Below are 115,343 nucleotides of genomic sequence, written 5' to 3'. Positions count from 1 at the left end.
GTTGACAAGATTTACGACGAAATAGCGCCCACAGCTGACAATGAAATAGGCATGATCACCCGTGAGCCTGTCGGGGTGGTGGCTGCGATTGTACCGTGGAACTTCCCCTTGCTGATGGCCTGCTGGAAACTGGGGCCGGCGCTGGCCAGCGGTAACTCTGTCATCCTCAAACCCTCGGAAAAATCCCCTTTGACGGCGATTCGTATGGCTGCCATTGCCTTGGAAGCCGGGATCCCGCCCGGAGTGCTCAATGTATTGCCCGGTTTTGGTCATACAGTTGGCAAGGCGCTGGCGCTGCATATGGATGTCGATACCCTGGTGTTTACCGGCTCCACCAAGATAGCCAAGCAACTGATGGTCTACGCCGGTCAGTCCAATATGAAACGTGTGTGGTTGGAGGCCGGTGGCAAGAGCCCCCACATAGTCTTTAACGATTGCCCGGATCTCAAGGCGGCGGCGCAGGCGGCAGCTTCGGCCATCGCCTTCAACCAGGGTGAAGTTTGCACCGCAGGTTCGCGCCTGCTGGTGGAGTCCGGGGTCAAGGAGCAACTGATAGCGCTCATTATCGACGAACTCAAATCCTGGCAGCCAGGGCATCCGCTGGATCCGGATACCGTCAGTGGCGCCGTGGTGGATCAGCAGCAGCTGCAGACTATTCTCGGTTATATCGAGGCGGGTAAGCAGCAAGGTGCTGTGCTGGCCTGTGGCGGCGAGCAACTCATGGCTGAAACCGGTGGCGTTTATGTGGCACCGACTCTGTTTCGTGAAGTGAATAACCAGATGAGTATTGCCCGAGAGGAGATCTTCGGCCCTGTACTGAGTGTGATTGAATTTGAGGGGATGGAGCAGGCGATAGCCATAGGCAACGATAGCATCTATGGCTTGGCGGCCGGTGTGTGGACTTCTGATCTTAGCAAGGCCCACAGAACCGCCAAGGCGCTGAGAAGCGGCATGGTGTGGATCAATCATTATGACGGCGGCGATATGACGGCGCCTTTCGGTGGTTATAAGCAGTCGGGTAACGGCCGCGATAAGTCGCTGCATGCTTTTGATAAATACACAGAAATTAAGGCAACCTGGATAGCCATTTAATCGGTTTGCTGTCATAGACAATCCCCCTGCCTTGCGGGGGGATTGTGTTTATAGAAGGCTAGGCTTGAGGTGTTCACGCACAGGTTCAAACAGCGCATCGAGCAAAACTTGAGTGCGGTTATCTTCGACTCGCAGCTCCAGCCAACCGTCACTGCCGAGAATTTCAAGCTGCCTGCACACGAGTTTCGGGGGGGAGGCTTGCAGTTCCCCCTTGAGGCGAAAAATCCCCTGTGGCGTATGAATGCGGCTGATATCGAAGGGAGTATTCACGACTGCCACAACGCCTTTGTTGTACTTATTTTCAAAATGACTCCCTATTCAACATACACTCGTCTTCAAAACAGGCCTTGTTCAGAATAGATCCTTGAATCTATGGTACAGCATGCCTGCCGCCAGAATGGGCGAGCGCAGCGCCGGGCCACCCGGGAAGGTCATATGCTCTATTGAGGCAAATATATCGAAGCGCTCAGCCTGCTGACTGATAGCTTCTGCCAGCAGACGACCCGCCATATGGGTGGCATTGACGCCATGCCCGGCATAGGCCTGGGCGAAATAGATGTTGGGGCTATCCGGCAACCTGCCTATCTGCGGCATACGGTTGGCGCCTATCCCTATCATGCCACCCCACTGATAATCTATTTTTACGCCCTTGAGCGCCGGGAAGACTCTTTCCATATTGGGCCTGAGCGCGGCGCAAATGTCCTTGGGATCTCTGCCCGAGTAGTTGCACAGCCCGCCAAATAGCAGGCGGTTGTCGGCCGACAGATGAAAATAGTCCAGTGCTATGCTCATATCGGCGAAGGCCATATTCTGCGGAATAATGTCAGCGCAGAGTGCTTGCGACAGGGGCTCGGTCGCTAGCAGATAACTGCCGGCCGGTAGCACCTTGCCGCCGATATGAGGTTCGAGTTTGGCACCTATATAGGCATTGCCGGCCAAAATCAGATAGCGGCAACGGACTTCACCGCTCTCAGTCCTGACCCGTATCTGCTCGCCCTTGATGATTTCGGTGGCGGCGCTGTCTTCATAGATGTTAACCCCCAGGCTTCGGGCTGCACGGGCCTCGCCGAGGGCCAGATTCAAAGGGTGCAGATGGCCGCTGCCCATGTCGCTGAGCGCGCCGAGATAACGCTCAGAGCCTATGACTTCCGGCAACTGCTCCTTGGACAACAGCTTGAGCTTATGTGGGTAGCCAAGTTGCTCAAGCTCGGTAAGCTCCTGCTCAAGCTCCTGCATATGTCTTGGTTTCAGCGCCAGATCGCAGTAGCCCCAGCGCAGATCGCAATCGATTTGATATTGCGCTATCCGTTCCCGGACGATATCGACGGCTTCAAAACCCATCTGCTTGATAGCCAGTACACCTTCTTTACCTATACTGGGCTCAAACTGTTCAATATTATGGCCAATACCGCGGATCAACTCTCCGCCATTACGCCCTGAGGCGCCCCAGCCCACTTTTTTGGCTTCCAGTATGGTGACCGCAAAGCCTCGTTCAGCCAGTTCTATGGCACTGTTGAGGCCGCTGAAGCCTGCGCCTATAACGCAGACATCTGTCTCCAAGGACTCTTCCAGCCTGGGATGCTGAAACAATTCTTTGGCGGTCGCATGGTAAAAAGAGGCGGGATAGTTGTCACTGTGAATGGGGGACTGGATTGGCATCATGGCTCCGTTCTTGTTATAAGTTTGGACTCGGCTGGTTACATCCGACGGTCGTCGCACTCTTGCCTTCAAAGTGTTCGTTTTATTTAACATGCTTTTGTCATATAATACAAAACAATTTCACCGGGACCTGGTTGCCCTTGTGCAGAAGCCGCTGCCGACCGTGTCCTGTAACCGCCTGATAAGAGATTTTTGGGGGATTTGCGATTTGGATATAGGTGCCAGCCTCAAGGCTGTTAGAAAGATGAAAGGCCTGTCCCAGCGTGAGCTGGCTAAACGCGCCGGGGTGACCAACAGCACCATCTCTATGATAGAGAAAAACAGTGTCAGCCCTTCAGTCAGTTCACTCAAGAAAGTGCTTTCGGGGATCCCCATGTCGCTAGTGGAGTTTTTCTCCATAGGTGAAAACGGCACTACCGAGCAAAAAGTGGTGTATCGCTCCAATGAGCTTTTGGACATAGGCACTGGGCCGCTGGAGTTCAAGCTTATTGGTCGGGATTATCCCAACCGTGCCATGTCTGTGATGTCGGAGACTTATCCCCCGGGAGCCGATACGGGTGAAGAGATGCTGCGCCACGAAGGGGAAGAAGCAGCGCTGGTGATCACCGGTCGCTTTGAACTGACGGTCGGTGAAGAGGTGTTTATTCTGGAGGCCGGTGACAGCTACTATTTCAATAGCGAACAACCACACAGGTTCCGCAATCCTTTCGATGAACCCTGTCATCTGGTCAGTGCCACCACTCCTGCCAACTTTTGATCTTCCATTTCCTCTGCTGATTGCGATTTGCTGCCCGTAAATTCACTTCGGGCAGCATATTTGCCTGTAAGTGTAAATAATATCGACCGTATAACCCCGTGTGCACCGAATTGGTGCCCGCTGAACCAGTGTGATGCAAAGCCAATTTTTTGCCTTGTTCAAGCTTGTTTACACCTATCTCAAACACAAGGGATTTTTAAATATTCATTTAAAAACAAAAGCTTAAATAATTTTAGTTTGAGGCTGCGTTTAACAGGATATTAACCTCTTGCCTGTGCGAAAAAATCCGTGTAGTGTGTGAAAAAATGAACATTTGCTTTAGTGAATGTTCAAAACTGAGACCTGGATTTGAGTGTTTTGGGGTGAGATATGGCACAGGCAGCAATGGCGTTGGTGGGTGTAACCGCATGCAATGAGCAGTTGGGGCTGCATCCTTTCAATATTGTTGGCGAGAAATACCTCTTGGGCGTGGTCGAGGGTGCCGGAGCCTGGCCCCTGGTGATCCCGGCATTGGGGGCCGATACCCCGATAGCACAACTGCTCGAACGCCTGGACGGCATATTGTTTACCGGCTCCCCCTCCAATGTTGAACCTCATCACTACCAAGGCCCGGCCAGCGAACCGGGCACCCACCATGATCCCAAGCGGGATGACACTACCTTGCCTTTAATTCGCGCTGCCATAGAGGCCGGAGTGCCGGTACTCGGGATCTGCCGCGGCTTTCAGGAAATGAATGTGGCTTACGGCGGCAGTTTGCACCAGAAGCTCTATGAAGTGGGTGGTTTTATTGAACACAGAGAAGACAAGAGCGCGCCGCTGGAGGTGCAGTATGGCTTGTCCCACGAGGTCAGCATAGAACCTGGAGGGATGCTTTTCGACGCCTGGGGCCGTAGCCATGCGATGGTTAATTCCGTCCATACTCAGGGCGTGGAGCGCCTGGGTCAGGGGTTGCGGCCTGAAGCGCATGCTCCAGATGGTCTGATTGAAGCCTTCTCTGTCACCGACGCCAAGGCATTCGCCTTGGGAGTGCAGTGGCATCCGGAATGGCAGGTCAGAAATAACCCCTTCTACAGCGCAATTTTTAAGGCCTTTGGGGAGGCTTGCAGTCTTAGGGCGCAACAGCGGAATAAATAATATGAATAAGCTTGAAGCCTTCTTAAAAGAACAAAAAATAACCGAAGTTGAATGTGTTATCTGCGATATGACAGGTATCGCCCGCGGCAAAATTGCCCCGGTAGACAAGTTTATCGATGAAAAGGGCATGCGGCTGCCCGAGAGTGTGTTGCTGCAAACCGTGACCGGCGATTATGTCGATGATGAGGCCTACTATGGCCTGCTCAACAGCGCCGATATCGACTTTGTCTGCGTGCCCGATGAAAACGCGGTCTTTATGTTGCCCTGGACCCTGGAGGCCACGGCTCAGGTGATCCACGATACCTATGACAAGATGGGCAATCCGCTGGAGCTGTCGCCGCGCAACGTATTGAAAAAAGTGCTCAAGCTCTATGAAGATAAGGGCTGGGAGCCGGTGATTGCCCCCGAGATGGAGTTTTATCTCACCAGTCGCAGTGACGATCCCGATCTGCCACTCAAGCCCCCGGTTGGTCGTTCCGGCCGCGCCGAATCCGGACGTCAGTCCTTCTCCATCGATGCCGCCAATGAGTATGACCCCCTGTTTGAGGATATGTACGACTGGTGTGAGGCGCAGGAGCTGGATATCGATACCCTGATCCACGAGGAAGGCACGGCGCAGATGGAGATCAACTTCAGCCACGGCAATCCACTGGCGCTGGCGGATCAGGTGTTTGTGTTCAAACGCACCCTGAGAGAGGCCGCCCTCAAGCACGGCGTCTGCGCCACCTTTATGGCCAAGCCTGTGACCAATGAGCCTGGCAGCGCCATGCACCTGCATCAGAGCGTTATCGACAAGGAAACCGGCAAGAATATCTTCACCCGCGAAGATGGCACCATGAGCCAGAATTTCCTCAGTTATATCGGCGGGCTGCAGCGCTTTATGCCGGAATTTCTGCCACTGATGGCGCCCAACGTCAACTCATTCCGCCGCTTCCTGCCGGGCACCTCGGCGCCGGTCAATCTGGAGTGGGGCGAGGAGAATCGCACCTGTGGCCTGAGGATCCCTGAGTCTTCACCGCAAAATCGCCGCATTGAAAACCGTATCCCGGGGGCCGATGCCAACGCCTATCTGGCCATTGCCGCCAGCTTGTTGTGCGGCTATTTGGGAATCGTTGAAGACGTGAAACCTTCGACGCCGGTGCAGGGCCGGGCCAACGAAGACCGCTCGGGGATCTCTTTGCCGCAGACGCTGGAAGAGGCGATGGCCATGATGGAAGAGAGCCAATATTGCCGTAAATATCTGGGGGAAGACTTCACCACAGGTTTTGTTGCGGTCAAGCGCGCCGAGCTTGAGAATTTTCGCCGGGTGGTGAGTTCCTGGGAGCGGGAATTCCTGCTGCTGACTGTCTAAGGAGGGAGAGATGAAATCACAACAGACCCAAAGCTGGCAGGCCAAGGACCATGCCCACCACTTGCATCCCTTTACCGATCCCAAGGCGTTGAAACAGGCTGGCGGGCGGGTGATTACCTGCGCCGATGGCGTCTATATCTGGGATTCACAGGGCAATCAAATTCTCGATGGCATGGCCGGACTCTGGTGCGTCAACATGGGCTATGGCCTGCGTTCCATCGCCGATGTGGCGGCACATCAGTTGCTGGAACTGCCTTACTACAACAGCTTCTTTCAGTGCAGCCACCCGCCGGCGATTGAACTGGCCGCAGAGATAGCCGCGCTGGCACCACCTCATATGAACAAGGTGTTCTTCACAGGCTCTGGCTCAGAGGCCAATGACACCAACTTGCGCCTGGTGCGTCATTACTGGGACATCCAGGGCAAGCCGGAGAAGAAAACCATTATCTCGCGCCACAATGCCTATCACGGTTCCACAGTTGCCGGTGCCAGTCTTGGTGGCATGAGTGGTATGCATGTCCAGGGCGATTTGCCCATTCCCGGCATAGTCCACATCGCCCAACCTTACTGGTATGGCGAAGGCCAAAGACAGTCTGCCGAAGAGTTTGGCATTCGCTGCGCCCGCGAGCTTGAAAGCAAGATCCTCGAGCTGGGTGAAGACAAGGTGGCGGCCTTTATTGCCGAGCCTATTCAGGGCGCCGGCGGCGTGATAGTCCCGCCGGACAGCTATTGGCCGGAGATCAAAAAGATCCTCGCCAAGTACGACATATTGTTCATCCTCGATGAAGTGATCACCGGCTTTGGCCGCACCGGCTGTTACTTTGCCGCCGAGTATTACGATCTTGAGCCGGATCTTATCACCATAGCCAAGGGGATGACTTCGGGCTACGCCCCCATGGGCGGAGTGATAGTGTCGGATAAAGTCGCCGATGCGCTGGATAAGGGCGGTGAATTTGCCCACGGCTACACTTATTCGGGTCATCCACTCAGTGCCGCGGTGGCACTGGAAAACTTACGCCTGATGAAGCAGGAAAACATAGTCGCCAAAGTGGCCGAGGAAACCGCGCCTTATCTGCAGCAGCGGCTGCGGCAAGTCTTGGCCCAGCATCCGCTGGTGGGTGAGGTGCGCGGCGTTGGCATGGTGGCCGCGCTGGAACTGGTCGCCGATAAGGCGAGTCATCAGCGCTTTGCTGCCGAGCTTGGGGTAGGTACTCAGTGCCGGGAGCATTCCATCGCCAGTGGCTTGGTGATGCGGGCGGTGGGAGACACTATGATCATCGCGCCACCCCTGGTGATAACCCAGGCTCAAATCGATGAATTGGTAACAAAGGCGAAACAAGCGCTCGATATGACCTACGCGGATGTACAAAAATCGAACGACTAAGATTGCCTGCTATTGGCGGTAAGGGCATGATATACCTTGCTGCCAAGGTGCCGATGCGGGTTTTAGGGAGTAGCATTGGTGACACTAATAACAATGACAATAAGTTAACAATTGAAGGCGGGTTACAACCGCTGCTACCCGTAAAAGGAGAGAGCATGAAGCTATTGACCAAAGTAACGTCTGTGGCACTGTTGGGAGGCCTTGCGGCCGCTGCCACGGCCCAGGCCGAAGAAGTCGTCCGGGTGTATAACTGGAGTGACTATATCGCCGAAGATACCCTGGCCAACTTCCAGAAGGAAACCGGGATCCGGGTGATCTATGACGTGTTTGACAGCAACGAAGTGGTTGAAGCCAAACTGCTTTCCGGCCGCTCCGGTTATGACATTGTCGTGCCTTCGAACAACTTTCTTGCCAAGCAGATCAAGGCCGGGGCCTTTAAGCCTCTGGATAAAAGCAAGCTGAGCAACTATCAGAATCTGGATCCCCAGTTGATGAAACAGCTGGAGAAGGCCGATCCGGGCAACCAGTATGCCGTGCCTTACCTCTGGGGCACCAACGGTATAGGCTATAACGTCGCCAAGGTAAAAGAGCTGCTGGGAGAGGATGCACCCACAGATTCGCTCGAACTGATGTTCAACCCCAAGTATGCCGAGAAGCTGTCATCCTGCGGCATGTCCATGCTGGACTCGGCCGATGATATGGTGCCGCAGGCGCTGATCTATCTGGGATTGGATCCCAACAGTACCAAGGCGTCCGACTTTGACAAGGCCGGTGAAGTGCTGGCCAAGATACGGCCTTATATCACCTATTTCCACTCATCGCGCTATATCTCGGATCTGGCCAATGGTGATATCTGTGTCGCCTTCGGTTTCTCCGGCGATATCCTCCAGGCGGCTACCCGCGCCGATGAGGCAGGTAACGGCAACAAGATTGCCTATACCATTCCCAAGGAAGGCGCCAACCTCTGGTTCGATATGTTGGCCATTCCTGCCGACGCCGGCAATGTCGACAATGCGCTGACCTTTATCAACTATCTGCTCAGGCCGGAAGTGATAGCCCCCATCTCCAACTATGTTTCCTACGCCAACCCCAATGTACCGGCACAGAAACTGGTGGATGAGTCTATCCGCAACGATCCCGGCATCTATCCACCACAGGCAACTCTGGACAACCTGTATGTGGGGGAAATTCGTCCACTCAAGGCCCAGCGGGCCCTGACCCGGGTTTGGACCAAGGTTAAATCCGGCCAATAACAATAACTCAGGGGCCAGGTGCCCCTTCATTGTCTGATTGCGTAGTACAGGCAAACTTTACTCGTTCCACCAGCGGCGGCCGCTGAGCCGCCCATTTGGTATTTTGCGGAGAAGTATTATGGCAATCACCTCGGGCATTCCTGTCAAACCCAATAATAAAACTCAGGATGAAGTGCTGCTCAAAATCGAGCGGGTCAGCAAGCTCTTTGACGATGTTCGCGCCGTGGATGATGTGTCGCTGACCATCAACAAGGGCGAGATCTTTGCCTTGCTCGGCGGCTCAGGCTCAGGCAAGTCGACTCTTTTGAGAATGTTGGCCGGTTTTGAAAAGCCTACCGAAGGACGCATTTTTCTCGATGGTCAGGACATTACCCACCTGCCGCCCTATGAACGCCCCATCAATATGATGTTCCAATCCTACGCCCTGTTTCCCCATATGACGGTGGCGCAGAATATCGCCTTCGGCCTCAAGCAGGACAAGTTACCCAAGGCTGAAATCGAGCAGCGGGTGCAGGAGATGCTCAAGCTGGTGCATATGGAAAAATATGCCCGCCGCAAGCCGCATCAACTTTCCGGCGGTCAGCGCCAGCGGGTGGCGTTGGCCCGTTCTTTGGCCAAGCGGCCGAAACTCCTGTTGCTGGACGAGCCCATGGGAGCGCTGGATAAAAAACTGCGGACTCAGATGCAGCTTGAAGTGGTGGAAATTCTCGAGCGGGTGGGGGTGACCTGCGTCATGGTTACCCATGATCAGGAAGAAGCCATGACCATGGCCGAGCGGATTGCCATCATGAGCGATGGCTGGATAGCCCAGACCGGCTCGCCTATGGATATCTATGAAAGCCCCAACAGCCGGATGATTGCCGAGTTTATCGGCACTGTGAATCTGTTTGAGGGGGAGATCACCGCCGATGAGGTGGACCATGTGATCATTCAATCAGAGAGCCTGAACCAGGCGTTTTACGTGGGTTATGGGGTGTCTACCAGTGTCGAGGACAAGCATGTCTGGTTGGCGGTCAGGCCAGAAAAAACCCTGATAAGCCGTGAGCAGCCCGAAGAGCAATATAACTGGGCCAAGGGCATAGTTCACGATATCGCCTATCTCGGTGGTTTCTCCGTGTATTACATTCGCCTTGGCAATGGTCAGATAGTCCAGTGCAGCATGACCAACCGTGAACGCCGCGCCGATCACCCCACCTGGGATGATGAAGTCTATATCAGCTGGGAGGACACCAGTGGCGTGGTGTTAAGATCATGAAGAAGCTCAAGTTAGGATTCAAAGGCCGCCACCTGACCATAGGCTTTCCCTATCTGTGGTTGCTGCTGTTTTTCGCGCTGCCGTTCGCCATAGTATTGAAGATAAGCTTTTCCACCGCGGCGATTGCCATTCCGCCCTATGAGCCAAGTTTTCAGTATGCCGACGAAGTGCTGCAGGTATTTATCAACCTGAGTAACTATCTGTTGCTGCTCAGCGACTCCATGTACTACTCGGCCTATCTCAACTCGCTCAAGATGGCGCTGGTTTCCACCCTAGGCTGTCTGCTGCTGGGGTATCCCATGGCCTATGCCATTGCCCGGGCGCCGGCCAGGTTGCAGACAGTGCTGCTATTGTTGGTGATGTTACCCTCCTGGACCTCATTTCTTATTCGGGTCTACGCCTGGATGGGGATTTTGAGTAACACAGGGCTTATCAATAACCTGCTGCTGGGGCTTGGGATTGTTGATGAGCCGCTGCAGATGCTCAATACCAATCTGGCGGTGTATATCGGCATCATCTATGCGTATCTGCCCTTTATGATACTGCCGCTGTACGCCACCTTGGTGAAGCTGGATGTCAGCCTCTTGGAAGCCGCGGCGGATCTCGGCTCCCGCAGTCTCAATACCTTCTGGAAAGTGACGCTGCCCCTGTCCAAGAGCGGCGTCATTGCAGGCTCCATGCTGGTGTTTATTCCGGCCGTGGGGGAGTTTGTGATCCCCGAGCTGCTTGGCGGGCCGGACTCGCTGATGATAGGTAAGGTGCTGTGGCAGGAGTTCTTCAACAACCGTGACTGGCCGGTGGCTTCATCGCTGGCGATAGTGATGCTGGTGCTGCTGATTGTGCCCATCACCCTGTTCCATCGCTATCAGAGCCGCAGTCTGGAGAAAGAGATATGAAGAAGCTGAGTTTCTCGACCCTGATGTTATGGATTGGGCTGGTGTTTCTGTATGCCCCCATGTTTATTCTGATTTTCTACTCTTTCAACGCCTCCAAACTGGTAACTGTCTGGGGCGGCTTTTCCGCCAAGTGGTACGCCGAGCTGTTTGCCGATCAGCAGATACTGGATGCAGTCTGGACCAGTCTGCAAATCGCCTTCTACAGCTCGACCATGGCGGTGATCATAGGCACTATGGCGGCCTTTGTGATGACACGTTTTCGTCGCTCCTGGGCCAAGCTGACGCTGTCGAACATGATTACGGCGCCCTTGGTTATGCCCGAGGTGATCACGGGTCTGTCGCTGATGCTGCTGTTTGTGCATATGTCGGATCTGCTCGGCTGGCCGGCTGAGCGGGGCAGGATGACAGTCTGGATTGCCCATTCTACCTTCTGCGCCGCCTATGTGGCCGTGGTGGTGTCATCGCGCCTCAGGGAGTTGGATCTCTCTATTGAAGAGGCGGCGATGGATCTGGGGGCGACACCGCTGAAGACCTTCTTCCTGATAACTGTGCCCATGATAGCCCCGGCGCTGATGGCGGGTTGGCTGTTGTCGTTCAGCCTGTCGCTGGACGATCTGGTGATTGCCAGCTTCGCCTCGGGACCTGGCGCCACTACACTGCCTATGGTGGTGTTCTCCTCGGTGCGGCTCGGGGTGTCCCCCAAGATCAACGCCCTGGCGACACTGATCATTCTGGTGGTGTCCCTGATCGCTTTCCTCTCCTGGTATCTGGCGCGCCGCGCCGAACGCCGCAGCAGACAAACAGAGGAATAACAATTAGGCGGTTGGCTGTGACAGCCACCGCCGCTATTTTTCTTGTGTGTTTTAAATTTTGAACAAAGTGTGTTTTATAATGCGTTTTCTACTGGTTTTAGTCGATTTAACTGTGTAGGATGATGCAAGTGTTAAAAATAACAAACATAAAAGGCTGGATTAACCATGACTGCCACTGCCCACACCTCCTCTTATTATGCCGATTCGGCCAATGACACCCGTGAACGCAACAGCTTAAGCGAGGTGCTGGAAACCGATGTCTGTGTGATTGGAGCCGGTTATACCGGGCTCAGCTCGGCGCTGCACCTGTTGGAGGCCGGTTTCAAGGTGGTGGTATTGGAAGCGGCCAGAGTAGGCTGGGGCGCCTCGGGCCGCAACGGTGGCCAGATAGTCAACAGCTACAGCCGCGATCTCGATGTGATAGAAAGCACTGTCGGTAAGGCGCAGGCCAAGCTCTTTGGCGAAATGGCCTTCGAGGGCGGCCGCATCATCCGCGAACGCATCGAAAAATACCAGATAGATTGTGACCTCAAAAACGGCGGGGTATTTGCCGCCATCAACCGCAAACAGATGGGGCATCTGCAGCAGCAAAAAGCCCTCTGGGAGCGATATGGCCACACAGAACAGCTGCAGCTGTTGGATGATGCCGGCATTCGCCAGGTGGTCAATACAGACCGTTATATCGGTGGCTTGCTGGACAAGAGTGGCGGCCATATCCATCCGCTGAACCTGGCGCTGGGTGAGGCGAGAGCGGTGGAATCTCTCGGTGGAAAAATTTTTGAGGATTCGGCCGTAGTACGTATCGACGAAGGGGAGTACCCTATAGTACATACCGCCAATGGCCAGGTTAAGGCCAGGTTTGTGGTGGTGGCAGGAAATGCCTATCTTGGCAAACTGCTGCCCCAACTTGCTGCCAAATCCATGCCTTGCGGTACCCAGGTAATCACGACAGAACCCTTGGGTGAAGAGTTGGCCCACAGTCTGTTGCCGCAGGACTACTGCGTCGAGGACTGTAACTATCTGCTGGATTATTTCCGCCTGTCGGCCGACAAACGCCTGATCTATGGTGGCGGTGTAGTGTACGGCGCCCGAGATCCGGAGAATATCAAAGCGATTATCCTGCCCAAGCTGCTCAAGACCTTCCCCCAATTGAAAGGGGTCCGTATCGACTATACCTGGACAGGCAACTTTCTGCTGACACTCTCCCGTTTGCCTCAGGTCGGCAGGATTGGCAGCAACATCTATTACTCCCAGGGCTGCAGTGGTCATGGGGTGACTTATACCCACCTGGCGGGCAAGTTGATTGCCGAGGTGCTGACCGGACAGGCGGAGCGTTTCGATGCCTTTGCCAGCCTGCCCCATTATCCATTTCCCGGCGGACATGCCCTGCGAGTCCCCTTTTCTGCGCTCGGCGCCTGGTATTACAGCCTGAGGGACAAACTGGGTATTTGATGCCTATCCGTACAAGGGCGCCCGGCGCCCATTTAAAGGAGTCGCAATGAAACTTAACCAGAGTGCGCTGCTGCGTGAACAAGCCTATATCGATGGCCAGTGGCTGGACGCAGACTCAGGCAAGAAGGTCAATATTTTCAATCCGGCCACCGGCGAGCGTATCGGCAGTGTGCCAGAGATGGGCGCGTTTGAGACCCACAGAGCCATAGATGCCGCCGAGCGGGCTCTTCCGGCCTGGCGGGCGCTGACCGCCAAAGAGCGCAGCACCATTCTCAAACGCTGGTTCGAACTTATCAATCAACACGCCGATGACTTGGCGCTGCTGATGACCACAGAGCAGGGTAAGCCTCTGGCAGAAGCCCGCGGTGAGGTCACCTATGCCGCCTCCTTTATCGAGTGGTTTGCCGAAGAGGGCAAGCGGGTTTACGGCGATACTATCCCCGGCCATCAACAAGACAAGCGCCTGTTGGTGATCAAGCAGCCCGTGGGCGTGACTGCGGCCATTACGCCCTGGAACTTCCCGGCGGCGATGATCACCCGTAAGGCGGGTCCTGCACTGGCGGCCGGTTGCACCATGATAGTCAAACCGGCGCCGCAGACCCCTTTTACCGCTCTGGCGCTGGCCTACCTGGCGATTGAAGCCGGCATTCCTCCCGGCGTCTTCAGCGTGATCACCGGCGATGCCAAGGCGATAGGCAATACCCTTTGCGACAGCGCCGTGGTGCGTAAGCTGTCTTTCACCGGCTCGACCGGCGTGGGCATCCATCTGATGCAGCAATGCGCCGCCACCCTGAAGAAACTGTCACTGGAGCTCGGTGGCAACGCGCCCTTTATCGTGTTTGACGATGCCGATCTGGACGCGGCGGTGGAAGGGGCAATGATCTCCAAATACCGCAATGCCGGCCAGACCTGCGTCTGCGCCAACCGCATCTATGTGCAGTCGTCCGTTTACGATGCCTTTAGCGAAAAGCTGGCCGCCAAAGTGGCCGAGCTCAAGGTGGGTGTCGGCACAGAGTCCGGCATTACCACAGGGCCGCTTATCGACAAGAATGCGGTGAAAAAGGTGCAGGCTCATCTTGAGGATGCCGTCTCCAAAGGCGCCAGGGTCAAGACAGGCGGCCGGGCGCTGGGCGGTAACTTCTTCGAGCCCACTATTTTGACCGAGGTGAATGGCAGCATGCGGGTCGCCAAAGAGGAAACCTTTGGCCCGCTGGCGCCGCTGTTCCGCTTCGACAGTGTCGATGAAGTGATCGCCATGGCCAACGATACCGAGTTCGGCTTGGCGGCCTATTTCTACGCCAGGGATATCTCCAGAGTCTGGAAAGTTGCCGAGGCGCTGGAATACGGAATGGTGGGGATCAATACCGGGCTTATCTCCAACGAAGTAGCGCCTTTTGGTGGCATCAAGGCCTCGGGGCTGGGACGGGAAGGCTCTAAATACGGCATAGAGGAATATCTGGAGATCAAGTATCTCTGCCTCTCGGTCTGATTAACCCATGTCCCGGCGATGCCGGGACAACAACAGAGGATAGCAGGATGATAAGCAATGACTCTCTGATGGTGCGGCGCCAGGCCGCAGTGGCACCGGGTGTGGGACAGATACACCCTGTGTTTGTGGAACGGGCGGAAAATGCCCGGGTATGGGACGTCGAGGGCCGCGAATATCTGGACTTTGCCGGTGGCATAGCCGTGCTCAATACCGGGCACCTGCATCCCAGAGTCAAGCAGGCGGTTGCCCGCCAGTTGGAAGACTTCTCCCATACCTGTTTTATGGTGCTGGGCTATGAGAGTTATGTGGCCGTCTGCGAAAAACTCAACGCCCTGGTTCCCGGGGATTTCGCCAAGAAGTCGGCGCTGTTTACCAGTGGCTCGGAGGCGGTGGAAAATGCCCTCAAGGTCGCCAGGGCCTACACCAAACGCAGCGGCGTCATCGCCTTTACCTCAGGCTATCATGGCCGCACCATGGCAACGCTGGCGCTCACCGGCAAAGTGGCGCCCTACAGTAAGGGCATGGGGTTGATGCAGGCCAACGTGTTTCGTGCCCAATATCCCTGCGCGCTGCATGGGGTGAGTGACGACGATGCGATGAAGTCCATCGAGCAGATTTTCAAGAATGATGCCGAGCCGGCGGATATTGCCGCCATTATTCTTGAGCCGGTGCAGGGCGAGGGCGGCTTCTATGCCGCATCCCCCGAGTTTATGGCGCGGCTGCGCAAGCTGTGTGACAAGGAAGGGATAGTGCTGATTGCCGATGAGGTGCAGACGGGCGCCGGCCGCACCGGCACCTTCTTTGCCATGGAACAGATGGGTGTTGCCGCCGATATCACGACTTTTGCCAAGTCCATTGCCGGTGGTTTCCCGCTCTCCGGCATTACCGGCCGGGCCGAGATGATGGATGCCATAGGCCCCGGCGGTTTGGGAGGCACCTATGGCGGCAATCCGCTTGCATGCGCTGCCGCCCTGGCGGTGATAGAAACCTTCGAGAAGGAACAGCTGCTGGCGCGGGCCAACCAGGTGGGTACTGTCATTAAAGAAGCGCTTGGCAAGCTGCAACAGGAGTACGACTTTATTGCCGATGTTCGCGGCCTCGGCGCCATGGTGGCCATGGAGTTGGTTGAAGACGGTGTGCCCAAGCCCGAGTACTGCGCCCGAGTCCTTACCTTGGCGCGGGAGCGCGGTCTTATCCTGCTTTCCTGTGGTACTTATGGCAATGTGCTGCGTCTCTTGGTGCCTTTGACCGTCAGTGACAGGGATCTGCAGCAGGGGCTGGAGATTATTGCCGAGTGTTTCCGGCAACTGCGTAGTTGAGCCAGAAGGATGATAGGGAAGCCCAGCGCTTCCCTTTTTTATGTCTGTGACTCATCCGGAATACAGTTGACACTTTCCAGACTTCTTTGGGAAGAGAGTAACAAGTACCAAGCGAACTCAGTGGGGGCCCTTGCCTTTAATCGGCCGTTGCCGCGCAAATGGAAAAGACGAAATGACTTATCGGCAAGCTCAGCAGCGCCAATGGCAGTGCAAGCCAGAGTGCCGCGAAGGCTTATTGGCACTTTACTTGGTAAAAATAACCCATAAGTGCTAGTAGATTGAGACAGGGAGAGTCCATGGTGCTATCTTTGTAGCTGTTAACCTTTCATTTACAAGCGCATTGCGCCCGCCGCTATCAGGAGCCTTGGATGAAGCAACTCTCCATCGGAACCAAACTTCTCTGGATAACTTCGGCGCTGTTTCTCATAACAGTGGCCATTCTCTCCATCAGTCTCTGGTGGTCTCTGTCGGATCAAAACCAACGTCTGTCGGCAGAGGTGCAGCAGACGCTGGAGCTGGAGATCCGCGATAAGCTCGAGGCCAGTGCCGCTCAATACGGTGAGAAAGTCGCCGGTTTTATTGACGAGGCCTACCGCATTCCCTGGTCACTGGCGGGGATTCTGGAGCTGACCTCTGAGCGGGATCCCATGACCCGGGAAGAAGTGCAGACAACCGTCGAGGCGGTGCTCAGAAAGAACAGCCAGGTTTCCTCCATCTATGCCCAGTTTGAGCCCGATGGATACGACGGCCAGGATTGGCAGTATCAACAGCAAGCGAGCAAACACAGTGTGCCTGGCGCCGGGTCGCTGGAGATCTACTTTACCCGCAACAACGACGGCAGTATTGAGCAACACCAGGTGGACGATGCCGAGGAGAAGTATGTCGCCACGCTCAACGAGTTTGGCATTCGCGAGGCTGAGTGGTATCTGTGCGGTAAAGATACCCTCAAGCCTTGCCTGATGGAGCCCTACCTGTATGAGATAGCTCCGGGCAACAATGAGTTGATGACCTCCTTGACTGTACCGGCGCTGCGCGATGGCAAGTTTGCCGGTATCGTCGGGGTGGATGTCAATCTACCGGTATTTCAGAAACTGATCGATCAGCTGTCGCAGTCGCTCTATCAGGGCAAGGCCAAGGTTACTCTGCTCAGCAGCAAGGGGCTGGTGGTGGCTGCCAGTCATTATAGCAAGAAGGCGCGGCCACTGGCCGAGTCTGTCGCCCCTGAGCTGGCCGCCAAAATGGTGGCGCTGGCCGGCGGCGAGGGCTTTATGTTGACGGACAATGACATAGTGGTTGCGCACCGTATCGACATTCCTCTTTCCGGTAGTCGCTGGTCGCTGTTGATTGAAGTGCCCAAAGTGGACGCCTTCGCGCCCGTGGCCAAGCTCAGTGAAGAGATGACAGTGATGGCCACCGAACTGGGCAGCTTGCTGCTCGGGGTTGGCGTCTTGGTATCTGTGCTGGCGGTACTGGCCATAGCTTTGGTGATCCGCAGCATATTGGCACCGCTCAAGAGCATTCAATCCCGGGTTGAGAATCTGGCCAGTGCCGAAGGCGACCTGACCCAAAGCATTCAGGTGACTTCCCACGCCGAGCTTATCGCCCTTGGCGCCGGGGTAAACGCCTTTATTCTCAAACTCAGGGAGCTTATCCGTGAGCTGAAAATGCTTGCCGGACGCTCCCGTGATGAGGGCCAAACCACGGCAGAAATTGCCCGCCAGACACTGGACAGTGTCAATCGCCAATACAGTGAGATAGAGAGTGTGGTGGCCGCGGTCAACCAGATGAGCGCCACGGCCCATGAAGTGGCCAAGGCTTCGGAGCAGACGGCATCGGAAACTGAGTCCATGGCGGTCAATGTCCGCGACAGTGAAACCAGCCTCAACAAGGCGATGGATTACGTCAATACCATGTCCAGTGAGTCGATGCAGGCCAAGGCCGCCGTCGCCAAGGTGGCGGAGAGCAGCAATAACATCAGCAGCATTCTGGAAGTGATCAGCGCCATCGCCGAACAGACCAATCTGTTGGCGCTCAATGCGGCGATTGAAGCGGCCCGCGCCGGCGATCAGGGCCGAGGTTTCGCCGTGGTAGCGGATGAAGTGAGGGCGCTGGCTTCCAAGACCCAGAGCTCGACTCTGGATATTGGTCGTCTAATCGAGTCACTGCAGCAGGAAGTGGGCAGCGCCTCCAATATTATTGAACGCGGAGTGGAGCAGGCCAAAAACGCCGTGTCGCAAACAGAGCAGGCACTCAGTGCACTGAATCTTATGGTCAGCCAACTGGATCAAATCTCGGCGCAGATCACCCATATTGCCACGGCGGCCGAGGAGCAAAGCGCTGTCACCGAAGAGGTGAACAAGAATATCACCGGCATCTCAGACTCGGCGGCCGAACTGGCGCGTCTGGCCGGTGAGGCGGAGCAGAGCAGTCAGACGCTGGCACAGTTGGTGGACAGCCAAAACGATCAATTGGATAGGCTCAAGACCTAAGGAAGGTGCGAATAAGCCCCATGTGTGCTCTGCGTTGGCTTACAGGCCTGGATGCAAGGCGTGGTTCGCAACAAATGGCCAAGTCCTTTGCAAGAAGCACAACACAGCAGATAGGTCTGTAAGCCACGCCCTTAGGGGCTTTCACAGCAACCGGCTCTCTGCGTTATCTGACTTCGACAGGCCCAGGCATGCCTTCAGTCTGATGCCTTGAACGCCAATTGCTGTGCAAGCCAGAGTGCCACGAGGACTTGTTCGCACCTTCCCCAAGCAAACAAAAAGAACCCAGCCTCGGCTGGGTTCTTTTTTAGAGGAGCGAGAGACGCCTTCGGATCAATGCCCGTGATGTTCATCAGACAGAGACGCGACAGTATCGACCACATTGCGGGCACCATCGAGAATCGCGCCCATTACGTCTGCGACTTCCTGCAGCTGGGTCTTACCCTGGTTGGCCGCCTCGGCCACCGCCGCCATTTCCCGGGTGGCCTTGTCTGTGAGCTGACCATTTTGACTGACGACAGAGCCTATCTCCTTGGTGGACTCACTGGTGCGGGCCGCCAGTTGTCTGACTTCATCAGCGACGACGGCAAACCCCCGTCCTTGCTCACCGGCGCGGGCCGCTTCAATCGCCGCATTGAGCGCCAACAGATTGGTCTGTTCGGCGATGGCGCTGATGGTCGAGACTATCGCCTGGATATTGCGTGACTGTTCATTGAGCTGAGCTATCGCCTCTGAGGCCTGCTGCACCTGAGACGCTATGCTGTTGGAGGTGGCGGTTACCCTGTCCAGCCTGTCTATCGCCTGCTCAACTGTGGCACCGGTATTCAGCGCCGTGCTGTGGGCTATTTCGGCCGCTTCCTTAATCGCCTGGGACTTTTCTATCCTGGCGGTGATATCACTGGCAAACTTAATCACCTTGATCACCTTACCGACGGGATTGCGTATGGGGTTATAGCTGGCCTCAAGCCAGACGGTTTGCCCCAGCTTATTGAAGCGTTTAAACAGCCCTGACTTGAACTGGCCCTTGTTGAGCTCTTCCCAAAAATGGGGGTGTTCCCGGTAGAAGGCTTCGTCACAAAACAGCTTGTGGTGTTGCCCCTTCAGTTCGGCCCGGGTATAGCCCATGACGTCGAGAAAATTGGCGTTGGCTTCAATGATATTACCTTTGGGATCAAACTCGATAATCGCCTGGGAGTTATCCAGGGCGTTGGCCACGGCTTTTTGAGTGTCGGTTTCCATTTGGCTGTTGGTGACATCGGCGGCAATCTTCATGACGCGGGTGACTTTACCCTGCTCAAACACAGGGAAATAGGTGGCCTGCAAATAAATGCTGCTGCCATCTGCGTGGCGACGTTCAAACACCCCGGCAGCGGCTTTTCCTTGCCTGAGCTGTTCCCAAAAACTGCGGTATTGGGTTGAGGCGGCATAATCGGCCTGACACAAGGTTTTGTGTGGCATGCCTTTGAGCTTCTCATGCTCCAGGCCAAACAACTCGGCAAACAGGCGATTGGCTTCTATCACTGTGCCGTCGGGCGTGAATACCACACAGGCAAGCGACTGCTCTATGGCTTGCACTGTTGCTAGTTGCTTGGACAGCTGCAATTGACATTGTGCCAGGGCTTGTTTGGACGATTTATTAAAAAACATAAAACAGATCCCCACTTGTTAGGTTTAGTCGGCAGCTTGCTGTCGGCTCGTATTCTGAGGCGAGAATCCATTTCGCAGTTGTCATTCCTGATGCAGGGCTGCAGCTTTAACTTATTATAGCTTCAGTGAAAGGTAACATAAGCGTGGCAGAGTAAAAGGTGTGGATGAAGCCAAAGTCAAGATAACACTCCTGTGCCGCGGCGCTTAAGGTATAAGGCTTGTCGGCAGGCTATCAGCTTTTAATGAACATAAGATGTCAAGCTGCGGAAAAGTGATCGCGAGTTTCTCTAAATATAAGCTCTGGCTGACAAAGAGATTCCCGGATTGCCTTGTCTGGCTTCTATTGGAAACTGGCAAATCGGTTACAAGGGGTTATCGCAGGTGGCATGTATGTTTGATTATGAAAATCAATCGGTTAAAAAGCTGTTTTCCTGCTTGATAAAGAGAACTCCTTTGGGCTTTGGGCCGCTATAGTTTAGTAAGTTGTGATGTTTATCACAGTTTGCCCGGGCATAAGATCCCACTCTGTTATGGCTATTTTATCTTTAGTCGCCATTGAGCGCGGCTATCGCCAACAAGCAAAAGGAGTGTATATGGCAACCAAGAAAGTCAAGGCACCCACCATAGATATAGGTATCTCTGATGCGGATCGTAAAAAAATTGTCGCGGGGCTTTCTGCGCTGCTGGCCGACAGTTATACCCTGTATCTGATGACCCATAATTTCCATTGGAACGTCAAAGGGCCACAATTCAACAGCCTGCATCTGATGTTTATGGAGCAATACTCGGAGCAGTGGAATGCGCTGGATGAAATTGCCGAGCGGATCCGCGCCCTGGGGTATCCGGCGCCGGGGACTTATAAGGAGTTTGTTCGCCTGGCATCCATCAAGGAAGTGGAAGGTGTGCCCTCTGCCAATGAGATGATATTGCACCTGGTCGAAGCCCAGGAGGCCACGGCCCGCACCGCCAGAGCCCTGTTCCCCGTTATCGACAAGGCCAATGACCAGCCTAGCGCCGATCTGCTCACCCGCAGATTGGAAGTCCACGAAAAGACAGCTTGGATGCTGCGTAGCTTGCTGGAGGAATAGCCTAAACGCTAGGCGCTACGCATCAAAAAGCCGCCCCGGAGTGCTCCAGGGGCGGCTTTTTTACTCTTGCTAACTTGAAGAGGCTGCTGTGTTGGCAATCTTCGTTCATCCCAATCACATAGTTTGCCCATGTTGATGGGGAGCCACTCTTGCAGCCTTTGCCTCTTTGCCGCAACGCCAAGTCGTTTGGCGCTATTTATTCAAGGCTTAAGTGCCTTTCTCAAGGTGTCAGGCCTTTTCGGGAATACGTTCCAGTACAGCCAACAGCAGCTGCCAATATTGGCCCACTGTGGTGATATTCACCATTTCATCCGGGCTGTGAGGGAAACGTATGGTGGGGCCGATAGACACCATATCCATGGCCGGATAGGGCTCCTTGAACAGGCCACATTCCAAACCGGCATGGATCACCATGATCACCGGCTCTTTATGGTAGATGTCCTGATAGGTGTCGCGCACAATCGCCATCACAGGAGACTGGCTGTCTGGTTTCCAGCCTGGGTAGGCGCCGGAGAGTTCAATCTCGGCACCGGCCAGGTTGGCCAAGGCGATCAGCATGCCCTCAATCTGGCTGCGGCCTGAGTCAATCAAGGAGCGGATCAGGCACAGGAGTTTGACATCCTGCTCGCTGGTATTGATCACCCCGAGGTTGAGTGAGGTCTCTGTCACGCCTTCAATCTCGTCACTCATCCGCATGACACCATTGGGGCAGGCATGCAGCAGATCGATAAGGGTGTTCTGACTCTGCTCGCTCATCACCTTGGCAGGCAGCGGTACTTCGGTGAGAGTCAGGCAAGCGGCCGGATCGGCAACCGCCAGCTCTTCTCTAAGCAGTGCCTGGAAAGCCGCGGTGGCTTCGCTCAAAGCTGCGGCTTGTTCGGCCGGTACCAGAATAGTGGCACTGGCTTCACGGGGAATGGCGTTACGCAGCGAGCCGCCGTTGAATTCGGCCAGTTCCAGCTGCAGGCTTTCGCTGTGTTCAAACAGAAAACGGGCCAGCAGCTTGTTGGCATTACCGCGTCCCAGGTGAATGTTCACCCCCGAGTGGCCACCCTTTAGCCCGGAGAGCGTCAGGTTGAATGCCTGGAAACCATCGCCTGTGGCTTCCCAGACCATGGGCAGGGTGATCTCGGCATCCACGCCACCGGCGCAGCCCATGTAGATCTCGCCTTCCTGCTCGGAATCTGTGTTGATCAGGATTTCACCGCGAAGCATACCGGCTTCCAGGCCAAAGGCTCCTGTCATACCCGCTTCTTCATCTATGGTCAGCAGCACTTCCAGCGGCCCGTGGGGAATATCGTCACTGCCGAGAATTGCCAGCGCCGATGCCATGCCTATGCCGTTATCGGCACCCAGAGTCGTGCCCTGAGCCTTGACCCAGTCGCCATCAATCCAGGGCTGGATCGGATCTTTGACGAAGTCATGCTCTTTATCGGCATTTTTCTGCGGCACCATATCGATATGGGCCTGGATCACCACGGGTTTGCGGTTTTCCATCCCGGGAGTGGCATCTTTGCGAATAATCAGGTTACCGACTTTATCTTCGATAACCTCAAGCTGACGGTCTTTGGCCCAGTTCTGAATATACTGGCTGAGCGCGGCTTCATGTTTGGATGGGTGAGGAATGGTACAGATTTGTTCAAACCACTGCCATAGAGGCTGAGGTTGCAATTGGCTGAGACTGGACACAGCAAACTCCTGATCTTTTCGTCTGGTTGGCGGGCTTGGACCGGGCCAAGCCCGAGTTGTCACCAGTCTATCACAGAGCGACGTAAGGGCGCAGAACCCAGTTGGGACAATTGTTTATTTGTGGCAGCGAAACTTGCCAGCCAGATATTGGTAATCCGGCGCCGGAAAGGGAATAATGCTGGGCGCCAATAAAAAATAATTAGGATGGGTCATGGTTGAATTTATTGATGTTACTGACCAGGATGCAATTTTCAGTGAGGCAGACTGGGATGCATTGCTGGTGGTCAGCGCCGATGTGACGGCGTGTCCAATCGAAGAGGTGGCTATGCTGGCCTCCCACGGGGCTCAAGTTGACAAACGGGTGGGCAAGAGCCCAACCCTGTTGTTTGCTCCCGGGCTTGCCGGTGGCCGCTTGATTATCGCCCCGGTCGCGCCGCTTGGCGATTATGACGATGTGCGCGCCTTTGCCAATGCCGCCCGTGCCGGTATCGCCATCGCCCGTGACGCCGGAGCCAAAAGGCCGCTGTTGTGGATCGATAAGCCTGCATCCTTAGGTGATGAATACGCCAAGGCAGATATGGTTGCGGCGCTGGCAACGGCGCAGGAGTTATGGCAGCCATTGGAAGCCCGTGAGGCGGGGGCCGCCCTTGACAGCATAGAAGCCATAGGGGTGATGAACGGCGCCGATGCCGGCATGCTCAATGCCATCGAAGCCGGCCGCACCCTTGCCAGAGATCTTTGCGGCACTGAGCCCGAGCGCATGGGCGCCCCTGCCTTTGCCGACTATTGCCTCAACGCCTTCAAAGATTCAGGGCTGTCGCTGCAGGTCGTGGAAGACAGAGACATTCTCGAGCGGGACTATCCCTTGCTGAGCGCTGTGGCGCGGGCCTCTTTTGCCGTGGCCAGACATCAGCCCAGAGTCGTTAAATTGGAGTACCGCGGCGAAGGTGACATCCAGCACAACTATTTCTTTGCCGGTAAGGGCGTGGTGTATGACACAGGCGGCGCCGATCTGAAAGTGGGCGGTGCCATGGCCGGTATGAGCCGCGACAAGGGCGGCGCGGCTGCCGTGGCCGGTTTGATGAAGACCTTGTCATTACTCAAGCCCAAAGGCATTCGTGTGGTGGCCGAACTGGGGCTGGTACGCAACAGTATAGGCAGCGAAGCCTTTGTCACGGACGAAATCATCACAGCCCATTCGGGTGTCAGGGTCAGGATCGGCAATACCGATGCCGAAGGACGTTTAGTGCTGGCCGACTTGCTGTCCCATCTGCGTTTAAAGGCGCAGGGCAGTGCCGCGCCCGAGCTGTTCTCTGTGGCAACCCTGACCGGCCATGTGGTGCGAGCCTATGGCTCTTACAGTGCGGTAGTGGCCAACGCCGTTGCCGAGCAACAGGCATTACCCAAGCGGTTGCAAGCCAGCGCCGAGCGTTACGGTGAAGGGCTGGAGCTGTCCCGTTTACGTAAGGAAGATTTTGCCAAGGTGCGTGATGTTTCCGGCGCCTCTGAGCTACTTTCTTCCAATAATGCGCCCTCATCGGTTACCGCCAGAGGACACCAGTATCCGGCGGCCTTCCTGCTAAAGGCTTCCGGATTGGCGCAACACGGGGTAAAAGACGCTCAGCCCATGGCCTATAGTCATCTGGATATCGCCGGCAGTGCCACAGAAGGTGATCCCCTCTATGGCAAACCTACGGCGGCGCCGCTGCTTGGGTTGTTTGCCTATATGACTGAGTAAGTCCTCAACGCCTCCCGGCCGATGTCGTCGGCCGGGTTATCCCTGCACTCTGTCCGTTGGCTTTTCTTCACTTGGCGACCGCTATGTTGGCATTACATGGCCCCGATATTTGCTGGACGTCATCTCACCCAAGCTATCCACTGCGAGTGATTGGATCCCGCCCCTGCTTTAGGTTGTTATTTGACACGATATCTGAAAACAACAGAAAACTTTCAGACGGATTTTTACCCAGCCCTTGGATGGGGTGATCCAATTCACCTTAACTGGTCTTACCTCTTTGGGATCACGCTTTTACCCCCGCCGGGAGACTAACATTTGGGCTGTAACTGACAGCTAATTACAGTGTTAGATTTTACTTAATTGGAATGAAATCGGTCTGATTGGCTTTTAATTTATTTCTTTAAAATCAAATGGTAATGACTGTTTTCTTACTATGTTTCTAGATGTATCATTAGGTGCTGTGGGTAAATCCTGTGTAACTTTTATGTAATTACCTTACAGTTTTAGGTGTATTTTAAATTTTTAGCCTCAATACTTGTAATAAAATTACAGGTGGCTATAATAGCTCTCGTTGGTTAGGCAAGCGCCTTCCACCTCTAGTCAATCCAGGATGGATAACTATCTCCAAGGAAATGAGTGACAAGTTGTCTCCACGGATATGAGAACCTCTAGTTCCAGGGAACCGAGCCAAGCTTCACTAGAGTATTTATTTCACAACTTTGTTAGGAGTATCGGCTATGTCTTACACAGGCAAAAACAACGTAGTTTATTGGAGCAACACCTGGTTTGATTGTCAGGTTTTGCGCGGCGGCATGTTCGCCATGAGTTTCAAGGGCTGACTACCCCTTTAAGTAGTTCCATCATCCATCAACCTTTGTTCACCACTCTGTGGTGTATTTAGACTCAAGTCGCAATAGAAGTTTTGCTTCTGTTGCCAGGTGTTACCCGCTAGCGCGGTAGACTCTTTCCCTTTTGGGTGCTTGATACATGTCTTGGCCTGCTCTTTGAGCAGGCTTTTTTTTGTCCGCAGCAAAATGTGAATAAATTGTGAGCTGGTGGGCATTTAATGGATACCACAGGTAGCCTCCGTGCTCTGGTGCTGGTCTGATCAGGTCAAACTCCCTATAATCTGCCGCCGATGACCTCGTTAAAGAAGTGTCACAAACCTCCCTACACTCAAACTCAAGGAACCTGGTTCCATGTTGGAAAAACTGTTCAAGTTAAAGCAAAACAAAACCTCTCTGAAGCAGGAAGCCGTGGCGGGTCTGACCACCTTTCTGACCATGGCTTACATCATCTTTGTTAACCCCTCTATGCTGGCCGATGCCGGTATGGATCAAGGCGCTGTCTTTGTGGCGACCTGTGTCGCGGCGGCGATAGGTTGTCTGGTCATGGGGCTGCTGGCCAATTATCCCATCGCCCTGGCGCCGGGAATGGGCCTCAACGCCTTTTTTACCTACACAGTTGTGGGGGAAATGGGCTATAGCTGGGAAACCGCGCTCGGCGCAGTATTCCTCTCCGGGATCTGCTTTATGATCCTCTCCCTGGTGCGAATTCGGGAATGGGTGGTCAACTCCATTCCCATGTCGCTGCGCCTTGGCATAGCCGCAGGTATCGGCCTGTTTTTGGCGCTCATCGGCCTCAAGAGTGCCGGCATAGTGGTTGCCAACCCGGCAACACTCGTAGGTATGGGCGATATCACTGCATTTCCGGCACTGATGTCGGTATTGGGGTTCTTCCTGATCATCGCTTTTGTTCAGCGTGGTTATAAGGCGGCGGTGATCCTCAGCATTCTGGCCATCACAGTGTTGGGGCTGGCCTTTGGTGATGTGCAATATAGTGGCCTGGTATCCATGCCGCCTTCCATAGCGCCCACCTTTATGAAGATGGATCTCTCCGGCATGCTGGAGATCAGCATGATTTCCGTGGTGTTTGCCTTTTTGTTTGTGGACTTGTTCGATACCTCGGGCACCTTGGTAGCCGTAGCCCATCGTGGTGGTTTTCTGGATGATAAGGGCCGCCTGCCAAGACTCAATCGCGCCCTGACCGCCGACAGCGCCGCCACTATTGCCGGGGCCATGCTGGGTACCTCGACCACCACAAGTTATGTCGAGAGCACCTCAGGCGTTAGTGCCGGTGGCCGTACCGGCTTGACCGCCGTCGTGGTCGGGCTGCTGTTTTTGGCCTCGCTCTTTATCTCGCCGCTGGCCGGTATGGTGCCGGCCTATGCTACCGCGGGCACCCTCTTCTATGTGGCGATTCTGATGATGTCTGGTCTGGTGCATGTAGAGTGGGAAGATTTGACCGAAGCCGCCCCCGTGGTGGTGGTCTGCCTGTTGATGCCATTAACCTTCTCAATTGCCACGGGGATCGCCTTTGGCTTTATCGCCTATGCGGCGATTAAACTCCTCTGCGGCCGTTTTCGCGATCTCAATGCCGGGGTTGTGGCACTGGCGCTGCTATTTATTCTCAAGTTTGCCTACGGTGGTTAAAGGTAAAACGCGAGCAAGTGCTTTATAAACTGCATTTATTGAGGGTCATACTTTGTATGGCCCTTTTTGTATGAGATATCGCAATAAATAACGATTTTGTCCGCTTGATGGCCGACTGCCGCTAGGAATCCGGCGGCGGATTGGGTATAAGATTTATCCCCGACTTTTTTAAGCAAATACAAGTGATGAACTTGAGTGACACACGCTACCGCCGGGTAGTGGTAAAACTGGGTACCAGTGTGCTTACCTCCGGCAGCAAGCGCCTGGACAAGGCCCATATGGTAGAGCTGGCCAGGCAGATGGCGACCCTGATGCGCGCCGGTATCGAAGTGGTTTTGTGTACTTCCGGCGCCATTGCCGCCGGGCGCGAGCACCTGATGTATCCGGAGTTGCCGGATACCATGGCCAACAAGCAGTTACTGGCGGCTGTGGGCCAGAGCCAGTTGATCCTGGCCTGGGCGCAGTTATTCAGTATTTATGGTCTGCATGTGGGGCAGTTGCTGCTGACCCGGGCGGATCTGCACGATCGCGAGCGCTATCTCAACGCCAGAGATACCCTGAATGCGCTGCTGAAACAGAATATTATCCCTATCATCAATGAAAACGATGCCGTTGCCACCAATGAAATAAAGGTTGGGGACAACGACAACCTGTCCGCCCGGGCAGCGCTTTTGTGCGATGCCGACTTGCTGATCCTGCTGACAGACCAAAAAGGCTTGTTCGATGCCGATCCGCGCCATAATCCCAATGCTCATCTTATCAGCGAAGTGGCCAATATCGACGACAGCCTGCGGCAACTGGCCGGCGGCTCGGTTTCCGGTTTGGGTACCGGCGGCATGGCAACCAAGCTGGAGGCGGCCGACATAGCTCGCCGCGCCGGTATCGAGGTGGTTATTGCTTCGGGCCATCATCCGGACGCCATCGAAAAAATCGCTGCCGGCGAGTCAGTGGGGACTCACTTCTGCGCCATCGAAACCCCGCTGGAGAGCCGCAAACAGTGGATCCTTGCCGGGCCCAAGGCCAAGGGGAAACTGACCTTGGATGAAGGCGCGGTGCGAGCGGTAACCGAAAAGGGCCGCAGTCTGCTGTCCAAGGGGATTATCGCCGTCGAGGGCGAGTTTGAACGTGGCGCCACAGTGCAACTCTTGGATCCCAATGGCCGTAAACTGGCGCGGGGGATCTGCCGCTACAGCGCCGTGGCCCTCAAACGTATCGCGGGCCAGCATTCAGATAACATTGAATCCTTGCTGGGCTATGACTATGGTGATGCAATAGTGCACCGCAACGACATGGTGGTTTTATGACAGCTGAATATCTGCAACAACTGGGGCAAAGGGCCAAGGAAGCCAGTTTTGCCCTGGCCAATCTTTCCGGCACCGCCAAGCAGCAACTGCTGCATAATATCGTTGCCGCTCTCAAGGCTGATGAAGCGGCAATCCTCGCGGCCAATGAGCAGGATGTGGCTGCGGCCAAAGAGACCGGTCTCAACGAGGCAATGATAGACAGGTTGCTGCTGGATAAGTCGCGCCTGGCTGGAGTCATAGCCGATATCGACAATGTGATTGCCCTTGCCGACCCCATTGGCCGCGAATATGACAGCCGGGTGCTGGATAACGGCTTGCGCCTGTGTCGCCGCGCCGTGCCACTGGGGGTGATAGGCGTTATCTATGAGGCCAGGCCCAATGTGACTGTGGATATTGCCGTGCTGGCCCTTAAAACCGGCAACGCGGTGATCCTCCGTGGCGGCAAGGAAACCTTGAAATCCAACCTGGCGCTGGCCAAGGCCATTCGCCAGGGCGTTAAAGCCAGTGGCTTGCCGGAAGATGCGGTGCAGCTTATCGACAACCCTGATCGCACCCTGGTTACCGGCCTGCTCAAGCTGGATCAATATGTGGATATGATAGTACCCCGCGGCGGCGACAAGCTGCAGCGGCTCTGCGCCGAACAGGCGACTATCCCGGTTATTCTCGGCGGTGTCGGCATCTGCCATCTCTATTTGGATAAGGCGGCCGATCTGGAGAAGGCCATTCCTGTCATTCTCAACGCCAAGGTGCAGCGTCCAACCGTATGTAACGCCCTGGATACCCTGTTGGTGCATAAGCAGATAGCCAAGGAGGCATTGCCCAAGGTGGCCAAGGCCTTAGTCGATGCCGGAGTTAAGCTGGTAGGCTGCCCCGAGACTGTGGCGATTCTTGGGGCTGAGCAAGTGGCCGCCGCCAGTGAGGATAGCTTTGCTACCGAGTGGCTATCTCTCAATCTGGGGATCCGGGTAGTCGATGATATCCAGCAGGCCATAGGTCATATTCGCCGCTATTCCAGCGGTCACTCCGAGGCTATCCTCACGGATGATATCAATGCTGCTACCGAGTTTATGAACCAGGTGAATGCGGCGGCGGTTTACCTCAATGCCAGCACCCGTTTCACCGATGGTGGCCAGTTCGGCCTGGGCGCTGAGGTGGCTGTCAGTACTCAGAAACTGCATGCCAGAGGCCCCATGGGACTGGAAGCACTGACCACCTATAAGTGGTTGGGAGTCGGTGATTATACCGCCAGAAGTTAGTGTTTACTTCTTGTAAAAGGTATTCAGAGCATCGTATAACCCAAGCCCCGCAGTTGCGGGGCTTTTGCTTTGGCCGCTTACGATTCAGCTCTTAATCGCCGCAAAACTGCCGCGGCAGAGCTTGGCCAAGTCCTCTGCGGCAAGACAGATCTCCAGTCCGCGGCGACCGGCGCTGACATAGATGCTGTCAAACTCCTGGGCGCTGGCGTCTATCACTGTGGGTAACTGCTTTTTCTGCCCCAGAGGGCTAATGCCTCCCACCAGATAGCCGGATGAACGCTGCGCCAATTGCGGATTGGCCATCACCAACTTCTTGGCCTTAATCGCCTTGGCAACGCATTTCAAGCTGAGTTGATGATTCACTGGCACCAGGGCCACCGCCAGTGGCGGTGACTTTTCATCGCTGCTGACCAGCAGAGTCTTGAATACCCGGTTGGGATCCAGTCCAAGTGCACTGGCGGCCTCTTCTCCGTAGGAAGGGGCATTCTTGTCGTGGTGATATTCGTGAACGGTAAAAGAGATCCCCGCCTTGGTGGCGAGATCGATTGCGGGTGTCACAAGTGTCTCCTTAGGTGATGGCGTGAGTAGCGTTTAGTATCGCGTTTTAATCGGGATATCTGTTGCGCCAAAACCTGTTTAACTATCAAAATAGGTGTCATAGCATAAGCCTCAAGCCTTTCTGGGTCGAGACAGCGGGTCACTCTTTTAAGACTCAGTTTAAGAGCAAGACCACAAAGCGGCACAAAAGCTTAAGTATTAACTCAGACAATAGCTTAGAAAATAGCCAAGAAAAATAGCTCAGACAATAGCCTAGATATCGGTGGCGATTCAATCTGAATTCGGGGCTAATCTAGGCTGGCAAAATCGATAGGCCAGGGAAGGGCTTTAAACATGAGTCAAGTCAAAATAAAACGCCCGGCATCAGGCCGGGCATTTTGAAAGACTATGGCGGCCTTACTTCTGCGTTGCGCGGTAGTGGTCGAAATTCTCGATATAGTCGTCCATAGAGCCTTCAAGCATCTCCTTGTAGCGCTCCATATAGTAATCCATCATCTCTTGCTTCTTCGACTGCATCTGCTCCTTGGTGGCAAAACCGGTAGAGCCGAACCAGGCATTGTAGCGAGCCAGGGCATACATGAAGGAGGCACTGACTTCACCGGTTTGGACTTCAGTATTCTGGTTCTGTTTGTTGGCCAACTCGATGAGCTCACTGGCACGCTGAAAAAACGCCTTATCTGTATCAGACATCTGAGATTCCTGTTTAAAGTCGAGAGCTTGCCTCTCGGTATTAGGGTTAGCTTACCCTAGAGTGTTTTGTTGCAAACTGCTGTAATCCGCCTCACATTCCTGATTGCTAAAGCTCAACAAGCATGAGCTGAATCGCAAAGAGAGCAACTATCTTCCCAAATAGCCAATCATTTCGGCGCCGGCAGTTAAAACAGTATTTTATCGCTTTTCTCTAATTTCTCCCTATTGGCGATTTTTTCACTTATCTACCCTGGTTATTGTAGATACAATTCAATTGCTTATGTTAGACTTTTTCTTAACTGCAGCGGATATGACACTCAGTGTAGTAGGCCATGATAGGGAATATTGGCCTGACATAGTTCCCGGGGCGCTCTCGGCGGTTTTGGGGGATCTTCAGGGACGAAGTCAGTTTCGTGTCCGTGCGGTAGCTATGCCTGCAGCAAAATGTTCCGCAAAAGCAGCCTGTTTTAGATGGTTTGCGCGTTAATCTGTTGGCGGAATTAAAAATGTCAATAAAGCCAAGTGTATAGTGTTTTTTTGGTAGATGGCAGATTTGGAAACTGTAGTGGCAAAAGAGCCTTTCGGTGAGGTTGAGTCAATGAAGTTTCCGAACAATATAATTCAGTTCACTGGAACCAACAGAAGCTAACAAGCGCATGCTGTCGAAAAATTAAGACGCCTGTTGTGGTCTATTTTTCACTAGGAATCTCTGAAGTTCTTTTAACGTCTGCTCCTTGCCAGCTTACTGTTGGGGGGACTTTTTTCGCTGCAACGGTAGCTAGCTTCAGAAATTAAATAACCATCCTTCGCTACGATAAGTAATCGTATCTATTTTAATACATAGAATTTTATATTTTAACCAAGGGTTAACATTGAAGACGACTATTGAAACATCGCACTCTGAAATTATCTTTAATATTGAAGTTGATGACCTCGACTCTTTTGAATGTTTAAATGCGCTGGCCGATGTGTATCTTGATCTGAGTTATCAGATTGATGAGAAGCTCTCGGAACATGGTGTCAGTGTGGAATTCCACACGCTGTTCTATTCCATTAATGTTATGACCCCGGAAGGCCAGGTGGAGGAAGAGGAGGTGTTCGCTAAGTTTGTGGGTAACTCAACCCTGGAAGCGAAAGCGGCTACCTTTATCAGCAACGTTAATATCTGGTGTCGAACCCGTGACGACGACAGAATCTGGCAGGATGATGAAAATCCGCTGGCCGAGAACGCTGCTTATGTTTTGTGTATGCAGGATCTGAAATACATCCCGTTATATGTTGAGCTATTACTGCTGAACGATCTGGATCATGAGGTGTACCAGAATGATCATATCGAAGCCTTGATCGAAAAACACGGCATTTGTAAGCCTATGCTGACGCTGCTGGCGCATCGGGCAGGTGGCGCAGGTGGTCAGTGGGGGTCACTGCAGGTCGAAGCACACCAGGATGTGTTGCTGGATTATTTTGCTGAATATCCGCAACATCTTAAGTTATTTCTGGAAACCGGGGTTAAGTCCGTATACGATCAGTACATGGGTGGTGAGTTGTGGTTTGCAGCGATTCGTTTTTATGCGGATTTTATTGCCGATGAGAATGAGCGTGAAGATTGGTTAAGTCAGCAGGAACAAACCGCCTGGATTTATTTTAACAGTATTGATTTTGACTAATTGGAATAAAAGTCCTTAAAAATATAAAATAATTTCGCGTGGTTAACCTTTTTAAGGTGGTTCTTATGCCACGCCATTGTCGCTTCTTCGTTCTATTCCGAATGCTCCAGATTGCAGTGTTAAATAGATAAAAGAGTCGATACCTGAAACCAAAGATCTCCGGTATGGTTACTCTGGCAGTTGAGTTTTGGCGAGTAAGTATCAGCGGTTTAATTAGTATTATCTTGAATGGTAAGGATCGCGGATGTTAATGCAGTCTTCATCGGGAACTGTCTCATAGATAACGCAATACTGGAGTGCTTTCAAAAACTCAGCCAAAATCTGTGGTCACTTTTTGTAATTAAGACCAAGCCGATAAAATTGTGTTAGCTGTAGATATGTTGGTTTTCTCTAATTCTTTTCCAGTTTTTGTAAGGAAGTGCAACAAACAGGGTGATTCTGGTTTTACCAATCCACGAAAAAACACTGAGGTCGACACCTGCATAAGGAATTATTATGTCTATGCTTATAGGAAAGCCTAATGTTTCAATGTAAGTGCAAAACTCCACCATTTAGCTATTTAGATTATGAGATAATTGAATTGGATAAAAATAACCAAGGACAAGCTAGGTTTCAGCCGTGCAAAATTTGTGGTTCTGTCTGGGTCAATTATCTAATTGAAGAACCACACTATACAAAATCTGGTAGGTGGTGGAGAGCTGAGACTTAATCTAGTGATTTTGGTTATTTAAAAATTGAAAATGTTAAAAGCTATATTGAGTCACAAGAATCCTGTTTTGTTGGGGGGAGCTTTTACGAGCAAGATATACATAGGAAAAGTAAACCTATATACATAGGCTAGTAAAAAGAAAAAACGTTGGTTCTCAGCATTAATAACGTGGTAGTTAGGCTCCGGTTATGCTTAAATAGGTTAAGTCTAATCAAACATCTGCAATGCCAGGCTCTTTTTATCTCAGTGTGCTTAAGTTACCTAGCGGTGCTTGGATGCAGACCGAAAGAAGATTAACTTGTCGTTCTATAATAGGGCGCTTGATTTTTGTTAAAGAGGTCAAATGGTAGATTTCAGTATTTCACAAATAGGCGCGCTGATTCTGCTCCGGAATTTTAAGCTTTCAAACTTGCTAGAGTCAAAAATAATGGTGGCACCATTAAAGGCTGATGTCTGGAATTTGCGTTGTAAAAAAGATGAGCTGCTAAAGCTTCAGAAAGAATTGGCAGTAAAACTCAAACAAAATGAACAAAAATCTTCCCTAGGCTTGGTTCTTGAAGAAATTGATGAAATATGTAAAAAATAATAGGCTAATTATTATTGTCCATTCTGGGCTGAACCTCGTTACGATTGGCTGTTGTCGGTATTATGCATAGAGGAAGGTATGGAATACGTAAACAAACCACCTGGAGTAAGTAGAGAATCGATTAGAGAGCTTGAAGAGGCTTTTGGTGTTAGCTTACCAAGTGAATTTTATGATTGGTGGCAGAAAAGTAATGGGGCGGACATCTTTTTTGGTTTTAAAGAGCTGCAATTTTTCTCAATCATAGAAATACTAGGTGAGGATATATACGAGTTAAAGAAGTATATGCCTAACTCAATACCTGTTTGCATGGATGGGAATGGTAATATTTGCGTGGCAAAAATTGAACAGGAAAGAATTTCTGGCTATTACATCGCTAATTGTGGCGACTTAGGTTGGGATGAGGCAAAATTTGTTGCCAAGTCTCTTGTTGAACTGATAAATGATCAAGTTTCGCCAGAAAGCAGGTTAAATACATGAAAAGTGACTGTGATATTCTTTTTTGAAAAACACTGTTTTAACTTTGCCTAATACCCATGTGCGCTAATTGCTTTAAGGTATTTGTTCGGTACAACCGTTTGCTCGCATTGTGTAACTGTTATTTTTATAGGGAGTGCTTGTGATATTTCCAAGTTATTATACGGAATGGCTCAGTAGTATTGATACAGCTGAAGTGGTCTATTACAGAGGGAGTGAGTTCTATTTGTTCCCGGAGAGTGAGCTTGCTGATGAAGTCACGATAGATAAAAACACTGTCAACACCTTTAACCAGCTTTATGCCTTCATCAAAACTCAATTAGAAGTTTCCGGCAGCTCTCCTTTAACCATTGAACAGTGCAGCTCTTGCATTACTATCGGAACTGATAATGGTAATCCAGTTTTTATCGATCTAATGCGCGAATCAGAATTGTTCTGCTACTACCTGGATGGTGGTTATGTTGAAGCCAAAGGTGGTAACTTGCTAAGCCTGACTATCGAGGCAAGAAACATATAGAAATCACTCAAGAGGGAGCTCTTCTTTGCCAAATAACTGGAGACTCAGAAATTACCACTAAAGGCACGCTGATGTTCAATTTTTGGCTAGTCAAGGTTCGCGATTAATCCCGCAATATACTGATCATATTTATTATGTTGGTTATGTTGATGGAGTGGCATGCTTTAGTGGTCTGATCCTTGATTATTAATTAGAAGTTAGCATGTTCCTGCGCGGGGTAGTAACCGAGTTTAACCCAGCCATACAGTAAGCTCTGATATTATGTGCATTAACAGCATAGGCAGCTACTATTGACAAGGTTATGAACTTAAGGGAATTGAAATTGTCTATTGGGAAAAGAGAGTAGACGTTAAGATAGTTTGTTATCAATTTTTACAGACATACAGAGATAGAATGTTAGTTGCCGTTGCATATATCATAGTCACCTTGCTGATGCTCATAATGCTATTAAAGAAAGGGCGTTCAAAATTGATGCTTTTATACTTTATGTTGGAGCTTTATTTTGGCGTGGTTGCGCTAGCTTCTTATATGGATTAGTTCGAAAGTATCAATATTAGGAAGTGCTCAGGTAGCGAGGCGCTCAACTCTGGTTTTCCTGTCTAATGTAGGGAAACCCTAGAAACGAGCAAGTTGGCATCCACTGGTTAACAGTAATGAAATTTGTGGGTTTATTGGATTTTGGGTGAGTGTTTTGGCTTTTCTGGTATTAGTTGTTAGTAAGAGTTATGAATTAAATGAGATGGATTAATTTCTAAAAAACGACATGTCGACAAAACAGCCTTGCGCTCATGGTGAAGGTATCAGCCCTTCGATTATGTGGAAATGCAGCTTATGCTGCTGGCGAATAACTTTTCTATACGGTCGGCAGCGTCATTTGGGTTTAACTTCCTCTGGATTTCAACTTCTGCATGGAGGTAGAGTGGATTGTAAGAGGTGGATTTTATGCTTGGAAACCCAATAAGGAACGAATGACATCAGAGTTAAATCAAGGCTGAGATTATTTTGGATGTATACAATATGGCCGGTGGCTTTTTAGTCATGCATTTGACTGCGCTAATCAAGAATCAAGATTGACTCAGGCATAATTGTCACTTGAATAATTATTTTAATTTTATAGATTTATATTAAACAAGCCGGGAGTGATAATCCCCCGAAACTTTAGGCGATATTTTTATATGGTGACTGGTTGCACCCGGCAATGCCTTTGATTGAAATGGAGTTTAAATGAGTATTTTAGTAAACGCGTATTCCACGCACCTTAATCCTATAGATATCTCTTTTCCACATGTGTTGAATAACAGGCGTGGTTTAAGTGACCCAGAATTGACAAACCACCTTAATGGGTTTCACAGCTATATCCTCGAAAGAGGAGGTAGTGAGATGACTAAAATAAAATATCATCTTCTGCGTCATATACAGAGGGTAAATCATCAGTTTAGCTTCGATCTGGAAGAGGCTCATTTGGACGATTTGTCTACGTGGGCATTGGAGTCGAATTCGATCTTATTCCTCCCAGATGGAACTGTCCGAGATCCAAATGGCCATGTCCTATTTTACCCTGATGGACGTCAGGCCGATGAGGCGGCATTCATTCCATTCCTGGACGCAAGCTATAGCCGCAAGCATCAAACAGAAGCTCTGCTTAAAGCAAGGCATTTAAATGTTCCTCCAACTCCTCCTTTACCTTGTGAGCATGAAATAAGCCTTAGGCCTGTTAGCGAGATTGTTCTTCGTGCAATGTCACTATTTGTTGTCGCCGTCCGAGCTGAGTCTATAGCAACGGGAGACCCGCTCGATATAGAGATGCTGAAGGAACGTATTCCAAGTGGCTTTGTGGCTCTAAGCCCCGCAGAAGAGGCGTTTTTAAAGGCTGAACACCTTGATGATAACCCTGATGAAAGCCTGGTAGTGCAGTTTGTTTGGCGATATGAGGCTGCGGCGCTATTGCTATGGGTATTGGGTATTTTGCCTGAACTGCCATTTCCGGATTCCATTTGTGACGTGCCTGAAATTGCCAGGCTGATGCTCGATTCCAGCTCTTGGGAAGACAGGGTTGAGTTACGGGCGGTCGATGAAGTGCTGGACTGTTTGGACCTGCATTATCGGCTTCATTGGTTATGCCGTCAGGCCGGCATTGACGGGGCAGATATTTCCCCAGATATCGACCGAGGAGTTGTGCTTGAGCGCCATTATGCCCTTAATTGGCTAATCGGCTTTGAGAATAGTGATTGGGATGAAGTGGACACTCCAACTTGATCTATATTCAAACAGCCTAATAAGCTGCGGCATGGATGCTTATTGGTTTTTGGTGCCTGTTAGTATGCGCTTACCATGAGCTTGCAACCGGTTTCCTCGTTTGCACTACAGAGGGAAACAGCTCTCCTGAATTTAATTTAACGGCTTTGGATTAGGTAAATTATTAATGCTTAAAAGAGTCATCATCGGGATTGTCGTTTGCTTTGGCTTGGTCATGCCGATACAGGCGCAAACCTACAAAGGCACCTTGGGCAAGTATTCCATTATGCTTAGCATCCAGGATGATGCCGTGAGCACTTATATGTATACCCGTTACTTGAAGGAGATCCCTCTGGAGCGGGAGGGGTATACCTTTTATCAGCGTTACAGTTCGAAAGAGCAGAAGCTGGAACTGTTCGAGCTTCGCTCGGTAGGGGGAAACCTGCAAGGCACCTGGCAGAATAAACAAAGGGTTTTGCCTGTGCATCTGACGCCGGTTGAGCAAAGCCTTGCCGATTATCGGGCTGAGCATATGAAGTTTACCCTGGTCGGGGAAAAACAGTTTGCTAAGCAAACCATTGAGCTAATCAAAGAAGATCACAGCAACTTTGCTTTTTACCGGCTCGGCAAAGGGTTTACTCAAGCCCAGCAAGCATTTTTAAATCCGCTGCTGGCAAAATTGCACCGGGATTACGTCTCGAATTTTCTGCAATGTGAAGAGGCATCATACGAACCTCAAATAAGCCTGGTCTCTGATGAGTATTTTAGTGTCGTTATTCAGTACCAGATTTCTTGTGGTGGGCCGCATCCTGAGTATGGTGAGCAGATGTTGAATTTTGATCTCAGCAAACTGGCGCAGTTGCATGACCTAACGGAACGCTTCCCCAAGTTGGACTATTACTCCTTGTTGAAAGAGAAATATGCGAATAACAATGAGCTACAAGCTGAATGTGAGTACTTCGAATCCCGGGACAACTGGGCGATGGTGAAATGGCGACTCACCGCGGATGGGGTCATCATTCAACCTTACTATGGTCATTCTATGGCACCCTGTGAAGTTGATTTCTTTCTGAGTACGCAGGAGTTGAATGATTAAAGCTGACAGAACTATGAGTAAATGGAAGGCATCATGAGAAGAATTTTATTGGTTGTGTTTGCGGCTTTGCTCAGTGGTTGCTTGGGTATGCCAGATTCGGTCAAACCCGTATCAGGGTTTGAACTGAACAACTATTTGGGCAAGTGGTATGAGGTGGCTCGCCTCGACCATTCATTTGAGCGAGGCCTCACGCAGGTTACGGCCGAGTACAAGATGAGAAGTGATGGTGGCGTTTCTGTGCTCAACCGGGGCTACTCAGAGGCTGACGGCGAGTGGAAAGAGGCTGAAGGCAAGGCGTACTTTGTTAAAAGTGATACCGACGCTTATCTGAAAGTTTCATTTTTCGGTCCCTTTTACGGCTCTTATGTGGTCTTTGAATTGGATAGAGAAAACTACAGTTATGCCTTCGTTTCCGGGCCAGATACCGATTACCTGTGGTTACTGTCGCGAACGGCGGTTGTTGAGCCTGAGGTAATGGACAAATTTATTCAGATGTCGGCCGAACGCGGTTTTGATACCAGTAAATTGATCTTTGTCGCGCAGTGATAGACATGGCTTAGGGCAGCATAGAAATAGTTTCAGGCAGATAGCCTTGATGACTGAACTATCTTTTTCTCTTTTGCCCGTGGCTTTTTGTAGGGGGAAAGGTCAAGATGAGCTGGAGATAGATTCAAGCGACACAATTTCCCGTATCGCCTGCCAGCAAAAAGGCCAAGGTTTTGATACCTTGGCCTTTTTGTTAAACGCTGCTTCAACAACAGTTTCAATCAAATGCGGTTTGTTCTCAGAGTCAGTTCCCCATCAAACAATGTTCACTTTCGGCGCCTTGGGTTTCAGTACTTTTTGTATCAAGAGGGCTGACAGGATAAGCCCCATGCCTACCAGAGTCGCCAGTGTGATGGTTTCTTTCAATATCAGCGCAATAAACATCATGGACAGGAGTGGCGTCAGAAACACCAGATTGGTGATGCTGGCGGCTCGCTCTGTGGTTCTCAGTGCCATCAACCAGAGCACAAAGGTGACTCCCATTTCAAACAGGCCGACATAGACACCGGCACCGAGGGCTTGCCAATGCAAAGAGGGTAGGCTTTCGGTTGTCAGCAAGGTGATGGTTATCAGCGGCAGGCTCACCAAAAAACTCAGCATCAGGCTGACAATGGCATCGCCCTTGTCTTTGGTATTAATGATCCAATATAGGCACCATAGCAGGGTGCTGGAGAGTGCCAGCAGTATGCCAAAGGGGTTTGCAAAGTCCATTGACAACAGATTGCCACCGGTGGCTATCACCAATACTCCAAAGTAACCTGTGACGGCCGCCAGCATGTCACTGCCCTGTAGTTTTTGCTGCAACATGGGGGCTGCCAACAGCGGCAGCAGCACCGCCCAGGTGTAGTTCAGCGACAGCGCCTGCTGCGCTGGCAGCAGATCATAGGCCTTGAACAGCACCAGATAATAAAGAAAGGGGTTCAGTAACCCTGTTTGCAGGTAAAACCAGGGGCGGGCGCAAAACTGTTGCTTTAATAATTTGAGTTTTCCCTGCCAGGCAAGAATAAGCCCCAGGCAGACGGACGAAGTGATGACGGCAACAAACACCAGTTGCAACGGCGAGAAGAAGCCAAGGGCGATTTTAAAGGCGGTCGCCACTGTGGACCATAGGAATACGGCGGCCATCCCGTAGATCAGGGCCAGCTGGGATTTTCTCACTCTAGACTTCTCTGCCAGTACAGCTATTTGGCGGCCAGGCTGGCCACCTCCGGAATAGACATCATTTTATTCAGCGTCGGTGAAGAAAAAAAGATCCCGGCGCGGCGATGTGTAAAAAGATTGAGCAAAAGATCCATTTTTTTCTTCCTGGCCCTTGTAAAGCAATTTTACGCCCCTATATAGGGGGTAAGGCAAGATTGGGGGCCATCTACAACGGGCTTGAAAACAGCGAGTTTACCCCCATATCTGAAATCAGATAAACATATTCAGTTCGAAAGAAAAGATTTTTCGGAGGACCTCATGGGTAAAATTATTGGTATCGACTTAGGCACAACAAACTCTTGTGTAGCTGTCCTCGATGGTGACAAGGCTCGCGTATTGGAGAATGCCGAAGGCGATCGTACTACACCTTCTATCATCGCCTTCACTGAAGACGAGACACTGGTTGGTTCACCTGCAAAACGTCAGGCAGTGACCAACCCAGCCAACACTTTCTTTGCCATCAAGCGTTTGATTGGCCGTCGCTTCACTGACGATGAAGTTCAGCGCGACGTCAGCATCATGCCTTTCAAGATCATCAAGGCCGACAACGGCGACGCTTGGGTTGAAAGCCATGGCAAGAAAATGGCACCACCTCAGGTGTCTGCCGAAGTACTGAAAAAAATGAAGAAGACTGCTGAAGATTTCCTGGGTGAGCCAGTGACTGAAGCGGTAATCACAGTACCTGCTTACTTCAACGACTCTCAGCGTCAGGCCACCAAAGATGCCGGCCGTATCGCGGGTCTGGAAGTAAAACGTATCATCAACGAGCCAACTGCTGCGGCACTGGCCTATGGTATCGACAAGAAGCAGGGCGACAACATTGTTGCTGTATATGACCTGGGTGGCGGTACTTTCGATATCTCCATCATCGAAATCGACAGCAACGATGGCGACCAGACTTTCGAAGTACTGGCAACCAACGGTGATACTCACCTGGGTGGTGAAGACTTCGACAACCGTCTGATCAACTACTTGGCTGACGAATTCAAGAAAGAGCAAGGTCTGGATCTGCGTAACGACCCTCTGGCGATGCAGCGTCTGAAAGAAGCTGCCGAGAAGGCCAAGATTGAGCTGTCCAGCACCACTCAGACCGAGGTGAACCTGCCTTACATCACTGCTGATGCGACAGGTCCCAAGCACTTGGTGGTTAAGATCACCCGTGCCAAACTGGAATCTCTGGTTGAAGACCTGATCCAGCGCTCACTGGAGCCTCTGAAAGTGGCTCTGGCCGATGCCGACCTGTCAGTGTCTGACATCAACGAAGTGATCCTGGTGGGCGGTCAAACCCGTATGCCTAAGGTTCAGGAAGCGGTAACCAACTTCTTCGGCAAGGAACCACGTAAGGACGTGAACCCTGATGAAGCGGTAGCCGTAGGTGCTGCGATTCAAGGTGGTGTACTGGCTGGTGACGTGAAAGACGTACTGTTGCTGGACGTAACGCCTCTGTCTCTGGGTATTGAAACCATGGGCAGCGTAATGACCAAGCTGATTGAGAAGAACACCACTATTCCTACCAAGGCACAGCAGACCTTCTCTACAGCAGACGACAACCAGAGCGCAGTGACCATTCACGTGCTGCAGGGTGAGCGTAAGCAAGCCAGCGCCAACAAGTCACTGGGTCAGTTCAACCTGGAAGGTATTGAGCCAGCTCCACGCGGCATGCCACAGATTGAAGTGACTTTCGACATCGACGCCGATGGTATTCTGCACGTGTCTGCCAAAGACAAGAAGACAGGCAAAGAGCAGAACATCACCATCAAGGCCTCTTCCGGTCTGTCTGATGATGAAGTCGAGAAAATGGTTCGCGACGCCGAGGCTCACGCCGAGGAAGACAAGAAGTTTGAAGAGCTGGTCAGCGCTCGCAACCAGGCTGATGGTCTGGTACACGCCACCAAGAAACAGGTGGAAGAAGCCGGTGACGCTCTGGCTGCAGACGACAAGGCCAAGATCGAAACCGCGATGGCCTCTGTAGAAACCGCTGCCAAGGGTAACGACAAAGAAGCCATCGACAAGGCGACTCAAGAGCTGATCGAAGCTTCTGCCAAGCTGATGGAAATCGCTCAGGCCAAGGCACAACAAGCCCAAGGTCAAGGCGAAGCCCAGAGCAGCAATGCCCAGGCCGATGACGTTGTCGATGCCGAGTTCGAAGAGGTTAAAGACGACAAGAAGTAATTGGGTGGTAACACTCGATTAATTCCGGCGGGCGTTACGGGGCAACCCTAACGCCCGCTTGTGTGAATCCAGCTTGGAAAGCGTGAGATTATGTCAAAGCGAGATTATTACGAAGTATTGGGCGTCGGTCGCGACGCCAGCGAGCGGGAGATCAAGAAGGCCTATAAGCGCCTGGCGATGAAGTATCACCCTGACCGCAACCCGGGCGATAAGGCGGCCGAGGCCAGCTTTAAAGAAGTCAAAGAAGCCTACGAGATCCTGACCGACGAAGACAAAAAAGCTGCCTATGACCAATTTGGTCATGCCGGGGTTGACCCCAACCGTGGCGGCGGTGGCTTTGGCGGCGGCGCCGATTTCGGTGATATCTTTGGCGATGTGTTCGGGGATATCTTCGGTGGTGGTCGTCGTGGCGGGCATCGTCAAGCTGCCCGTGGTTCAGATCTGCGTTACAACCTGGAACTGTCGCTGGAAGAAGCGGTTCGTGGCTTGACCAAAGAGCTGCGTATCCCAACCCTGGCAAGCTGTGATGTGTGTGATGGCTCAGGGGCCAAGAAGGGTACCTCGGCTACGACTTGTGGTACCTGTCATGGTGCCGGTCAGGTACAGATGCGTCAGGGCTTTTTCGCCGTGCAGCAGCCTTGTCCTACCTGTCATGGCCGCGGCAAGATCATCAAAGAGCCTTGCAGCAAGTGTCATGGCGATGGCCGCATAGAGAAGAGCAAGACACTGTCGGTGAAAATTCCGGCCGGTGTCGATACCGGTGACCGTATCCGTCTGGCCGGTGAAGGTGAAGCCGGTGAATTTGGCGCTCCGGCGGGTGATCTTTATGTTCAGGTCACAGTGCGTGAGCATCCGATATTTGTCCGTGACGGCAATAACCTCTATTGCGAAGTGCCCATCTCCTTTGCCAAGGCCGCCCTCGGCGGTGAAGTGGAAGTACCGACACTGGATGGCAAGGTAAGCCTGAAGATCCCGGCGGAAACCCAGACCGGACGTATGTTCCGCATGCGCGGCAAAGGGGTTAAGTCGGTACGCAGTCACGCGGTTGGCGATCTGCTTTGCAAAGTGGTGATGGAAACGCCGGTGAATCTGTCCGAGCGCCAGAAAGAGTTGCTGCGGGAATTCGAAGCCTCAGTCACCGGCGAATCCAAGAAGCATAGCCCCAAGGCCGAAGGTTTCTTCGACGGGGTGAAAAAGTTCTTTCAGGATCTGAATAGCTAACTTGCTCTCGGCCGAAACAAAAAACCGATGCTCAAGGCATCGGTTTTTTTTAGGCTATTCCCGGAGAAGCGTTAACGGTAGGTTCGATACTTATGCGGCTTCTTCAGTTTCTTCTTTTTGGGCTTTCCGGCGGCTTATTTTGCACTTTTAGAATTGCAGTGCTCGGGGCTACTGTATTGTAATCAGAGCCCTGGCACTCAGGCACCCAGCTTATGGAGTAGGCTTAGCCACAGTTGTTGCTCTTGCTCACTCAAGCGTGACATAAACTCATCGGCGACTTGCTGAAACGATACCTCGGCCTCTGCAAAAATCTTAGCGCCCGCCGGTGTCAGGGCCACCAGGCTGACTCTGGCATCCCGGCTGGCGGCTTCCTTTTCTACCAGACCAATTTTTTCCATTGGGTTAAGCAGGCGGGTGATCCCCGAAGCGCTGAGTCCCGCGCCCTGGGCCAGGTCAATCCTTCTGAGCTTATTGCCCTCGGCCTTTGCCAATTGCCTCAGTACCAAAAACTCGCTGAAGCTGATGCCGTGCAGCGACAGCCTGCCTGCCAGACTGCGTTGCAGTTGGCTGTGTATCTCGGTTATGGCAAGCGCAATACTTGCCGTAATGGGTTGTGTCATCTGAAACCTCTTTAGAATGAAACTAACTTGACCAATGCTTTATTGATACTTGATTGCGCAAGTATTGGTTTGTTTGCTTGAGCGGTCAAGTAGTTTGCAAGTTTTTTTTTACTTGGTTTGATGACTCCTGGCGCTGAGCTTCTGGTCTTTACCTAAGGCTTTTGTTCGGAGGTAGACTCTTGCTCTTGCGGTGGCGCAGACTCAGCTTGGGTCGCGGGTGCATTGGCATTGCTTATCATGGCGGCACTGCGTTCAAAGGTCATTATCAGGCGCTCAAACATCCCCTGAACCATCTCCAATTGCTCCTGTGCCAAACCATCGGTTTGCAGCCGGGCCAAGAGGCGTTCGCAGCTGGCACGGAACTCGGGTGGGTTTTCGCCGCGGGAACAGAGGATAAAGGCGTTGGCGAGTGCCAACTGCCAGTCTTGCAGCAGTTCGTCGAGTTGGCTGTCGCTGATGCTTGCCAGCAGGCGGCGCAGGCGCACCGAAACATGGCCCAGGTTTAGGCCGGTAAGGCCTAAGTCGGTCAGGGTTCTGTTGCTGCTCTGGCTGCTGCGTTCATAATTGGCCAAGCGCAGCAGGCGATCTGCCATGCGGGCATTGAACCAGTCCTCAGGCTTGTCCTGTTTAACCATATCAATCAGATCTTTGCGAGTGGCGTTGAGCAGGCGTTGCTGCATCATTTTGACTCCTGGCTCTGTCACCAGCTTAAACAGCCAATAGAGGATGCTGACGCCGACAAAGATGGCCATCGCTTTGCTCAGGGTGCTGTCTATGGCAAAGGCCTGGGTCATGTCTTTGCTGGGGCTGACCAAAATGGCAAATGGGATGCAAAATCCCAGGCCGTAGGGCAGGGTGGCACGATTGGCCAGCGCCATCAGGCCAATAAAGAAGGGACCGGCCAATACCAACAACATGATCTCAATATCGCCGCTGCTCTGGGCCAGTAGTTCGAGGGCGTAAAATATCGCGACCGGAATGGCAATCATCACCCCTATCAGCAGCCGCCGCAGGATCATACTCAAAAGGGGTAAGGGTAGCCTGGCCATCATGATGGAGAAGATCACCGGCATGGTCATTATCATCAGTGCTGCGCTGGAGGCGGTGCCAATCCAGATACCGGCGCCAATCAGGAAAATCAGCATGGTTCTGACACCCGTGATCAGCCCGAGCAGGGGATCTCTGTGGGTCTGCATCGCGGGAGCATTGAGCAGCGTTTTGTCCGGTGACTCCAACGCCTTGAAGGCCCGCAGCACCAGTACCAAATCGCTGGCCAGCTCTGAGGCGGTTTTCAGCAACCGCGACTCCAGTGGGCTGATACAGGCATGAGTGTTGCGATAGTGAATGATTTCGCGCCTCTGCCTGTGTGCCAGTTCATAACAGAAATGGAAATCGTCCGATTCGGACATCGCCTTGAAGTTGCTTTTCAGGGTACGGATTAGCCCTGAGAGGGTGCCTGTCATCAACTCTTCATGGTTACGCTGCAAACGGCCGAATATCTGGATCACGGCCAGCAATGACAACACCTTGTTGAATAACAGATTGGCCGCGCGACTGCGTCCAGGGCCTTCCGGCCCCTCGTAGCTGAGGGCGTTGGCATCGTCACTGGCTTCTGCCAGTGATTCGAGAATCGCATCTATCTGTTGATGGCGGTTTTCATGGGAGCCGTTGAGATCCAGCTCCAGCGTGAGGTATTCCAACGTCTGGTTGACTATTTTACGGGTTTGTTTCTGCAGCCCTTCGGTGACTCTGACAGGCCACAGCAACTGGCTCACCAGAGTGGCACAGATGGCGCCGACTATGATTTCACTGACCCTGGAATGGGCGACGGCGAAGATGGTTTCACTGTTGGCGGTGGCAGGGTTGACCATTACCAAGAGCACAATAAGACAGGGGGTGATCCCCGCCATAGCGAAGGCGTAGACAAAGTTGATATGGCGCACCATGGCCGACAGCGCCGAGTTCAGACCCAGCCACAGCGTCAGGGTGAGGATGGCCAGTTCGGGAGCGTTGTAAAAGCCGCTGAGAATCGCTATGCCGACAACCCCGCCTACCAATGTGCCTATTATCTGACAAAGGCCTTTTTCAAGCACCAGGCCACTTTCGGGGCGCATCTGCAGGAATACCGCCGACACCAGCGCCCAGTAGGGGCGCTCCAAGTCCAGGTAGAGCGCCGCCGTCAGCGCCAGCGCCATGGCTATCACCCCTTTGGTGGCGAAGATCAGCGTGCGCTTGTCCGGGGTCAGGAATACTGCCAGCGTGGGAGACAGGGCCATGTTATTCTTCGGCTTGCAGTTGGATGGAAACCGTCATTCCGGCGCTGAGTTCACGTTCTTCTGAAGCCGGGTCCAGCTTGATATCTACAGGGATCCTCTGTGCCAGCCTGACCCAGTTGAAGCTTTGTTGAATTTGCGGCAGCAGTTGGCCATTGGCATTGGTATTGGTGTCGGCAATCGCCTTGCCTATACTGACTACTTCACCCCTGAGCGGCTCGCCACCACTCATCAGGCTGATTTTGGCCTTTTGGCCTATCTTTATCAGCGGCAGCTTGGTTTCTTCAAAGTAACCTGTGACATAGAAAGAGCCTTGTTTAACCAGGGATAGTACCGCCTTGCCCTGGTTGACATAGTTGCCCTGACGCAGGCTGAGGTTGATTATGGTGCCATCGGCGGGGGAGTGGACCTGGGTGCGCTGCAGATCTATTTTGCTGCTGTCGAGTCTGGCCTTTGCCAGGTTGTAGCTGGCTTTGGCCAACTCTGTGTTGATCCGTGCCGTTTCCAAATCTTCTTCGCTGATCACCTCGCGGCCGGTGAGATTCTTGCGCCGCTCATATTTGTGTTTGGCCAGTTCCCAGGCATAGAGTTTGTTTTCCAGTTCGGCGGCCAATTCGGTACTGGTGGCTTGATAACGGGTATCGTCCACCTGAAACAGCAGATCGCCGGCTTTGACTTGCTGGTTATCCCTAACATTCAGTTGGGTTACCCAGCCGGAGACATCGGCCGAGAGCGTAATCACTTCGGCCCGCACCCGGCCGTCACGGGTCCAGGGTGAATAGAGGTAGTGATTCCAAATCCAGTATCCGGCCACTATGGCGGCCAGCACGAGAAGCAGGGTAATGGAGATGCGCAGTACTTTTGCCATGGTAAGTGTCAATTCTCAAACAGGTAGATAATCAGTGCCAGGTAGCACACGAACAGGGCGACTTCGAACCAGGCCACTCGCCAGATTTTTGCATACAGCCCGGTCCAGTGAAGGACCAGTCTGGTCAGAAACCAGAGTACGAGCGCAAGAGGTGCGAAGAGAACCAAAGGACTGAACAGCAATCCTCCCAAGGCTAATTCTTCAAGCATTGTATGAGTTGGATCCTATAAAAAGGCCAATAATAATGAGTGACTTATAAGCGGATAACGGCGTTTTTCCGTATCCCAGTCTGCTAACCAGTTTCGTGCCAGACAGGCTTGAGGTCAACTTTTTTCACGCCTTGGCTGTGAGCGGAAATGACTTTTGAGTCGGTCAATCCTTTGGCGATACGGCAAGCTGTGCTTGCTTGTGACACTGAGGTAAAATCCCGGGAAACTTTATCACCGGAAGATAAAAGATGAATAACCGAATTCTCGGTCTGCTGGCCATACTCTTTGTGGGGGGGCTCTCGGGCTGCTCCACTACCCAGTCGCCCACCGGGCGCTCGCAGATGCTACTGTTTTCACCCGAGCAGATAAACCAGATGGGCACCGCCTCTTTCGAGCAGATAAAAGCAAAGGAGAAGCAGAGCCAGGACAAAGCGGCCAGTGCCTATGTTGCCTGCGTGGCGCAGCGTATTACCTCTTTGTTGCCGCAGCAACATTGGCAATGGGTGCTGTTTGACTCGGATCAGGTCAACGCCTTTGCCCTGCCCGGTGGCCATATAGGTGTCTATACCGGGCTTCTCAAGGTGGCCAACAATGAAGATCAACTGGCGACTGTTATTGGTCATGAGATAGCCCATGTGCTGGCGCAGCACGGCAATGAGCAGGCCTCGCGGGCCCAACTCAGCCATACCGGTATGCAGTTGGCCGGAGCAGCATTGGGGATGGGCCAGATAGCCAACGCCGATCTCTACATGGCGGCCTTGGGGCTCGGGGTGCAGGTGGGTTATATCTTACCCTATGGCCGGGCGCAGGAATCCGAGGCCGATGTGATGGGGCTGGAGCTGATGGCCAGGGCCGGCTTCGATCCCAGAGCCGGGGTGACCTTGTGGCAAAACATGGCCAAGGCGGGTGGCAGTCAGGGGCCGGAGCTCTTATCGACTCATCCATCCAATGAGAACCGCATTGCCCAGTTGCGTGATTTACAAGCGCAGATGATGCCGCTCTATCAGGCGAGCAAGGGCAAGTTTCGCTCTTGCCAAAGATGAGGTGTATGAAAATCGGCTTGCTTGACCCTCAGCCCATTTCGACTGAGGCCAGGCGAATGAACAAACCGTAAGGATACGAATAAGCGCAACACTTGGACCCGGATAAGTGTTACACTGTGCCGCGAAAAATTCACAGATAAACTGAGAGTAAACTGATTATGTCTGATAAGTTCACCAGTGTTGAACAACAAGCCAGCTACGGCGTAGGTCGCCAGTTGGGTGAGCAACTGGCCGCCAACTCTTTTGAAGGTCTGGATATTCCAGCCGTTCAAGCCGGTCTGGCCGATGCATTTGACGGCAAAGAGAGTGTTGTTTCCCTGGAAGATCTGCAGGTTGCTTTCTCTGAAATCAGCCAGCGTCTGCAGAAGGCTCAGGAAGAGGCTGCCGAAGCCGCTTCTGCCGAAGGCAATGCTTTCCTGGCTGAAAACGCCAAGCGTGAAGGTGTGGTGACTACCGAATCAGGTCTGCAGTACGAAATCATCAACGAAGGCTCAGGCGCGAAGCCAAGCTATGATTCCAATGTTCGTACTCACTATCACGGTACCTTTATCGACGGTAAAGTATTCGACAGTTCAGTGACCCGTGGTCAGCCTGCCGAATTTCCGGTTTCCGGCGTGATTGCCGGTTGGACCGAAGCGCTGCAATTGATGCCGGTTGGCGCCAAGTACAAGCTGTATGTACCGCATCACCTGGCCTACGGCGAGCGCGGTGCCGGGGCGGCTATCCCGCCTTATTCCACTCTGGTTTTTGAAGTGGAATTGCTGGACATTCTGTAATACCAAAATCGCTTGAGTCTGACTCAGGCGATTTTTTTAGCCTGTATGTGGAGAAAGTTATGAGTGGACATGTCAGAGTTGCGGTTGCCGGAAGCAGCGGCCGTATGGGGCGTACCCTGATAGAAGCGGCCGCGCATTCCAGCCGGATCATTCTGGGCGCGGCCATCGAGCGCGCAGGCTCGACTCTGGTGGGAGTCGATGCCGGAGAGTTGGCCGGAGTCGGTTGTCTCCATGTCCGGGTCAGCGATAGCCTGGATCAGGTTGCCGATGACTTCGATGTGTTGGTGGATTTCACCAGCCCGGAAGGCACCCTCAGCAATCTGGATTGGTGTGCCCGCCATCATAAGGCGATAGTGATAGGCACTACAGGTTTCAACTCGGCGCAAAAGGCGCAGATTGAGGCCTTTGCCGAGCAGATGCCTGTGGTCTTGGCACCCAATATGTCGGTTGGGGTTAACCTAATGTGGAAGCTGCTGGAACTGGCTGCGGAAGTCATGGGTGATTATACCGACATAGAGATCATCGAAGGTCATCACAGACACAAGAAGGATGCTCCTTCAGGTACCGCCTTGAAGATGGGGGAAGTGATTGCCAACACGCTGGGGCGGGATCTGGAAAAAGTGGCCGTTTATGGCCGCGAAGGGATCACCGGCGAGCGTGAGCGCGACACCATAGGTTTTGCCACTATCAGGGCGGGCGACTTGGTGGGTGAGCATACCGCCATGTTTGCCGATATGGGCGAGCGTTTGGAGATCACCCACAAGGCTTCCAGCCGAATGACCTTTGCCAACGGTGCCATGCGTGCGGCACTTTGGCTACAGGAACAGGATGCCGGGCTCTACGACATGCAACAGGTATTGGGGTTGAAACCCCTGTGACATTATTTAAAAAACCGCCAATCGGCGGTTTTTTTTCGAATTCGTCCGCCAAGCTATAGACGGATTACCATTTCTCGTGTAGGATGCTCGGAATTTGTCAAAATTTCGTATTTTAGCGGAAATTGGTACTTTAAACAAAGATAAAAATATTATATTTCAGTGGCTTGGCTCTTTTCTCGGAGGTCGCGTTGACAAAGTCTGCCTTACTCGTACTCGAAGATGGAAGCGTATTTTCCGGCACAGCAATAGGTGCCGATGGTATTGCAGTTGGAGAAGTCGTTTTTAACACTTCGATGACCGGATATCAAGAAATCCTCACCGATCCATCTTATTCTCGCCAGATAGTAACTCTAACCTACCCACATATCGGTAATACCGGTACCAACGATGAAGACACAGAATCCGATGCAGTTCATGCCTGTGGTCTTATTATTCGTGATCTTCCCCTCCTCGCCAGTAACTTCCGTAACCAACAATCCCTCAGTGATTACCTCAAAGCCAACAAGGTGGTCGGTATCGCCGATATCGACACCCGTAAGCTGACCCGTATTCTGCGGGAGAAGGGCGCTCAGGCTGGTTGCATTCTGGTGGGTGAACAGGACGTAGACAAGGCGCTGGCCGCCGCCAAGGCCTTCCCAGGGCTGAAAGGCATGGACTTGGCCAAGGAAGTGACGACCGACAAGTCTTACCGCTGGCGCAAGGGAACCTGGCGTTTGGAGAGCGGCCTGCCGGTCGATACTCCCGAGTCAGAACTCAAGTACAAGGTAGTGGCTTATGACTACGGCGTGAAGCAGAACATACTGCGAATGCTGGTAGACAGAGGCTGTGATGTGACTGTGGTTCCTGCACAAACGCCTGCCAGTGAAGTGCTGGCGATGGCACCGGATGGGGTATTCCTCTCCAACGGCCCCGGTGACCCGGAGCCATGTGACTACGCCATCAAGGCGATTCAGCAAATTCTCGAAACCGATATCCCGGTATTCGGCATCTGCCTTGGCCACCAACTGCTGGCGCTGGCCAATGGTGCCAAGACGCTGAAGATGAAGTTTGGTCACCATGGTGCCAACCACCCGGTAAGCGATATTGACAAAGGCACTGTGATGATCACCAGTCAGAACCATGGTTTTGCTGCCGACGAAGCCACACTGCCTGCCAACATCAAGGTGACTCACAAGTCGCTGTTTGATGGCTCACTGCAGGGGATCCACCTGACAGACAAGCCGGCCTTCAGCTTCCAGGGGCACCCTGAAGCGAGTCCAGGGCCGCACGATTGTGCGCCACTGTTCGATCATTTTATCGAACTGATTGAGCAATACCGTCACCAAGTCAAGCTGTAATCGCCGGGAGAAGATAGAAGAAAATGCCAAAACGTACTGATATCCAAAGTATTCTTATCCTGGGTGCCGGCCCAATCGTTATCGGTCAGGCCTGTGAGTTTGACTATTCGGGAGCCCAGGCCTGTAAGGCGCTGAGAGAAGAGGGTTACCGGGTCATTCTGGTGAACTCCAACCCTGCAACTATCATGACCGACCCGGAAATGGCCGATGCCACATACATCGAGCCTATCCATTGGGAAGTGGTGCGCAACATTATCGCCAAAGAACGCCCCGATGCGATTCTGCCAACCATGGGCGGCCAGACGGCGCTGAACTGTGCCCTGGAACTGGAAGCCAAAGGCGTATTGAAAGAGTTTGACGTCGAGATGATCGGTGCCACTGCCGATGCCATCGACAAGGCCGAAGATCGTGCCCGTTTTGACAAGGCGATGAAGAGTATCGGCCTCGAGTGTCCCCGTGCCGGTATTGCCCACAGCATGGAAGATGCACACAAGGTGCTGGATCAAGTGGGCTTCCCCTGTATCATTCGCCCCTCTTTCACCATGGGCGGCAGCGGCGGCGGTATCGCTTACAACGTCGAAGAGTTTGAAGAGATCTGTACCCGGGGTCTGGATTTGTCGCCGACCAATGAGCTGCTGATTGACGAGTCGCTGATTGGCTGGAAAGAGTATGAGATGGAAGTGGTGCGCGATCGCAACGACAACTGCATCATAGTCTGCGCCATCGAAAACTTTGACCCCATGGGCGTACACACAGGTGACTCCATTACCGTGGCACCGGCCCAGACCCTGACCGACAAAGAATATCAACTGATGCGTAACGCCTCCATGGCGGTGCTTCGGGAAATCGGTGTTGAAACCGGTGGCTCCAACGTGCAGTTTGGTATTAACCCCAAAGATGGTCGCATGGTGATCATCGAGATGAACCCAAGGGTATCGCGCTCATCTGCGCTGGCCTCCAAGGCGACCGGTTTCCCGATTGCCAAGGTAGCGGCCAAGCTGGCGGTGGGCTTTACCCTGGATGAGCTGATGAACGACATTACTGGCGGTTTGACCCCGGCTTCGTTCGAGCCCTCTATCGACTATGTGGTTACCAAAATTCCTCGCTTCAACTTCGAGAAGTTTGCCGGTTCCAACGACCGCCTGACCACTCAGATGAAGTCTGTCGGTGAAGTAATGGCCATCGGCCGTACTTTCCAGGAGTCGATGCAAAAAGCTCTGCGCGGCCTGGAAACCGGGATGACAGGTTTCGACCCTATCGTGGATATCAACGAGCCTGAAGCCCTGGCCAAGATACGTTACGAGTTGCAGGATGTGGGCCCTGAGCGTCCTTGGTATATCGCCGATGCTTTCCGCGCCGGTATGTCCATGGAAGGTATTCGCCGCATCACCAACATAGACCCTTGGTTCCTGGTGCAGATTGAAGATCTGGTGCTGCAGGAAGAGAAGGTCAAGGAAGGTGGCTGGAGCGGTCTTTCCAAAGAGTTCCTGCGCAAGCTGAAGCGCAAAGGTTTCTCCGATGCGCGCCTGGCGTCACTGCTGGGGGTTTCTGAAAGTGAAGTGCGCAAACTGCGTCACAAGTATGAGCTTTTCCCTGTCTACAAGCGGGTAGATACCTGCGCCGCCGAGTTCGCCACGGATACCGCCTACATGTACTCCACCTACGAGGAAGAGTGTGAGGCCAATCCGTCCGATAAAGACAAGATCATGGTGATAGGTGGCGGCCCCAACCGTATCGGTCAAGGTATCGAGTTCGACTACTGCTGTGTGCACGCAGCGCTGGCGATGCGTGAAGACGGCTATGAAACCATCATGGTTAACTGTAACCCTGAAACCGTTTCCACCGACTATGACACCTCTGACAGACTCTACTTTGAACCTGTTACCCTGGAAGACGTACTGGAAATCGTGCGGGTTGAGCAGCCCAAAGGGGTTATCGTGCAGTATGGTGGCCAAACGCCACTGAAACTGGCTCGTGCCCTGGAAGCCGCAGGTGTGCCCATCATAGGGACTAGCCCGGATGCCATCGACCGCGCCGAAGACCGTGAGCGCTTCCAGCAGGCGGTTGAGCGTTTGGGGCTGAAACAGCCTGAAAACAGCACAGTGACCAACCTGGAGCAGGCGGTACTGGATGCCGAGCGTATAGGTTACCCTCTGGTGGTTCGTCCCTCCTATGTTCTGGGTGGCCGGGCGATGGAAATCGTCTACGACGAGCAGGATCTGCGCCGTTACTTCAACGAAGCCGTCAGTGTATCCAACGAGTCGCCGGTACTGCTGGATCGCTTCCTGGATGACGCCACCGAAGTAGACGTGGATGCCGTTTGCGATGGCAAGGACGTGGTTATCGGCGGCATCATGGAGCATATTGAGCAGGCCGGTGTTCACTCAGGTGACTCAGGTTGTTCACTGCCTCCTTACACTCTCTCCAAGGCGATTCAGGACGAGATGCGCGAGCAGGTACGCAAGCTGGCGCTGGAGCTGGGCGTTGTCGGTCTGATGAATGTGCAGTTTGCGGTCAAGAGCGACGTGATTTACCTGATTGAGGTAAATCCGCGCGCCGCCCGCACAGTGCCTTTCGTTTCCAAGGCCACAGGTGTGCCTCTGGCCAAGATTGCCGCCCGGGTAATGGCCGGCACTTCACTGGCCGAACAGCAACATACTCAGGAAGTGATCCCGCCTTACTACTCAGTGAAAGAAGTGGTTCTGCCGTTCAACAAGTTCCCGGGTGTTGACCCTCTGCTCGGCCCTGAAATGCGCTCTACCGGTGAGGTGATGGGTGTGGGTGATACCTTCGCCGAAGCCTACGCCAAGGCGCAACTGGGCTCAGTGAAAGATGTGCCCAAGTCAGGTCGCGCCCTGTTGTCTGTTCGTCACAGCGACAAGAAGCGGGTTTCGGATCTGGCGGCCAAGCTGATTGAGCTCGGCTATGAGCTGGATGCCACCCACGGTACGGCTGTGGTGCTGGGTGAAGCGGGTATCAATCCCCGCCTGGTGAACAAGGTGCATGAAGGTCGTCCACACATTCTTGACCGGATCAAGAACGGTGAATACACCTACATAGTGAATACCACGGAGGGTCGTCAGGCCATCGAGGATTCCAGACAGCTGCGCCGCGGCGCGCTGCAGCACAAGGTGAACTACACCACCACCATGAATGCGGCTTTTGCAACCTGTATGGCCCATGATGCCGACGACAGAAGCAATGTTGCCTCGGTGCAGGAACTGCACGCCAGAGTCAACAAGTAAACGCTGTCAGTCAGTAACTGAAAGTGACCAGGCCACCCATTAGGGTGGCCTGTTTTTTGTAGGCCGGATGATTTGGGTCATTGGGAAGGTGCGAACAGGTCCCATGCGTGCTCTGCGTTATCCGACTTTGACAGGCCCCGGCATGCCTTCAGTCAGATGCCTTGAACGCCAATTGCTGTGTAAGCCACTCTCTACAAAAAAGAACGCCGCGAGGACTTATTTGCACCTTCCCCTGGCTTTGGGATCTTGGCCGCTCTTGCTAAACTCGGCCATTATTAAGGCGTTTCATTTAAGACGCTGCAATCAAGATGTTTCAGGGAAAGGAAGTGATGATACTCGAGTCTGTCTCAAAGGAGCCCAAGGGCCGGGAAAATGTTGCGGGGCGAGTCAAAGGGCTGTTCAACCGGCGGAGCAAAGCACAGGCTCTTGCCTTGAGTTTTGGCTTGGCTTTGAGCCTTGGCAGTAATGGCGTGCGGGCTGATATCAACACAGTGCCTTTGGTGGCGCCCTTGTATCACGGCGGCGATCTGCTGCAAAAGCAGCTGTTTAAAGGGTTGGAGCTCAGTGTCACCACAGGGCGCGATCTGGCGATATTTTCCGTTGCCGGTATGAGCCTGGATGCCTACATTTTAACGCTGCCGCTCGATGCGCCGACCAAGGCCAGGGTCATAGCCCGGCTGTCGGATCCTTTCTACAGCATCCCCCTTGGGCATTTTCTCTACCTTTTTTACGACAGATACAGCCGCGCCGAGAACCGGGATCAGTTCCGGGATTATCTGCTTAGCCAATACAGCAAGGAGCAAATCGCCCCCTGGCAGCATTCGCTGTTCAGCCTGGAGGAGCAGGTCAAAGACAATACCGAACCGACCGCCGAAGCCAATGACAGACGCGAGGGCATGACGCTCAATCGCCAGTTGGTTGCCATGTTGGTGACTGTCTATGATCGCCTGTTCAACAATGATGATTGGGACCTTGGCAAGAAACTGCCGGAACATTACCGCTATCTTGGCGATAGCCCTGAAGATCTGGCGTTGATTGCCGACATTCAGCCGCTGATCATCACTGAGATTGGCAAGTATGTCGGCAGTCTGCCCGAGGGGGATATGCGCAGCGCCCTCGAGCTGATTATTGAAGATGGCAAGGCGGAAAATGCCGCCAAGGTAAACAACAAGGCGCAGGCGATAACCGTTACCCTTATCGACTTTGTCCGTCTCAATGTGCTCAAGGCCTATCGCCAATATGCATTACCGGCGCAGCGGGCCAAGGCCTTTTCTGCCTGGATGCAGGCTAGTCTCAAGGAAGATCCCAAGGGGTTGAGTGACTTTCTGGCAAGCTGGAGTCAACGCCCAAGAGCGGTGCAGATAACGGTAGATGGCTTGAGCCAGGGACTGATGCAGGCGTTGGTAGCACCCAATTCCGGCCCTTATCTCAAAGAAGTGCTAGCCAAGGATGCGGCTTTGTTGCAACTCTCGCCCGCGTCAGCCATGGGGCGGCCGCAGCACACTCCCAAGCAGGACTTTTTGCGTCAGCTGGTGAAAAATGGCGTTACCGATCAGTACTATCTGCCGTTTTTCAAGTCACTCTATCGCCGGAGTGAAAATGGCATAGCCACAGGAGGCATCTCTTCCACGCCTACCATCAGTGTGCGCAATCTGCCGATTATCAAGACAGGCGCCGCAGTGTCCGGTAAGGGCGGCACAGGGATCCCCAATTTTCACTTTGTCGATCGCACCCGTGACCGGGCCTATTACTTCTTCGGCAATGATGCTCTGCAGCTCGAAAATCTGGCGGAGAGCCGCGGCATGCGCACCATGTTCGACCGACTGAACTATCTCAAGACCTTAAACTGTAACGCCCAATATGACTGGAACGCCCAGACCAGCTTCGATGCCCTGGTCAATCTGGGGCTAGGTGAAGTGATCCGTGATTTTGGCGAGCAGCGCTGTCTCAATGAGTTGTCGCTGCGCGCCGAAGCCGAGAAGGGCTTGCAACATAAAGTGGCGGCGGTTCGAGAGCAACTCGAGGCCTACGACAAGATGGGCGCCTGGCGGCTGTTTTCCCGCATGAGCTTGCGGGCCAAGCTCAATGAACAGCTCAATGAGCTGGCCTTGCTGAGTGAGCAGGCAATGCCGGACTATCTGCTTATTTATAACCCCTGGCCGGATCACTTCGCCCATTTCAAGGGGCCGTTCAGCGACGAAATCATAGCGCCGACCGGTGAGCTTAACCGGCTCGATTACTGGCTCGGCCGTCTGGACAAGGTGTATCGGGACGCGGGTATCTATCCGCAGACGCTGTGGGGCATGGCCGGCGATCATGGTTTGGCACCTGTGTATCACACCCTTAACCCAGAACTGGTGCTGCAAGATGCGCTCAAGCAACGCGGGGTCGAGCTCAAGATAAGCAAAATCTCCTCTGATGAAGGGGAAGGCCCCAAGATAACCAACAACCTCAATCCGCCTTCACTGCATGGGGTAGATTTGGTGATAGCCTCCACTGCCGGTGGCAACTATATGCTGGACTTCTTTAACTCGGACCGAGGTTGGCAGGTGCAACCCCTGTACCAAGAGTTGACCCGTTTTAAGGTCAGAGAAGGCAAGGCGCTGGATATGGTCAGCCTACTTGCCGATGAGTTGCAGGAATCGCTGGATTATCTTGTGGTGCGCCAAAGCGATTGTACGCTTGATAGCTGCTCTGTGCGTTTGGTGGGATACAGAAACGGGCAGCGCCGCGATGAAATGATCAGTCGCGAGTCGGGCGTTATCCGTTATCAGGCGCTGGATGCTAAAGGCGCGCCTGAGCTGCTGGCACTGGCTCAGAGCAACCCTTATCTGACGCCGCTGTCTGATGTTCAGCTGTCCACCAAGCAACAACTGCTCGAACTATGCCTGGGGAGTGCCAAGGGCTGCAGCGCCGAGCAGTGGCGCAGCCTGGCGGCCATGAGTCCCAGACCCGATGCTGTGGTGCAGCTGGCACATCTCTATGATGAAGACAGGGCCGGCACCATCAACCTCTTCCCCAAAGAGGGGTTTGGCTACAACACCCTGGTACCGGGTCGTCATGCGGGCGAGCATTATCTGGAAAAAGATGCCTTCATAGGTTTCTGGGGCGAGACGGTCAAACCCGGCCAGAGATTGGGGCCGCTGGATAACGGCTCACTGGCACCGACCTTGTATCAGTACCTTACCGGTGAGCAGGTCGAGGTAGGAGACAATGGTTGGGGCTATCCCTCTGTGCTTTCGAGTCTTAACTGAGATGAATTTCTCATCGTCGGTGCCACAGAAACAGAGATTTTTGTCGCCATGGCTGGCAAGCCAGCCATGGCTTAGGTAAGCTTGTAGCCAAGATGAATTGAGTTTTAGCCGGTGTATTCCCCGGTATTCCGCTATGCATCCCTGGCGCCGCTGACAAAATGGCGCCCATTCACCCGGAAAATGAGTCTCTGTTGGCCTTAGGCCGACGGAGGCTGCTTTTGTTTGACAGGAGACGAAAGAGATTATGAACAAGGTTCCCATGACCCTGGTTGGGGCAGAACAGTTGCGCAAAGAACTGGATATACTCAAGTTTGATCGCCGTCCCAAGATCACCGAGGCAATTGCCGCGGCGCGTGAACTGGGGGATTTGAAAGAAAACGCGGAATACCATGCAGCCCGTGAAGAGCAGGGCATTTGCGAAGCCCGTATCCGCGATATCGAAGGCAAACTGTCCAATGCCCAGATTATTGATGTGACCAAGATGCCCAACAATGGCCGGATCATCTTTGGCGCCACTGTGACCATACTGAATCTGGACACAGATGCCGAAGTGACTTACCGCATTGTCGGTGACGATGAGGCTAATATCAAAGAGAACCTGATCTCGGTGAACTCACCCATTGCCCGTGGCCTTATCGGCAAAAATCTGGGGGATGAAGTCAATATTCAAACCCCCGGTGGCCTGGCAGAGTATGAAGTGGTCGCCGTCGAATATATCTGATTGCGTTATCAAGCCGCCTCCGGGCGGCTTTTTTGTGATTCAAACTGCTAAGGAAGGTGCGAATAAGTCCTCGTGGCACTCTGGCTTGCACAGCAATTGGCGTTCAAGGCATCTGACTGAAGGCATGCCGGGGCCTGTCGAAGTCGGATAACGCAGAGAGCCGGTTGCTATGAAAGCCCCGAAGGGCGTGGCTTACAGGCCTGCCTGCTGTGTTGTGCTTCTTGCAAAGGACTAGGGCCATTTGCTGCGAACCACGCCTTGCATCCAAGCCCGTAAGCCGACGCAGAGTACACATGGGACTTGTTCGCACCTTCCCTAAGATGGACAAAGTTTAATTTGCCCGTCAGGGCTTGAAAGACTAGCATCCGCCCAAATAACCCTGTTTATGGATAACACCTTGCTGAGAATCATGCGCCTCTTTACCCTGCTGATCGCCATAGGTCTGCTGGGCAATGTGTATTCCGGGATTGCCTCTGATGCAACCTGGAAGGCGTTTGAGCAAGCCTTACCCGAGCTCAGTCAGCAACAAGATGCTGACAAAGAGCCGTCTTCTGCAGTGTTGTCAGCGTCTCTTGGTCAAGAACCCCAATCCCAGGAGTCCCTGCATCATAAGCTTGGCAAGCATGATGCTGCCGACAGAGAAAAGGTGGATGGCAAAGTTTCCCTGTCTCACTTATCCAAGTTGCTGCGCTCCGAGCAGGGCGACCAACTCTATTCGGCACCCGGAGCCAGCCAGCGCTGCCTCAGCACGGCCGCTCCGCATGATGTGGCCGAGCCACCCTATGAATTGGCGTTTGAAATCGCTATGCCACCGGCGCCTGTGCTCAGCATTGGTTTTGCCGAGCAATTGCCTATTGAGCAGTATTGGACCTTAAAGCACCCAGGAGCCGGTTTGCGCCTTGGGGGCTGGAAAGACGCCAACCTCCGCTATCGCTTCAGTCAGCAAGCCGCCTGATGCTCTCTACCGGACTTTTCTGTCCGGGTTTCACTTCATCTGTTGTCAGTTACTCCTTCATTGGATGGCTGCGACTGTGATATGTGGCTTAAGCCACGAGTCGAAAAGAGAGCATAAATATGATAACTGACTCATTATTAAAGAGTAATGGCCGCGGGCGCCAGCCTAAAAAACTGCTTAATCACTACAGCGCCTGGAAATATCTGGTACTGGTAGTCACCCTGGTGGTGATGGCGCTGAGCGCCTTGCCGACTTGGTATGGTGAAGATGCCGCGGTGCAAATATCCCCCAAGGCCGGACTGGACTTATCTCCGACCCAGATAGTTTCTGAACTGGCCAAGGCCGATATTCAAGTCAAGCGCCTGGACAGCAAAGATCAGCAAACCCTGATTATTCTCAATGATGAAGGCCAACAGACTTTGGCCAAATCCTTGCTGGCCGGTCGTGCCAAAGATCCCGCTGAACTCACTCTGGCTTTGAGCCCGGCGGCGCCCGAGTGGTTGCTCGGCATGGGGTTTGAACCCATTAAGTTGGGGCTGGATCTTCGTGGCGGGGTGCAATTCTTGTTGGATGTGGATATCACCCCTGTGTATCAAACCCAGGGAAGTTCACTGGCCGATGCCCTGCGTGCCTTTGCCAGAGAGCAAGGGATCCGAGGCTTGAGTGTGCGTCAGGGCGCTGAAGAGCAACTGACAGTGGTTATGCCAGAGGCGGCTCGCGCCGAGGTGCGGCAGTTTATGGCCAGGCAATACCCACTCTGGCAGGTGAGCGGCAATAACAGTCAGCTCAAGTTGGCGCTGACTGAGGCTGAGAAAATCAACCTGCGTAACCTGACAGTGCAGCAAAACCTGCAGATCATGCGTACCCGTATCGAAGAGTTGGGGATCACCGAAGCGCTGGTGCAGCGTCAGGGCGAAAGCCGCATCCGTATCGAGCTGCCCGGTGTTCAAGACCCGGCTGCCGCCAAGAGCGTGATAGGGGCGACCGCGACTCTGGCCTTCTATGAAGTCAAGGACAGTGCCACCGGCGCCATGTTGATTAAGGACAAGTCCGGCAATCCTGTACCCGTGGCGCGCAAACCTGTGCTGACCGGCGAGCATATTGTCGATGCCCGTGCCGGCATAGGTGAAATGGGTACTGCCGAGGTCAATATTACCCTGGACAGTGAAGGCGGCCGCCTTATGACCGACTTCTCCCGAGGCCATATCGGCAAACCTATGGCCACGGCATACAGTGAGTACAGCCGCGATGCCAACGGCAAGGCAGTACAAAGCAATGAAATTATCAGTGTCGCCACCATTCAGTCTGTGCTGCCGGAGCGTTTTCGGATAACCGGCGCCGGTAGTTATCAGGATGCGCAGCAACTGGCTCTTTTGCTGCGGGCCGGTTCTATGACTGCGCCTGTCACCATAGTTGAAGAGCGCACTATAGGCCCGACGCTGGGGGCAGAGAATATTCACAACGGCTTTGCCGCCCTGGCGCTCGGCATGGGGATCACCCTGGTGTTTATGGCGCTTTGGTATCGCAGGCTTGGCTGGGTCGCCAACCTGGCGTTGCTGGCTAACATGGTTTTGCTGTTTGGCTTGCTGGCCTTGATCCCCGGCGCGGTACTGACTCTCCCCGGGATTGCCGGTTTGGTGCTGACAGTGGGAATGGCGGTGGATACCAATGTGCTGATTTTCGAGCGGATCCGCGACAAGCTTCGTGAAGGGCGGGCATTGGCGCACGCCATTGACAAGGGCTTTGACAGCGCCTTCTCCACCATTTTCGATGCCAACTTCACCACTATGATCACTGCTGTAGTGCTCTACGCCATAGGTAATGGTCCTATTCAGGGGTTTGCGCTGACGCTGGGGCTGGGGTTGTTGACCAGTATGTTCACCGGGATTTTTGCCTCAAGGGCGATTATTAACCTGGTCTATGGCAAGAACTTCAGCCGCGAAGTGAGGGTTTAATATTATGATTAATATGAAAAATGCAACCAAGTGGCGTTATTTCAGCAGCGCGATTTCTGTAATTTTGATGATAGTGTCCATCAGTGTGATTGCCGTCAAGGGGCTCAACTGGGGGCTGGATTTTACCGGCGGCGTGGTCAGTGAAATCCGTATCGACAGCTCAATCAGCTCCAAATCGCTGCAACCTGTGTTGCAGCAGGCCTATGGCCAGGAAGTCAGCCTGATTGCTGCCGGTGAGCCGGGACGCTGGGTGCTGCGTTATGCAGCGCCAAGTGCCGGGCAAACCATGCCCGAACTGCCGGAGGTACTGGCGGGTATGAACACTCATGTTGAAGTGCTCAATACCAGCATAGTCGGGCCTCAGGTCGGCCAGGAGTTGGCCGAGCAGGGCGGCTTGGCTTTGCTGGTGGCAATGCTGTGTATTCTGGGGTATCTCTCTTACCGCTTTGAGTGGCGTCTGGCGTCCGGTGCGGTATTTGCTCTGGTGCATGATGTTATCTTTGTGCTGGCTTTTTTCGCCGCCACTCAGATGGAGTTCAACCTGACGGTGCTGGCGGCTGTGTTGGCCATTTTGGGATATTCGCTCAACGATTCCATCATTATTGCCGACAGGATCCGCGAATTGCTGGCTGCCAAACCCAAGTTGGCGGTAAAAGACATCAATAACCAGGCGATTGCGGCCACTTTTGCCCGAACCATGGTGACATCCGGTACTACCCTGATGACTATTTCAGCACTGTGGATCATGGGCGGAGGCCCCTTGGAAGGATTTTCCATCGCCATGTTTATCGGGGTGTTGACCGGTACTTTCTCATCGATATCGGTTGGTACTTCACTGCCGGAATGGCTGGGACTGTCCAGTGAGCATTATCGGGTGACGCCTGTGACCCAGACACCCTGATTGAAACCCATCAATTAATACTGATTTAATCCGCCGGCGCCACAATGTGTGCGCCGATGGGATTATGGCAACAAAAAAGCCACCGGTTAAGGTGGCTTTTTTGTGGGGAAAGGGCTTATCTGGCCTTGGGCAGAGCGATTTTCATCTCTTCGGATTGACGGAAGAGCACCAAAACATGGCCGATCAGCTGCACCTTGGTTGCCTGGGTTTCACGGACAATGGCATCAACGATAGCGGCTTTCAGTTCTCTGTCTTCAGAGGCGACTTTAACTTTAATCAGCTCATGGTGAGAGAGCGCATTATCAATTTCAGCCAGTACCCCTTCAGTCAGGCCATTGGCACCAAGCAGCACTACCGGCTTGAGGCTATGTGCCAGGCCCTTGAGATGCTGTTTCTGTTTGGTTGTTAAGTTCATTTCTACCAACTTTTGCTGAGTTACTGTTGAAAAGCCGCTATTCTACCCTCATATAGCCCTTGTGTAACTCTCATTTGTTGCGGATTTTGAATGTCAGGTAAGAAACGTACGGCCAGTTCCACCCGTTGGATGCAGGAACACTTTGATGATCACTATGTCAAATTGGCACAAAAACGGGGGCTGCGTTCGCGGGCCGCGTTCAAGTTAGAGGAGCTGCAACAAAAAGATCAGCTGATTAAACCCGGGATGACAGTGGTCGACCTGGGGGCGGCTCCCGGAGGTTGGTCTCAGGTGGCGGCCAAGTTGGTCGGTGAAAAAGGTAAAGTGGTTGCCTGTGATATTTTACCGATGGACCCAATCGTTGGTGTCGATTTCCTTCAGGGAGACTTCCGTGAGGAAAAAGTCCTTGAGGCCTTGCTGACCCGGGTAGGGGAAGATAAGGTTGACTTGGTGCTCTCGGATATGGCGCCCAATATGAGTGGTTCAGATGGTGTGGATCAGCCCAGAGCCATGTATTTAGTGGAGTTGGCGCTGGATATGTGTCATCAGGTGTTGGCAGCCAATGGTAGTTTTGCTGTTAAAGTCTTTCAGGGGGAGGGCTTTGACGAGTATATGAAAGCAGTCAGACAAGCGTTCAAGACTGTAAAAACCCGTAAGCCGGATTCCTCCAGGCCACGTTCTCGCGAGGTCTATCTGGTAGCGACAGGGTACAAGTTGTAGTACCCTGATTGAAGTAAATCTCAAGACTTTGTGAGGTTCAGTAATTGAGTGACATGGCAAAAAATTTGATTCTCTGGGTGGTCATCGCCGTGGTGCTGATGTCCGTGTTCCAGGGTTACTCCCCCTCTTCTTCGTCAGCGCAGAAGATGGATTATTCGACTTTCCTGGACGATGTTCGTAGCGGCCAAGTCAGTAACGTTGAAGTGAAAAGCGACCAACGTACGATTGAAGGCGTCAAAAAGTCCGGTGAAAAGTTCACCACCATTATGCCCTTGTATGACCAGGATCTGATCAATGACCTGGATCGTAAAGGCATCCGCATGAAAGGGCAGGAAGCCGAAGAGTCAGGTTTCCTGACACAGATCTTTATCTCCTGGTTCCCCATGTTGCTGCTTATCGGGGTGTGGATCTTCTTTATGCGACAGATGCAGGGCGGTGGCGGTAAAGGCGCCATGTCCTTTGGCAAGAGTAAAGCCAAGCTGATGAGCGAAGATCAGATTAAGACCACCTTTGCTGATGTGGCCGGTTGTGACGAGGCCAAGGAAGAGGTGAAGGAGATGGTGGATTATCTGCGTGATCCCACCAAATTCCAGAAACTCGGTGGCCGTATTCCTACCGGTGTCTTGATGGTTGGCCCTCCAGGTACAGGTAAAACCTTGCTTGCCAAGGCGATTGCCGGTGAAGCCAAGGTGCCTTTCTTTACCATCTCAGGTTCTGACTTTGTGGAAATGTTTGTCGGTGTCGGTGCCTCCCGGGTACGTGACATGTTCGAGCAGGCCAAAAAGTCGGCTCCATGCATCATCTTTATCGATGAAATCGATGCCGTGGGCCGTCAGCGTGGTGCCGGGCTCGGTGGTGGTCACGACGAGCGTGAGCAAACATTGAACCAGATGCTGGTGGAAATGGATGGCTTTGAAGGTAATGAAGGTATTATCGTTATTGCCGCAACCAACCGCCCAGACGTGTTGGATGCCGCGCTGCTGCGTCCCGGCCGTTTCGACCGCCAGGTTGTAGTGGGGCTGCCGGATGTTCGTGGCCGTGAGCAAATTCTTAAAGTGCACATGCGTAAAGTGCCTTTGGGTGACGATGTTAAAGCCAGTGTGATTGCCCGTGGTACGCCTGGGTTCTCAGGTGCGGATCTTGCCAACCTGGTTAACGAGGCTGCACTGTTTGCCGCCCGCGGTAATCGCCGTGTGGTGACCATGGAAGAGTTTGAGAGTGCCAAAGACAAGATCATGATGGGCGCCGAGCGCCGCTCCATGGTGATGTCTGAGTCCGAGAAAGAGATGACGGCTTACCACGAAGCCGGTCACGCGATTGTGGGCTATCTGGTGCCTGAGCACGACCCTGTGCATAAGGTAACCATTATCCCTCGAGGCCGGGCCTTGGGTGTGACCTTCTTCCTGCCGGAAGCCGATGCCATCAGTGAGAGCCGCCAGAAGCTGGAGAGTAAGATCTCTGTGGCCTACGGTGGTCGACTGGCCGAAGAGATTATCTTTGGCACTGAAAAAGTCTCTACCGGTGCATCTCAGGACATTAAATATGCTACGGCCATTGCCCGTAACATGGTGACCCAGTGGGGCTTCTCCGAGAAACTCGGTCCGCTGCTGTATGCAGAGGAAGAGGGTGAAGTATTCCTGGGCCGCTCCATGGCCAAGTCCAAGCATATGTCTGATGAGACTGCGGCCATCATAGACTCTGAAATCAAGGCCATCATTGACCGCAACTACCAGCGTGCCAAACAACTGCTGGATGAGAATATGGACGTTCTGCACGCGATGAAAGATGCGTTGATGAAGTATGAGACCATAGACTCGCGCCAGATAGAGGACCTGATGGAGCGCCGCGAAGTGCGTCCTCCGGTCGATTGGCAGCTGGACGACAATGGCTCTTCCAACGGCAATAATGGCAGTAAAGGTGCCAAGCCTGAAGAGACTGAAGTTGAAGAGCATGAGCCGAGTGATACTGCTGCAGATTTGGGCAAACCCGGCGAGAGCCCGCTGAAATAAGCCTACTCTGAGGTAAAAGAAAACCCCGCAAGGGGTTTTCTTGTTTCTGCCTGAAGGCACAATAATAAATCCAATAAAGATGTTCTCGCGCTTGACGCGTAAGGGAGTAAAGAGTGTTTGAACTAAAGTCCGGTGCTCACCAACTACTACTCGATGAGCCCAAGGTAATGGGGATCCTCAATGTAACCCCGGATTCGTTTTCCGATGGCGGCCGTTTTTCTTCCTTTGAACTGGCCTGCCGCCACGCCGACCAAATGGTGGCCGATGGCGCCGTGTTTATCGATATCGGCGGCGAGTCCACCCGGCCCGGGGCTGCCGATGTCAGCGTCGATGAGGAGCTTTCCCGGGTTGTTCCCTTGGTGGAGTATATTGTCGCCAAGTATCCCCACATCTGGATCTCTTTGGATACCAGTAAAGCCGAAGTGATGCGCGCCGGTATCAATGCAGGCGCTCACCTTATCAATGATGTGCGGGCCTTGCAGGAGCCCGGCGCTCTACAAGCCGCTGCTGAACTGCAGGTGCCTGTGTGTCTGATGCATATGCAGGGGCAACCCAGAACCATGCAGAATGCGCCCCATTATGAGGATCTGCTTGCCGAGGTGAATGACTTCTTTGCCAAGCGCATTGAGGCCTGTATTGATGCGGGGATCGCCAGAGAGGCAATATTGCTGGATCCGGGTTTTGGATTTGGCAAGACGCTGGAACACAATTATCATCTGCTGGCTCATTTGCAGGAGCTGGCAAAATTTGATCTGCCTTTACTTATCGGACTGTCGCGAAAGAGTATGATAGGAAATCTGCTTGAGCGCAGTGTCAACAACAGATTGGCAGGTAGCCTGGCGGGTGCCATGTTGGCAGCTCAGCGGGGCGCACATATTATTCGGGTACATGATGTCGCAGAGACCAGCGATGTACTCAAGGTCATGGCAGCAACCAAGCAGTTTGGATAAAGACAGCGCCGTGACTTCAAAGGTTTCAGGCCGGTGGGTCAGCCGGTATTAGGTTTACAGTATATAGAATAACCATTCAAAGATGGTTCTCAGTAGGAGTGAGCGTGAGAAAGTTTTTTGGTACGGACGGGATCCGCGGCAAGGTTGGAGCGGGCAAGATGACTCCGGAGCTGGCACTTAAGCTTGGCTGGGCTGCCGGTAGGGTCTTGTCCCGCAGTGGTACCCGTAAAGTGATTATAGGCAAAGATACCCGGATCTCAGGTTATCTGTTCGAGTCGGCGCTGGAAGCCGGCCTGTCTGCCGCCGGACTCAATGTGATGTTGATGGGGCCCATGCCGACGCCGGCCGTCGCCTACCTGACCCGAACATTCCGCGCCGAGGCGGGGGTCGTTATCAGTGCATCTCACAATCCCTACTATGACAACGGTATTAAGTTTTTCTCCACAGATGGCAGCAAGCTGGATGACGAACTGGAACTGGAGATAGAAGCCGAGCTGGAAAAACCTCTGGTTTGTGTCGAGTCGCACCTGCTGGGGAAAGTCTCCCGTATCGATGATGCCGCCGGTCGTTATATCGAATATTGCAAAGGTAACTTCCCGGCGGATCAAACCCTCGCCGGGCTCAAGATAGTGGTGGATTGTGCTCATGGCGCTACCTATCACATCGCCCCCAATGTGTTCCGCGAACTGGGCGCCGAGGTAGTGACCATAGGGGATAAGCCCAATGGCATCAACATCAATGATCAGGTTGGTGCGACCTCCATGGCCAAGATTTGTGAGACCGTGGTCAGCGAAGGCGCCGATCTGGGTATCGCGCTCGATGGCGACGGCGACCGTATCATGATGGTCAATCGACAAGGTGAAGTGATAGACGGCGATCAGATCCTCTATATTCTTGCCTGCGACGCCCAAAAGCGCGGCATTCTCAAAGGCGGGGTTGTCGGTACCTTGATGTCCAATCTTGGACTCGAATTGGCGCTCAAACAGCTCAATATCCCCTTTGCCCGTTCCAAAGTCGGCGACCGCTATGTAATAGAACTGCTGAAAGAGAAAGATTGGCGTATAGGGGGGGAGAACTCAGGCCATATCCTCAATCTGGATCATGGCACTACGGGTGATGGTATAGTGGCAGGTATTCTGGTGCTGGCGGCAATGCGCCGTCACAACGCCTCGCTGGAAGAGTTGACTGAATCTATGAAGATGTTGCCTCAGGTCCTTATTAATGTTCGCTTTGAAGGCAACTCAGATCCGCTGGCATCACAACTGGTGAAAGACGCCCAGGCTCAGGTTGAGTCGCAACTTGGTGAGCGCGGCCGGGTACTGCTGCGTAAATCCGGTACTGAGCCTTTGATCCGGGTGATGGTGGAAGGGGACGATGAAGCCCAGGTGCGCGCCCATGCCGAAACCATAGCCACCGCAGTCAAACAAGCGGTTTAAACTGGCCTTTTTTAGCTTAATCAAAGTAAAATTAATGACTTAAGCTGGAATTGTGAGCGATTTACTGAGTGCGAGCGCAAAAAGTAGCCGAACACACAGTAAATCGCAAAAATTCCGTAATCAGGTATTGTAAGTTAATAAGTGGTTCGCTATTATTCACGCCGCTTTCAGAGGAGATGGTGATGGCACTCAGACGTCCAATGGTAGCAGGCAACTGGAAAATGAATGGCAGCGCGCAGTTGGCGCAAGAGTTATTCAAGAAGTTTGCCACCAAGCTACATAATGATTCTGTTGAAGTGGTTTTATGCCCACCAGCAATTTACCTGGAAAGCGTAAGGCAACTGCTCGAAACTAACAGGGAAACCCTGAATGGTTCTCTGGTTAGAATGGGGGCTCAAAACCTGAGTCAGCACGATTTTGGTGCCTACACAGGTGAAACCTCAGGGCGGATGCTGAAAGATGCCGGCTGTCGTTATGTGATAATCGGTCACTCGGAACGCCGTCGTATGTACGGTGAGACGAGTAATATAGTGGCAGAGAAATTTGCCGCAGCTCAAAAGCACGGTTTGACCCCGATACTTTGTGTCGGTGAATCGGGCCCGGCTCGTGAAGCAAGACGTACCTTCGAGGTGCTTGCCGAGGAGTTGGATGTGGTAATCGAAAAGAACGGTACCATGGCTTTTGATAATGCGATCATCGCCTATGAACCCCTTTGGGCTGTAGGGACAGGAAAGAGCGCAACACCGGAGCAGGCACAAGAAGTTCACGCGTTTATACGCAATCGCCTCTCTGAAGTGTCCCCTTATATTGGGGAAAACATCAGGATCTTGTACGGCGGCAGTGTCACACCGAGTAATGCTGCAGATTTATTCGCCCAACCTGATGTGGATGGTGGACTGATAGGCGGTGCTAGCTTAAACTCTACCGAATTCTTGAGTTTATGTACGATAGCAATGAGCGCTTAATATGAAAGAAGTACTGATGGTTATTTACTTGTTGGTAGCTTTGGGTCTGGTTGGACTCATCCTTATCCAGCAAGGCAAAGGGGCTGACATGGGCGCATCTTTTGGTGCCGGTGCTTCAGGAACCCTGTTCGGTTCAGCAGGTTCAGGTAACTTTCTGACCCGTACAACGGCGATTCTCGCTATCGCGTTTTTCACTCTCAGCCTGGTTATCGGCAACATGAGTGCACATCACGTGAAGCAGGAAACCAACATTATGGGGCCTGACGTAGAACAGACCCAACAGTCTGAGACCAAAATTCCAGACTAATACCGAATATGCCGAGGTGGTGAAATTGGTAGACGCGCAGCCTTGAGGTGGCTGTGACCTAACGGTCGTGCGGGTTCAAGTCCCGCTCTCGGCACCAATCTTTAACTGAGAAATGGAAGTGAAATTTCCCTCAGTTATTGCAAGTAAAAGCTGAAATCAGTAAACTTGCAGCAGTTGACGCGGGGTGGAGCAGCTTGGTAGCTCGTCGGGCTCATAACCCGAAGGTCGTCGGTTCAAATCCGGCCCCCGCAACCAGCTCCCAGTGATGAATTGCGCTACTCTACAATTCATCCTGTTTACAGGTTCTTGAACATAATGACCTCGTGATTACGGGGTTTTTTGTTATCTGGGACTTTTAAATTTGCTGCCTTTTACGGCAGCTCAATACTGGGGCTATTAATAGCCCTTTTTTGTTTTTCGGGGGTTACCTTGGCAACATTAGAATCCAGACTCACAGAAATGCTTACTCCGGCAGTGGAAGGCTTAGGCTACCAGCTCTGGGGTATTGAATTTGTTAAGGCCGGCAAGCATTCAACCTTGCGGCTATTTATTGACAGTGAGAACGGCATTAATATTGAAGACTGTGCCAATGCCAGTCGTCAGGCGAGCGCCATTCTGGATGTCGAGGACCCTATCACTTCCGAATACACTCTGGAAGTCTCCTCTCCCGGTCTCGACAGGCCGCTGTTCACCTCTGAGCAATATGGTATGTACCTTGGAGAGGAAGCAAAGATTCAACTGACTATGCCGGTAGCGGGTAGTCGTAACTTAAAAGGTACCATCACTAAGGTGGAAGGGCAGATGCTCACTCTGACAGTGGATGGAAAAGACTTGATTATTGCCTTGGATAACATCCGTAAAGGCAACCTGATCGCTAAGTTTTGATGGTTTCAAGGTGAACGAGGCAAGACGATGAATAAAGATATTTTGCTGGTCGCTGAAGCGGTTTCCAACGAAAAGGCTGTACCGCGCGAAAAGATTTTCGAGGCGCTCGAAATTGCGCTGGCTACCGCAACCAAGAAAAAGTATGAAGGCGATATCGATGTTCGTGTTGCCATAGATCGCAAAACTGGCGACTACGAGACTTTTCGCCGCTGGTTGGTGGTTGATGATAACGGTGAAGCGTTGGAAAACCCTTACCGTGAAATCACTCTGGAAGCGGCTCGTTATGAGAACCCGGAGATCCAGCCTGGCGAGTTCATTGAGGATGAAATTGATTCGGTACAATTTGACCGTATCACCACTCAAACCGCCAAGCAGGTGATAGTACAGAAAGTCCGTGAAGCCGAGCGCGCCCAAATCGTCGAGCAGTTTATCGACAAAGAAGGTGATTTGGTTACCGGTGTGGTCAAAAAGAGCAACCGCGACAGCGTAGTGGTTGACCTCGGCAACAACGCCGATGGCGTGCTGTTCAAAGAAGATCTGATCTCCCGTGAGACTTTCCGTCCGGGTGACCGTGTACGTTCTCTGTTGTATGCAGTGCGTCCCGAGGCCCGTGGTGCTCAGTTGTTCCTGACTCGCACCAAGCCAGAGATGCTGATCGAACTGTTCCGTGTTGAAGTACCGGAAATTGCCGATGAGATGATCGAAGTGATGGGCGCTGCCCGTGACCCAGGTTCACGGGCCAAGATCGCCGTGAAATCAAACGATCGTCGTATCGACCCTATCGGTGCCTGCGTAGGTATGCGTGGAGCCCGGGTACAGGCCGTATCCAATGAGCTCGGTGGTGAGCGTGTTGACATAGTGCTTTGGGACGATAACCCGGCACAATTTGTTATCAACGCCATGGCACCGGCCGATGTGGCCTCAATTATTGTTGACGAAGATAACCACTCAATGGATATCGCCGTCGAAGCCGATAGTCTGGCACAAGCTATCGGCCGCAATGGTCAAAACGTTCGTTTGGCGACACAGCTGACCGGCTGGGTACTGAACGTGATGACAGTGGAAGACATGAACAAGAAACATCAGGCCGAAAGCGCCAAAGTGATGGAGCTGTTCATGGGTGCGTTGGATGTGGACGAAGATTTCGCCCAGGTGCTGGCCGACGAAGGATTCACCTCTCTGGAAGAGGTGGCTTATGTTCCTGTTTCCGAGCTGTTGGCCATCGAAGGATTTGATGAAGACATAGTTGCCGCATTGCGTGAGCGCGCCAAGGCTGCCTTGTCTACCCGTGCACTGGCATCCGAAGAAGCACTGGATGGTGCCGAACCGAGTGAAGAGTTGTTGTCCATGCCTGGAATGGAGCGCCACCTGGCCTACGTTCTGGCAAGCATGGGTGTGATAACTCTGGAAGATTTAGCCGAGCAAGGCATTGACGATTTGATCGAAATTGAAGAATTGACAGAAGAAAAAGCAGGTGAGCTCATCATGGCAGCCCGCAACATCTGTTGGTTTGGCGAAGAAGCATAGTCGATCAACAGGGGGATTTAACTGATGGCAGAGACAACAGTAGAGAAACTGTCCACTGAAGTGGGAAAAAGCGTAGAGCGATTGATCGAGCAGTTTTCCAAGGCCGGTATCAAGAAAGGCAAGAATGACAGTGTCACCGAGGCCGAGAAACAGCAACTGCTGGACTACCTGAAAAAGCAACATGGTGCGGACAGTGCGCCCACCAAGATGACATTACAGCGTAAAACCGTATCGACTCTGAGTGTCGCCGGCAGCGGCGGCCAGTCCAAAGACGTCAAAGTCGAAGTTCGCAAGAAGCGCACCTTTGTGAAGCGTGACCCGGCCGAATTGGCCCGTCAGGCGGAAGAGCAGGCCCGCGCAGAAGCCGAAGCCAAAGCTCAGGCGGAAGCCGAAGCGAAAGCCAAGGCCGAAGCTGAAGCCTTGGCCAAGGCCAAGGTAGAAGCCGAAGCGAAAGCCAAGGCGGAAGCCGAAGCCAAAGCCAAGGCTAAAGCGGCTCAGGATGCTGGCAAAGCCAAGGAAGAGGTTAAGGCCGATCCCAAGACCAGCGCCGAGCAGGAAGCTGCCCGTGTTGAAGCCGAGCGTTTGAAAGCGGCTCAGGCTGAAGCTGTTAAGCGCAAGGCCGATGAAGAAGCCGCCCGTGCGGCAGCTGAAGCCCGTCGCCTGGCTGAAGAGAATGAAAAGCGCTGGGCCGAAGAAGAGCGTCAGCGTCTTGAAGCCGAGAAGCGCAGCGATCACCATATCACTACCTCTAAAGTGGCCCGCGCCGCCGAAGATACCAGCGATATGGATGAGGAGAAGCGTGGTCGTCGTTCACGTCACAAGAGTGCCGGTAAGAAACGTACCAAGGACTCCCGTGACGGTCGCGAGCGCAACATCCGTAACCGTGCGCCTCAATCCATGAACCATGGCTTCAACAAGCCGGTTGCCGCGGTAAACCGCGATGTACGCATAGGTGAAACCATTACTGTGGCCGAGCTGGCCCAGAAGATGGCCATCAAAGCCACTGAAATCATCAAGACCATGATGAAGATGGGCTCTATGGTGACCATCAACCAGGTACTGGATCAGGAAACTGCCCAACTGGTTGCCGAGGAGATGGGCCATAAGGTTGTGCTTATCCGTGAAAACGAGCTGGAGCATCAAGTTCTGGCCGACCGTGACGGTGAAGATGTCAAACTGGAGCCACGTGCGCCGGTTGTGACCATCATGGGTCACGTTGACCACGGTAAGACCTCGCTGCTTGACTATATCCGTCGCACCAAGGTTGCGGCCGGTGAGGCCGGTGGTATTACCCAGCATATCGGTGCCTACCATGTAGAAACCGACAACGGCATGATCACCTTCCTGGATACTCCAGGCCACGCCGCGTTTACCGCTATGCGTGCCCGTGGTGCCAAGGCCACTGATATCGTGGTTCTGGTTGTGGCTGCCGATGACGGCGTAATGCCTCAGACCATTGAAGCTATCCAGCATGCCAAGGCCGGTGGTGTACCGCTGATCGTGGCAGTGAACAAGATGGATAAGCCCGAAGCCGATATCGACCGCGTCAAGAGCGAACTGTCCCAGCACGGCGTGATGTCGGAAGAGTGGGGCGGTGACAACATGTTTGTGTTCGTATCTGCCAAGACAGGTATGGGCGTGGACGAGCTGCTGGAAGGTATCTTGCTGCAAGCCGAGATCCTCGAGCTCAAAGCCGTACGTGACGGCATGGCCGCCGGTGTGGTTGTTGAGTCTCAGCTGGATAAGGGCCGTGGTCCTGTTGCTACCGTCCTGGTTCAGGAAGGTACTCTGCGTCAGGGCGATATCGTTCTGTGTGGTCTGGAGTACGGTAAGATCCGTGCCATGAAGGATGAAAACGGTAAGAGCATCACTGAAGCCGGTCCGTCGATTCCGGTTGAGATCCTGGGTCTGTCCGGGGTGCCTTCTGCCGGTGACGAAGCGACTGTTGTTCGTGACGAGCGTAAGGCCCGTGAAGTCGCCCTGTATCGTCAGGGTAAGTTCCGCGATATCAAGCTGGCGCGTCAGCAGAAGTCCAAGCTGGAAAACATGTTTGCCAACATGACCGAAGGCGAAGTGAAAGAGCTGAATATCGTGCTCAAGTCCGACGTACAGGGTTCTTTGGAAGCCATCGTCGACTCGCTGACCCGTCTGTCTACCGAAGAAGTGAAAGTTAACATCATAGCCAGTGGCGTAGGTGCACTGACCGAGACAGATGCGACTCTGGCAGCGGCGTCCAACGCCATCATGGTGGGCTTCAACGTCCGTGCTGACGCTCAGGCTCGTAAGACCATCGAAAGTGAGAGTGTGGATCTGCGTTACTACAGCGTAATCTATGACCTCATCGACGAAGTCAAGTCGGCCATGAGCGGTATGCTTTCTCCTGAATTCAAGCAGGAGATCATTGGTCTGGCTGAAGTGCGTGATGTGTTCAAGTCGCCTAAACTGGGTGCAATCGCCGGTTGTATGGTGACCGAAGGTATCGTTAAGCGCAGTGCACCTATCCGGGTTCTGCGTGAGAACGTGGTTATCTATGAAGGTGAGCTCGAGTCTCTGCGTCGCTTTAAAGATGACGTTAGCGAAGTTCGCAATGGCATGGAATGTGGTATCGGCGTGAAGAACTACAATGATGTTCGCGTAGGCGACCAGATTGAGGTGTTCGAAACCGTCGAGGTTGCCCGTACCCTGTAACGACAACATCGAAAAGGGCGGCTGAGGCCGCCCTTGTTGATTTTGGGGAAGAATACTATGGCAAAAGAATTTAGTCGTACCCGGCGTATCGCCCAGCAACTGCAACAGGAGCTGGCGCAGGTACTGCAGCGTGATATGAAAGATCCTCGTGTAGGCATGGTCACTGTCAATGACGTGGAAGTCTCACGGGATCTGAGTTATGCAAAGGTGTTTGTCACCTTCTTTGAAGAAGACCCTGTCAAGGTCGATGAAAAGCTGGCTGCACTCAACAAGGCAGCGCCTTATGCCCGCACCCTGGTTGCCGGCAGAATGAAGCTCAGGGTGATGCCTGAGCTGAGATTTGTCTATGACAAGTCTCTGGTCGAGGGGATGAGAATGTCCAACCTGGTGACCGAGGTCATCAATCAGGACAAGGCCAAACAGCAGACCTTTGGCACCGAGTCTCAAGACAAGGATGAGGAAAACAACTGATGGCGCGTCGTCCCAAAGGCCGTTTGGTCGATGGTATCGTCCTGTTGGATAAAGACACTGGCATGAGTTCCAACTTTGCCCTGCAAAGGGTAAAGCGGATCTACAACGCCGCCAAGGCCGGCCATACCGGCGCGTTGGATCCTCTGGCGACAGGTATGCTGCCCATCTGTCTTGGCGAAGCCACCAAGTTTTCCCAGCACCTGTTGGATGCCGATAAACGCTATCTGGTGACAGCCAAGCTTGGAGAGCGCACTGATACCAGCGATTCTGACGGTGAAGTGGTACAAACCCGGCCGGTTGAGTTTTCCGTGACTCAACTGGAAGAGGCGCTGGAGCATTTTCGCGGCGATAGCATGCAGGTGCCTTCCATGTACTCGGCGCTCAAGTATCAGGGGCAGCCCTTGTACAAGTACGCCCGGGAAGGCAAGGAAGTGCCTCGCGAAGCCAGGCCTATTCATGTCTATGATCTCAAGTTCATCTCTTTGGAGAATGACGAGCTGACGCTGGATATTCACTGCTCCAAGGGCACGTACATTCGCACTATCGTAGACGACTTGGGCGAAATGCTTGGCTGCGGTGCCCATGTGATCATGTTGCGCCGTACTCAGGTGGCGGGTTATCCCTATGAGCGCATGGTTAGTCTGGCACAGCTTGAAGCCTTGCTGGAACAGGCCATGACCGAAGAGCGGGTGCCTTCCGAGCTGTTGGATCCTTTGCTGCTTCCCATGGACACTGCGGTTGCCGACCTTCCCGAGTGCAATGTTCCCGATGCCATGGCCGGATATCTGCTCAACGGTAACCCGGTGCGGGTCGCCAAGCTGGAAGCCGATACCCTGGTGCGGATCACCCTGGGTGAAAGCAAGCGCTTTATCGGTGTTGGTATGATGAATGACGATGGTTTGTTGGCTCCCAAGCGTTTGGTAGTGTTGCCTGAGGCAAAAAGCTGAGCTTGACTTGCGATCTACGGCCCTTGAGGTTATTATGTCGCGCCCTTGGCTGAGTTAGTGATCGGCTGGGGAAACTATCAAGACTATTTTGGAGAGACACATGTCACTAAGTACTGAAGCGAAAGCGAAAATCCTGGCTGAATTCGGCCGTGGCGAAAACGACACTGGTTCTACAGAAGTTCAGGTTGCACTGTTGACTGCTCAGATCAACCACCTGCAAGACCACTTCAAAGAGCACACTCACGATCACCACTCACGTCGTGGTCTGCTGCGTATGGTTAGCTCTCGTCGTAAGCTGCTGGCTTACCTGAAGCGTACCGACGTTGCTCGTTATACCGCTCTGATCCAGAAGCTGGGTCTGCGTCGCTAATCGCGAACTGTACCAAAAGAAGAGGAGGCCCAGGCCTCCTTTTTTTTGTATCTGCAATTTGGGGCAAGCTTATTGAAATCATGCCCTTTTCTGTGCGCTTTCGTCCTAACCTGTCTTTAAAAATTCTGACCAGGCACTCTCTTTGAGCACGGGCTTTTCAGAGTGAGTGAATGCAGCGAAGCTTATCGGCTCAAGCTCAGCTTAGTTGGCCATCCAGCTCCAGGATCCTGGCGTTATTCGGGATGATGTACTTGGCCTCAAACTCTTCCAGTGACAGCGGCTGACTGAAATAGAAGCCTTGACCTATGGCGCAGTGATTTTGCTTCAGCCACTCAAGTTGCTGCTCGTTCTCTATGCCTTCGGCGACAATTTTCAGATCCAGTTGCCGTCCCAACATCAAAATAGTGGAAGCTATTGCGCTCTCATGGGGCAGGTCGGTCACGAAACAGCGGTCAATCTTCATGGTGGTGATTGGCAAGTGTCTCAGATAGGAAAGGGATGAGTAACCTGTACCGAAGTCATCGACGGCAATACCGAACCCTGCGGATTTAAGTTGCTCCAGCTTGCTGATTGCCAGCTCAATATCATTCATCAGCGAGGTCTCGGTGATCTCCACTTCCAGCAATTCGGGCTTTATCTGATAGCGCAGCGCCATCTGTTTGATATCCGGTACCAGGCTGGCGTCAGCAAACTGCTGTGAGGCAACGTTGACGGCGATAGGAGTGCTGAAGTTATAGCGTTTTTGCCAGCGGCGCAGCACCCGGCAGCTTTGCTCTATGACCCAGCGGCCGATAGGGATGATGATCCCGGTTTCTTCCGCCACGGGAATAAACGACATGGGGCTTATCAGGCGGCCGTCTTTTTGCCAGCGGATCAGCGCCTCACATCCCATCAACTCGCCGGTCTCTATATTGACCTTAGGCTGAAAGTGCAACAGGAATTCGTTGTTACGAATGGCATCGTGCAGGGAGGCTTCGGTGCGCAGTCTCACCGCCGCTCGCTCTGTCATCTGTTGCTTGAAGAAAGCCCATTGGTTGGAACCGGCGGCCTTGGCACTGTACATGGCGATATCGGCATGACGAATAAGGTCTTCAGCGCTCAGACCATCTTCGGGGTAGATGGAGATACCTATGGAAGCGGCCGGGTGAATGGCATGTTCGTTGAGCTGCACCGGGGTATTGAGCTGGACCAGCAACTTGTCGACAAAGTCGGCGGCCTGGGTCGGTGATTGGATTTCATCGGCCAGGATCACAAACTCATCTCCGCCGAGACGGGCCACTGTGCCCTTGTCACCGACCACCCGCTCCAAAATACGGGCGATTCTTGCCAGAAACTGATCACCCACCGCATGACCCAGGGAATCGTTGACGTTTTTGAACCTATCGAGGTCGATAAACAGCAGACTGAAGTTACGTCTGTGCACCCTGGCGCGTTGAATGGTGACGGCTATGGTTTCAAGTAGCAAGGTACGGTTGGGCAGGCCGGTGAGTGGATCCCGGGTCGCCATTTTACGCAGCTTGCTTTGGGTCTGGCTGAACTGTTTGAGGATCTGGTTGAACTTGGAGGTAACCAGCCCCAATTCGTCATCTTTGTGGTTGGCCGATACCGGCAGCATGTTTTCATCCGGTGATTCCGGGTCAATTTTGTCTATCGCCTCGCTGATACGGGCGATGGGTTGGGTCAAGAAGCGGTGGAATACTATGGACAGTACCAGAGTCAGAAACAACGCTCTGGCCAGGGTGGCGGCAAAACTGAACTGCAACTGGCTTATAAGGCTTTGGGTCAGCTCTCGAGTATCATAATTGATAGTGAGCGTGCCTATCAGTTGCTCTTTTTGCGCACCTTCAAAATAAAAGGGCCGTTGCAGTGGCCTTGATATCTGCTTGAGATCGCCAAACAGTTTGAGACTGATATCCCCGAAAGTATCTGAGGGCTCCGGGCGGCTGCTGCCGAGATTCACGAATAGAGAGTTGTCGTCCAGAGTGATCTTGGCCGAACCGACATGGTCTACTTTCATCACCCCTTCAAGGGTTTGCCGGGCCAGATTATCATCCAGCGCCCAGACAGCATTGGCGGCAGGCTGCTCCACAGAATCGAGCAACTCCTGCTGGCTGCTGATCAAGGACTGCCTTTCTGTAGTCACCACTATCAAAATTTCGATGATAAAAATGGCAACGGCAAAGAATAGCGCAGTGAAAACCACCAGATTGGTCTGCTTCCAGGTGAGTGATTTGAACCTGGCAGTATTCATCTGCCTCTTCCTGCTTTGTAGTCGAATTCTATATTCAAGGCTAGTCCAAATTGGTAGCAATGCAGCAACTTGTGGTTGATATAGTCCACTTTAGAAAAAAGAAGCGCCTTTGTCATCATCTGGCACTCTTTATCTATTCAAGATGTTTGCAGTATACTTACGCGCGAAATTCAAGGTTATTAAATTAAGGAATGGGTCAAGTGAATCCTATTGTAAAAAGTTTTGAGTATGGTCAACACACAGTCACTCTGGAAACAGGGGTTATTGCACGCCAAGCCGATGCAGCCGTTCTGGCCAGCATGGGCGATACTACAGTTCTGGTGACTGTGGTTGGCAAGAAAGAAGCAGACCCAAGCCGTGACTTCTTCCCGCTGACTGTTAACTATCAGGAAAAGACTTACGCAGCCGGTAAGATCCCTGGTGGTTTCTTCAAGCGTGAAGGTCGACCATCCGAAGATGAAACACTGATCGCCCGCCTGATTGACCGTCCTATCCGTCCACTGTTCCCTGACGGCTTCACCAACGAAGTCCAAGTGATCATCACTGTGGTTTCTGTTGATCCACAGATCGAGCCAGACATTGTGGCCATGATAGGTACCTCTGCTGCTTTGGCTATTTCCGGTATTCCATTCAATGGTCCTCTGGGGGCGGCACGTGTCGGTTACATCAATGGCGAGTACGTGCTGAATCCTGGCGCAGAGCTGCGTGAAAACAGCCAGCTGGATCTGGTTGTTGCCGGTACTCAGAGCGCCGTGCTCATGGTGGAATCTGAAGCCAAGGCCCTGCCTGAAGAAGTGATGCTGGGCGCCGTGGTATACGGTCACGAACAGCAGCAGGTGGTGGTTAATGCCATCAATGAACTCAAGGCCGAAGCCGGTAAGCCTGCCTGGGACTGGACAGCTCCTGTTGCCAACGAAGAGCTGGTTGCCAAGGTTAAGGCGCTGGCCGAAGAAGGTCTTACCGCCGCTTACCAGATCATCGCCAAGCATGAGCGCCGCGATGCGGTAGTTGAAGTCAAGAAAGCCGCTATCGAAAAGCTGCTCGAGGAAAACCCTGAGCTGGATCAGCGTGAGCTGGACGGCCTGCTGGGTAGCCTGGAGAAGAAAGTGGTTCGTAGCCGCATCATCAAAGGTATGCCTCGTATCGATGGTCGTGAGCCTGATATGGTGCGTGCCCTGTCTGTGATGGCCGGCGTGCTGCCACGTACTCACGGTAGCGCCCTGTTTACCCGTGGTGAAACTCAGGCTCTGGTGACTTGTACTCTGGGTACCGAGCGTGATGCGCAGAAGATTGACTCCATCATGGGCGAGCGTACCAACCGCTTCATGCTGCACTATAACTTCCCTCCATACTCTGTCGGTGAAACCGGCATGGTGGGTTCACCCAAGCGTCGTGAAATCGGTCACGGTAAGCTGGCATGGCGTGGTATCAACGCAGTAATGCCTTCTGCCGAAGAATTCCCATACAGCGTGCGCGTAGTATCTGAAATCACTGAATCCAACGGCTCCAGCTCTATGGCGTCTGTATGTGGTACTTCTCTGGCGCTGATGGATGCCGGTGTACCTATCAAGACTTCTGTTGCCGGTATCGCCATGGGTCTGGTGAAAGAAGGTGATGACTTCGTCGTACTGTCTGACATTCTGGGTGATGAAGATCACCTGGGTGATATGGACTTTAAAGTGGCCGGTACCCGTGATGGTGTAACCGCACTGCAGATGGATATCAAGATTGAAGGTATCACCAAGGAGATCATGGAAATTGCGCTGCAGCAAGCCTATGGTGCCCGTGTGCATATCCTCAATGTAATGGATCAGGCCATTGGCTCTGCCCGTGACGATATCTCCGACCATGCTCCACGTATCACTACCATCAAGATCAACCCTGAGAAGATCCGTGAAGTGATAGGTAAGGGCGGTGCAACTATCCGTGCACTGACCGAAGAGACAGGTACCACTATCGAGTTGGAAGACGACGGCACTGTGAAGATTGCTTCAAACAATGCCGATGCCACCAAGGAAGCTATCCGCCGCATCGAAGAGATCACCTCTGAAGTGGAAGTGGGTCGCATCTACAAGGGTAAAGTTATCCGCATCGTTGACTTCGGTGCCTTCGTTAACATATTGCCTGGTAAAGATGGCCTGGTACACATCTCTCAAATCGCTGAAGAGCGTGTGGCCAATGTATCCGACTACCTGCAACTGAACCAGGAAGTTACCGTTAAGGTAATGGAAGTGGATCGTCAGGGCCGTGTACGTCTGTCTATCAAGGAAGCACAACAAGCCGCTCCAGAAGCAGCCGAGTAAGCTTTCATAGCATGAGAAAAGGAGACCTTGGGGTCTCCTTTTTTATTGCCACCACTTAAATTATCTTGGATTTGCCACTGCGGCTTGATAGCGTAGGCACTGCTGTATTGCTATGATTGAGCCTGCATTGGGATATGACAAAGGAAGGATTGGATGAGTTTTAATCTGCGCGCCGCTGTGTTTTCTGTACTGGCCGGAGCCAGTTTGCTGACTTCGGGATGCGCTTCCCTGCCGGCGTCTGAAGCCAACAGTGAATTGTTGGTTGCCCCTGTCTTGCCGGACTATAAGTTGGAAGTCACTCTGGCAAAACTCAACGAAATCCTGGCCAGAGCAGAGCTGACCACAGAGCAACGCGCCCGTTTTCATTATGATCGCGGCGTTATATACGACAGCGTAGGCTTGAGGATCCTCGGACGTATCGATTTCCATCAGGCGCTGAAATTGCAACCGGATTTGGCCGATGCCTATAACTTCCTCGGTATCTATTACACTCAGGAAGGTGAGTTTGAAAGTGCCTACGAGGCGTTTGATGCGGTTCTTGAGTTATCGCCTGAATATGATTATGCCTTTCTCAATCGCGGAATTGCCCTTTACTATGGCGATCGCAAAGAGCTTGCTGCCAAAGACATGGAAAGCTTTTACCTCAAGGATGAAAGCGATGGTTACCGGGCGCTGTGGCTATATCTGACCGAATATGAACTCTCTCCCCAGGAAGCGCTGGCAAGGCTGCAGTTCAACCGCACCCGTCTGGATGACAATGCCTGGGCGACTGTGCTGGTCGACTATTATCTGGGCGCGGTTGATGACTCCCAGGTGTTTGCCATGGCCAAGAGTGGCCTGACTCACCCCAAAGAATATGCCGAGCGCTTGTGTGAAGCCTATTTCTATTTGGCCAAGGTAGCGACCGAGCAAGGCCATAAGGATAAGGCCGCCGATTATCTGCGCCTGGCGCTGGCTACCAATATCTATGATTTTGTCGAGCACAGATATGCCAGAATGGAACTGGCATTGCTGGAGCAAACGCCGCAACCTGTACAACAGACAGCTAACTGATCTGCCTTTATCTGACAATCAAAGGCCTTGCCTAGCCAAGGCCTGAGTGAGGCGCTATAATTTGCGCCTTTTTCAAGCGTCATAAGTGTACGGAAGAACATGTCAGGTATTAAAGTCGAAGTGGACAAGCGCCGCACCTTCGCCATCATTTCTCACCCGGATGCGGGTAAAACCACCATTACAGAGAAAGTCTTGCTCCATGGCCGCGCCATTCAATCTGCCGGTACAGTGAAAGGCCGTGGCTCGTCTCAGCATGCAAAATCTGACTGGATGGAGATGGAAAAGGAGCGGGGGATCTCGGTCACGACTTCTGTGATGCAGTTCCCCTACAACGACTGCCTGGTTAACCTGCTGGATACCCCAGGCCACGAAGACTTCTCTGAGGATACCTACCGTACCCTGACAGCGGTGGACTCCTGCCTTATGGTTATCGATGCTGCCAAAGGGGTTGAGGATAGAACCCGTAAGCTGATGGAAGTGACGCGGCTGCGTGATACCCCTATCGTCACCTTCATGAACAAGCTCGACCGGGATATCCGCGATCCGATGGAATTGCTCGATGAAGTGGAAAACGAGCTCGATATTCTCTGTGCTCCGGTCAGTTGGCCTATAGGCTGTGGTAAGTCTTTCAAAGGCGTTTATCATATCCACCGCGATGAAACCATCCTGTATCAAACCGGTCACGGTCACACCATTCAGGAAGTGAAGATACTCAAAGGATTGGATAACCCTGAGTTGGACCAAGCTGTTGGCAGCGATCTGGCCGCGCAGCTGCGGGAAGAGATGGAGTTGGTAACCGGCGCCTCCAATGAATTTGATCTCGAGCTGTTCTTAAGTGGTGAGCTGACACCTGTGTTCTTCGGTACCGCCCTGGGTAATTTCGGGGTTGACCATATGCTGGATGGCCTGACCGCCTGGGCCCCCAAGCCAATGCCAAGACAGACCACTGAGCGTTTGGTCGAAGCCGGTGAAGACAAGTTTTCCGGTTTCGTTTTCAAGATCCAGGCGAACATGGATCCCAAGCACAGAGACCGTATCGCCTTTATGCGTATCGTTTCCGGTAAATACACCCAAGGCATGAAGATGAAGCATGTCCGTATAGGGAAAACCGTCAGTATTTCCGATGCGGTAACCTTTATGGCCGGTGACCGTGAGCGCGCCGCCGAAGCCTATGCCGGTGATATCATAGGCCTGCACAACCATGGCACCATTCAGATAGGTGATACCTTTACCCAAGGGGAAGAGTTGAAGTTCTCCGGGATCCCTAACTTTGCGCCGGAAATGTTCCGCCGTATTCGCCTTAAAGATCCATTGAAGCAGAAACAGCTGCTTAAAGGCCTGGTGCAGCTCTCGGAAGAGGGGGCTGTACAGGTTTTCCGCCCTCTGGACACCAATGACCTTATCGTTGGCGCTGTTGGAGTGCTGCAGTTTGAGGTGGTAGTAGCCAGACTCAAGTCGGAATATAACGTGGAAGCCATCTATGAGGCCATCAACGTGGCAACCGCGCGTTGGGTCTACTGTGACGATGCCCGCAAGTTGGAGGAGTTCAGGCGCAAGTGCTCCACCAACCTGGCGCTGGATGGTGGCGACAACCTGACTTACATTGCCCCGACCATGGTTAACCTCAATTTGTCCATGGAGCGCTATCCGGACATTGAGTTTGCCAAGACCCGGGAACACTGAATCATAAAGGTGGAGCTTGCTCCACCTTTTTTATTGGGATGTTGTTGAGAGATCTTCTGATGTTTTTTATTCAAAAGTGCTGGCAAAGTTACATCCGTTTTTGTGATCGCATGGGGTTAACCGAAGAAAATCGGCGCTGCTGTATGCCAAGACTCAGCGATCCTCCTTTGCAAAAAGGTGGGCAAGAGGCTAACGCTAAAGACAGGCAAAAAGAAGGAGAACAGCATGATCTTTGATTCTCACGCTCATCTGGATTTCAGCGACTTTGATCATGACAGACTAGCCCTCATGGCCGCGATGAAAGCCGCCGGTATTGGCGGTGCTATCATTCCCGGTGTCAGTCCTCGGCATTGGTCAAAGCAGAAAGCGATTGCTCACCAGCTGCAACTGCCTTTCACCTTAGGGATACATCCTTGGTATTGCCCTAAATCAATTGCCGAGAGTGACCTGGCGCTGACAGCGCTCAAAAGTGAGCTCACTTCTGTAAATGACCCTCTGATGGTAGGAATCGGCGAGTGTGGTTTGGACAAACCCAAGGCTGAGCTGGCGCAAGATAATCCGGCGCATGTCCCCTGGAACCTGCAATACAGGGTGCTGGAAGGGCAGTTGGCCTTGGCGGCGGAGTTGAAGCTGCCGCTGATACTGCATTCGGTGAAGACCCATAATGAACTCTTGGGCATGTTGAAACAGCATTCACTGCCGCGGGGCGGAGTGGTTCATGCCTTTAATGGCTCTTATGAGACGGCGATCGCTTATTTGGAGCTTGGCTTCAAGTTGGGGATTGGCGGCTTGTTGCTGAATAAAAATGCAAAAAAGCTGCGTGATGCAGTTGGCAAATTACCGCTCGATGCCTTGTTGGTGGAGACTGATTCGCCCTCAATGACGCCGAGTTTCCTGCCGGAAAAACGCAATACCCCCCTGACATTGGTACAAATAATAGCCGAATTGGCGGATTTGCAGAAAAAAACCAATGTTCTAATATCAGAACACCTCCAACAGAACTTGATGCAACTGTTTGAGCTTTAGTTTCTTTTAATTAAACAGGTGTAACTCGCATTCTGTGATGTGACTAAACTTTTGAAAATTAACTTCAAAAATTTGATCAAAACGACGATTTTGCCCCGGAGGTCGGGTATAATCTTGCTCGGAAAAAGGTTGGTTAACAACATAATTAAAAAGCGTTAACAATAGGGTGATGGTTAATGAATATACTTATGAGCTTGGTAGGGGTGGTCACCCTACTCGCGATTGGTTTCTTGTTGTCCAACAACAAGAAGGCAATCAATCTTAGAACTGTCGGTGGTGCACTGGCAATTCAGGCTGCATTGGGCGGTTTTGTCTTGTACGTGCCGTTCGGTAAGGACGTTCTCAAGAACGTATCCGATGCTGTTTCCAGTGTTATCGGTTATGCACAAAATGGTATCAGCTTTCTGTTTGGTGATTTGGCTAACTTCAAAGTTGGCTTTATCTTCGCAGTGAACGTGCTGCCGGTTATCGTGTTCTTCTCCTCTCTGATCGCTGTGCTCTACTATCTGGGCATCATGCAGTGGATCATTCGTATTTTGGGTGGGGCGCTGCAGAAGGCCCTGGGCACCAGCCGTACCGAGTCCATGTCTGCCACAGCCAACATCTTCGTGGGTCAGACCGAAGCGCCTCTGGTGGTTCGTCCCTTTATTCCAACCATGACTCAATCTGAGCTGTTCGCCATTATGGTGGGTGGTCTTGCATCTATCGCAGGTTCTGTTCTGGCCGGTTATGCACAGATGGGTGTACCTATCCAGTATCTGGTTGCGGCTTCCTTTATGGCGGCACCTGCGGGTCTGTTGATGGCCAAGCTGATGCATCCTGAAACTGAAACTGCCAAGAACGACATGGATGAGCTGCCTGAAGATCCAGACAAGCCTGCCAACGTACTGGATGCTGCCGCTGCCGGTGCTTCTTCCGGTATGCACCTGGCACTGAACGTTGGTGCTATGCTGCTGGCCTTCATCGGTTTGATTGCCATGATCAACGGCATCATAGGTGGTATCGGCGGTTGGTTCGGTATGGAAAACCTGACTCTGGAGCTGATCCTTGGCTATATCTTTATGCCGCTGGCTTACCTCATCGGTGTGCCTTGGAATGAAGCCATGGTTGCCGGTTCTTTCATCGGTCAGAAGATAGTGGTCAACGAGTTTGTGGCTTACATGAACTTCGCACCCTACATCCATGATGCTGCCATGAGCTGTACTGCCGTTGCCGCTGAGGTCACTAAAGAGTTGCCTATGTGTGTGGCTGAAACTCAGGCGCCAATGACAGTCCGTACTCAGGCGATTATCTCTTTCGCTCTGTGTGGCTTCGCTAACTTGTCTTCCATCGCTATTCTGCTGGGCGGCTTGGGTGCCATGGCACCAAATCGTCGTCACGATCTGGCTAAACTGGGTCTGCGCGCTGTGGTTGCCGGTTCTCTGGCTAACCTGATGAGTGCGACTCTGGCCGGTTTATTCCTGGCACTGTAAGACGGTAGTGAACAGAGGCCTGAATTCGCAGGCCTCTTGTTAACCCAATCGATTTCCAAATTAGCTTTGCTTGGCTCCTGTGCCCACTTAGGTAGGCAACATGAGCAGAACAAGAGTGCAGATATTTCTGACTAGTGAGTGAAATGGGTACTTTTGTTCAAATATAAAATTTAGTGTTCGTATTTTATTTTGTCTTTCTTGTAGTTTTGGATGGAGAAGGTAGAATGCGGGCGCCAATTAAAAGAATGCTGCTCCAAGAGGGTAGCGAGAACCAAAGATGAATGGGGTTGATGATGAAAAACGTTAAAACTTTAGCTTTAGCCGCTACAGCGGTCGCTGCCATGTCAGGCAATGCCTACGCCGCTGATCGTTCTGACCTGCACGCCAGTGACTACAAATGGATGCAGTTTAATGCGATGTACTCTATTGATGAGCATCCAATTGCTGCCGGTTCAGATGCCGAACATAACTACCTGGAAATGGAGTTCGGTGGTCGCTCTGGTATTGTTGATTTGTACGGTTATGTAGATGTATTTAACCTGGCAAACAGCAAGTCTGGTGACAAGGTTGATGGTGCAAGCAAGATGTTCATGAAGTTTGCTCCTCGCTTCTCAATTGATGCCATGACTGGTTGGGATCTGTCTGCCGGTCCTATCCAAGAAGTTTACTTCTCTACTCTGTTTAACTGGGGCGGTGGCGCTATCACAGGTGTTTACGATGCCAAAGACCCAGATGGTAAAGACGTTAAAGTAGAGACTGAAGGTGATACCAACGTATCATTCTGGGGTATCGGTGCCGACGTTATGGTGCCTTGGCTGGGTAAAACCGGCATGAACCTGTACGCTACTTATGACTTCAATAAGAAGGATTGGAACGGTTATCAGTTCTCCATGAACTGGTTCAAGCCTTTCTACTTCTTCGATAACAAGAGCTTCCTGTCTTTCCAAGGTTATGTCGATTGGCAGTTCGATATGGACGTTGATCCAAACAACTTCAACGCATTTACTGGTAAGAACAATAACTCTTCTCACGGTGGTAACGTGTTCCTGGGGCTGTACTGGCATTCAGATCGTTACGCGGTTGGCTACGGTGCCAAGTACTACAACAGAGTATATGGTCTGAATAACCAAGCGTTTGCCAACGAGTTCTGGGGTGGTTTGGATACAACTGGTTGGGGTCACTACTTCAGCGCTACCTACAAGTTCTAATGGTAGATGGGGGGGTATCCTCTAGGGTGACCCCCGTTTTTATTTTGCTCTGACTTAATCTTTACCTAAGCCTGAGCTATAGTGAGTTGGGTTCAATGAACCCGCAATATTAGCCGGAAGCTGGTTCAGCTTGTTTATGTAAAGGTTGACAGATTTCTCGCGTTAAAAGGGATTTTTCGCGGCAAGGCAAGGAACTCGAGTTCCCCCTTCCCGGTCTTCAAGGATTCAAGTCGTGATACTCGTTATCAAGGTTGAATACCCTACAAAGATGATTTGCAGTCAAATGCAGGCGTCGCCCGAAGGCCCGGCCATAACAATAACCACAAAAAGCCCCTCTGGCGCTGCCAAGACAGATTTTTAATCCTTTGATTTTATGTCTCGGAGAGCAATTATGAGCGATTTAAAACAAGCAGCACAGCGCGCCATCCAACTGATGGATCTGACTACCCTGAATGATGATGATACCGATCAGAAGGTGATCGAACTGTGTCATAAGGCCAACACTCCGGCCGGTCATACTGCTGCTATCTGTATCTATCCACGCTTTATTCCTATCGCGCGTAAGACTTTGGATGCCATGGGCGCCGATGATATCCGTATTGCCACAGTCACCAACTTCCCTCACGGCAATGATGACATCGCTATCGCCGTGCTGGAAACCCGTGCGGCAGTCGCTTACGGTGCCGACGAAGTGGATGTGGTATTCCCTTATCGTGCGCTGATGGAAGGCAACGAAACAGTTGGTTTTGAGTTGGTCAAAGCCTGTAAAGAAGCCTGTGGTGACAATGTGCTTTTGAAAGTGATCATCGAATCCGGTGAACTGAAAGACCCGGCGCTTATTCGCAAGGCTTCCGAGTTGTCTATCGATGCCGGCGCTGACTTTATCAAGACCTCTACCGGTAAGGTACCTGTCAATGCCACTCTTGAAGCGGCTGAAATCATGCTGACCGTTATCAGTGAAAAGAACCCCGCAATAGGGTTCAAGCCTGCCGGTGGTGTACGTGATGCCGCCCAAGCCGCTGAATTCCTCGGTACAGCCGAGCGTATTCTGGGCAATGACTGGGTTTCACCTCGTACTTTCCGTTTCGGTGCATCCAGCCTGCTGGCCAGTCTGCTGCACACGCTGGAATTGGCTGACGCTCCAGCACCGACTCAAGGTTACTAATCCCCGCTGATTGTGATCCAAGTCTATTTGGTGACGTCAAAACTTGGCTAGTATCTGTAATAAAGTTACTACATATTTGACGTCCAACCCCAATACTGTAACGGCTTTTATAGACAAGGTTGCAGTAGAAAGGAGGCAGTATTATGTTTCTGGCACAAGAGATAATTCGTAAAAAACGCGAAAAAATGGCGCTTTCCAAGGAGGAGATCCAGTTCTTTGTCAAAGGCATTACCGATAACAGCGTGTCTGAAGGTCAGATAGCTGCATTCGGGATGGCGGTGTATTTTAACGACATGAGCATGGATGAGCGCATCGCACTGACTACGGCTATGCGTGATTCCGGCACTGTGCTCAATTGGGATAGCCTGCAGCTCGACGGCCCTGTCATAGACAAACACAGCACAGGCGGCGTGGGCGATGTTATCAGCCTGATGCTTGGCCCCATGGCGGCAGCCTGCGGCGGTTATGTTCCCATGATTTCAGGTCGTGGTCTGGGCCACACAGGTGGCACTCTGGATAAGTTTGACGCCATCCCCGGCTATCAGACTGAGCCCGACAGCGAACTATTCCGTAAGGTGGTTAAAGAGGTCGGTGTGGCCATTATCGGTCAAACCGGCGATCTGGTCCCTGCCGACAAGCGTTTCTATTCCATTCGTGACAACACGGCCACTGTCGAATCCATCCCGCTTATCACCGCCTCTATTCTGTCGAAGAAGCTGGCTTGTAGCCTGGATGCGCTGGCGATGGACGTCAAAGTGGGCAGTGGTGCCTTTATGCCGACTTATCAGGCATCCGAGGAACTGGCTCGTTCTATTGTTGCTGTTGCCAATGGTGCAGGTACCAAGACCACGGCTCTGCTGACAGATATGAACCAGGTGTTGGCCTCCTGCGCCGGGAACGCGGTCGAAGTGCTCGAGGCGGTGAACTTCCTTACCGGCAAATATCGTAATCCGCGCCTCTACGAAGTCACCATGGGACTTTGCAGTGAGATGTTGCTGCTCGGTGGCCTTGCCGCCAATGAGGCCGAGGCCCGCAGTAAGCTCAACGCCGTGCTGGATAATGGCAAGGCCGCCGAGATCTTCGCCCGTATGGTTTCCGGACTGGGCGGCCCGGTCGATTTTGTCGAACATCCTGAAAAATACTTGCCCCAAGCCAAGATTATTCGTCCTGTATATGCCGAGCGTTCCGGCTTTGCTTACAGCATGGATACCCGTGAACTCGGCTTGGCTGTGGTCACTCTGGGTGGTGGTCGTCGTAAGCCAGGTGATGCCCTGGATTACAGCGTCGGCCTGACACAGGTTTGTGCCCTGGGACATGAAATCAATGCCGACAAACCGCTGGCAATGGTGCATGCCCAGTCAGAAAGCGCCTTCGAAGAAGCCGCTGCCGCGGTGCGCAGAGCCATAGTCATTGGCGACAGCGCCCCTGAGAAAACACCGGAGATCTATCGCGCCATCCGCGCTGCCGATCTCCAGGAGAAGTAGTATGAAACGTACCATTATTTTAATGCTGGATTCCTTCGGCGTCGGCGCAGCAGGTGATGCGGCCAAGTTTGGTGACCTGGGTTCAGATACCTTTGGTCATATCGCCAAAGAGTGTGCCGAAGGGCGTGCCAATGATGGCCGTGAAGGGCCGCTGAAGTTACCCAATCTGAGCCGTCTGGGGTTGGCACATGCCGCCATGGAAAGCACAGGTCAGTTTGCCCCCGGGTTTGACGCCGATGTCGAGTTGATAGGCGCTTATGGTCATGCCGAAGAGCTGAGCTCAGGCAAGGATACCCCCAGTGGTCACTGGGAAATGGCCGGTGTTCCCGTGCTGTTTGATTGGGGCTATTTCAGCGACAAACAAAACTCTTTCCCCAAAGAATTGACCGATAAGATCCTGGCGCGCGCCGGCCTCAGCGGTTTCCTCGGCAATTGTCACGCATCCGGTACTGCGATTCTGGAAGAATTGGGTGAAGAACATATGCGTTCCGGCCTGCCTATCTTCTATACCTCGGCCGACTCTGTGTTCCAGATTGCCTGCCATGAAGAAAGCTTCGGCCTGGAGAACCTCTACCGTTTGTGTGAAATCGCCCGTGAAGAGCTTGAGCCATATAATATCGGCCGAGTCATAGCGCGACCTTTTGTTGGCAGCGGCGCCGCCGACTTTGCCCGCACCGGCAATCGCCGTGACTACGCGGTAGAGCCGCCGGCGAAAACTGTGCTGGATAAGCTGAAAGCCGCCGGCGGCCAAGTGGTCAGTGTCGGTAAAATTTCCGATATTTATGCCCACTGCGGTATCACCAGCAAGGTTAAGGCCTCGGGCCTGGAAGCCTTGTTCGATGCTACACTGGAGCAGGTTAAGGCTGCCGGTGACAACACCATAGTCTTCACCAACTTCGTGGATTTCGACTCCCACTATGGCCACCGTCGTGATGTGGCTGGTTATGCCCGGGGACTGGAATACTTCGATGCAAGATTGCCTGAAATCCTGGCACTGCTGAATAAGGATGACTTGCTTATCCTGACCGCAGACCATGGTTGCGACCCTACTTGGGAAGGCACAGATCATACCCGCGAACATGTGCCGGTTCTGGCCTATGGCGCAGGTTTGAGTGCCGGCTCATTGGGACGTCGCAAGAGCTTTGCCGATATCGGCCAATCCATTGCCAGCTACTTCAAGCTGGAACCAATGGAATACGGCGAATCATTTATTCGCTGACAAGATATGGCTCCCTCGCCGGAGCCGTCTTTAATAAACAGACTTGAGTCTTTATAAAACTAACGGGGTTATTTCGATGGCAACACCACATATCAATGCAGTTGACGGCGCATTCGCTGAAACCGTACTTTTCCCTGGCGATCCACTGCGGGCCAAGTACATTGCCGAAACCTTCCTGGAAAACGTAGAGCAGGTTACCGACGTACGTAACATGCTCGGTTTCACAGGTACCTACAAAGGCAAGCGTATCTCTGTGATGGGTTCAGGCATGGGTATCCCTTCCTGCTCCATTTATGCTACAGAGCTTATCAAGGACTATGGTGTCAAGAACCTGATCCGTGTAGGCACCTGTGGTGCAATCAGTACTGACGTTAAAGTGCGCGATGTGATCATCGGCATGGGCGCCTGCACCGATTCTCAGGTGAACCGCCTGCGTTTCAAAGGTCAGGACTTTGCTGCCATCGCCAACTATGAGCTGATGAGCGCCGTAGTCGACTCAGCCAAGACTCACGGTACCAAAATTCGTGTAGGTAACGTGTTCTCTGCCGATCTCTTCTACACTCCGGATCCTGAAATGTTCGACGTGATGGAAAAGATGGGAGTATTGGGTGTGGAAATGGAAGCTGCCGGTCTCTACGGTGTTGCCCATGAATTCGGTGCCCGCGCTCTTTGCGTGGTAACTGTTTCCGACCATATCCGTACCGGTGAGAAGACCAGCTCTGATGAGCGTCAAACCACTTTCAACGATATGATCGTCATGACGCTGGATGCTGCGATTACCCTGTAATCCGGTAACCAACTGACATCATAAGGGCTCCCTCGGGAGCCCTTATTGTTTTTAAGCCTTTCCACTTATTCCTGGAGTGCGGCTCTGCAGCTGAAGCTGGCTCTTGGGCTACTCGTTCTTTTTGTTTGCTTCTGCAGTTTGTGGCTCCCGTTTGGGGACAACTCCCGGCCAGGGACGTTTACCGCGGGGATCGTCCGCATCGACAGGATCCGGGATCAGGCTATCGTTGGCTTGCTTGGCTTCGCTTTGGTCTCTTTGGTTACTTGGGTCAATTGGGAGCGCTGAAGTTTCAGCGCCTGTTTCTGTTTGGACCTTTTCCCCTGTTTTATTGTCAATCCCAGAATCAGTGTTTACCTCCGAGTGCTTTGGCCTGGCAGCCTTTGTGGCCAAGGCTTTGGCGGGCTTTTCTGCCTGTTTGGGTGACATATTGGTGTTGGATTCAGCTTCAAGCTCGGTCTGGGAACCGCCGGTATCCGGGGCTGAATCTTGGCTTTCGGCGGCAGTAGGTTCAGTATCCGCGGCTTCCTTGGCGGTTGCTTTTTCCTGCTGTTTAAGCTTTTTACGCCTGCGCTTGACTCGGGTGCGGCGGCGGTCAAAGTCGGCGCGTTTGAACGACAAGGCCCGCGACAGCAACAGGCCGATAAAGCCCGCGACTATCAGCATCAGTTGCTGCTGCTCCATATTTAGCTCGTGGGCTTCTTTGATCTCATTGAAAAACAGCTTGGGATCCAGCCTGACTTCGACGAAGCCCAGGTTTTTACCTTGCTGGATCACCGGCTCGACATAAGGGGGATAGGGCGCCAGCAGATCATCCAGCTCCGGGGAGTCCGGCTCCAGTAACTCTGGGCTGACATCCTGGGCAAAGGATAGCCGCTGGCCATTCTCGCTGTAGATAGTCGCCGCCATCACCTTGGGATCTTCCACCAGGGCGCTGGCCAGCCACTGCAACTGCTCATCATTTTGCAGTTGCAACGCCGGTGCGGCACCATAGGCTGTTTGTTGCACCAATAATCTGGCCATCTTTTGGGTTTGGGTCTTCAGAAGCCGCTGCCCTTGTAGTAGGCTTGTCTGCCACAGCTGGACCAGGCCGACCAGCAGAGTGACGGCTATGGCGATCTGCAGCAGTCTGCTGATCTTCTGGCTTTTTTTAAGGCCCTTGAACAACAATACTTTGTCCCTTAATCAAATTCGGTGTTTCCCTAATCATAATGGATTATGGGTATGCCCGATAGCCGGAGAGCAGTGACCATGGAGTCAGTCTTACCTTTTCCCCTGTTGGCCAGTCAACGTCAGGATGGTGTCTATGTCTTGAGTCTGCAGCAGCATACTTGGCCGGCATTCAAGGAAGGGCAACATGCTCAAGGTGAGCGATTACGGCTGATCTTCAGTGAAAAGGCCGCGGCTGCTGTTGCCGATTTGCTTCCCGAGTTGGCACCGAGGGCGGTGGCGATTTTGCAGCGCGAGCAATTCTTGTATGGGCTCGAGTTGCTGCTCGAGGCGGGTATCTGTCAATCCATGCAGAATCGTCTTGAGTCAATTTGCGAGCTGGACTACCTGTCCATTGCGGCGACAACGAGTTTACCGCAGCTTTCGACTCCAGGCCTGTTGGTGATGGATATGGACTCGACCGCCATTACCATTGAGTGTATCGATGAATTGGCGGCCGCTGCCGGCGTGGGCGCCGAGGTGGCACAAGTGACCGAGCGGGCGATGCAGGGGGAGCTGGACTTCGAACAGAGCCTGCGCCAGAGGGTGGCCAAGCTCAAGGGCGCGAATCAGAGTATTATTGATGACCTCTGTGCCTGTTTGCCCTTGAGTCCCGGGCTTGAGAGCATGATAGCCGAGCTCAAGTCCCATGGCTGGCGCACTGTGGTGGCCTCAGGTGGTTTTACCCCCTTTGTTGGCCATCTGCAGCAGTTGCTTGGGTTGGATGCCGCTTTTGCCAATGAACTGGTAATAAGCGATGGCAAGTTGCTCGGCGAGGTTAGCGGCCAGGTAGTGGATGCCGCCTTCAAGGCTGATGTGGTGAAAACATGCGCCGAGCAGTGGCAGATAGCTGCCGGGCAAAGGCTGGCCATAGGAGATGGTGCCAACGATATCCCCATGGTGCAGGCGGCCGATTTTGGTATTGCCTATCATGCCAAACCTAAACTGGCTGCGGCGGCTGCGGCCAGGATCAATAAGCTGGGCCTGCAGGTATTACCTTTCTTGCTGCAAGGGCGCTGAAGCGTTAACAATTAGAATTAGAGTGATTGCTCTTGTTTTTGTGACCGGGATTCATTAGCTTTTGCTATAGAACCCGGTGACGACACACTCCATGGAAACTATACAGCAATCAATCTTTCTGCCTTATCGAGATGGCGAACTGCATCTTCGCAAAATTTCTCCCGCAGCCGGTTTTCGGCATCAGATCCCGATTTTGATGTTGCATGGCGCCATGTCCAACGGCCGGGTGTTTTACAGCAGCAGAGGTCGAGGTCTGGCACCGTTTCTGGCCCAGGCTGGTTTTACCGTCTATGTAATGGACAGTGCAGGTCGCGGCCTCAGCACGCCTAAGTTGGCGCGAGGGTTTGAGCTTGGACAAGGCGAGGTCATCCGTGAACAATTGCCCCTGGTGCAGCAGTATCTGCTCGAGGCCGAGTCTTTGGACAAGCTCCATTGGTGTGCCCATTCATGGGGCGGGGTGCTGATGGCCAGCGCCTTGGCCCGATTTCCTGAACTGCAAGCCTCGGTGGCATCACTGCTTACCTTTGGCAGCAAGCGCACCATCAGAGTCAGGTCATTGAAAAAGTGGCTGATGGTGGATCTCGTTTGGAACCGCCTGGCTCCCGGCATTGCCGCCGGTCACGGCTATCTCGCGGCCGACAAGTGGCGCATGGGCATGGATAACGAGAGCCGGGCTTCGCTACAGCAGAGCATAGATTGGGTACGCGGTGATTGGATAGATCATGACGATGGTTTCGACTATGGCCGGGCTGCCGCCAAAGCCACTTGGCCCAAGAGTTGGTTTATCGCCGGACAGAATGACACTGTGCTCGGCAACCCGGAAGATGTGCTGGATATGATGGCCGAATGCGGCTTGCAAAATAGCCGCTTTACCTTACTGTCACGGGAAAACGGCAATCGCCACGACTATGGTCATGCGGATATGCTGACCCATGTGGATGCACCAAACGATCATTTCAACAAGGTGCTCGCCTGGTATCAGGGTTTTGAGCTTTCCAGCGTCAGTGACTGAGCTTCTGGATTTAATTCCGGGTAGCGCAGCAAGACCTCGCTGGTGATTTCCAAAAACTCGCCAACGCCCACTACCCGCCACAGCATCTCTTCGAGCTTCTTGGCCTTGTGCTTGGCATGAACACCTATATATTCCAGTTCGCGGCGGATATAGCCCAGATCCGGTTTACCGGCGGCGCCGCGATAGACTTTCAAGGCCATAAAGCTGCCGAGCGATTGCGCCTGACGGATAAAATCCACTTGGGCCTGACGCTCCGCCAGTTCATGGCGGGCGGTGCAGCGCAGCCGCAACTGGCCGCTGGATTGGCGCACCAACTGCACAAAGACTTCGAAGCTGTCCATGGTCATCTGCGGCTTCATCGCCCGTATCGGGCCGATAAAGTCGCGCTTCAGCCGGCCGTCTTGCAGTAAAGGTTCGAGATTGAACTGCAATTGCTCAGCGCTGCTGTTGGCGAACAAGTCGCTGACGGCATCCGGTTCTACGCCGACCCCAAGCGCCGACAAACGGAAAGACTTGACGGTTTTTTCCACAAGAAAAGGCACTGAATGCAGTTTGCGCATCAAGAGGTTTTTCATCGCTTCGGCCAGTTCTTTGACCTCAGAGTTATCCTCTGTCAGTTGCTGCAATTTCTCGCGGTTTTGCTCTATCAGGCGATGTAAAAACTCCACGCCCGGATGAGGCGTGTGGCCCATAACTGCCGCCAGATGCAGGGTGACACCGTTTTTACGGCTGCGCACCAATCGATAGGGCAGCGCCTGAAGTTTTGCCTTGGGCGCCAGGTCCTGCAGTTTGGGAAAGCTCAGCAGCAGCGGCTCCTTGGGATTGAGAGTCGCATTCTCATCCAGATTCAGCTGCAGGCCACGACTGGAAATATCATGGGTGATCCCTGTGTATTGCTGTTTGCCCTGACTGATGTTGACCAGGGTCTTGAAGGAGAACCTGGCTTCCTGGCGCCGTTCGCTGAAATACATGGACACCAATCGGATACTGTTGGTGGTGATTTTGGCTTGGCCGAAACGCTTGAGCTCATTGGCGTCCATCTTGAATGGCCAGCGTCGATACTCTTCGGCGGCCTGTTCGTCGGTCACATCCATCAACTGTAATATGTGGCTGTATTTGCTCAGCTGCTGCTCAGTCAGTGCCGAGTAGTTGCTGTCATCGCCCGGGAGCATGGAGGCCTTGTAGGAACCCCGGTGGTCTATGGCATCCAGGCTCACCTGGATAACCTTCCAACTGCCCTTGGTGGCACCAAAGCCAAGAAACAGAGGTTGCAGGCGGCTTTTTTTCAGTTCGCTGAGGCTGGCTGAGTAGAAGTAGAGTTGACCACGGGCATTATAGGTAAAGCTGAACAGTAATCTGTGGTCGGCGTTGTCCGGCTCGGCGAGCATGGCCGCCAGTCTCTGCTTGCTCAGCAGTCCCGGCAATTGGTTGATATCGGCTTCATCGAGGAAATCGTGCAGCAGTGCCTGATTGTCCCGGCTAAGCAGCAGAGCACCAATAGCAGGCTTGCCTTGGTTGTCTTGTTCGATAAACAGCGGCAGGTGCGGCAGATGAGCCAGGTAATGGCGCTCGAACCCCATTCCCGTGGCGGTTACCAGCACATCGTTGACATCCACCTTATAGCGGAACTTATAGCCGCGAATGAGGCTGGCGAGCATTTCGGCCAACTGTTCGCTGCCGCCGATGCGCTTGAGCCGCATCCAGCAGGTGTCCTGCTCAGTCTGGGCATCGACTATCTGGTAGTCGACCCCGAGTTGCAGATCCCGGTAATAGTATTCATCGCTGAGATCCAGCAGCTTGACCCGCAGCGGCCGGTTGAGATCGAAATTGTGTCTGGCGGGCAGGCGCACTCTGGCGCCACCGACGGAGAGATCCGCGGTATTGCCGCGCACCTCCTCTCTGCCGGGTTGGGAAACAGCTATCTTGATGCTGTAGTTCATCCGCTCTTCACTGCGGTTGAAGTAGCGCCCCAGCACAATCCCGGGTACCAGATAGGGATTCCCCTGTCCTTCCTGATTGCGGGGCGTTTGCTGCAGCTTTTGGCGACGCTGGCGATGCGCCTCCATCACCTGCTCGTACACTCCCATGGTGTACTGGTTGCGGTACAGTGCCAGTGCGGCATCAAAGGCCTCTTTGGCCGGGTCATCGAGGAAGTGGCGTTGGTCGGCGAAGCGATACTCCTGGCAGGGCAGTTCCGACTTGTCTCTGAGGTCAATGATCCTCAGGCAGGGGGAAGCCAGGCGCTGGATTTCCATCTTTAACAGAAAGCGGGTCGAGTTGGACTCTTCGGCGGTGAGCTGCAAGAAGATCTCACTGAAGTCCGGCTCCATCATCAGGGGCTTGAGTTGTTCAATCAGGGCGCTGTGGTGATCTGGGCTCATGGACTCGCTCTTTAAAGGGTGCTTATTCTTGTGCTGACTGTTAGTCTTATGTCGGCCCGGCTTTGGGAAGCTTGAACCCAATTCGGGATTATCACGCTGAAAGTATCACTTTGAAAGTGCAATTATTTTAATTAACTATTACAGATTTTACACAAGTTTGAACCCAGATGGCGAAGAATAAAACAGCATACGTGTGCAACGAATGTGGCCAGGACTTTCCCCGCTGGCAGGGGCAGTGCAGTGCCTGTCATGAATGGAATACCATTACTGAAGTCAGACTGGGGGCGGCCACGCCATCCCGGGGCGGTCAGTTCAGCGGTTATGCCGGTGCCAGTGCCAGTGAGATCCAGACGCTGGATCAGATAGATCTCAACGAAGTGCCAAGGATCCCCAGCAGCTTTATCGAATTTGACCGAGTGCTCGGTGGCGGCATAGTCGCCGGCAGTGCCATCTTGATTGGCGGGCATCCGGGTGCCGGCAAGAGTACCTTGCTGCTGCAGACTTTATGTCAGCTGGCCGAGACCATGCCGGCTCTCTATGTGACCGGCGAGGAATCTTTGCAGCAAGTGGCGATGCGTGCCCATCGTTTGGGCCTGCCCACAGGGCGCTTGAAAATGTTGTCCGAAACCAGTGTCGAGACCATCTGCACTGTGGCACTGCGGGAGAAGCCCAAGGTCATAGTAATAGACTCGATTCAGGTGATGCATATCAGCGATGTGCAGTCCTCCCCCGGCAGTGTGGCCCAGGTTCGTGAATCGGCCGCCTTTCTGACCCGGTTTGCCAAGCAAAACGGTATCGCCATCATCATGGTGGGCCATGTTACCAAAGACGGCTCTCTGGCCGGCCCCAAGGTGTTGGAGCATTGCATAGATTGCTCTGTGATGTTTGAAGGGGACAGCGATAGCCGCTACCGCACCTTGCGCTCGCACAAGAACCGCTTCGGCGCGATCAATGAACTGGGGGTATTCGCCATGACGGAGCGGGGGCTCAAAGAAGTGGCCAATCCGTCGGCGATATTTCTGTCACGCGCCGATGAAGCCGCCTCCGGCTCCTTGGTGATGGTGGTTTGGGAGGGCACCCGGCCGCTGTTGGTGGAACTGCAGGTGTTGGTAGACAGCTCGGCACTGTCGCATCCGCGGCGGGTCGCAGTGGGGATGGATGCCAACCGTTTGGCTATGTTGCTGGCGGTAATGCATCGTCATGGCGGCTTACAGATGTCGGATCAGGACGTGTTTGTCAACGTGGTCGGTGGTGTCAAGGTGACAGAAACCAGCGCCGATTTGACTCTGCTGCTGGCCATGGTTTCCAGTTTCCGCGGTGATATTCTGCCCAGAGATCTGGTGGTGTTCGGCGAAGTGGGCCTTTCCGGCGAGATACGTCCCGTGCCCAATGGCCAGGAGCGTTTGGTCGAAGCTGCCAAGCACGGCTTTACTCGGGCAATAGTGCCCAAGGCCAATATGCCGAAAAAACCGCCTCAGGGGATGCAGGTGATAGGGGTGAGCAAACTCAGCGAGGCGCTCGGGGCTTTATGATTGCTATATGAGCGCTATGTGATTGCTATGTGAGTCATAGCCCGGAAAACAGGGCTATTGCGGCCCTGTATACTGCGAAGCAGGAGCCGCCTCAGCGGCTCTGTTCATGTTCGGCGATAAACTGCTCCAACTCCCGGTGCAGCAGTGAGGCATCGCCAAGATTCAACTCCAACAGCCTTCTTAAGTGACTGATGCTCTCGACATCGATGAGGGCACACTTGAGACCCAGAAGGCCGTTGCGGCGATGCACAACTTCGGCCTCCATACAGAGTTGCACCTCGGACTGAGGTAGGCGAAAACTCAGCTCCAGCACGCCTTCGGGAGCGAAATCGGCAGGTTCTTCTACCATGGCGCCGTTGAGACAGAGATCCAACAAGTGGGTGCCCCATATCTTGTCACCGCAGCTCAACTGGGCATCTATGGTAAACAGGATCCGTGAAAACTTGCGCTTTTCGTCCATATTCAGTCCTTTAATTCTTGGTCTGTCCTTATTGTAGCCACATAAGAAGCGCTTGGCACCGAACTCAGGTCAAATATCTATCCGCTACAGACAAAATATGAAAAATTGTGAATAATGGCGTCTACCCCAGCCGGTTGGAATACAAGCATGGCATACCGCATATTGATAGTGGACGATGAGGCTATCATTCGGACTCGTTTGAAAGGCTATTTTGAAAAAGATGGTTACCAGGTAATGGAAGCCGCCGACGGTGAGCAGATGTGGCAGCAACTGCAGCAACAGCATGTGGATCTGGTGATGCTGGATATCAATATGCCGGGGGACGATGGCCTGATGCTGACCCGTGAGCTGCGCAGCCGCTCAGATGTGGGCATTATTCTGGTAACCGGCCGGGATGAGGCGATAGATAAGATAGTGGGCCTGGAGATGGGCGCCGATGATTATGTCACCAAGCCGTTTGAGTTTCGCGAGCTCAGGGTCAGGGTCAAAAACCTGCTCTGGCGCATCTCTCTGGTGAAAAAGGCCCAGCAGCAAACGGCCGAACAACTGTCGCGCTCGGACGATAATCTCTATTTCGAGGGCTATCATCTGCAGCTCAATAGTCGCCGTTTGAGCCTGGATGGGCAGGCTATCAAGTTGACCAAGGCGGAGTTTGAACTCTTGGTGGCCTTTGCCCTGCATCCGCAGCAGGTGCTCTCGAGAGAGCGCTTGATGCAGCAAACCAGCCACAGGGATCAGGATGTCAACGACCGCACCATAGATGTGATTATTCGGCGCCTGCGCAGCAAACTGAGCCCAGAGCTGTTTGTCACTGTGCACGGTGAAGGCTATCTGTTTGCCGCCGATGTCAGCGACTGAGTTCTGAGCCCTTGGCTTCCACTCTGTATATGGGGTAGAAGTCTGCCGGTGCCAAACTGTCATCCAGTTGCATGCTTTTAAGGTTATCCGGGCGCAACTGCAAAATTGCCGGACCTATATCACCAAACGCCTTTTCCCCCTGCAACAGCCTGACGGCGAGATCGACCGCCAGCCGCCCCTGCAGTACCACTCTGTCATCATTGGCATAAGCAACCTTGTTGCGCTTGAGGGCGCGCAGTACATCCGGTGATAGATAGCTGCTCACCAGCGCCATTTTGTTGGTCAGGTTTCTCTGCCTGAGAGTGCCCATGGCGGCTTCAATGGCGACGGCACTGCCGAGCAAGGCTTGCGGCAGCGGCTGCTCATTTTGATTGAGCAACAGATTGAGCTGATCCCGGTAGAGATTACGGTTGTTGTCGGCATGCATCACGGCCACTATCTCCACCTGGCTGTCTTGCAGTGCTTGTCTGACACCTTTTTCCACCAGGTCGGTTCCGCCACGGCCTTCGGGGCCCGCCAGCATCGCCAGGCGTTTGTGCGGGGTAGATGCGAGAAATTCACCGGTCAGATAACCCATCTGATACCAGTTGACTCCTATATGGGTTCGTACCCGGTTGTCTGCCAGTTGGTTCACCAGCGCCAACACCGGCTTGGTCAGCTCCAGCGCCTGGCCCTCGAGCAGGTGTGGGCTGACGGCGCCGAGCAAAATCGCATCGGCATCACCATTGAGGCAGGATTTGAGTTGCGCCAACTGGGTCTGGTTGTTGCCATAGCCACCGGCTTCATGGAGTTCCAGCCCCAGGCCCAAGGCTTGGCTCTGTTTGGCCAAGCCATAATCAATCCCTATCCAATAGGCGTCTTTAAGATGCGGCACCAAAGCGCACAGCTTCCAGGGCTTGTTGGCCTTGGTGAGCGGAGTGTGGGTCAGAGGGCTGGCCTGCTGGATTGCTTCGTTGTAAGGACTGCGCTGCTCAAGCTCCCAAGTTTCATTGGCCAGCGCGGCAGGGGTAAACATCAGCAGAGCCAATAACCACAGCAGCAGAGGTCTTTTGGTTGTCGGCAACAAAGACTCGAACTTGGCGGCAAATTGGCTCATGGGGAAGGTCCTGATATATGATGCCACTATTCTACCATAGCATTCCTGCTGAATGTTTGAGTGGGTCAATGCCTATGCGGACCGGTATCAACAAGGATAACAAGTGAGACCTTTATCTTCATGGCTGAGCAGCCTGACCGGCCGTCTGATGCTGGCGTTCTGTTTGCTGGCGCTGCTGCTGTTATTACTGGTGACTCTGGGCAACTTGAGCCTTTACTGGGTCAAGGGCGCAGACAGCTTTCTGTATGAGAAGGCCTTGCCCGCATCAGAAGCCGCGCGGCAGCTATCGCAATCGGCCACCTCGCTGGCGGAGAATGCCCAGCGCCTGGGCACGGTTGCCGATGAAAAGCAGCGTCAATATTTGGGGCGTCGCCTGTCTCTTGAAAGCAATCGCATGTTGGCGGCGATTGCGACCCTGGAGCAGTTGGCGGTGCCGGATTCGGCCAATCTGAAACAGGCGGCGGCCACCATTATCGCCGAGCTGACCTTACTCGGCGAACAGACGGGGGAGCGGCTTGAGCGTACCCAAGCGCTGAAACAGAAAGGACTTTTATTGGTACAGGCCTCCAAGCAGGCCGATAATCTGCTGCGCTCCGAGCTGGCGGTGCTGGACTCAGTCATTATTGCCAAGCTGAGCCAGATCCCAGGGGCGGCGGCAGTGGATGACATTATAGAGCTGGATCTCAGCAGCGCCGAGCAGCTCAACCGCGCCCTGAAACTGACCCACAAGATAGCCTTGCTCGGGCAGATATTTGCAGCGGCCGATGCGCCGCAAGACTTGGTCGGCGCCATTAACCATTCACCGTTGACCGATGATGTCCTGTCCCCGGGATTGCTCAAGCGCATTCCCGTGGCCGATTTGGTTCGGGACCCCGGCCGGGCCGAGGCGCTCGAGGCCGAATTTGCTCGTCTTGAACAGGTGACTGCCGGCCAACAATTGGCCGAATCTATATGGCAGTTGCAGCAGCAACTGGAGCAAAGGCAACTGGTGATTTCGGACAACCTCAAGTCGATGGAGCAAACCGTGGATGCTGCGCTCGAGGGTCAACAGCAACAGCTGAATTTGGCCCGACGCGACTATCTGGGGCAGCTCAATTGGGCCAGTGCCGGGCTCTGGGGGACGGGCGCCTTGATGTTGCTGCTGATCTTGTTTGTCAGTTGGCAGGTTATCTATAAGGGTATCGCCCGGCGCTTGAGCGATGCCACCCAGGCTCTCAGTCGCCTGAGTCTTGGCGATACCAATGTCAGCATACGCTCCTACGGCGATGATGAACTTACCGCCATGGCCTCGGCGCTGGAAGCCTTCAAACAGAAAACGGCCCACAATCAAAAGTTGCAGCAGGATCTGCAGCGCACCGCAGCCGAGTTGACCGAGCATAAGCTGGCGCTGGAGCTGAAGGTGGCCGAACGAACCCGCGAGCTCGCCCAGACCAACGCCCAGCTGGAAGAGGCCAGTCAGGCCAAGTCGCTGTTTTTGGCCACCATGAGCCACGAAATACGCACGCCCCTTAACGGCCTGCTCGGCACTCTGAGTCTGCTGGGGCAGGCGGAGTTACCCGCCAAGGCGCGGCAGATGCTGGCGCTGTCCCAGTACAGTGGTACTCAACTGCAAACCGTGCTCAATGACATTCTCGACTTCTCACGTCTGGAGCAGGGTAGGCTGATCAATGAGCCAAGGGCCGTGGAGTTGCCGGCGCTGCTCAACGAAGTGACCGCCATCATGTTGGCCGGGGCCAATCTTGCCGGGCTTGAGCTCAGGCTGTTAAAGCCGGAATTGCCCGAATGGGTCTGGCTAGATGGGCCCAAGCTCAGGCAGGTACTGTTTAACCTTCTGGGCAATGCCATCAAGTTTACCACCAAGGGCAGTGTGACCCTGGAGGTCAGTATTGAAGGTGCGCGCCTGTGCTTCAGCGTGACCGATACAGGTATCGGTATCCGCCCCGAGGCCATGGCACGTCTGTTTACTCCTTATGCCACAGAGGCGACCCATGCCAGTGCCAGAGGAACCGGGCTTGGGCTGAGTATCAGCCGTGACCTGGTGCAACTGATGAATGGCCGTGAGAGTGGGGATGCTCCCGCCATCGAAGTCATCAGTACGCCAGGGCAGGGCAGCCGTTTCAGTTTCAGTGTGCCGCTTCAGCCCTGTGAGCAGGGGGAGCAACAATCGAGTAGCTTGCCACAGAGTGAAATCGCCAAGCGGGTGCTGCTGGTGGAAGATAACAGGGTTAATGCCTTGGTGGCTCAGGGCTTTTTGGCGCATCTTGGGCATGAGTCACTCTTGTGTGTCAGTTTGGCAGAGGCTCGGAGGGTGTTGCTTGATAACACGTCAGGCCCATTTGATGCCGTGATGCTGGATTTACAGCTGAATGACGGCTCCGGCAGTGAGCTGTTGCCTGAGCTAAGGCAACAGCTGGGCACCAAGGTGCCGATTGCCGCCTTTACTGCCCAGTTGCAGACTCAGGATATGGCAGATTACCAGGCCATGGGCTTTGATATAGTCCTGGGTAAGCCCTTGGGATTGCAGGCTCTGGCCAACTGGCTCGGGGTTGTCTCCGGCTCGAATCAGAGTGATGAGCGCCATAAGGAAGAGGAGACCCAAGCGCCAGGCCTTAAATCCCGCAATACGGACAACGCCCAATGGCTGGCGCTGGAGCAACTTGGGCAGGACCTGCAGGTGCTCGGCAAGGCTACTTTGCTGGAGATGCGGCAGCAGTTTGTGGACAGCAGTGATGCGCAGCTGCAAGCTTTACAGGCGGCAGATGGGCAACTGGATATCCAGGCTGCCAAGCTGCACGCACTCAAGGGCAGCAGCGGTAATATGGGGCTTGAAGCGCTGCACTTGCGCTGCGCCGCGCTGGAGCAGGCCATCAAGGCTGGCAAACCTTTGCGCGACGAGGAACTCACCGAGCTGACAGATTGCGTAGCGGCATCATTGCAGGCGCTCGATAACTGGCTGGAACAGCAATCAGACTAAGGCGCTTTTTTACCTGGTGTTTAAGCTCTGAAGACAGGAAGTGCAGCATTTACCGGCTGCTATATAGAAAGGGCGCCGCTCGATACTTGAGTTGGCGCCCTTTGATTAGGGGCAGTATTATGTTTGATTCAGGCAAGCGCTTGTTAGCTCTTGTCTAAATCGCCTCACTCAATGTGCTGCGGCGCCTTTCAGCCACTCGGCATCGCTTTGAACAAAGGCCAGGGTCAGGCGCGCGAGCGCGGCATAAAAACCGCCGCGATCGCATTCGGTCACCCGCTGACAAAATGGCTCCAACCAACTGAGCAGGCACTCTTGCAGAAACTCCTGTTGCGTTGATGCCGAGGCGCTCAGACACAGATGAGCCTGGTATGCCAGAATCACCGCCAGGTGGTCGGCGGGCTCGGGGAAGTCACCGCTCAGCTGCAACTGACTTCGCTGCAAAAAAGCCAGCATCTGTTGATGCTGCTCACCGAACAGGGTGACATCCTCATCCGCTTGCAGATAGAGGCCGGCATAGGGCGAAGCACTCTGTTTACTGCCCACCAGAAACAGCCCGCAAAAGTCTGCCGCCAGCTCCAGCAGCGCCTTGTCTCTGTCCTGCATCCAGGCGATGGATTGCAGTTTTTGCTCCATCAGCTTGGCTGCTTGCTTGAGGGCGGGATCGCTGCTTAGCTGTTGCCAGAAGGCCTTGCTGTCCGGTGCCGTCAGCTGGCTGAGGCGCTCGGCGTTCAACTCGCGGGCGAACAGACCCGAGAGGAAGTTATACAGCATGGCTCTGCCTTGATTTAACTGTTCCATTGGCTTACCTCAGTTATCTGCGATTAGTGATGGTGCGAATAAGTCCTCGTGGGACTTGTTCGCACCTTCCCTTAGATTTTTATCTCAATCGGCCCATCGAAGGAGGATACCTTGGGCGCCTTGCCGGTGAACTTTTCAAATTCCACCTGGCAAGTGTAGGCCGAGCAGGCCTGCGCCAGCTTGGAGGTACCTATATCCTGAGTCAGGGTATTGGGGTCACCATAGCTGCACAGAGCACCGATTTCGGCGCCGCCTTCGACGCTGCCATCCTTACCGACCGGGCCATACCAGGCGCCTTCATGGATCCGGATAACCCCTTTGGGGAAACGGCCGGAGACGACGGCACCGGCCAGCAGTTGGCCACGGTCGTTGAACACCCGCACCAGATCGCCGTCTTTGATATCGCGGGCCCTGGCATCTTCAGGGTTAATGTAAACCGGCTCACGCCCTTGCACCGTATAGGTTTCGCGATATTCCTTCGACTCACACATCTGTGAGTGCAGGCGCTTGTCCGGGTGGCAGGACTGCAGCCAAACCGGGTACTTATCGCTGCCTGGACCGCCATGGCTACGCTCGGATTTTTCCATCCACACTGGGTGGCCAGGGCAGTCATCATAACCGAACTGGGCAATCTTACGGCTGAAGATTTCAATCAGGCCGGAAGGAGTACCCAAGGGGTTAATCTCAGGATCCTCACGGAAGTCGGCGTGTCTGACCCAGTTTTGCCCTTCACCAAAGTGCACATAACCCTGCTTCCAGAACTCGTTGAAGTCCGGCATGGCAAACTTGCCCTGGTTGGCGGCCTTACACTCGCTGTAGAGTTTTTCCAGCCATTCCATTTCGGTTAGCCCGCGGGTGTATTCCTTCTCCTTGCCGAGTATTTTGGCAAAGCGGGTGAATATCTCAAAGTCAGACAGACTTTCAAACAGCGGCTCAACCATCTTGTGCATCGCCAGAATACCGCGGCCGGCGTAGGCACCGTAGACATCGATATCGTTGCGCTCCATGGTGGTACAGGCGGGCAAGACTATGTCTGAGAAGCGGCAGGTGGCGGTCCAGTTCACATCTATGGAGACCACGCATTCCAGCTTGCGAAACGCCTGCTTCATACGGTTTCTGTCCTGATGGTGGTTCCAGGGGTTGTTGCCCGAGAATACCATCATGCGGATATCCGGATAGGTGACCTTGCTGCCGTTGGCATCAATAGTCTTGCCGGGCTCCAGAATGGCATCTATCCAGCGGGCGACCGGAATAGTGCTGCTGGCGCCCTTGAAGTCGTTGTTGTCAAACAGTGGCTTTTGGCCTTCGTCCAGGTTGCGCGGGAAGGCGCCCGGTGCTGCGGCACCTGTGGCGGGTACCCCGATACCTGAGTAGTGGTGACCATAGCTGATACCACCGCCAGGCAGGCCTATCTGGCCTATCATGGTGGCCAGTACCGCCGCCATCCAGTAAGGCTGCTCACCGTGTTGCTGACGCTGAATACACCAGCCCATCATGATCTGGGTACGGCCCTTGGTCAGGGTACGGGCCAGATCGCGGATGACTTCAGCCTTGACGCCACAGATGGCTTCGGCCCATTCCGGAGTCTTGGCGATGCCGTCTTTGTCACCCAGGAGGTAGGGCAGGAACTCTTCAAAGCCCAGACTATAGCCTTCGATAAACTTGGCATCATGCAGCTTGGCTGTGTACATCTCATGGGCGATACCCAACATCAAGGCCACGTCTGTTTGTGGGTTGACATACAGCTGCTCACAACCCAGATAGGCTTGGGTCTTGGTTTCGACCGGATCTATGCTGATCACCCGGATCTTACCGGCTTTGACCTTTTCCTTGAGCTGCGCCAGATAGGCGAAGGACTCGTGGGTTTCGGCGTTCCAGCCCACCTGCAGGTTTTTGTAAGGATCGTTGGACCAGAGCACTATGGTATCGCTGTGCTCGAGGATCAGCGGCCAGGAGGTGCCCTGAGCGTACACTTCGGTAGAGCCCAGCACATAAGGCATAATCGTTTGCCCGGCGCCAGTGGAGTAGTCGCCCACTTTCTTGACGAAGTTGCCGTGCATGGCGATGGCGCGCTGCATATGGCTGGTGCTTGAGTGCAGCTGTCCGGTGGCACGCCAACCGGTTTGTCCGGCGTGCAGGCCAGATGGCCCGTACTGGGTTTGAATGATATCCAGCGACTCTTTGAACAGAGTCAAGGCCTTGTCCCAGGTGACACGAACGAAACGGAAGTCGCCGCGTTCATGGGTATTGCTCTTGTGTCCCTTGAGCAGGAAGTCGAGCCGCACCATGGGATAACGGATCCGCGATGGGTTATAGACCAGGCCACGGATGCCGCGGATCATGTCGGTGGGATACTTGTCGTATTCCAGTGGTTTGACGTCGGCGATAACCCCGTTGCGGCGCTTGATACGAAATGCGCCGAAGTGGGAGCCTGTGGTCAGCCAGGCGTCACCGTCATCCATCCCCTTGGCCAGCGCCGACAGGGGAGCGAGTACCGAACTGCTTCCGGCAACCACAACGGAAGTGGAGGCCAGGCCTTTTAAAAAGTCTCTTCTGTTCATAACGCCAACCTCTTAGTGCTCTTCTTTGCTGAAGGTGGAAGAATGTTGTTGCAGGTATTTCTGCACCAGTGCCTGGGTGTCCTGATCCATGTTGACGAAGGCCAACATCCCCTGGAACATGCCCGGCCAGGTGTTGGCATCGAAGTGATGCTCATCGGGCTGGGTGTGGCAGACACTGCAGCTAGAGGCATAAGTGCTGCGGGCATAACCCCAGAGTGGTGCCAGTTCGGTCAGCAGATAATCGCTGTCGGTCCAGATCTCGGCTTCCACACGCTGCCACTTGAGGCCAGTCATGGGATCTTCTTTCTCTTCAAAGGTCTTGATCACCCCGTCGGTTTCGGCGGCAGCCTTGGTCAACTGAGCCGAGAGGATATTGATACCGAAGTCCATGTAGATCACCCGGCCGGCACCTATCTTCTTACGCCAGCCATCGATGGCGATTTTGACCCGCTTGCCCTTGAGCTCCAGCACCTTGATTTCGGTGGCCACGTTCAGAGTACCGGCTTCTTCCGCGCTCTTGTCATCCAGGTACAGAGGTTTGGTCAAGGCGCTGAAATATTTGCCGCCCTGTTGCAGTGAGGTCTCACCCGAACCCACTTCGGCAATCAGTTCAGGGGCTCTGGCTGTGCCCATATCAGGCAGCTTGTGAGCTATGCCTTTGTGGCAATCGATGCAGGACTGATCTTTCTCGGCCGCTTGTTTCATCTGTTTTTGCGCCAGGGCTGACATCTCGTCCCATTTCATTGACTTGTAGTCATGGCAGTTTTTACAGGCCTGGGAGTTGTCACGGGCAAAGCGTTTCCATTCACGGCTGGCCATTTCCAGACGCTTGGCTTCAAATTTTTCCGGAGTGTTGACCGTTTGGAACAGCCAGCCCCAGACATCGTGAGATGCTTCCATCTTACGGGCTATCTTGCGGCTCCAGTCGTGGGGCACGTGGCAATCAGGGCAGGTTGCCCGCACGCCGGAGTGATTTGACCAATGCACAGTTTGCTGCAGCTCTTGATAGGGATTGCTCTCCATCGAGTGACAGCTGATACAGAAGGCCTCAGTGTTGGTGGCTTCCAGCGCCGTATTGAAGCCGCCCCAGAAAATAATGCCCATGATAAAGGCCGACAGGCTGATGGCGCCCAGGCTCAGGTACTTGGTTGGGCGGTTGAGAGTACGCCAGATTGCTATTAACCGTTTCATCTATTCAATCCTCTCTTGTATCAGTGACTGGCGACGCCGCCGAGGGCCAGCATGATCCAGATGATCAGGCCATAGAGGCTGATACCTGTGATGGTCAGGGCCGGAAACAGCATGAAAATAATCAGGCCGTGGGCCATAAGTTCCTGTTTTTTGCTTGATGTGGACTCAGACATAGTGATTGCTCCAACGCAGCAGGGTTTGCTTGATGGGGCCACTATAGGGAAAGGATGTGAATGGCGATTGCGCTGCCAATGAATGGGATTTGAGTAAATATGAAAAGTTATGAACAACTGCATATTCAGGATGAGCCACAGATCCCGAAATCTTTTTAGCCGGGCGCGCCAATTTGCAGTATTATCCGCGACCAACAAAGGCTGCGTTGGACATCGGTTGACGATATTCCTTGGTGCCCACCACCTGCAGGTCACGTTTTATTGTGGATCTCTCACCCGCCCAGCGGGGCTCTCACCTGCCGTAGCCGGCGTCATCTGACCCGAACAAAGAGATCAAAAAGGTAGAATAATTATGATGTCTTCAAAGACAAATACCGCTGTACCTACTACATCATCATGGCTGGAACGCTTCTTCAATATCAGCGATCGTGGCAGCACTGTCCGCCAGGAAGTGATCGCCGGTTTGACCACGTTTCTTGCCATGGTTTACTCAGTTATCGTTGTCCCCTCCATGCTGGGAAAGGCCGGGTTTGATCCCGGCTCTGTGTTTATTGCCACCTGTCTGATTGCCGCCTTCGGCTCACTGCTGATGGGCCTGTGGGCCAATCTGCCGATGGCAATAGGCTGCGCCATCTCACTGACTGCATTTACCGCCTTCAGCTTGGTTCTGGGGCAGGGCATGAGCCTGCCTGTCACCCTTGGGGCGATTTTCCTTATGGGTATCGTCTTTACCCTGGTGAGTGTTACCGGCATTCGCCAGTGGGTGCTTGCTAACCTACCCAAGGGGATTGCCCATGGCACAGGGATAGGTATCGGCCTGTTTCTGCTGCTGATTGCCACTAACAGTGTGCAACTGATTGTGGCCAATGATGCCGGTTTACCGGTCAAGCTGGGCGATATCCACAGCCTGCCGGTGATTGCCACTGTCGTGGGGTTGGCTGCCACTATCGGACTCGAGCGTCGCCGGGTACCGGGCGGTATTCTGTTGGTGATCATCGCGCTGTCAGTGTTTGGTTTGCTGTTTGACCCCAATGTGGAGTTCAAAGGCGTGTTTGCGGTACCCGACTTGGGCGCAGAAGGCTCTTTGATTGGCCAGTTGGATATCATGGGGGCCCTTAACCCTGTGGTGCTGCCGATAGTGCTGGCGCTGGTGATGACCGCCATCTTCGATGCCACTGGCACCATAAGAGCCGTAGCCGGACAAGCCAATTTGCTGGACAAGAATGACAACATCATAGGGGGCGGCAAGGCGCTGACCTCGGATTCTGTCAGCTCTATCTTCGCCGGTCTGGTGGGCGGCGCGCCTGCCGCTGTTTACATTGAATCGGCGGCCGGTACTGCCGCAGGCGGAAAAACAGGCCTGACCGCCACTGTGGTGGGTGTGTTGTTCCTGCTGATGATCTTCCTGGCACCCCTGTCTTATTTGGTACCTGCCTACGCCACGGCGCCTGCGCTCATGTATGTGGGACTGCTGATGTTGTCCAATGTCACCAAGTTGGACTTCGATGACAAGGTGGATGCCATGGCGGGACTGACCTGCGCCGTCTTCATCATACTCTCCTGCAACATAGTCACAGGCATTATGCTGGGGTTTGCAACTCTGGTTATCGGCCGTATCTGCAGCGGTGAGTGGCGTAAGCTCAAGCCAGGTGTGTTGGTTATCACCATAGGCCTGGTGGTGTTCTATATGGGCGGCTGGGCCATTTAACCCTTAGGCCCTTAGACCCTTATGGCTGGTGGCGGAAACTATCCCCCGCTAGAGTAAGCTTAATCGACTTAAACAAAGACCCCAGCCTAGGCTGGGGTCTTTGTTGTGAGCGCAGAGTCTTGCACTCCTGGGGCATACTTTGAGGATAATGGCTAAGGCATCCTCGATGACCCGGCCGATACTGCCTGCTAGCTACAGGCAAGCCCGTCGGCGCCGTATTTGATCATCCCTGAGCTGGAAACCGTCACACTTCTTGAGCCGCTGGCCTGTTTGGCCGGGCAATAGATAAAGGTCACTTCACCTGTGGTGTTGCTGAGCCCATCGGGACGAAAGCCCACATTGCTGCCTTTGATGGCGTCCTTACTGTCGATGCCTTCCACTACCCGCAGCACTTTTTCACTGCCGCTGGCAGTGGTATAGACCTTGAGGCCATTGTTGAAATTGGCGGCGCAGCCGACAGCACTCTGATAGCCACACACTTCTACTGTCATGCCGTAGCTGATGGCTTGGTTGCGGGCGAAGGACAGGGCTTGCTCAATCCGGCTTATTTCCGACTGACTACGGTAGCCTTCATACAAGGAGGTGAGAGAGGGAACCCCCACAGACAGCAGTATGGCGGCTACAGCAATGGTGACCATGAGTTCGACCAGAGTAAAGCCGCGGATTCTGGAACTGGAAAAATGTGGTACAGCCATAGTCAACTCTTCACACGAATAGATAGGCTTAAGTATAAGTGAATGAGTTGTTAATTACAGCTGTCTTTGCAAATCCTGTGCAGTGGTCGTCAATTCAGCCGCCATCACCATCCTGGCAATTGATATTTTCATCCTGAGAGTGACGGATTCGCCCCGCCTGATTGATGACCAAGGCCTCGGAATGGGGACTGTTGGCCTGACCCGGGCAATATTTGAAGGTACCATTGGTTCCTGTTGCCAATCCGTCCGGCAGAAAGCGTATTGCATCCCGGTTGTACTTGAGTATGTCTTGGCTATCAAAAGCACCGCTTTGAAACAGCAGCTTGTCGTCATCATCCAGGGCCAGATTACCGTTGCGATCGCTGAAAACCGTTACTCCTTGTTGCCAGGCATCGGCTTCACAGCGGCCATCCTTGAGAGCGCAGACACTGACTCTGACGCCATAACTAATGGCCTGATTGCGGGCAAATTGCAGCAGTTGTTGTACTTGCTTGATGCCGGTTTGGGCGCGATAACCTTCGTAGAGCGACTTGAGTGAGGGGGCCCCGACCGAGGCCAGTACCGCCAGCAGAGCCATGGCGACCATGACCTCCAGCAGCGAAAAACCAAGCTGTAAATGACGCATAATCTCATCCTTGAGTGTTGGGCGGCCCGCATCCGGCGAACCTGAGTGTTAGTTTAGTCCAGGCAGTGGCTTGGTTCTGGTTTCCTTTTAGATGAGTTTGCACTAAATATTGCACTTGCTTACCTAAGGGATGAATAAGTACACCGAGTTGATCATGGCTACTGCGAAGGAATAGGCCTGGTTTTTTCATCTGAGCGGACAATCACTTCTTGCCCGCAGTATGTCGTGATAAGCTATTGCGATTGTATGCGAACAAGCAAAATCGCGAGCTATTTCTCCGGTCAAATTGCCGTGGGAATGGTCATGAGTCGCAAAAGAATTCCAAGCCCTAAAGGAGTGCCTGATGAAGAAAGTGGAAGCCATAATCAAGCCGTTTAAACTGGACGATGTCCGTGAGGCGTTGGCTGAGATAGGAATAACCGGTATGACGGTTCTGGAAGTCAAAGGTTTTGGCCGCCAGAAGGGACATACAGAGTTGTACCGTGGTGCCGAGTATATGGTCGACTTTCTGCCCAAGGTGAAGATAGAGCTGGTGATTCAGGATGATCTGCTGGAACAGGCACTGGATGTGATTGTCGAAACCGCCCGTACCGGTAAAATCGGCGACGGCAAGATCTTTGTGACCGATATCGAACGTATTATTCGTATCCGTACCGGTGAAGAAAACGAAGAAGCGGTCTAAAAACGAACGTAAAAAATGAGGTTCATTGCAGATTAGCGTGAACTGAAAATGAAAACGGTTGGAGAGTTATTGTTTAGTCGCCAAATAAACACAATGACCCACTCCAGCCGTTCTTGATGTCGAATATTACCTGCACTAGCTCAGACTTGTACTAACAGTGTAGTGGTCAAGTTCATTGGCCACTACAAGCCAATCACACTCAGAACCAAAACCACCGAATGTTCCTGCGTCCGTTTTAGCAGTTTTTTATGTGTAAAACCACGATTATCGTAGTAAAGAAAAATATTTATCCAAGGTGATCTCTGCTACCCAACACTCCAGCGTACCTTCACAGGATAAACCTAATGGATTCAAAGGAGTACAGGCACTTTTGATAGGTACTAGAGAGTTTTCAATTTGATATTCAAAAGTGTAATATTCCGTTTTGTATATGAATTTATCCCCCAATAAACGACCATTCTCATCGTCGTGCCTCATAAAATAACGCGTAATTACGTGGACTTCCTCATCGTTCTCTTCAACTAATTGAGAAACAACATTGGCCATTCCTTCGTAACATTCAAATATTAATTCAGAGAACTTATATTCATTAAAAGTATCAGTCATATTGATAGGGCGAAAATATATATGAGGTCTAAGAATAACACCTTCATTAGAACTAAAAGCCACATTTAATCCACTATGAGGCACTTGTTCATATAAGCTTTTTTTAAGAATCAAATGTTGGTCGAAATATATAACCTCATATAAATCATCACTCATTTACACTACATCTCCTTAACTTGTTGGCAGATTCAAATCCACATATAAAAATCAAGCCACCCACTGTAAAACAATAACTTAATCTTCTTTCTGTCTAATAAAAATCAAGCCACCCACTGTAAAACAATAACTTAATCTTCTTTCTGTCTGCGTTCAAGCACCAGTAGGGGATTTGAGCACCCGGAGGTAGAAAGATATCCATGAGTTGCAGAGGTTTGATGAAATCGAACCGATTTCACGCAAAAATGCGAGATTTGAGCCGTGCTAGCCCAACCCATGCTTCAGGGGATTTCAACAACTGTGGTTGAGATAAATAGCGTAGGGTTTAGGCCGTTTGAAAGTACTGACAGCTGGTTGCAAAATGCCGTCGTCGCTTCTCCAAGTGTTCGCAGTAACAGCTGAGCTCTTGCAAGGTGCCTACTGGCCCACGAAATAGTCTTCCAAATTCAGTGGTAAGCTTGAGCCAGTTCTCATGAGGGATATTCAACCGCGTCAGCAGCTTGGTACTCTTTTCACTTATCGCGCCACGCTTATCATCGCGAATACAACGCCCAGTATCATCCACTAATTCAAGATAATCCTTGAGCCCAAACGCAATACCGCTGCGCTGGTTATCGCATTCATTGCCAATAAAGGGCAGTAGCTTGGTGGGTTGTTCGCATTTCAATGCTGCCTGAATACGTAGTCGAATGCTGGTATGCGCCGACTGCTCAGGCGTATCGGCCATCTTGGCTCTGATGGGATTGAGGTCAACGTAAGCCATGCAGGTTAACACCGCGGCTTCATCCAGTAAGGCTTGCGACTTAAATCTTCCTTCCCAGAATCGGCCTGTACAGTTATCTTCCTGATTGGCTTGACGCGCTATCGGTTCATTGAGACAACGCATGAACCAACTGATGTCACATAACCTGCTGCGAAAAATCGCGATAGTATGCCTCAGCCTGGGCACTTCATGCGCTTCAATCAGCTCTCCCTGGGTGAATTTGCGGGTTAACTCGTCACCTTTAAACAACTTATGCCATTGCTCAAGCACTTCTCTGTCTGTCCATCGGTTTGCTGTCTCTATATCGACATGCAACACCAGATGCAGATGATTACTCATGATGGCGAATGCCGCCACATCAATGGCAAAAACAGCTTCCAGTTCAAACAATAACGATTCCACCCAACCACGGCGGTGGTCATAATTCTTGCCCGAGTAGGCATCATCACCACACAGAAAGGCTCGCCGCACCACGCGGCTGCAACAGTGGTAGTAAGGTGTATCTTCAAGGCTGATTTGAGTTCGGCGAGGGCGCGGCATAATAACCTCCTTGTTAAATGCTTAAACAAAGCATAGTCGGAGGCCAACTACCGCGCCATTAATGTTGGGTGTCCATATTTTCTTTGAAGTGGCTCTAATGATGTGTATCCATTTGAAATCAAATTCTTCGAAGCTTTATCTTTACGAACCACTGTGCAGGTCCAGCAGCCAAATCTACCCTTGCTACAAGGATTTGTCTCAGGAAGACGGATGATTGGGCACTCCCCAGATATTTTTTTATAAATTTTCGAGATGTGATGTAGGTCAATAGCAGCGACGCCATCTATACAATGCAATCCCTCCCATACGTCCTCCGTCGTGAAATCGACAATCGGGCAGAATAAGGTGGTTTTTTGATGCCCCTGTTGCTTGAACAAGTATGGGTTTTCAAGGGCATTGGTTTTTAAAATCTTGTCCCTTTCAATACTCTCAGAAAATCTAGTTCCGAGAATTACTGTGGCCTCTTTTTCTCCAACGTATTGTTTAATGGCAGTCTGAATGGGATCAATTCTTAACCGATCTGTGCACCACCTGAAAATGTTTGTGGGAGGAGGATACCCTCTGCCGATAACTTTTACGAAATAGCGATCTTTTATCGGTGGCTTGATTGCTTTCACCGAAATATCAACGCCTAAGGCTCTACTCTCTGTTTCTATTCGGTAAAGTGTATCTTTTATATAGTTCTTCAGTACCGGTATTTCCACAC

At 53.0% G+C, this 115,343-nt stretch carries 91 protein-coding genes, 2 tRNA genes and 1 pseudogene (1 of these 94 running past the window's edge); 68 read left to right on the top strand and 26 right to left on the bottom strand.

The genetic code is table 11. From position 1 onward, the window contains the following. Window positions 1-1,092 carry the 3' portion of an aldehyde dehydrogenase gene (locus ON072_RS06590; RefSeq protein ID WP_025009890.1) on the top strand. It extends 405 nt beyond the left edge of the window, so the window shows 1,092 of its 1,497 coding nt (coding positions 406-1,497); its start codon lies off the left edge, out of view; its stop codon occupies window positions 1,090-1,092. Between the two features lie 48 nt (window positions 1,093-1,140). Here ON072_RS06590 and ON072_RS06585 read toward each other — a convergent pair whose 3' ends face one another. Then, window positions 1,141-1,362 (bottom strand): hypothetical protein, encoded by a 222-nt coding sequence (locus tag ON072_RS06585; RefSeq protein WP_144161221.1) that lies wholly within the window; start codon window positions 1,360-1,362, stop codon window positions 1,141-1,143. An 81-nt stretch (window positions 1,363-1,443) separates the two neighbouring features. Then, window positions 1,444-2,751, bottom strand: coding sequence for an NAD(P)/FAD-dependent oxidoreductase (locus ON072_RS06580; protein ID WP_261752851.1), 1,308 nt, complete (start codon window positions 2,749-2,751; stop codon window positions 1,444-1,446). Window positions 2,752-2,959: 208 nt separating this feature from the next. Between ON072_RS06580 and ON072_RS06575 the strand changes: the two genes are divergently transcribed. The 12 genes from ON072_RS06575 (at window position 2,960) to ON072_RS06520 (ending at window position 18,342) form a co-directional block, all read left to right on the top strand. Continuing rightward, window positions 2,960-3,508, top strand: coding sequence for a cupin domain-containing protein (locus ON072_RS06575; protein WP_028780691.1), 549 nt, complete (start codon window positions 2,960-2,962; stop codon window positions 3,506-3,508). A 369-nt stretch (window positions 3,509-3,877) separates the two neighbouring features. Beyond that, window positions 3,878-4,642: a gamma-glutamyl-gamma-aminobutyrate hydrolase family protein gene (locus ON072_RS06570; protein WP_028780690.1), complete on the top strand. Its 765-nt coding sequence runs from the start codon at window positions 3,878-3,880 to the stop codon at window positions 4,640-4,642. A 1-nt stretch (window position 4,643) separates the two neighbouring features. Continuing rightward, the gene (locus ON072_RS06565; protein ID WP_028780689.1) at window positions 4,644-5,993 is read left to right on the top strand and encodes a glutamine synthetase family protein; all 1,350 of its coding nucleotides are present in this window, start codon (window positions 4,644-4,646) and stop codon (window positions 5,991-5,993) included. 10 nt (window positions 5,994-6,003) lie between these two features. Next, a complete protein-coding gene (locus ON072_RS06560; protein ID WP_261752818.1) occupies window positions 6,004-7,377 on the top strand; it encodes an aspartate aminotransferase family protein in 1,374 nt (457 codons plus the stop codon). Between the two features lie 155 nt (window positions 7,378-7,532). Continuing rightward, a complete protein-coding gene (locus ON072_RS06555; protein WP_208135465.1) occupies window positions 7,533-8,630 on the top strand; it encodes a polyamine ABC transporter substrate-binding protein in 1,098 nt (365 codons plus the stop codon). 118 nt (window positions 8,631-8,748) lie between these two features. Further along, a complete protein-coding gene (gene potA, locus ON072_RS06550) occupies window positions 8,749-9,885 on the top strand; it encodes a polyamine ABC transporter ATP-binding protein (protein ID WP_025009894.1) in 1,137 nt (378 codons plus the stop codon). Further along, a complete protein-coding gene (locus tag ON072_RS06545; protein ID WP_037436682.1) occupies window positions 9,882-10,781 on the top strand; it encodes an ABC transporter permease subunit in 900 nt (299 codons plus the stop codon). Before potA ends, ON072_RS06545 begins: the two co-directional genes overlap by 4 nt. Beyond that, window positions 10,778-11,593, top strand: a complete 816-nt coding sequence (locus tag ON072_RS06540) for an ABC transporter permease subunit (protein ID WP_025009896.1) — start codon at window positions 10,778-10,780, stop codon at window positions 11,591-11,593. Before ON072_RS06545 ends, ON072_RS06540 begins: the two co-directional genes overlap by 4 nt. Before the next feature lie 165 nt (window positions 11,594-11,758). Continuing rightward, window positions 11,759-13,045, top strand: coding sequence for an NAD(P)/FAD-dependent oxidoreductase (locus ON072_RS06535; protein ID WP_025009897.1), 1,287 nt, complete (start codon window positions 11,759-11,761; stop codon window positions 13,043-13,045). A 46-nt stretch (window positions 13,046-13,091) separates the two neighbouring features. Beyond that, window positions 13,092-14,534 carry an NADP-dependent succinate-semialdehyde dehydrogenase gene (gene gabD / locus ON072_RS06530; RefSeq protein ID WP_044733906.1) on the top strand — a complete coding sequence of 481 codons (1,443 nt, stop codon included), beginning with the start codon at window positions 13,092-13,094 and terminating at the stop codon, window positions 14,532-14,534. Window positions 14,535-14,581: 47 nt separating this feature from the next. Beyond that, the gene (gene gabT, locus ON072_RS06525; protein ID WP_025887874.1) at window positions 14,582-15,853 is read left to right on the top strand and encodes a 4-aminobutyrate--2-oxoglutarate transaminase; all 1,272 of its coding nucleotides are present in this window, start codon (window positions 14,582-14,584) and stop codon (window positions 15,851-15,853) included. Between the two features lie 368 nt (window positions 15,854-16,221). Next, window positions 16,222-18,342, top strand: a complete 2,121-nt coding sequence (locus ON072_RS06520) for a methyl-accepting chemotaxis protein (protein ID WP_028780685.1) — start codon at window positions 16,222-16,224, stop codon at window positions 18,340-18,342. A 330-nt stretch (window positions 18,343-18,672) separates the two neighbouring features. Here ON072_RS06520 and ON072_RS06515 read toward each other — a convergent pair whose 3' ends face one another. Further along, a complete protein-coding gene (locus ON072_RS06515) occupies window positions 18,673-19,986 on the bottom strand; it encodes a methyl-accepting chemotaxis protein (RefSeq protein WP_107005613.1) in 1,314 nt (437 codons plus the stop codon). A gap of 593 nt (window positions 19,987-20,579) precedes the next feature. Here ON072_RS06515 and ON072_RS06510 point away from each other — a divergent pair. Beyond that, window positions 20,580-21,074, top strand: coding sequence for a Dps family protein (locus ON072_RS06510; protein WP_044733909.1), 495 nt, complete (start codon window positions 20,580-20,582; stop codon window positions 21,072-21,074). 228 nt (window positions 21,075-21,302) lie between these two features. On the opposite strand, the gene ON072_RS06505 is transcribed toward ON072_RS06510, so the two are convergent. Further along, window positions 21,303-22,763, bottom strand: coding sequence for an aminoacyl-histidine dipeptidase (locus ON072_RS06505; RefSeq protein ID WP_044733910.1), 1,461 nt, complete (start codon window positions 22,761-22,763; stop codon window positions 21,303-21,305). A 211-nt stretch (window positions 22,764-22,974) separates the two neighbouring features. Between ON072_RS06505 and ON072_RS06500 the strand changes: the two genes are divergently transcribed. The 4 genes from ON072_RS06500 to ON072_RS06485 all read left to right on the top strand — a co-directional run bounded on the left by ON072_RS06500 (window position 22,975) and on the right by ON072_RS06485 (window position 29,553). Next, window positions 22,975-24,501: a peptidase M17 gene (locus tag ON072_RS06500; protein ID WP_107005614.1), complete on the top strand. Its 1,527-nt coding sequence runs from the start codon at window positions 22,975-22,977 to the stop codon at window positions 24,499-24,501. Between the two features lie 1,199 nt (window positions 24,502-25,700). Next, on the top strand, window positions 25,701-26,993 hold the full coding sequence (locus tag ON072_RS06495; RefSeq protein ID WP_028780681.1) for an NCS2 family permease: 1,293 nt from the start codon (window positions 25,701-25,703) through the stop codon (window positions 26,991-26,993). 185 nt (window positions 26,994-27,178) lie between these two features. Further along, window positions 27,179-28,297, top strand: a complete 1,119-nt coding sequence (gene proB / locus ON072_RS06490) for a glutamate 5-kinase (protein ID WP_025009905.1) — start codon at window positions 27,179-27,181, stop codon at window positions 28,295-28,297. Then, window positions 28,294-29,553, top strand: a complete 1,260-nt coding sequence (locus ON072_RS06485) for a glutamate-5-semialdehyde dehydrogenase (RefSeq protein ID WP_107005615.1) — start codon at window positions 28,294-28,296, stop codon at window positions 29,551-29,553. Before proB ends, ON072_RS06485 begins: the two co-directional genes overlap by 4 nt. A gap of 84 nt (window positions 29,554-29,637) precedes the next feature. Here ON072_RS06485 and ybaK read toward each other — a convergent pair whose 3' ends face one another. Both ybaK and ON072_RS06475 read right to left on the bottom strand, forming a co-directional pair. Further along, window positions 29,638-30,111 (bottom strand): Cys-tRNA(Pro) deacylase, encoded by a 474-nt coding sequence (ybaK, locus tag ON072_RS06480; RefSeq protein ID WP_028780679.1) that lies wholly within the window; start codon window positions 30,109-30,111, stop codon window positions 29,638-29,640. A gap of 396 nt (window positions 30,112-30,507) precedes the next feature. Then, window positions 30,508-30,801, bottom strand: coding sequence for a DUF3144 domain-containing protein (locus tag ON072_RS06475; protein ID WP_025009906.1), 294 nt, complete (start codon window positions 30,799-30,801; stop codon window positions 30,508-30,510). An 872-nt stretch (window positions 30,802-31,673) separates the two neighbouring features. On the opposite strand from ON072_RS06475, the gene ON072_RS06470 reads away from it, so the two are divergent. The 7 genes from ON072_RS06470 to ON072_RS06440 all read left to right on the top strand — a co-directional run bounded on the left by ON072_RS06470 (window position 31,674) and on the right by ON072_RS06440 (window position 38,631). Then, a complete protein-coding gene (locus ON072_RS06470) occupies window positions 31,674-32,468 on the top strand; it encodes a hypothetical protein (RefSeq protein WP_025009907.1) in 795 nt (264 codons plus the stop codon). Window positions 32,469-33,520: 1,052 nt separating this feature from the next. Further along, window positions 33,521-33,763 (top strand): hypothetical protein, encoded by a 243-nt coding sequence (locus ON072_RS06465; RefSeq protein ID WP_025009908.1) that lies wholly within the window; start codon window positions 33,521-33,523, stop codon window positions 33,761-33,763. A gap of 78 nt (window positions 33,764-33,841) precedes the next feature. Beyond that, entirely contained in the window at window positions 33,842-34,240 is a 399-nt protein-coding gene (locus ON072_RS06460; RefSeq protein WP_025009909.1) for an SMI1/KNR4 family protein, read from the top strand. 139 nt (window positions 34,241-34,379) lie between these two features. Next, complete coding sequence (locus ON072_RS06455) at window positions 34,380-34,754, top strand: hypothetical protein (RefSeq protein ID WP_062793361.1); 375 nt, start codon at window positions 34,380-34,382, stop codon at window positions 34,752-34,754. Between the two features lie 1,224 nt (window positions 34,755-35,978). Continuing rightward, window positions 35,979-37,010 (top strand): DUF4272 domain-containing protein, encoded by a 1,032-nt coding sequence (locus tag ON072_RS06450; protein WP_025009911.1) that lies wholly within the window; start codon window positions 35,979-35,981, stop codon window positions 37,008-37,010. 166 nt (window positions 37,011-37,176) lie between these two features. Next, a complete protein-coding gene (locus ON072_RS06445) occupies window positions 37,177-38,085 on the top strand; it encodes a hypothetical protein (RefSeq protein WP_096141567.1) in 909 nt (302 codons plus the stop codon). A 33-nt stretch (window positions 38,086-38,118) separates the two neighbouring features. Further along, window positions 38,119-38,631 (top strand): lipocalin family protein, encoded by a 513-nt coding sequence (locus tag ON072_RS06440; protein ID WP_025009913.1) that lies wholly within the window; start codon window positions 38,119-38,121, stop codon window positions 38,629-38,631. A gap of 255 nt (window positions 38,632-38,886) precedes the next feature. On the opposite strand, the gene ON072_RS06435 is transcribed toward ON072_RS06440, so the two are convergent. Beyond that, entirely contained in the window at window positions 38,887-39,789 is a 903-nt protein-coding gene (locus tag ON072_RS06435) for a DMT family transporter (RefSeq protein ID WP_261752821.1), read from the bottom strand. A gap of 300 nt (window positions 39,790-40,089) precedes the next feature. Between ON072_RS06435 and dnaK the strand changes: the two genes are divergently transcribed. Both dnaK and dnaJ read left to right on the top strand, forming a co-directional pair. Then, complete coding sequence (gene dnaK / locus ON072_RS06430; protein WP_129980144.1) at window positions 40,090-42,003, top strand: molecular chaperone DnaK; 1,914 nt, start codon at window positions 40,090-40,092, stop codon at window positions 42,001-42,003. A 90-nt stretch (window positions 42,004-42,093) separates the two neighbouring features. Further along, the gene (gene dnaJ, locus ON072_RS06425) at window positions 42,094-43,224 is read left to right on the top strand and encodes a molecular chaperone DnaJ (protein WP_025009916.1); all 1,131 of its coding nucleotides are present in this window, start codon (window positions 42,094-42,096) and stop codon (window positions 43,222-43,224) included. Window positions 43,225-43,421: 197 nt separating this feature from the next. Here dnaJ and ON072_RS06420 read toward each other — a convergent pair whose 3' ends face one another. The 4 genes from ON072_RS06420 to ON072_RS06405 all read right to left on the bottom strand — a co-directional run bounded on the left by ON072_RS06420 (window position 43,422) and on the right by ON072_RS06405 (window position 47,194). After that, window positions 43,422-43,844, bottom strand: a complete 423-nt coding sequence (locus ON072_RS06420; RefSeq protein ID WP_037436687.1) for a MarR family winged helix-turn-helix transcriptional regulator — start codon at window positions 43,842-43,844, stop codon at window positions 43,422-43,424. A 152-nt stretch (window positions 43,845-43,996) separates the two neighbouring features. Then, entirely contained in the window at window positions 43,997-46,114 is a 2,118-nt protein-coding gene (locus ON072_RS06415) for an FUSC family protein (protein ID WP_370629031.1), read from the bottom strand. Between the two features lie 7 nt (window positions 46,115-46,121). Beyond that, window positions 46,122-46,985 (bottom strand): efflux RND transporter periplasmic adaptor subunit, encoded by an 864-nt coding sequence (locus ON072_RS06410; protein ID WP_025009919.1) that lies wholly within the window; start codon window positions 46,983-46,985, stop codon window positions 46,122-46,124. Between the two features lie 8 nt (window positions 46,986-46,993). Beyond that, the gene (locus ON072_RS06405; RefSeq protein WP_025009920.1) at window positions 46,994-47,194 is read right to left on the bottom strand and encodes a DUF1656 domain-containing protein; all 201 of its coding nucleotides are present in this window, start codon (window positions 47,192-47,194) and stop codon (window positions 46,994-46,996) included. 248 nt (window positions 47,195-47,442) lie between these two features. Between ON072_RS06405 and ON072_RS06400 the strand changes: the two genes are divergently transcribed. The 10 genes from ON072_RS06400 to secF all read left to right on the top strand — a co-directional run bounded on the left by ON072_RS06400 (window position 47,443) and on the right by secF (window position 62,259). Beyond that, window positions 47,443-48,237 (top strand): M48 family metallopeptidase, encoded by a 795-nt coding sequence (locus ON072_RS06400; protein WP_261752822.1) that lies wholly within the window; start codon window positions 47,443-47,445, stop codon window positions 48,235-48,237. A 158-nt stretch (window positions 48,238-48,395) separates the two neighbouring features. Continuing rightward, window positions 48,396-49,013, top strand: a complete 618-nt coding sequence (locus ON072_RS06395) for an FKBP-type peptidyl-prolyl cis-trans isomerase (RefSeq protein WP_044733924.1) — start codon at window positions 48,396-48,398, stop codon at window positions 49,011-49,013. Window positions 49,014-49,072: 59 nt separating this feature from the next. Continuing rightward, on the top strand, window positions 49,073-49,891 hold the full coding sequence (gene dapB, locus ON072_RS06390) for a 4-hydroxy-tetrahydrodipicolinate reductase (protein ID WP_025009921.1): 819 nt from the start codon (window positions 49,073-49,075) through the stop codon (window positions 49,889-49,891). A gap of 188 nt (window positions 49,892-50,079) precedes the next feature. Further along, complete coding sequence (gene carA / locus ON072_RS06385; RefSeq protein WP_096141564.1) at window positions 50,080-51,228, top strand: glutamine-hydrolyzing carbamoyl-phosphate synthase small subunit; 1,149 nt, start codon at window positions 50,080-50,082, stop codon at window positions 51,226-51,228. A 23-nt stretch (window positions 51,229-51,251) separates the two neighbouring features. Further along, window positions 51,252-54,473 (top strand): carbamoyl-phosphate synthase large subunit, encoded by a 3,222-nt coding sequence (gene carB, locus ON072_RS06380; RefSeq protein ID WP_028780664.1) that lies wholly within the window; start codon window positions 51,252-51,254, stop codon window positions 54,471-54,473. 308 nt (window positions 54,474-54,781) lie between these two features. Beyond that, on the top strand, window positions 54,782-57,727 hold the full coding sequence (locus ON072_RS06375) for an alkaline phosphatase family protein (protein ID WP_274625995.1): 2,946 nt from the start codon (window positions 54,782-54,784) through the stop codon (window positions 57,725-57,727). A gap of 244 nt (window positions 57,728-57,971) precedes the next feature. Continuing rightward, window positions 57,972-58,448: a transcription elongation factor GreA gene (gene greA, locus ON072_RS06370; protein ID WP_025887902.1), complete on the top strand. Its 477-nt coding sequence runs from the start codon at window positions 57,972-57,974 to the stop codon at window positions 58,446-58,448. Between the two features lie 385 nt (window positions 58,449-58,833). Continuing rightward, the gene (locus ON072_RS06365) at window positions 58,834-59,403 is read left to right on the top strand and encodes a hypothetical protein (RefSeq protein WP_123115863.1); all 570 of its coding nucleotides are present in this window, start codon (window positions 58,834-58,836) and stop codon (window positions 59,401-59,403) included. Between the two features lie 119 nt (window positions 59,404-59,522). Beyond that, window positions 59,523-61,358, top strand: coding sequence for a protein translocase subunit SecD (gene secD, locus ON072_RS06360; protein ID WP_274625994.1), 1,836 nt, complete (start codon window positions 59,523-59,525; stop codon window positions 61,356-61,358). A 4-nt stretch (window positions 61,359-61,362) separates the two neighbouring features. Further along, a complete protein-coding gene (secF, locus tag ON072_RS06355; protein ID WP_370628999.1) occupies window positions 61,363-62,259 on the top strand; it encodes a protein translocase subunit SecF in 897 nt (298 codons plus the stop codon). Between the two features lie 115 nt (window positions 62,260-62,374). Here the strand turns inward: secF and yhbY are convergent, their stop codons facing one another. After that, window positions 62,375-62,674, bottom strand: coding sequence for a ribosome assembly RNA-binding protein YhbY (gene yhbY / locus ON072_RS06350; RefSeq protein WP_025009926.1), 300 nt, complete (start codon window positions 62,672-62,674; stop codon window positions 62,375-62,377). 90 nt (window positions 62,675-62,764) lie between these two features. Here yhbY and rlmE point away from each other — a divergent pair, with 90 nt between their 5' ends. The 14 genes from rlmE (at window position 62,765) to rpsO (ending at window position 75,949) form a co-directional block, all read left to right on the top strand. Next, window positions 62,765-63,394 carry a 23S rRNA (uridine(2552)-2'-O)-methyltransferase RlmE gene (gene rlmE / locus ON072_RS06345; protein WP_025009927.1) on the top strand — a complete coding sequence of 210 codons (630 nt, stop codon included), beginning with the start codon at window positions 62,765-62,767 and terminating at the stop codon, window positions 63,392-63,394. A gap of 44 nt (window positions 63,395-63,438) precedes the next feature. Further along, window positions 63,439-65,403 carry an ATP-dependent zinc metalloprotease FtsH gene (ftsH, locus tag ON072_RS06340; RefSeq protein WP_025009928.1) on the top strand — a complete coding sequence of 655 codons (1,965 nt, stop codon included), beginning with the start codon at window positions 63,439-63,441 and terminating at the stop codon, window positions 65,401-65,403. 113 nt (window positions 65,404-65,516) lie between these two features. Continuing rightward, a complete protein-coding gene (gene folP, locus ON072_RS06335) occupies window positions 65,517-66,353 on the top strand; it encodes a dihydropteroate synthase (RefSeq protein WP_129980150.1) in 837 nt (278 codons plus the stop codon). Window positions 66,354-66,451: 98 nt separating this feature from the next. Further along, a complete protein-coding gene (gene glmM, locus ON072_RS06330) occupies window positions 66,452-67,789 on the top strand; it encodes a phosphoglucosamine mutase (RefSeq protein WP_115389099.1) in 1,338 nt (445 codons plus the stop codon). Window positions 67,790-67,971: 182 nt separating this feature from the next. Continuing rightward, window positions 67,972-68,754 (top strand): triose-phosphate isomerase, encoded by a 783-nt coding sequence (gene tpiA, locus ON072_RS06325; protein ID WP_025009931.1) that lies wholly within the window; start codon window positions 67,972-67,974, stop codon window positions 68,752-68,754. 1 nt (window position 68,755) lies between these two features. After that, entirely contained in the window at window positions 68,756-69,061 is a 306-nt protein-coding gene (gene secG / locus ON072_RS06320; RefSeq protein ID WP_025009932.1) for a preprotein translocase subunit SecG, read from the top strand. A gap of 10 nt (window positions 69,062-69,071) precedes the next feature. Next, window positions 69,072-69,158: transfer RNA gene (locus ON072_RS06315), tRNA-Leu, on the top strand. Between the two features lie 81 nt (window positions 69,159-69,239). Next, window positions 69,240-69,316, top strand: a tRNA-Met gene (locus tag ON072_RS06310). Window positions 69,317-69,490: 174 nt separating this feature from the next. Continuing rightward, window positions 69,491-69,946 (top strand): ribosome maturation factor RimP, encoded by a 456-nt coding sequence (rimP, locus tag ON072_RS06305; RefSeq protein ID WP_025887922.1) that lies wholly within the window; start codon window positions 69,491-69,493, stop codon window positions 69,944-69,946. Between the two features lie 27 nt (window positions 69,947-69,973). Beyond that, a complete protein-coding gene (gene nusA / locus ON072_RS06300; protein ID WP_028780659.1) occupies window positions 69,974-71,473 on the top strand; it encodes a transcription termination factor NusA in 1,500 nt (499 codons plus the stop codon). A 24-nt stretch (window positions 71,474-71,497) separates the two neighbouring features. After that, a complete protein-coding gene (infB, locus tag ON072_RS06295; protein ID WP_274625993.1) occupies window positions 71,498-74,161 on the top strand; it encodes a translation initiation factor IF-2 in 2,664 nt (887 codons plus the stop codon). A 57-nt stretch (window positions 74,162-74,218) separates the two neighbouring features. Further along, the gene (rbfA, locus tag ON072_RS06290; RefSeq protein ID WP_025009934.1) at window positions 74,219-74,632 is read left to right on the top strand and encodes a 30S ribosome-binding factor RbfA; all 414 of its coding nucleotides are present in this window, start codon (window positions 74,219-74,221) and stop codon (window positions 74,630-74,632) included. Beyond that, window positions 74,632-75,579 carry a tRNA pseudouridine(55) synthase TruB gene (gene truB, locus ON072_RS06285; protein WP_025009935.1) on the top strand — a complete coding sequence of 316 codons (948 nt, stop codon included), beginning with the start codon at window positions 74,632-74,634 and terminating at the stop codon, window positions 75,577-75,579. The genes rbfA and truB overlap by 1 nt, the downstream gene beginning before the upstream one ends. Before the next feature lie 100 nt (window positions 75,580-75,679). Then, window positions 75,680-75,949: a 30S ribosomal protein S15 gene (rpsO, locus tag ON072_RS06280; RefSeq protein ID WP_025009936.1), complete on the top strand. Its 270-nt coding sequence runs from the start codon at window positions 75,680-75,682 to the stop codon at window positions 75,947-75,949. A 196-nt stretch (window positions 75,950-76,145) separates the two neighbouring features. Here the strand turns inward: rpsO and ON072_RS06275 are convergent, their stop codons facing one another. After that, window positions 76,146-78,200 (bottom strand): EAL domain-containing protein, encoded by a 2,055-nt coding sequence (locus tag ON072_RS06275; RefSeq protein WP_044733930.1) that lies wholly within the window; start codon window positions 78,198-78,200, stop codon window positions 76,146-76,148. A gap of 200 nt (window positions 78,201-78,400) precedes the next feature. Between ON072_RS06275 and pnp the strand changes: the two genes are divergently transcribed. From pnp to deoD, 10 genes are all read left to right on the top strand, one after another. Then, window positions 78,401-80,503 (top strand): polyribonucleotide nucleotidyltransferase, encoded by a 2,103-nt coding sequence (pnp, locus tag ON072_RS06270; RefSeq protein WP_025009937.1) that lies wholly within the window; start codon window positions 78,401-78,403, stop codon window positions 80,501-80,503. 153 nt (window positions 80,504-80,656) lie between these two features. Then, the gene (nlpI, locus tag ON072_RS06265) at window positions 80,657-81,556 is read left to right on the top strand and encodes a lipoprotein NlpI (RefSeq protein ID WP_144224186.1); all 900 of its coding nucleotides are present in this window, start codon (window positions 80,657-80,659) and stop codon (window positions 81,554-81,556) included. Window positions 81,557-81,655: 99 nt separating this feature from the next. After that, a complete protein-coding gene (gene prfC, locus ON072_RS06260; protein ID WP_025009938.1) occupies window positions 81,656-83,239 on the top strand; it encodes a peptide chain release factor 3 in 1,584 nt (527 codons plus the stop codon). Between the two features lie 228 nt (window positions 83,240-83,467). After that, window positions 83,468-84,265, top strand: a complete 798-nt coding sequence (locus ON072_RS06255) for a TatD family hydrolase (protein WP_025009939.1) — start codon at window positions 83,468-83,470, stop codon at window positions 84,263-84,265. 176 nt (window positions 84,266-84,441) lie between these two features. Continuing rightward, on the top strand, window positions 84,442-85,737 hold the full coding sequence (locus ON072_RS06250; protein WP_025009940.1) for a NupC/NupG family nucleoside CNT transporter: 1,296 nt from the start codon (window positions 84,442-84,444) through the stop codon (window positions 85,735-85,737). 293 nt (window positions 85,738-86,030) lie between these two features. Then, window positions 86,031-86,945, top strand: a complete 915-nt coding sequence (locus ON072_RS06245) for a nucleoside-specific channel-forming Tsx family protein (protein WP_071238114.1) — start codon at window positions 86,031-86,033, stop codon at window positions 86,943-86,945. 391 nt (window positions 86,946-87,336) lie between these two features. Then, on the top strand, window positions 87,337-88,110 hold the full coding sequence (gene deoC, locus ON072_RS06240) for a deoxyribose-phosphate aldolase (RefSeq protein ID WP_144165387.1): 774 nt from the start codon (window positions 87,337-87,339) through the stop codon (window positions 88,108-88,110). Window positions 88,111-88,253: 143 nt separating this feature from the next. Next, a complete protein-coding gene (gene deoA / locus ON072_RS06235; RefSeq protein ID WP_025009943.1) occupies window positions 88,254-89,594 on the top strand; it encodes a thymidine phosphorylase in 1,341 nt (446 codons plus the stop codon). Between the two features lies 1 nt (window position 89,595). Next, complete coding sequence (locus tag ON072_RS06230) at window positions 89,596-90,813, top strand: phosphopentomutase (protein ID WP_025009944.1); 1,218 nt, start codon at window positions 89,596-89,598, stop codon at window positions 90,811-90,813. 76 nt (window positions 90,814-90,889) lie between these two features. Next, a complete protein-coding gene (gene deoD / locus ON072_RS06225) occupies window positions 90,890-91,600 on the top strand; it encodes a purine-nucleoside phosphorylase (RefSeq protein WP_025009945.1) in 711 nt (236 codons plus the stop codon). 108 nt (window positions 91,601-91,708) lie between these two features. Here the strand turns inward: deoD and ON072_RS06220 are convergent, their stop codons facing one another. Continuing rightward, a complete protein-coding gene (locus tag ON072_RS06220) occupies window positions 91,709-92,767 on the bottom strand; it encodes a YtjB family periplasmic protein (protein ID WP_208191533.1) in 1,059 nt (352 codons plus the stop codon). A gap of 81 nt (window positions 92,768-92,848) precedes the next feature. Between ON072_RS06220 and serB the strand changes: the two genes are divergently transcribed. Continuing rightward, window positions 92,849-93,826 (top strand): phosphoserine phosphatase SerB, encoded by a 978-nt coding sequence (gene serB / locus ON072_RS06215; RefSeq protein WP_208134157.1) that lies wholly within the window; start codon window positions 92,849-92,851, stop codon window positions 93,824-93,826. Window positions 93,827-93,917: 91 nt separating this feature from the next. Next, window positions 93,918-94,838 carry an alpha/beta fold hydrolase gene (locus tag ON072_RS06210; RefSeq protein ID WP_045283641.1) on the top strand — a complete coding sequence of 307 codons (921 nt, stop codon included), beginning with the start codon at window positions 93,918-93,920 and terminating at the stop codon, window positions 94,836-94,838. Here the strand turns inward: ON072_RS06210 and ON072_RS06205 are convergent. Then, entirely contained in the window at window positions 94,805-97,219 is a 2,415-nt protein-coding gene (locus ON072_RS06205) for a PilZ domain-containing protein (RefSeq protein WP_208191534.1), read from the bottom strand. The genes ON072_RS06210 and ON072_RS06205 overlap by 34 nt on opposite strands. A gap of 167 nt (window positions 97,220-97,386) precedes the next feature. Between ON072_RS06205 and radA the strand changes: the two genes are divergently transcribed. Beyond that, window positions 97,387-98,751, top strand: a complete 1,365-nt coding sequence (gene radA, locus ON072_RS06200) for a DNA repair protein RadA (RefSeq protein ID WP_062793366.1) — start codon at window positions 97,387-97,389, stop codon at window positions 98,749-98,751. A gap of 91 nt (window positions 98,752-98,842) precedes the next feature. Here radA and ON072_RS06195 read toward each other — a convergent pair whose 3' ends face one another. Then, window positions 98,843-99,211, bottom strand: coding sequence for a PilZ domain-containing protein (locus tag ON072_RS06195; RefSeq protein WP_025009948.1), 369 nt, complete (start codon window positions 99,209-99,211; stop codon window positions 98,843-98,845). Window positions 99,212-99,358: 147 nt separating this feature from the next. On the opposite strand from ON072_RS06195, the gene torR reads away from it, so the two are divergent. Further along, window positions 99,359-100,069 (top strand): two-component system response regulator TorR, encoded by a 711-nt coding sequence (gene torR, locus ON072_RS06190; protein WP_025009949.1) that lies wholly within the window; start codon window positions 99,359-99,361, stop codon window positions 100,067-100,069. On the opposite strand, the gene torT is transcribed toward torR, so the two are convergent. Further along, window positions 100,059-101,084: a TMAO reductase system periplasmic protein TorT gene (gene torT, locus ON072_RS06185; RefSeq protein ID WP_274626002.1), complete on the bottom strand. Its 1,026-nt coding sequence runs from the start codon at window positions 101,082-101,084 to the stop codon at window positions 100,059-100,061. The genes torR and torT overlap by 11 nt on opposite strands. Before the next feature lie 184 nt (window positions 101,085-101,268). Here torT and torS point away from each other — a divergent pair, with 184 nt between their 5' ends. Then, window positions 101,269-104,139 (top strand): TMAO reductase system sensor histidine kinase/response regulator TorS, encoded by a 2,871-nt coding sequence (gene torS, locus ON072_RS06180; protein WP_274625992.1) that lies wholly within the window; start codon window positions 101,269-101,271, stop codon window positions 104,137-104,139. A 168-nt stretch (window positions 104,140-104,307) separates the two neighbouring features. Here torS and torD read toward each other — a convergent pair whose 3' ends face one another. From torD to ON072_RS06160, 4 genes are all read right to left on the bottom strand, one after another. After that, the gene (gene torD / locus ON072_RS06175) at window positions 104,308-104,937 is read right to left on the bottom strand and encodes a molecular chaperone TorD (RefSeq protein ID WP_144218572.1); all 630 of its coding nucleotides are present in this window, start codon (window positions 104,935-104,937) and stop codon (window positions 104,308-104,310) included. Window positions 104,938-105,008: 71 nt separating this feature from the next. Further along, entirely contained in the window at window positions 105,009-107,498 is a 2,490-nt protein-coding gene (gene torA / locus ON072_RS06170; RefSeq protein WP_274625991.1) for a trimethylamine-N-oxide reductase TorA, read from the bottom strand. 12 nt (window positions 107,499-107,510) lie between these two features. Continuing rightward, on the bottom strand, window positions 107,511-108,689 hold the full coding sequence (torC, locus tag ON072_RS06165; RefSeq protein WP_025009951.1) for a pentaheme c-type cytochrome TorC: 1,179 nt from the start codon (window positions 108,687-108,689) through the stop codon (window positions 107,511-107,513). Between the two features lie 20 nt (window positions 108,690-108,709). Further along, a complete protein-coding gene (locus ON072_RS06160) occupies window positions 108,710-108,862 on the bottom strand; it encodes a nitrate reductase (RefSeq protein ID WP_025009952.1) in 153 nt (50 codons plus the stop codon). 352 nt (window positions 108,863-109,214) lie between these two features. Between ON072_RS06160 and ON072_RS06155 the strand changes: the two genes are divergently transcribed. Continuing rightward, window positions 109,215-110,570, top strand: coding sequence for an NCS2 family permease (locus ON072_RS06155; protein WP_129979482.1), 1,356 nt, complete (start codon window positions 109,215-109,217; stop codon window positions 110,568-110,570). A 188-nt stretch (window positions 110,571-110,758) separates the two neighbouring features. Here the strand turns inward: ON072_RS06155 and ON072_RS06150 are convergent, their stop codons facing one another. Continuing rightward, a complete protein-coding gene (locus tag ON072_RS06150) occupies window positions 110,759-111,265 on the bottom strand; it encodes a GspH/FimT family pseudopilin (RefSeq protein ID WP_025009954.1) in 507 nt (168 codons plus the stop codon). Window positions 111,266-111,359: 94 nt separating this feature from the next. After that, on the bottom strand, window positions 111,360-111,890 hold the full coding sequence (locus ON072_RS06145; protein WP_044733942.1) for a GspH/FimT family pseudopilin: 531 nt from the start codon (window positions 111,888-111,890) through the stop codon (window positions 111,360-111,362). 343 nt (window positions 111,891-112,233) lie between these two features. On the opposite strand from ON072_RS06145, the gene glnB reads away from it, so the two are divergent. Further along, window positions 112,234-112,572 (top strand): nitrogen regulatory protein P-II, encoded by a 339-nt coding sequence (gene glnB / locus ON072_RS06140; protein WP_025009956.1) that lies wholly within the window; start codon window positions 112,234-112,236, stop codon window positions 112,570-112,572. Window positions 112,573-112,836: 264 nt separating this feature from the next. Here glnB and ON072_RS06135 read toward each other — a convergent pair whose 3' ends face one another. From ON072_RS06135 to ON072_RS06125, 3 genes and pseudogenes are all read right to left on the bottom strand, one after another. After that, entirely contained in the window at window positions 112,837-113,334 is a 498-nt protein-coding gene (locus ON072_RS06135) for a hypothetical protein (RefSeq protein ID WP_054744774.1), read from the bottom strand. Between the two features lie 325 nt (window positions 113,335-113,659). Further along, entirely contained in the window at window positions 113,660-114,637 is a 978-nt protein-coding gene (locus ON072_RS06130) for a transposase (protein WP_274625990.1), read from the bottom strand. Window positions 114,638-114,684: 47 nt separating this feature from the next. Beyond that, window positions 114,685-115,343: pseudogene (locus tag ON072_RS06125) on the bottom strand (hypothetical protein); the annotation flags it as partial.

Origin of the sequence: Shewanella sp. K8 (assembly GCF_028823715.1) — a bacterium.
In the GTDB taxonomy this organism is placed as follows: Bacteria; Pseudomonadota; Gammaproteobacteria; order Enterobacterales; family Shewanellaceae; genus Shewanella; species Shewanella algae.
This window is presented reverse-complemented; position numbering and strand designations above follow the sequence as displayed.

Bases quoted from the DNA above. Each gene is read 5' to 3' on its own strand.
- ON072_RS06580 (WP_261752851.1), bottom strand. From the start codon at position 2,751: ATGCCAATCCAGTCCCCCATTCACAGTGACAACTATCCCGCCTCTTTT.
- ON072_RS06570 (WP_028780690.1), top strand. From the start codon at position 3,878: ATGGCACAGGCAGCAATGGCGTTGGTGGGTGTAACCGCATGCAATGAG.
- ON072_RS06565 (WP_028780689.1), top strand. From the start codon at position 4,644: ATGAATAAGCTTGAAGCCTTCTTAAAAGAACAAAAAATAACCGAAGTT.
- ON072_RS06560 (WP_261752818.1), top strand. From the start codon at position 6,004: ATGAAATCACAACAGACCCAAAGCTGGCAGGCCAAGGACCATGCCCAC.
- ON072_RS06555 (WP_208135465.1), top strand. From the start codon at position 7,533: ATGAAGCTATTGACCAAAGTAACGTCTGTGGCACTGTTGGGAGGCCTT.
- potA (WP_025009894.1), top strand. From the start codon at position 8,749: ATGGCAATCACCTCGGGCATTCCTGTCAAACCCAATAATAAAACTCAG.
- ON072_RS06545 (WP_037436682.1), top strand. From the start codon at position 9,882: ATGAAGAAGCTCAAGTTAGGATTCAAAGGCCGCCACCTGACCATAGGC.
- ON072_RS06540 (WP_025009896.1), top strand. From the start codon at position 10,778: ATGAAGAAGCTGAGTTTCTCGACCCTGATGTTATGGATTGGGCTGGTG.
- ON072_RS06535 (WP_025009897.1), top strand. From the start codon at position 11,759: ATGACTGCCACTGCCCACACCTCCTCTTATTATGCCGATTCGGCCAAT.
- gabD (WP_044733906.1), top strand. From the start codon at position 13,092: ATGAAACTTAACCAGAGTGCGCTGCTGCGTGAACAAGCCTATATCGAT.
- gabT (WP_025887874.1), top strand. From the start codon at position 14,582: ATGATAAGCAATGACTCTCTGATGGTGCGGCGCCAGGCCGCAGTGGCA.
- ON072_RS06520 (WP_028780685.1), top strand. From the start codon at position 16,222: ATGAAGCAACTCTCCATCGGAACCAAACTTCTCTGGATAACTTCGGCG.
- ON072_RS06515 (WP_107005613.1), bottom strand. From the start codon at position 19,986: ATGTTTTTTAATAAATCGTCCAAACAAGCCCTGGCACAATGTCAATTG.
- ON072_RS06510 (WP_044733909.1), top strand. From the start codon at position 20,580: ATGGCAACCAAGAAAGTCAAGGCACCCACCATAGATATAGGTATCTCT.
- ON072_RS06500 (WP_107005614.1), top strand. From the start codon at position 22,975: ATGGTTGAATTTATTGATGTTACTGACCAGGATGCAATTTTCAGTGAG.
- ON072_RS06495 (WP_028780681.1), top strand. From the start codon at position 25,701: ATGTTGGAAAAACTGTTCAAGTTAAAGCAAAACAAAACCTCTCTGAAG.
- proB (WP_025009905.1), top strand. From the start codon at position 27,179: ATGAACTTGAGTGACACACGCTACCGCCGGGTAGTGGTAAAACTGGGT.
- ON072_RS06485 (WP_107005615.1), top strand. From the start codon at position 28,294: ATGACAGCTGAATATCTGCAACAACTGGGGCAAAGGGCCAAGGAAGCC.
- ON072_RS06475 (WP_025009906.1), bottom strand. From the start codon at position 30,801: ATGTCTGATACAGATAAGGCGTTTTTTCAGCGTGCCAGTGAGCTCATC.
- ON072_RS06465 (WP_025009908.1), top strand. From the start codon at position 33,521: ATGGTAGATTTCAGTATTTCACAAATAGGCGCGCTGATTCTGCTCCGG.
- ON072_RS06460 (WP_025009909.1), top strand. From the start codon at position 33,842: ATGGAATACGTAAACAAACCACCTGGAGTAAGTAGAGAATCGATTAGA.
- ON072_RS06450 (WP_025009911.1), top strand. From the start codon at position 35,979: ATGAGTATTTTAGTAAACGCGTATTCCACGCACCTTAATCCTATAGAT.
- ON072_RS06445 (WP_096141567.1), top strand. From the start codon at position 37,177: ATGCTTAAAAGAGTCATCATCGGGATTGTCGTTTGCTTTGGCTTGGTC.
- ON072_RS06440 (WP_025009913.1), top strand. From the start codon at position 38,119: ATGAGAAGAATTTTATTGGTTGTGTTTGCGGCTTTGCTCAGTGGTTGC.
- dnaK (WP_129980144.1), top strand. From the start codon at position 40,090: ATGGGTAAAATTATTGGTATCGACTTAGGCACAACAAACTCTTGTGTA.
- dnaJ (WP_025009916.1), top strand. From the start codon at position 42,094: ATGTCAAAGCGAGATTATTACGAAGTATTGGGCGTCGGTCGCGACGCC.
- ON072_RS06420 (WP_037436687.1), bottom strand. From the start codon at position 43,844: ATGACACAACCCATTACGGCAAGTATTGCGCTTGCCATAACCGAGATA.
- ON072_RS06410 (WP_025009919.1), bottom strand. From the start codon at position 46,985: ATGGCAAAAGTACTGCGCATCTCCATTACCCTGCTTCTCGTGCTGGCC.
- ON072_RS06405 (WP_025009920.1), bottom strand. From the start codon at position 47,194: ATGCTTGAAGAATTAGCCTTGGGAGGATTGCTGTTCAGTCCTTTGGTT.
- ON072_RS06400 (WP_261752822.1), top strand. From the start codon at position 47,443: ATGAATAACCGAATTCTCGGTCTGCTGGCCATACTCTTTGTGGGGGGG.
- ON072_RS06395 (WP_044733924.1), top strand. From the start codon at position 48,396: ATGTCTGATAAGTTCACCAGTGTTGAACAACAAGCCAGCTACGGCGTA.
- dapB (WP_025009921.1), top strand. From the start codon at position 49,073: ATGAGTGGACATGTCAGAGTTGCGGTTGCCGGAAGCAGCGGCCGTATG.
- carB (WP_028780664.1), top strand. From the start codon at position 51,252: ATGCCAAAACGTACTGATATCCAAAGTATTCTTATCCTGGGTGCCGGC.
- ON072_RS06375 (WP_274625995.1), top strand. From the start codon at position 54,782: ATGTTTCAGGGAAAGGAAGTGATGATACTCGAGTCTGTCTCAAAGGAG.
- greA (WP_025887902.1), top strand. From the start codon at position 57,972: ATGAACAAGGTTCCCATGACCCTGGTTGGGGCAGAACAGTTGCGCAAA.
- ON072_RS06365 (WP_123115863.1), top strand. From the start codon at position 58,834: ATGGATAACACCTTGCTGAGAATCATGCGCCTCTTTACCCTGCTGATC.
- secD (WP_274625994.1), top strand. From the start codon at position 59,523: ATGATAACTGACTCATTATTAAAGAGTAATGGCCGCGGGCGCCAGCCT.
- secF (WP_370628999.1), top strand. From the start codon at position 61,363: ATGATTAATATGAAAAATGCAACCAAGTGGCGTTATTTCAGCAGCGCG.
- yhbY (WP_025009926.1), bottom strand. From the start codon at position 62,674: ATGAACTTAACAACCAAACAGAAACAGCATCTCAAGGGCCTGGCACAT.
- rlmE (WP_025009927.1), top strand. From the start codon at position 62,765: ATGTCAGGTAAGAAACGTACGGCCAGTTCCACCCGTTGGATGCAGGAA.
- tpiA (WP_025009931.1), top strand. From the start codon at position 67,972: ATGGCACTCAGACGTCCAATGGTAGCAGGCAACTGGAAAATGAATGGC.
- secG (WP_025009932.1), top strand. From the start codon at position 68,756: ATGAAAGAAGTACTGATGGTTATTTACTTGTTGGTAGCTTTGGGTCTG.
- nusA (WP_028780659.1), top strand. From the start codon at position 69,974: ATGAATAAAGATATTTTGCTGGTCGCTGAAGCGGTTTCCAACGAAAAG.
- infB (WP_274625993.1), top strand. From the start codon at position 71,498: ATGGCAGAGACAACAGTAGAGAAACTGTCCACTGAAGTGGGAAAAAGC.
- rbfA (WP_025009934.1), top strand. From the start codon at position 74,219: ATGGCAAAAGAATTTAGTCGTACCCGGCGTATCGCCCAGCAACTGCAA.
- truB (WP_025009935.1), top strand. From the start codon at position 74,632: ATGGCGCGTCGTCCCAAAGGCCGTTTGGTCGATGGTATCGTCCTGTTG.
- rpsO (WP_025009936.1), top strand. From the start codon at position 75,680: ATGTCACTAAGTACTGAAGCGAAAGCGAAAATCCTGGCTGAATTCGGC.
- ON072_RS06275 (WP_044733930.1), bottom strand. From the start codon at position 78,200: ATGAATACTGCCAGGTTCAAATCACTCACCTGGAAGCAGACCAATCTG.
- nlpI (WP_144224186.1), top strand. From the start codon at position 80,657: ATGAGTTTTAATCTGCGCGCCGCTGTGTTTTCTGTACTGGCCGGAGCC.
- prfC (WP_025009938.1), top strand. From the start codon at position 81,656: ATGTCAGGTATTAAAGTCGAAGTGGACAAGCGCCGCACCTTCGCCATC.
- ON072_RS06250 (WP_025009940.1), top strand. From the start codon at position 84,442: ATGAATATACTTATGAGCTTGGTAGGGGTGGTCACCCTACTCGCGATT.
- ON072_RS06245 (WP_071238114.1), top strand. From the start codon at position 86,031: ATGAAAAACGTTAAAACTTTAGCTTTAGCCGCTACAGCGGTCGCTGCC.
- deoC (WP_144165387.1), top strand. From the start codon at position 87,337: ATGAGCGATTTAAAACAAGCAGCACAGCGCGCCATCCAACTGATGGAT.
- deoA (WP_025009943.1), top strand. From the start codon at position 88,254: ATGTTTCTGGCACAAGAGATAATTCGTAAAAAACGCGAAAAAATGGCG.
- ON072_RS06230 (WP_025009944.1), top strand. From the start codon at position 89,596: ATGAAACGTACCATTATTTTAATGCTGGATTCCTTCGGCGTCGGCGCA.
- deoD (WP_025009945.1), top strand. From the start codon at position 90,890: ATGGCAACACCACATATCAATGCAGTTGACGGCGCATTCGCTGAAACC.
- serB (WP_208134157.1), top strand. From the start codon at position 92,849: ATGGAGTCAGTCTTACCTTTTCCCCTGTTGGCCAGTCAACGTCAGGAT.
- ON072_RS06210 (WP_045283641.1), top strand. From the start codon at position 93,918: ATGGAAACTATACAGCAATCAATCTTTCTGCCTTATCGAGATGGCGAA.
- ON072_RS06205 (WP_208191534.1), bottom strand. From the start codon at position 97,219: ATGAGCCCAGATCACCACAGCGCCCTGATTGAACAACTCAAGCCCCTG.
- radA (WP_062793366.1), top strand. From the start codon at position 97,387: ATGGCGAAGAATAAAACAGCATACGTGTGCAACGAATGTGGCCAGGAC.
- ON072_RS06195 (WP_025009948.1), bottom strand. From the start codon at position 99,211: ATGGACGAAAAGCGCAAGTTTTCACGGATCCTGTTTACCATAGATGCC.
- torR (WP_025009949.1), top strand. From the start codon at position 99,359: ATGGCATACCGCATATTGATAGTGGACGATGAGGCTATCATTCGGACT.
- torT (WP_274626002.1), bottom strand. From the start codon at position 101,084: ATGTTTACCCCTGCCGCGCTGGCCAATGAAACTTGGGAGCTTGAGCAG.
- torD (WP_144218572.1), bottom strand. From the start codon at position 104,937: ATGGAACAGTTAAATCAAGGCAGAGCCATGCTGTATAACTTCCTCTCG.
- torA (WP_274625991.1), bottom strand. From the start codon at position 107,498: ATGAACAGAAGAGACTTTTTAAAAGGCCTGGCCTCCACTTCCGTTGTG.
- torC (WP_025009951.1), bottom strand. From the start codon at position 108,689: ATGAAACGGTTAATAGCAATCTGGCGTACTCTCAACCGCCCAACCAAG.
- ON072_RS06160 (WP_025009952.1), bottom strand. From the start codon at position 108,862: ATGTCTGAGTCCACATCAAGCAAAAAACAGGAACTTATGGCCCACGGC.
- ON072_RS06155 (WP_129979482.1), top strand. From the start codon at position 109,215: ATGATGTCTTCAAAGACAAATACCGCTGTACCTACTACATCATCATGG.
- ON072_RS06150 (WP_025009954.1), bottom strand. From the start codon at position 111,265: ATGGCTGTACCACATTTTTCCAGTTCCAGAATCCGCGGCTTTACTCTG.
- ON072_RS06145 (WP_044733942.1), bottom strand. From the start codon at position 111,890: ATGCGTCATTTACAGCTTGGTTTTTCGCTGCTGGAGGTCATGGTCGCC.
- glnB (WP_025009956.1), top strand. From the start codon at position 112,234: ATGAAGAAAGTGGAAGCCATAATCAAGCCGTTTAAACTGGACGATGTC.
- ON072_RS06135 (WP_054744774.1), bottom strand. From the start codon at position 113,334: ATGAGTGATGATTTATATGAGGTTATATATTTCGACCAACATTTGATT.
- ON072_RS06130 (WP_274625990.1), bottom strand. From the start codon at position 114,637: ATGCCGCGCCCTCGCCGAACTCAAATCAGCCTTGAAGATACACCTTAC.